The 115,343-nt window shown below is 63.8% G+C and carries 101 protein-coding genes, 7 tRNA genes and 1 pseudogene (2 of these 109 only partly in view); 86 read left to right on the forward strand and 23 right to left on the reverse strand.

The annotated features are described in order from the left end of the window. From tilS to LR961_RS07095, 3 genes are all read right to left on the reverse strand, one after another. Window positions 1-70, reverse strand: the start of a protein-coding gene (gene tilS, locus LR961_RS07085) for a tRNA lysidine(34) synthetase TilS (protein ID WP_232147704.1). Its footprint begins 1,229 nt before the window's first position; 70 of the gene's 1,299 nt are visible here — the first part of the coding sequence; it begins with the start codon at window positions 68-70; its stop codon lies beyond the left edge, outside the window. A gap of 66 nt (window positions 71-136) precedes the next feature. Further along, the gene (locus LR961_RS07090) at window positions 137-640 is read right to left on the reverse strand and encodes a WG repeat-containing protein (RefSeq protein ID WP_232147705.1); all 504 of its coding nucleotides are present in this window, start codon (window positions 638-640) and stop codon (window positions 137-139) included. Window positions 641-669: 29 nt separating this feature from the next. Beyond that, window positions 670-2,373, reverse strand: coding sequence for an alkaline phosphatase (locus LR961_RS07095; protein WP_232147706.1), 1,704 nt, complete (start codon window positions 2,371-2,373; stop codon window positions 670-672). Between the two features lie 151 nt (window positions 2,374-2,524). On the opposite strand from LR961_RS07095, the gene LR961_RS07100 reads away from it, so the two are divergent. From LR961_RS07100 to LR961_RS07130, 7 genes are all read left to right on the forward strand, one after another. Continuing rightward, window positions 2,525-3,844, forward strand: coding sequence for a dicarboxylate/amino acid:cation symporter (locus tag LR961_RS07100; protein ID WP_232147707.1), 1,320 nt, complete (start codon window positions 2,525-2,527; stop codon window positions 3,842-3,844). Window positions 3,845-4,265: 421 nt separating this feature from the next. After that, window positions 4,266-4,799 (forward strand): hypothetical protein, encoded by a 534-nt coding sequence (locus LR961_RS07105; protein WP_232147708.1) that lies wholly within the window; start codon window positions 4,266-4,268, stop codon window positions 4,797-4,799. Next, on the forward strand, window positions 4,796-5,452 hold the full coding sequence (locus LR961_RS07110; RefSeq protein ID WP_232147709.1) for a hypothetical protein: 657 nt from the start codon (window positions 4,796-4,798) through the stop codon (window positions 5,450-5,452). The genes LR961_RS07105 and LR961_RS07110 overlap by 4 nt, the downstream gene beginning before the upstream one ends. A gap of 48 nt (window positions 5,453-5,500) precedes the next feature. Further along, window positions 5,501-7,015: an adhesin gene (locus LR961_RS07115; RefSeq protein ID WP_232147710.1), complete on the forward strand. Its 1,515-nt coding sequence runs from the start codon at window positions 5,501-5,503 to the stop codon at window positions 7,013-7,015. A gap of 147 nt (window positions 7,016-7,162) precedes the next feature. After that, window positions 7,163-7,864: a C39 family peptidase gene (locus LR961_RS07120; RefSeq protein ID WP_232147711.1), complete on the forward strand. Its 702-nt coding sequence runs from the start codon at window positions 7,163-7,165 to the stop codon at window positions 7,862-7,864. 12 nt (window positions 7,865-7,876) lie between these two features. Next, the gene (locus LR961_RS07125; protein WP_232147712.1) at window positions 7,877-8,644 is read left to right on the forward strand and encodes a hypothetical protein; all 768 of its coding nucleotides are present in this window, start codon (window positions 7,877-7,879) and stop codon (window positions 8,642-8,644) included. 46 nt (window positions 8,645-8,690) lie between these two features. Then, a complete protein-coding gene (locus LR961_RS07130) occupies window positions 8,691-10,013 on the forward strand; it encodes a transporter (protein WP_232147713.1) in 1,323 nt (440 codons plus the stop codon). A gap of 82 nt (window positions 10,014-10,095) precedes the next feature. On the opposite strand, the gene LR961_RS07135 is transcribed toward LR961_RS07130, so the two are convergent. Next, a complete protein-coding gene (locus tag LR961_RS07135; protein ID WP_232147714.1) occupies window positions 10,096-11,415 on the reverse strand; it encodes a sigma-54 dependent transcriptional regulator in 1,320 nt (439 codons plus the stop codon). On the opposite strand from LR961_RS07135, the gene LR961_RS07140 reads away from it, so the two are divergent. Then, window positions 11,345-11,536, forward strand: a complete 192-nt coding sequence (locus tag LR961_RS07140; RefSeq protein ID WP_232149336.1) for a hypothetical protein — start codon at window positions 11,345-11,347, stop codon at window positions 11,534-11,536. The genes LR961_RS07135 and LR961_RS07140 overlap by 71 nt on opposite strands. A gap of 118 nt (window positions 11,537-11,654) precedes the next feature. Here the strand turns inward: LR961_RS07140 and LR961_RS07145 are convergent, their stop codons facing one another. Beyond that, entirely contained in the window at window positions 11,655-12,401 is a 747-nt protein-coding gene (locus LR961_RS07145; RefSeq protein WP_232147715.1) for a C40 family peptidase, read from the reverse strand. A gap of 105 nt (window positions 12,402-12,506) precedes the next feature. Beyond that, complete coding sequence (locus LR961_RS07150; RefSeq protein WP_232147716.1) at window positions 12,507-13,031, reverse strand: C40 family peptidase; 525 nt, start codon at window positions 13,029-13,031, stop codon at window positions 12,507-12,509. Between the two features lie 112 nt (window positions 13,032-13,143). Here LR961_RS07150 and LR961_RS07155 point away from each other — a divergent pair, with 112 nt between their 5' ends. The 7 genes from LR961_RS07155 to LR961_RS07185 all read left to right on the forward strand — a co-directional run bounded on the left by LR961_RS07155 (window position 13,144) and on the right by LR961_RS07185 (window position 19,784). Continuing rightward, window positions 13,144-13,623 (forward strand): peptidylprolyl isomerase, encoded by a 480-nt coding sequence (locus LR961_RS07155; RefSeq protein WP_232147717.1) that lies wholly within the window; start codon window positions 13,144-13,146, stop codon window positions 13,621-13,623. A 242-nt stretch (window positions 13,624-13,865) separates the two neighbouring features. Next, window positions 13,866-15,074: a DUF418 domain-containing protein gene (locus LR961_RS07160; protein WP_232147718.1), complete on the forward strand. Its 1,209-nt coding sequence runs from the start codon at window positions 13,866-13,868 to the stop codon at window positions 15,072-15,074. Between the two features lie 16 nt (window positions 15,075-15,090). Beyond that, window positions 15,091-16,341: an FAD-dependent oxidoreductase gene (locus LR961_RS07165; protein WP_232147719.1), complete on the forward strand. Its 1,251-nt coding sequence runs from the start codon at window positions 15,091-15,093 to the stop codon at window positions 16,339-16,341. Continuing rightward, a complete protein-coding gene (gene gorA, locus LR961_RS07170) occupies window positions 16,338-17,690 on the forward strand; it encodes a glutathione-disulfide reductase (RefSeq protein ID WP_232147720.1) in 1,353 nt (450 codons plus the stop codon). Before LR961_RS07165 ends, gorA begins: the two co-directional genes overlap by 4 nt. Window positions 17,691-17,808: 118 nt before the next feature. Continuing rightward, window positions 17,809-18,741: a DMT family transporter gene (locus tag LR961_RS07175; RefSeq protein WP_232147721.1), complete on the forward strand. Its 933-nt coding sequence runs from the start codon at window positions 17,809-17,811 to the stop codon at window positions 18,739-18,741. After that, entirely contained in the window at window positions 18,738-19,094 is a 357-nt protein-coding gene (locus tag LR961_RS07180) for an MGMT family protein (protein WP_232147722.1), read from the forward strand. Before LR961_RS07175 ends, LR961_RS07180 begins: the two co-directional genes overlap by 4 nt. A 42-nt stretch (window positions 19,095-19,136) precedes the next feature. Further along, window positions 19,137-19,784: a rhomboid family intramembrane serine protease gene (locus LR961_RS07185; protein ID WP_232147723.1), complete on the forward strand. Its 648-nt coding sequence runs from the start codon at window positions 19,137-19,139 to the stop codon at window positions 19,782-19,784. Between the two features lie 140 nt (window positions 19,785-19,924). Here LR961_RS07185 and LR961_RS07190 read toward each other — a convergent pair whose 3' ends face one another. Together LR961_RS07190 and LR961_RS07195 are read right to left on the reverse strand one after the other, a co-directional pair. Next, window positions 19,925-21,931 carry a M13 family metallopeptidase gene (locus tag LR961_RS07190; RefSeq protein ID WP_232147724.1) on the reverse strand — a complete coding sequence of 669 codons (2,007 nt, stop codon included), beginning with the start codon at window positions 21,929-21,931 and terminating at the stop codon, window positions 19,925-19,927. A gap of 317 nt (window positions 21,932-22,248) precedes the next feature. Continuing rightward, the gene (locus LR961_RS07195) at window positions 22,249-24,345 is read right to left on the reverse strand and encodes a M13-type metalloendopeptidase (protein ID WP_232149256.1); all 2,097 of its coding nucleotides are present in this window, start codon (window positions 24,343-24,345) and stop codon (window positions 22,249-22,251) included. 276 nt (window positions 24,346-24,621) lie between these two features. On the opposite strand from LR961_RS07195, the gene LR961_RS07200 reads away from it, so the two are divergent. Then, window positions 24,622-26,229, forward strand: a complete 1,608-nt coding sequence (locus LR961_RS07200) for an NAD(P)/FAD-dependent oxidoreductase (RefSeq protein WP_232147725.1) — start codon at window positions 24,622-24,624, stop codon at window positions 26,227-26,229. 35 nt (window positions 26,230-26,264) lie between these two features. Here LR961_RS07200 and LR961_RS07205 read toward each other — a convergent pair whose 3' ends face one another. Continuing rightward, window positions 26,265-28,391: a prolyl oligopeptidase family serine peptidase gene (locus LR961_RS07205; RefSeq protein WP_232147726.1), complete on the reverse strand. Its 2,127-nt coding sequence runs from the start codon at window positions 28,389-28,391 to the stop codon at window positions 26,265-26,267. A gap of 23 nt (window positions 28,392-28,414) precedes the next feature. Further along, the gene (locus LR961_RS07210; RefSeq protein WP_232147727.1) at window positions 28,415-31,468 is read right to left on the reverse strand and encodes a TonB-dependent receptor; all 3,054 of its coding nucleotides are present in this window, start codon (window positions 31,466-31,468) and stop codon (window positions 28,415-28,417) included. 192 nt (window positions 31,469-31,660) lie between these two features. Between LR961_RS07210 and LR961_RS07215 the strand changes: the two genes are divergently transcribed. From LR961_RS07215 to dcd, 3 genes are all read left to right on the forward strand, one after another. Continuing rightward, the gene (locus LR961_RS07215; protein ID WP_232147728.1) at window positions 31,661-33,268 is read left to right on the forward strand and encodes a sulfotransferase; all 1,608 of its coding nucleotides are present in this window, start codon (window positions 31,661-31,663) and stop codon (window positions 33,266-33,268) included. Window positions 33,269-33,530: 262 nt separating this feature from the next. Continuing rightward, on the forward strand, window positions 33,531-34,373 hold the full coding sequence (apbC, locus tag LR961_RS07220) for an iron-sulfur cluster carrier protein ApbC (RefSeq protein WP_232149259.1): 843 nt from the start codon (window positions 33,531-33,533) through the stop codon (window positions 34,371-34,373). A 163-nt stretch (window positions 34,374-34,536) separates the two neighbouring features. Beyond that, complete coding sequence (gene dcd, locus LR961_RS07225; RefSeq protein ID WP_232147729.1) at window positions 34,537-35,109, forward strand: dCTP deaminase; 573 nt, start codon at window positions 34,537-34,539, stop codon at window positions 35,107-35,109. A gap of 127 nt (window positions 35,110-35,236) precedes the next feature. Here the strand turns inward: dcd and LR961_RS07230 are convergent, their stop codons facing one another. The 4 genes from LR961_RS07230 to LR961_RS07245 form a co-directional block, all read right to left on the reverse strand. Beyond that, a complete protein-coding gene (locus LR961_RS07230; protein ID WP_232147730.1) occupies window positions 35,237-38,158 on the reverse strand; it encodes a TonB-dependent receptor in 2,922 nt (973 codons plus the stop codon). Between the two features lie 558 nt (window positions 38,159-38,716). Continuing rightward, a complete protein-coding gene (locus LR961_RS07235; RefSeq protein WP_089153126.1) occupies window positions 38,717-38,884 on the reverse strand; it encodes a DUF5668 domain-containing protein in 168 nt (55 codons plus the stop codon). Between the two features lie 30 nt (window positions 38,885-38,914). Continuing rightward, complete coding sequence (locus LR961_RS07240) at window positions 38,915-39,337, reverse strand: HIT family protein (protein WP_232147731.1); 423 nt, start codon at window positions 39,335-39,337, stop codon at window positions 38,915-38,917. Continuing rightward, on the reverse strand, window positions 39,334-39,993 hold the full coding sequence (locus tag LR961_RS07245) for a dienelactone hydrolase family protein (RefSeq protein ID WP_232147732.1): 660 nt from the start codon (window positions 39,991-39,993) through the stop codon (window positions 39,334-39,336). The genes LR961_RS07240 and LR961_RS07245 overlap by 4 nt, the downstream gene beginning before the upstream one ends. Window positions 39,994-40,384: 391 nt before the next feature. On the opposite strand from LR961_RS07245, the gene rimO reads away from it, so the two are divergent. Together rimO and LR961_RS07255 are read left to right on the forward strand one after the other, a co-directional pair. After that, a complete protein-coding gene (gene rimO, locus LR961_RS07250; RefSeq protein ID WP_232147733.1) occupies window positions 40,385-41,746 on the forward strand; it encodes a 30S ribosomal protein S12 methylthiotransferase RimO in 1,362 nt (453 codons plus the stop codon). Further along, the gene (locus LR961_RS07255; protein WP_232147734.1) at window positions 41,743-42,576 is read left to right on the forward strand and encodes a DUF3025 domain-containing protein; all 834 of its coding nucleotides are present in this window, start codon (window positions 41,743-41,745) and stop codon (window positions 42,574-42,576) included. Before rimO ends, LR961_RS07255 begins: the two co-directional genes overlap by 4 nt. 52 nt (window positions 42,577-42,628) lie before the next feature. On the opposite strand, the gene LR961_RS07260 is transcribed toward LR961_RS07255, so the two are convergent. The 3 genes from LR961_RS07260 to LR961_RS07270 all read right to left on the reverse strand — a co-directional run bounded on the left by LR961_RS07260 (window position 42,629) and on the right by LR961_RS07270 (window position 45,828). Continuing rightward, the gene (locus LR961_RS07260; protein ID WP_232147735.1) at window positions 42,629-43,654 is read right to left on the reverse strand and encodes a DegV family protein; all 1,026 of its coding nucleotides are present in this window, start codon (window positions 43,652-43,654) and stop codon (window positions 42,629-42,631) included. 157 nt (window positions 43,655-43,811) lie between these two features. Then, entirely contained in the window at window positions 43,812-44,318 is a 507-nt protein-coding gene (gene greB, locus LR961_RS07265) for a transcription elongation factor GreB (protein WP_232147736.1), read from the reverse strand. Window positions 44,319-44,322: 4 nt separating this feature from the next. Beyond that, window positions 44,323-45,828 carry a helicase HerA-like domain-containing protein gene (locus tag LR961_RS07270; RefSeq protein WP_232147737.1) on the reverse strand — a complete coding sequence of 502 codons (1,506 nt, stop codon included), beginning with the start codon at window positions 45,826-45,828 and terminating at the stop codon, window positions 44,323-44,325. 124 nt (window positions 45,829-45,952) lie between these two features. Between LR961_RS07270 and LR961_RS07275 the strand changes: the two genes are divergently transcribed. Further along, complete coding sequence (locus LR961_RS07275) at window positions 45,953-47,536, forward strand: transglycosylase SLT domain-containing protein (protein WP_232147738.1); 1,584 nt, start codon at window positions 45,953-45,955, stop codon at window positions 47,534-47,536. Between the two features lie 356 nt (window positions 47,537-47,892). Here LR961_RS07275 and asd read toward each other — a convergent pair whose 3' ends face one another. Both asd and LR961_RS07285 read right to left on the reverse strand, forming a co-directional pair. Continuing rightward, a complete protein-coding gene (gene asd, locus LR961_RS07280; protein ID WP_232147739.1) occupies window positions 47,893-48,735 on the reverse strand; it encodes an archaetidylserine decarboxylase in 843 nt (280 codons plus the stop codon). Then, window positions 48,732-49,379: an SCO family protein gene (locus LR961_RS07285; RefSeq protein WP_232147740.1), complete on the reverse strand. Its 648-nt coding sequence runs from the start codon at window positions 49,377-49,379 to the stop codon at window positions 48,732-48,734. The genes asd and LR961_RS07285 overlap by 4 nt, the downstream gene beginning before the upstream one ends. A 226-nt stretch (window positions 49,380-49,605) precedes the next feature. Here LR961_RS07285 and prmB point away from each other — a divergent pair, with 226 nt between their 5' ends. From prmB to LR961_RS07325, 8 genes are all read left to right on the forward strand, one after another. After that, a complete protein-coding gene (gene prmB, locus LR961_RS07290; protein WP_232147741.1) occupies window positions 49,606-50,535 on the forward strand; it encodes a 50S ribosomal protein L3 N(5)-glutamine methyltransferase in 930 nt (309 codons plus the stop codon). Between the two features lie 76 nt (window positions 50,536-50,611). Then, window positions 50,612-51,718 carry a chorismate synthase gene (gene aroC / locus LR961_RS07295; protein ID WP_232149263.1) on the forward strand — a complete coding sequence of 369 codons (1,107 nt, stop codon included), beginning with the start codon at window positions 50,612-50,614 and terminating at the stop codon, window positions 51,716-51,718. Next, a complete protein-coding gene (locus LR961_RS07300) occupies window positions 51,711-52,763 on the forward strand; it encodes a D-glycerate dehydrogenase (protein ID WP_232147742.1) in 1,053 nt (350 codons plus the stop codon). The genes aroC and LR961_RS07300 overlap by 8 nt, the downstream gene beginning before the upstream one ends. An 81-nt stretch (window positions 52,764-52,844) precedes the next feature. Beyond that, on the forward strand, window positions 52,845-53,870 hold the full coding sequence (locus tag LR961_RS07305) for an aspartate-semialdehyde dehydrogenase (RefSeq protein WP_232147743.1): 1,026 nt from the start codon (window positions 52,845-52,847) through the stop codon (window positions 53,868-53,870). A gap of 107 nt (window positions 53,871-53,977) precedes the next feature. Continuing rightward, window positions 53,978-55,837 carry a FimV/HubP family polar landmark protein gene (locus LR961_RS07310; protein WP_232147744.1) on the forward strand — a complete coding sequence of 620 codons (1,860 nt, stop codon included), beginning with the start codon at window positions 53,978-53,980 and terminating at the stop codon, window positions 55,835-55,837. 13 nt (window positions 55,838-55,850) lie between these two features. After that, window positions 55,851-56,210 (forward strand): VOC family protein, encoded by a 360-nt coding sequence (locus LR961_RS07315; RefSeq protein ID WP_232147745.1) that lies wholly within the window; start codon window positions 55,851-55,853, stop codon window positions 56,208-56,210. A gap of 90 nt (window positions 56,211-56,300) precedes the next feature. Further along, window positions 56,301-57,074, forward strand: a complete 774-nt coding sequence (gene truA / locus LR961_RS07320) for a tRNA pseudouridine(38-40) synthase TruA (RefSeq protein ID WP_232147746.1) — start codon at window positions 56,301-56,303, stop codon at window positions 57,072-57,074. Continuing rightward, a complete protein-coding gene (locus tag LR961_RS07325) occupies window positions 57,071-57,736 on the forward strand; it encodes a phosphoribosylanthranilate isomerase (protein ID WP_232147747.1) in 666 nt (221 codons plus the stop codon). Before truA ends, LR961_RS07325 begins: the two co-directional genes overlap by 4 nt. Window positions 57,737-57,895: 159 nt before the next feature. Here the strand turns inward: LR961_RS07325 and LR961_RS07330 are convergent, their stop codons facing one another. Continuing rightward, window positions 57,896-58,786 carry a LysR family transcriptional regulator gene (locus LR961_RS07330; RefSeq protein ID WP_232147748.1) on the reverse strand — a complete coding sequence of 297 codons (891 nt, stop codon included), beginning with the start codon at window positions 58,784-58,786 and terminating at the stop codon, window positions 57,896-57,898. 95 nt (window positions 58,787-58,881) lie between these two features. Here LR961_RS07330 and trpB point away from each other — a divergent pair, with 95 nt between their 5' ends. From trpB to LR961_RS07600, 54 genes and pseudogenes are all read left to right on the forward strand, one after another. Continuing rightward, on the forward strand, window positions 58,882-60,099 hold the full coding sequence (gene trpB, locus LR961_RS07335; RefSeq protein ID WP_232147749.1) for a tryptophan synthase subunit beta: 1,218 nt from the start codon (window positions 58,882-58,884) through the stop codon (window positions 60,097-60,099). After that, on the forward strand, window positions 60,096-60,746 hold the full coding sequence (locus LR961_RS07340) for a hypothetical protein (protein ID WP_232147750.1): 651 nt from the start codon (window positions 60,096-60,098) through the stop codon (window positions 60,744-60,746). The genes trpB and LR961_RS07340 overlap by 4 nt, the downstream gene beginning before the upstream one ends. Window positions 60,747-60,753: 7 nt before the next feature. Beyond that, window positions 60,754-61,557, forward strand: coding sequence for a tryptophan synthase subunit alpha (gene trpA / locus LR961_RS07345; protein WP_232149264.1), 804 nt, complete (start codon window positions 60,754-60,756; stop codon window positions 61,555-61,557). Window positions 61,558-61,957: 400 nt separating this feature from the next. After that, window positions 61,958-62,839, forward strand: a complete 882-nt coding sequence (gene accD / locus LR961_RS07350) for an acetyl-CoA carboxylase, carboxyltransferase subunit beta (RefSeq protein WP_232147751.1) — start codon at window positions 61,958-61,960, stop codon at window positions 62,837-62,839. Continuing rightward, window positions 62,839-64,194 carry a phosphoglucosamine mutase gene (glmM, locus tag LR961_RS07355; protein ID WP_232147752.1) on the forward strand — a complete coding sequence of 452 codons (1,356 nt, stop codon included), beginning with the start codon at window positions 62,839-62,841 and terminating at the stop codon, window positions 64,192-64,194. The genes accD and glmM overlap by 1 nt, the downstream gene beginning before the upstream one ends. 70 nt (window positions 64,195-64,264) lie before the next feature. Next, window positions 64,265-65,203 (forward strand): 2-oxoglutarate and iron-dependent oxygenase domain-containing protein, encoded by a 939-nt coding sequence (locus tag LR961_RS07360; RefSeq protein WP_232147753.1) that lies wholly within the window; start codon window positions 64,265-64,267, stop codon window positions 65,201-65,203. Between the two features lie 165 nt (window positions 65,204-65,368). Further along, on the forward strand, window positions 65,369-66,124 hold the full coding sequence (gene tpiA, locus LR961_RS07365) for a triose-phosphate isomerase (RefSeq protein WP_232147754.1): 756 nt from the start codon (window positions 65,369-65,371) through the stop codon (window positions 66,122-66,124). 27 nt (window positions 66,125-66,151) lie between these two features. After that, window positions 66,152-66,583 (forward strand): preprotein translocase subunit SecG, encoded by a 432-nt coding sequence (secG, locus tag LR961_RS07370; protein WP_232147755.1) that lies wholly within the window; start codon window positions 66,152-66,154, stop codon window positions 66,581-66,583. Window positions 66,584-66,632: 49 nt separating this feature from the next. Further along, a tRNA-Leu gene (locus LR961_RS07375) sits at window positions 66,633-66,717 on the forward strand. 112 nt (window positions 66,718-66,829) lie between these two features. Further along, a complete protein-coding gene (locus LR961_RS07380) occupies window positions 66,830-67,186 on the forward strand; it encodes an NADH-quinone oxidoreductase subunit A (RefSeq protein ID WP_232147756.1) in 357 nt (118 codons plus the stop codon). Then, entirely contained in the window at window positions 67,177-67,731 is a 555-nt protein-coding gene (locus tag LR961_RS07385; RefSeq protein WP_017354657.1) for an NADH-quinone oxidoreductase subunit B, read from the forward strand. The genes LR961_RS07380 and LR961_RS07385 overlap by 10 nt, the downstream gene beginning before the upstream one ends. Window positions 67,732-67,764: 33 nt before the next feature. Next, entirely contained in the window at window positions 67,765-68,517 is a 753-nt protein-coding gene (locus tag LR961_RS07390; RefSeq protein ID WP_232147757.1) for an NADH-quinone oxidoreductase subunit C, read from the forward strand. A gap of 80 nt (window positions 68,518-68,597) precedes the next feature. After that, window positions 68,598-69,827 (forward strand): NADH-quinone oxidoreductase subunit D, encoded by a 1,230-nt coding sequence (locus LR961_RS07395; RefSeq protein WP_232149265.1) that lies wholly within the window; start codon window positions 68,598-68,600, stop codon window positions 69,825-69,827. Window positions 69,828-69,918: 91 nt separating this feature from the next. After that, window positions 69,919-70,446: an NADH-quinone oxidoreductase subunit NuoE gene (gene nuoE, locus LR961_RS07400; protein ID WP_232147758.1), complete on the forward strand. Its 528-nt coding sequence runs from the start codon at window positions 69,919-69,921 to the stop codon at window positions 70,444-70,446. 3 nt (window positions 70,447-70,449) lie between these two features. Then, on the forward strand, window positions 70,450-71,787 hold the full coding sequence (gene nuoF / locus LR961_RS07405; RefSeq protein WP_232147759.1) for an NADH-quinone oxidoreductase subunit NuoF: 1,338 nt from the start codon (window positions 70,450-70,452) through the stop codon (window positions 71,785-71,787). Beyond that, entirely contained in the window at window positions 71,784-74,018 is a 2,235-nt protein-coding gene (gene nuoG, locus LR961_RS07410) for an NADH-quinone oxidoreductase subunit NuoG (RefSeq protein WP_232147760.1), read from the forward strand. The genes nuoF and nuoG overlap by 4 nt, the downstream gene beginning before the upstream one ends. After that, window positions 74,015-75,109 (forward strand): NADH-quinone oxidoreductase subunit NuoH, encoded by a 1,095-nt coding sequence (gene nuoH, locus LR961_RS07415; RefSeq protein ID WP_232147761.1) that lies wholly within the window; start codon window positions 74,015-74,017, stop codon window positions 75,107-75,109. Before nuoG ends, nuoH begins: the two co-directional genes overlap by 4 nt. Before the next feature lie 3 nt (window positions 75,110-75,112). Next, window positions 75,113-75,601 (forward strand): NADH-quinone oxidoreductase subunit NuoI, encoded by a 489-nt coding sequence (gene nuoI, locus LR961_RS07420; protein ID WP_057633763.1) that lies wholly within the window; start codon window positions 75,113-75,115, stop codon window positions 75,599-75,601. Window positions 75,602-75,610: 9 nt separating this feature from the next. After that, on the forward strand, window positions 75,611-76,264 hold the full coding sequence (locus LR961_RS07425; RefSeq protein ID WP_232147762.1) for an NADH-quinone oxidoreductase subunit J: 654 nt from the start codon (window positions 75,611-75,613) through the stop codon (window positions 76,262-76,264). Continuing rightward, entirely contained in the window at window positions 76,261-76,566 is a 306-nt protein-coding gene (gene nuoK / locus LR961_RS07430; RefSeq protein WP_054656949.1) for an NADH-quinone oxidoreductase subunit NuoK, read from the forward strand. The genes LR961_RS07425 and nuoK overlap by 4 nt, the downstream gene beginning before the upstream one ends. A gap of 6 nt (window positions 76,567-76,572) precedes the next feature. Next, window positions 76,573-78,684 carry an NADH-quinone oxidoreductase subunit L gene (gene nuoL / locus LR961_RS07435; RefSeq protein ID WP_232147763.1) on the forward strand — a complete coding sequence of 704 codons (2,112 nt, stop codon included), beginning with the start codon at window positions 76,573-76,575 and terminating at the stop codon, window positions 78,682-78,684. 20 nt (window positions 78,685-78,704) lie between these two features. Beyond that, window positions 78,705-80,216: an NADH-quinone oxidoreductase subunit M gene (locus LR961_RS07440; RefSeq protein WP_232147764.1), complete on the forward strand. Its 1,512-nt coding sequence runs from the start codon at window positions 78,705-78,707 to the stop codon at window positions 80,214-80,216. Between the two features lie 36 nt (window positions 80,217-80,252). Next, entirely contained in the window at window positions 80,253-81,713 is a 1,461-nt protein-coding gene (gene nuoN, locus LR961_RS07445) for an NADH-quinone oxidoreductase subunit NuoN (RefSeq protein ID WP_232147765.1), read from the forward strand. 199 nt (window positions 81,714-81,912) lie between these two features. Next, window positions 81,913-81,989, forward strand: a tRNA-Met gene (locus LR961_RS07450). 197 nt (window positions 81,990-82,186) lie between these two features. Further along, window positions 82,187-82,777, forward strand: coding sequence for a ribosome maturation factor RimP (gene rimP / locus LR961_RS07455; protein WP_232147766.1), 591 nt, complete (start codon window positions 82,187-82,189; stop codon window positions 82,775-82,777). Between the two features lie 4 nt (window positions 82,778-82,781). After that, window positions 82,782-84,293 carry a transcription termination factor NusA gene (gene nusA, locus LR961_RS07460; RefSeq protein ID WP_232147767.1) on the forward strand — a complete coding sequence of 504 codons (1,512 nt, stop codon included), beginning with the start codon at window positions 82,782-82,784 and terminating at the stop codon, window positions 84,291-84,293. A gap of 95 nt (window positions 84,294-84,388) precedes the next feature. Next, window positions 84,389-87,049, forward strand: a complete 2,661-nt coding sequence (gene infB / locus LR961_RS07465) for a translation initiation factor IF-2 (protein ID WP_232147768.1) — start codon at window positions 84,389-84,391, stop codon at window positions 87,047-87,049. A gap of 75 nt (window positions 87,050-87,124) precedes the next feature. Then, complete coding sequence (gene rbfA, locus LR961_RS07470) at window positions 87,125-87,502, forward strand: 30S ribosome-binding factor RbfA (protein WP_232147769.1); 378 nt, start codon at window positions 87,125-87,127, stop codon at window positions 87,500-87,502. A gap of 117 nt (window positions 87,503-87,619) precedes the next feature. Beyond that, on the forward strand, window positions 87,620-88,531 hold the full coding sequence (gene truB / locus LR961_RS07475) for a tRNA pseudouridine(55) synthase TruB (RefSeq protein ID WP_232147770.1): 912 nt from the start codon (window positions 87,620-87,622) through the stop codon (window positions 88,529-88,531). 174 nt (window positions 88,532-88,705) lie between these two features. Next, window positions 88,706-88,966 carry a 30S ribosomal protein S15 gene (rpsO, locus tag LR961_RS07480; protein ID WP_132864332.1) on the forward strand — a complete coding sequence of 87 codons (261 nt, stop codon included), beginning with the start codon at window positions 88,706-88,708 and terminating at the stop codon, window positions 88,964-88,966. Window positions 88,967-89,113: 147 nt separating this feature from the next. Continuing rightward, complete coding sequence (pnp, locus tag LR961_RS07485) at window positions 89,114-91,222, forward strand: polyribonucleotide nucleotidyltransferase (protein ID WP_232147771.1); 2,109 nt, start codon at window positions 89,114-89,116, stop codon at window positions 91,220-91,222. A 421-nt stretch (window positions 91,223-91,643) separates the two neighbouring features. Next, window positions 91,644-94,129 (forward strand): annotated as a pseudogene (locus LR961_RS07490) (DNA internalization-related competence protein ComEC/Rec2). Next, complete coding sequence (locus LR961_RS07495; protein ID WP_232147772.1) at window positions 94,017-94,655, forward strand: MotA/TolQ/ExbB proton channel family protein; 639 nt, start codon at window positions 94,017-94,019, stop codon at window positions 94,653-94,655. The pseudogene LR961_RS07490 and the gene LR961_RS07495 overlap by 113 nt, the downstream one beginning before the upstream one ends. A 6-nt stretch (window positions 94,656-94,661) precedes the next feature. Then, on the forward strand, window positions 94,662-95,084 hold the full coding sequence (locus LR961_RS07500) for a biopolymer transporter ExbD (protein ID WP_232147773.1): 423 nt from the start codon (window positions 94,662-94,664) through the stop codon (window positions 95,082-95,084). Next, window positions 95,081-96,826 (forward strand): lipid A export permease/ATP-binding protein MsbA, encoded by a 1,746-nt coding sequence (gene msbA / locus LR961_RS07505; protein WP_232147774.1) that lies wholly within the window; start codon window positions 95,081-95,083, stop codon window positions 96,824-96,826. The genes LR961_RS07500 and msbA overlap by 4 nt, the downstream gene beginning before the upstream one ends. Beyond that, a complete protein-coding gene (gene lpxK / locus LR961_RS07510) occupies window positions 96,826-97,848 on the forward strand; it encodes a tetraacyldisaccharide 4'-kinase (protein ID WP_232147775.1) in 1,023 nt (340 codons plus the stop codon). The genes msbA and lpxK overlap by 1 nt, the downstream gene beginning before the upstream one ends. Window positions 97,849-97,924: 76 nt before the next feature. Continuing rightward, complete coding sequence (kdsB, locus tag LR961_RS07515) at window positions 97,925-98,689, forward strand: 3-deoxy-manno-octulosonate cytidylyltransferase (protein ID WP_232149267.1); 765 nt, start codon at window positions 97,925-97,927, stop codon at window positions 98,687-98,689. Beyond that, window positions 98,686-99,171: a low molecular weight protein-tyrosine-phosphatase gene (locus LR961_RS07520; RefSeq protein ID WP_232147776.1), complete on the forward strand. Its 486-nt coding sequence runs from the start codon at window positions 98,686-98,688 to the stop codon at window positions 99,169-99,171. The genes kdsB and LR961_RS07520 overlap by 4 nt, the downstream gene beginning before the upstream one ends. Then, window positions 99,168-100,583, forward strand: coding sequence for a hypothetical protein (locus tag LR961_RS07525; RefSeq protein ID WP_232147777.1), 1,416 nt, complete (start codon window positions 99,168-99,170; stop codon window positions 100,581-100,583). The genes LR961_RS07520 and LR961_RS07525 overlap by 4 nt, the downstream gene beginning before the upstream one ends. After that, window positions 100,580-102,427: an excinuclease ABC subunit UvrC gene (gene uvrC, locus LR961_RS07530; RefSeq protein ID WP_232147778.1), complete on the forward strand. Its 1,848-nt coding sequence runs from the start codon at window positions 100,580-100,582 to the stop codon at window positions 102,425-102,427. Before LR961_RS07525 ends, uvrC begins: the two co-directional genes overlap by 4 nt. A 7-nt stretch (window positions 102,428-102,434) precedes the next feature. Continuing rightward, window positions 102,435-103,049: a CDP-diacylglycerol--glycerol-3-phosphate 3-phosphatidyltransferase gene (gene pgsA / locus LR961_RS07535; RefSeq protein ID WP_232147779.1), complete on the forward strand. Its 615-nt coding sequence runs from the start codon at window positions 102,435-102,437 to the stop codon at window positions 103,047-103,049. 49 nt (window positions 103,050-103,098) lie between these two features. Beyond that, window positions 103,099-103,174, forward strand: a tRNA-Gly gene (locus tag LR961_RS07540). Between the two features lie 183 nt (window positions 103,175-103,357). Beyond that, window positions 103,358-103,433 (forward strand) — tRNA-Gly (locus tag LR961_RS07545). A gap of 75 nt (window positions 103,434-103,508) precedes the next feature. Beyond that, window positions 103,509-103,582: transfer RNA gene (locus LR961_RS07550), tRNA-Cys, on the forward strand. Window positions 103,583-103,620: 38 nt separating this feature from the next. Then, a tRNA-Gly gene (locus LR961_RS07555) sits at window positions 103,621-103,696 on the forward strand. Between the two features lie 380 nt (window positions 103,697-104,076). After that, window positions 104,077-105,978 carry a threonine--tRNA ligase gene (thrS, locus tag LR961_RS07560; protein WP_232147780.1) on the forward strand — a complete coding sequence of 634 codons (1,902 nt, stop codon included), beginning with the start codon at window positions 104,077-104,079 and terminating at the stop codon, window positions 105,976-105,978. 71 nt (window positions 105,979-106,049) lie between these two features. Then, a complete protein-coding gene (gene infC, locus LR961_RS07565; protein ID WP_232149270.1) occupies window positions 106,050-106,574 on the forward strand; it encodes a translation initiation factor IF-3 in 525 nt (174 codons plus the stop codon). A 282-nt stretch (window positions 106,575-106,856) separates the two neighbouring features. Further along, the gene (gene rpmI / locus LR961_RS07570; RefSeq protein ID WP_002811096.1) at window positions 106,857-107,054 is read left to right on the forward strand and encodes a 50S ribosomal protein L35; all 198 of its coding nucleotides are present in this window, start codon (window positions 106,857-106,859) and stop codon (window positions 107,052-107,054) included. A 10-nt stretch (window positions 107,055-107,064) separates the two neighbouring features. Further along, window positions 107,065-107,424: a 50S ribosomal protein L20 gene (gene rplT / locus LR961_RS07575; protein ID WP_005410435.1), complete on the forward strand. Its 360-nt coding sequence runs from the start codon at window positions 107,065-107,067 to the stop codon at window positions 107,422-107,424. Window positions 107,425-107,617: 193 nt separating this feature from the next. Then, a complete protein-coding gene (pheS, locus tag LR961_RS07580; RefSeq protein ID WP_232147781.1) occupies window positions 107,618-108,613 on the forward strand; it encodes a phenylalanine--tRNA ligase subunit alpha in 996 nt (331 codons plus the stop codon). A gap of 79 nt (window positions 108,614-108,692) precedes the next feature. Further along, window positions 108,693-111,074 (forward strand): phenylalanine--tRNA ligase subunit beta, encoded by a 2,382-nt coding sequence (pheT, locus tag LR961_RS07585; RefSeq protein WP_232147783.1) that lies wholly within the window; start codon window positions 108,693-108,695, stop codon window positions 111,072-111,074. Between the two features lie 21 nt (window positions 111,075-111,095). Then, the gene (locus tag LR961_RS07590) at window positions 111,096-111,395 is read left to right on the forward strand and encodes an integration host factor subunit alpha (protein ID WP_232147785.1); all 300 of its coding nucleotides are present in this window, start codon (window positions 111,096-111,098) and stop codon (window positions 111,393-111,395) included. Further along, entirely contained in the window at window positions 111,376-111,732 is a 357-nt protein-coding gene (locus tag LR961_RS07595) for a MerR family transcriptional regulator (protein ID WP_232147786.1), read from the forward strand. Before LR961_RS07590 ends, LR961_RS07595 begins: the two co-directional genes overlap by 20 nt. Before the next feature lie 62 nt (window positions 111,733-111,794). Continuing rightward, window positions 111,795-111,871: transfer RNA gene (locus LR961_RS07600), tRNA-Pro, on the forward strand. A 72-nt stretch (window positions 111,872-111,943) separates the two neighbouring features. On the opposite strand, the gene LR961_RS07605 is transcribed toward LR961_RS07600, so the two are convergent. Then, a complete protein-coding gene (locus LR961_RS07605; RefSeq protein ID WP_332311019.1) occupies window positions 111,944-112,288 on the reverse strand; it encodes a tyrosine-type recombinase/integrase in 345 nt (114 codons plus the stop codon). A gap of 307 nt (window positions 112,289-112,595) precedes the next feature. On the opposite strand from LR961_RS07605, the gene LR961_RS07610 reads away from it, so the two are divergent. Then, entirely contained in the window at window positions 112,596-113,177 is a 582-nt protein-coding gene (locus LR961_RS07610) for an ester cyclase (RefSeq protein ID WP_232147790.1), read from the forward strand. A gap of 278 nt (window positions 113,178-113,455) precedes the next feature. On the opposite strand, the gene LR961_RS07615 is transcribed toward LR961_RS07610, so the two are convergent. After that, window positions 113,456-113,905 carry a GNAT family N-acetyltransferase gene (locus LR961_RS07615; protein WP_232147792.1) on the reverse strand — a complete coding sequence of 150 codons (450 nt, stop codon included), beginning with the start codon at window positions 113,903-113,905 and terminating at the stop codon, window positions 113,456-113,458. A gap of 487 nt (window positions 113,906-114,392) precedes the next feature. Between LR961_RS07615 and LR961_RS07620 the strand changes: the two genes are divergently transcribed. Continuing rightward, complete coding sequence (locus LR961_RS07620) at window positions 114,393-114,659, forward strand: DUF333 domain-containing protein (protein WP_232147794.1); 267 nt, start codon at window positions 114,393-114,395, stop codon at window positions 114,657-114,659. 53 nt (window positions 114,660-114,712) lie between these two features. Here LR961_RS07620 and LR961_RS07625 read toward each other — a convergent pair whose 3' ends face one another. After that, on the reverse strand, window positions 114,713-115,343 hold the 3' portion of the coding sequence (locus tag LR961_RS07625) for a helix-turn-helix domain-containing protein (protein ID WP_232147796.1). The gene runs 428 nt beyond the window's last position; 631 of the gene's 1,059 nt are visible here — the last part of the coding sequence; its start codon lies off the right edge, out of view; its stop codon occupies window positions 114,713-114,715.

Raw genomic sequence — 115,343 nt, forward strand, 5'->3', positions numbered from 1 at the left:
CACCGCTGAAACCCACCATCAGCGGGTGGTCAATTGCGGCGTGGAGCAGGGAGGGGGAAAGCAGTTTCATGGCTGCGCCGAGTATCGGCGCGGGCTGCCGCTACCGCAATTCGCCGCCGGTGGCGCCGCTGTGGAACTAGCGCGGGTCGGGCAGGTGCTTGCCGTATTGGTCGATGCGGAAACGTGTGCCGCCGACGATGGCGGTATGGCCGCCGGCATCGGGTTCGCCCTCATGGCAGCCGTTGCAGACCTCGGCAATGCCGTCCTGGAACGGAAAACCCCAACTGAAGCGTTCGGGGAACGCAGGCTGCAGCAGCACGTTGAAGTAACCGATGCGGCCATCGATACGGGCGCGGGTGAGGCCGTCGGCGAAGTAGTCCGGGCCGTTGTCGTAGCTGATGACCGCCAGATGGGTGCCGTCGCGACGCACGTAGTAATGCTGCCCTCCTGCCATCAGCGCGGCCAGGCCGTTGCCGTCGTAATCGAGTCGGGCCAGTGCTGCGGCGGAGATCTTCAGCATGCCGGGCGTGGTCTGCGCGCAGCCGTTGAGTGCCGCGAAGTCGGCCGTGTCCAGCCGGTGGCAGGCGTCCCCGGCACTGGCCGCGCCGGGGAGCAGGGCCAGCGACAGCAGGGCTGCCACTGGCCAGTGCGGGCGGGACGCCGGAAGCGTCACTGCGCCTTGCGTTCGAAGTTCTTCGGCTGCGGCAGCTCCACCGGCACGCCGTTGGCGTCGCAGGTGCCCACTTCGCACAGGCGCGCTCGCAGGCGCGGGGTGGACTGCACGATCAGGTGATAGATGGTGTTCTGCTCCAGCGTGCCGCGTACCGCCTTGCTGCCCGGACCACGTGCCCAGATGCCGACATCCTCGCCACCGTGCGATTCGCTCTTGGACGGCACCAGTGCTTCCTGCATGTAATCCGGGTGCTCGGTATCGACGTGGGTCAGGTCCGGGCGACCGTTGGCGGCTTCAAAGCTGCTCGGGGCGTGCGGGAACTTCTTCGGGCCAGCCGGCTGCTGGTTGCTGGCACCGGTAAAGCCGGGGCCGTTGGCGTAGCTGAGCGTGGTGTAGGGCATGCCCAGGCCGTCACGGGCCAGATCCAGCTTGCCGGCGCCATCTTCGCCGCCCTTGTCCTTGACCTTGCCCAGGATGGCGTTGCCACGGGCCGGGTAGCCGACAAAGTTGAGCGTGTGCGAATGGTCGGCGGTGACCACGATCAGGGTGTCTTCGGCCGAGGTGGCATCAACGGCGGCCTTGACCGCGTCGGACAGGGCGATGGTGTCGCCCAGCGCACGGGCCGCGTTGCCGCTGTGGTTGGCGTGGTCGATGCGCGCACCTTCCACCATCAGTACGTAGCCTTCGCCATGCTTGGACAGGTTGGCGATCGCCGCGCGGGTCAATTCGGCCAGCGACGGCTCACTGCCACGGTCCTTGGCGCGGTCCTGCTCGTACTGCATGTGGTCCGGCTCGAACAGGCCCAGCAACGCCGGCGCGTTGGCTGCGGCCTTGAGCTGGTCGGCGTTCCAGACGTAGGCGCCCTGCGGATGGGCAGCCTGCCACTCGGCCACCAGGTTGCGGCCATCCAAGCGCAGGCCAACCTTGTCCGAATACTCCGGATCTTCCTCGTTGACGGTGGTGAACTGGCCACGGCCGCCGCCCAGTGCGACCAGCGGGCCGCGGCCGTAGCGCGCGGTGGAGATCAGCTGCTGGGCGATGTCCGCACAACCGGCGGCCTTGGCCGCTTCGGGCAGATCGGTGTCGTTTTCCCAGTTGCGCTCGGGTGAGTGCGCGTAGGTGGCGGCCGGGGTGGCGTGGGTCAGGCGGGCGGTGGAGACGATGCCGGTGGCCATGCCGGCGCTGTCGGCCAGTTGCAGCCAGGTCAGCAGGCCCTTGGGAAGGCTGTCAGCGCAGTCGCTGCGGGTGCCGGCGCTGACGCCGATCGCGCCCATGTGGGTCTTCACGCCGGTGGTGATGGCGGTCATGGTGCCCGCCGAGTCGGGGGTCTGCGAATCGGTGTTGTAAGTCTTGCTGAAGGCGGTGGCCGGGAAACGCTCCCAGGACAGCAGGTTTTCCTCACCCGGGTTGCCGCGACGCTGGCCCTCCAGGATGCGCGCGGCGGCCACGGTGGTCAGGCTCATGCCATCGCCCAGGAACAGGATGACGTTCTTGGCCTTGCCGGCCATGGCGCCGTTGGCGGCGGCACGGGCGGCGCCGTCGCGGTACCACCACTGCGGGGTTTCACCTTCCGGATGCGCCACTTTCGGCACCTCCACGCTGATTGCCGCAGCGGCCGGGGCGGACTGCGGGGCGGTGCTGGCGCAGGCGCCGAGCAGCAGGGTGGACAGGGTGGCGGACAGGAACGTGGCTTTTTGCATCTGTAGCGATACCGGCGTTTGGAATCAGACCGCCATTATGGTCAACGTCGGAAGGCATGCATATGACACTCAGCTTTTCCCTACCGGGATCGTGCTGCGGCGAGCCTTGCGCTATCGTGGCAAGCTTCGATTTGCTTCCCGGATTCCCTATATGAACGTGGTATCTGCCTGGCTGCGGATTCCCTTCTGGCAGCGCGTGGTGGGCGGTTTTGTGCTTGGTGCGCTGGCGGGTTGGGCCATGGGGCCGCTGGCTGAAACCTGGTTCGGCCCGCTTGGCGAGCTGTACGTCACCCTGATCAAGATGATCGCGGTACCGCTGGTGTTCTTCGCGGTGATCAACGCCATCGGCTCGCTGCACGGACAGAAGTCGGTGGCGGCGCTGGGTGGACGCACCTTCCTGTGGTTCATCATCACCGCCGCGCTGGCGGTGGGCATCGGCCTGCTGGTCGGCACGGTGATGCAGCCGGGCTCGGGTGGATTGAACCTGAGCGTGGACCACGCCTACACGCCACGTGACGTGCCGTCGGTGGCCAAGGTGCTGATGGACGTGGTGCCATCCAACGTGTTCTACGCATTGGCCGGCATCGGCACGCGGGTCAACGCGGCTGGCGAGACGGTGCTGGCCGCCGGGCGTGGTTCGATCCTGCCGGTGATCTTCTTCGCCGGCCTGCTCGGTTTTGCGATGGTCAAGCTGGGCGAGAAGGTCAGTGAGGCACGCAAGCTGGTCGGCCAGATGAGCGAGATCATGATCCAGGTCACCCGCTTCGTGCTGGAGATGACCCCGCTCGGTACGTTCGGCCTGATCGCCGGGCTGGTCGGCAGCTACGGCTTCGAGAAGCTGCTGCCGCTGGGCAACTTCGTGCTGGCGCTGTACGTGGCCTGTGCGCTGCACATCCTGATCGTCTACAGCGGCTTGCTGCTCGCGCACGGGCTGAATCCGTGGAAGTTCTTCCGTGGCGCAGCGCCCGGGATGCAGGTGGCGTTCGTGGCCTCCTCGAGTTTCGCTGCGATGCCGGTGGCGATGCGTTCGATCACCGAGAACCTCGGCGTCAACAAGGACTACGCGTCCTTCGCGGTGCCGCTGGGCGCCAGCATCAAGATGGACGGCTGCGGCGCGATCTACCCGGCGTTGTGTGCGGTGTTCATCGCCCAGTACACGGGCGTGCCGCTGACGCCGGAGCAGTACGTGATCGTGATGATCGCCTCGGTGCTGGGCAGCTTCGGTACCGCCGGCGTGCCCGGCACGGCGGTGGTGATGGCTACGGTGGTGCTGAGTGCGGCCAACCTGCCGCTGGAGGCCATCGGCTACCTGTATGCGATCGATCGCATCCTGGACATGATGCGCACGATGACCAACGTCACCGGGCAGATGGTGGTGCCGGTGATCGTGGCCAAGGAAACCGGCTTGCTCGATCAGCAGGTCTACGATGCCGCGCCAGCGGCCACGGCAGGTGGCAGCAAGCCGCTGTAGCGCGGCCAGGAGCGTGCCGCAGGAGCGGCTTCGGCCGCGAAGCTGACAAGGGTTCCAATTGCAGGGAGTCCTGCAATTGCCCGCAGGCTGGTCGTCGCTGCATTGGTGGCTTCACGGTTGAAACCGCTTCCGCATCGTGATGATCAATCCGAAGGCCGGCTTTGCCGGCCTTCGTCGTTTGGGTTGTAGCACCCTGTAACAGGCACCTGTAACAGGGCTGATACACCACCGGAGAACCACGTGGCGCATCGCCCGCGCACCTGCGGCGGGGCGTCGCTGTACCCGTTGGGGCTGCCGCACTGTTTCATCGATACAGCACGCGATGTTGCATGCGATCTGCAAGTTGTTGTTTGTGCGGCGGAAAACAAGTTGGCACGGTTGCTGCTCCATGCCCATGCGTTGTTACGAGTGGGCGGGTGCAATGGACAGCAGGATTTCCAAGCGTTTTACCGTGCTGATCGGGGGGCTGGCATTGCTGGTCGTCTGTGGTGCGGTCCAGGCCTCCGGTGCGCGCCAGGGTGTCAAGGCGCGACCGGGGGAAATCGTATTGCTGCGGGACGTGCCTGCACGTGCGGCCTATCGCATGCAGCCCCCGGGGCAGGCACTGATTGCCGATCCTTCACCACGCCGTGAGCTGGCCGCATCGCTGGGCACCAGCGGCATGGATGAGCTCAGTGATGCCGACTACGCCTCGATGGAATCAGGGCTGGCCGACAACGGCTTGAACGGCCATGGCGTGACCACGGTTGAACGGGTGACCAGCGGCGTGGTCAGCGGCACGCTCGGCCGGGCAGTGGGCGATGGCGGTGCGCTCTCAGGTGGGCAGCTGGCGCGCACCATCGGCGGCCCGATGGGCGCGGTGAACGGCGCCACGCGTGGCATTGGCGATCAGGTGCGCGGTGCGCTGGCGCAGTTTCCGCTGGGCCAGCCGCCCGGCGGAGCGGGTGGCAAATGAAAACGCTCATCTCAGGACGCAGGCGCGTTGTCGCCATTGCGCTGTTCGGGGCGGGCTGCGTGCTGGCCTTGCCGCATGCCGCCGCACAATCGCGCGGCGACGCCTATGCCGGCATGCTTTCCTACCTTTCAGCCGACAGCCGCATCGATGGCAATGCGCTGTCCGGCGCCAACGGCGCCATCGCGGTCAACCAGGCCGCCGGTGACCTGAACCTGCAGGCCAACCTCTTCAGCCTGGCCAATGGCGGCCGGGCCAGTGCCAACGTCAGCGCCAGCCAACGGCGCCAGGCAGACACCTTCAACAGTCCGATGCAGGCCAACGCCCTCATCGGTGGCAACGCGTTGGTCGGCGCCAGCGGTATCGCATCGATCAATCAGGCCAGTGGTGGCGGCAACACGGAGTTGAACGCCGTGACCGCAACGCTGGCCACACAGGGCATACGCGAAGCAAGTGACGAGGCAATGGCTTCGTCGGCTGCGTTCGCGTCGGCAGGGGGGCAGCCTGCCGTCAGCGATCCACGCGCCACCCGCAGGGTGGGCGTGGAGGCATCCGCATTGCGCGGATTTGACGGCGTGCTGCAACTCAATCAGATCGCGGGTTCAAGCAATGCAACGGAGAACCGTCTGAGTATCTCCGTGCAGGGCAACCCGTGAAACATGCTCCATCCCACCCGATGCATCAGCAAACCTGAAGAGGGCACCATGAAAGCGAATAAATGGACTGTACTCGCCATGGCGGTCACCGCATTCACTATGAGTGTGGCGGCCAATGCGGCGGACGATCAGAACGTGAGCGCCAACATCGATCACCAGCACAACGTGAACGAGACGCGCACCAATACCAACACGAACACCAACACGAACACCAATACAACCAACACCAACAACCACAACACCACCACCAACACCAACGCCAATACCAACATCAACACCAATGTTGATACCGACGTTGACCTGAAGTTGGATGCAGCGGCCACGATCCGCTTCAATGGTGACTACAGGGACACCCGGTCCAACACGGACCACCAGTACAACAGCAACACCAACATCACCAGCAACACCGACAGCACGTGGTCCAACGACGTCTATGAGCGCGTGGACAAGGTCTCCAACATCTCCGCCGACGAGCGCAAGGAAAAGAACAACCACGGCGTCGATGTGAACCTGGAGAAGGACCTGCGCCTGAGTTCGGACGTCAGCTTCTCCGGCGACCCGACCATCACCGGCAACATTGACCTGGATTCGGCAGCCATTGCCGTCATTGACAACCGCCAGGCCATCACCGACAACACCGCCGAAAATGACCGGCTCGACAATGATGCGTCGATCCGTGGCGATGTGGCCTCCGGTGCATCGGGCAACTTGGGCTTCAACGTTGCCGCAGGTGACAACAACGCCCAGGACAACGCAGCCGCGCTGTCTGCCGCCGACGCATCCTTCAGCTTCGGCATGGCCGATGCGGAAGTGTTCGTGAACCAGGCGGGCTGGGACAACACCACCACCAACAGCGGCGTTACCAATAGCTCCGGCCTTAGCGGCAACGCCTTCGGCGGAGCATCCGGCAACATCGGTGTGAACGTGGCCTCGGGCAACAACAACGAGCAGAAGAACGCACTGGCCGCATCGGTGGCCACCAGCGCCTATGCCAACGCGAGCATCAGCTCGAACCAGACCTCCTCGGGCAACAGCGTGACCAATGAGGGTTCCTACCAGCGCCTGGAGAGCACCACCAACGTGACCCTGACCGGCACTGTGGCCGGCACCACGGAGAGCTCCGGTTCGGGCACCTACAGCGGCACCGGCAACGCCTACCAGAAGGACAACTACTATCTGGATAGCTGGGACGGCGAGCTTGACCATCCCAACGGCGATTCCACTGGTCACCTCGACATGGACAACGACATCCAGAACGCCACGGAAAACCCGAACCGTCCGGGCGTGGGCGGTATTGCCTTCGACACGGATGAAGAGGGCGAAACCGAGTTCTCCGAAATGGGCACCGCCGATCTGGTCGCAAGCCTGAGCGGAACGGTGACCAACGTGGATTGGGTTGCCGTACAGGCCACCAACACTGCCTCGCTGTCCGGCAGCGCCTTCTCCGGCGCCTCGGGCAACATCGGCGTGAACGTGGCTTCCGGCACCGGCAACCTGCAGGCCAACAGCCTGGCGTTGGCCGTGGCCCAGCCGTCCACCGGTGGTGGCGTCACTGAGCCGTGACTGCAACGTCATCGTTCCGATGACGTATCAGTGCAGAGCAACAAGCCCGGTCATCCGCCAATGACCGGGTGATACCGGGAGCCCCTGTTCCTCCCCCCCGTGGAACCGGGGCTCCCACCTGCCGATGTCCCTGGAGAGCCAAGCCCCATGTTGCGCAAAGTGCTGCTGTTGAGCTGTGTGTTGCTGGGCGTGCCGACGATGGCGCGTGCCGGCGAGATTGCCTTCAGTGGCGTGTTGCCCAACGGCGCGCTGTACACCGGCCAGGTGGAGAGCATGCAGGAGCGGCGGTTCCGCAACCTGGTGCGCCAGCACACCGATTACAGCTGTGGTGCGGCGGCATTGGCGACCATCCTCAAACATGCCTACCACTTGAACACCGACGAGGCGACGGTGATCGAAGGGATGATGGGCGTGGCCGACCCCGAACTGGTCCGGCAGCGTGGTTTTTCGCTGTTGGACATCAAACGTTACGTTGAATCGTTGGGCATGCGTGGTCGTGGTTACCGCGTCAACGAAGAGCGACTGCGGAACCTGCGCGTGCCTGGGCTGGTGCTGATGGACGTACGCGGCTTCCGTCACTTTGTCGTGCTCAAGCAGGTGCGCGATGACGTGGCCGAGATCGGCGATCCGATTCTCGGCAACCGTGTGGTTCCGTTGGATGAATTCCTGGAGTCGTGGCCGTCACGGGCGGTGTTCGTGGTGATCGGCAGTGACTTCGACCGCAACACCGTGTTGCTGCAACCCAGTGAACAACCCAGTGCCCGCATGCTGGCTGCTCGCCAGGGGCAGGGGCCAATCACCGATGCCGAACTGGTCGACTTCGGTTTCACCCATGCCGACCTGTTCTGAAGGAGTGGTGCCATGAACATGCATAAACCCGGCCTGATGGTGCTTGCGCTGATGCTCGCGCTGCCCGTGTATGCCGGCGACAACGAATCACGGCCTGGCAAGGGCCTGAGCGAGATTCCAGATCCGGAACTGAACCTGATGCGCGGCCGCTACACCGTGGGTGGCAATGCAGTGGCGTGGTTCGGTGTGACCATGATTTCCACCTGGCAGGCGGCCAATGGGCAGAACCTGCAGGGCGCGCTCACGCTGGGCATGGATTTCAGCAAGGGCAACACGCCCAAGGTCAGCTTCACCCCCAGCGTCAGCATCACCGCCGCCAACGCGCCACTGCCCGAGGCCAGTGGGCGCAGTATCGATGGCAGTGGTCTGAACAACGTCTCGGGTCTGAGCCAGAGCGTGCAGATTGCCGGCGATGGAAACCGCGCCAGCAACGTGCTGCATCTGAACGTGCGCAACGACGGCGTGGTGCCAGGTCAGGGCAACGGCGGCGGGGCGGGCAACTCTTCGGTGCAGGTGGGGGATGCCAGCGCCGTGGCCAGCTTCGACGGCAATTCAGCGCAGTTGCAGCTGCGCATGGAGGGGCAGGGGGCAGTGCAGCAATGGCTGCGCAGCGGCAGCGTGGGGCAGAGCATCCAGCTGATGGCCGATGGCCAGCAGGTGGGCAATCGCCTGCAGATCGATCTGGTGCGGCAATCGCTTGCGGGCAACCTGCCGCTCAGCCAGAACGTGGCGCAGGCCATCACGCTTAATCGGGGGATAGGCGGAGTAGGCGGCCAATGAGCTGTCCGTGCGCGGCACGGGCAAGGACATCTAGAGGAACACGACAATGAATCGACTGGCGATGGCGGCGCTGGTGAGTCTGGCTGTGGTTTCGCCCAGCGTGGCGGCACAGGAGGCGAATGCCGGCAACACTGACGAAGAAGACGTGAGGGCTTTGATCGCGCAACTGGAGGCGCTCAAGGCCAGCTATGCACAGGAAGTACGACGCCTGCGCGAACTGGACATGCAGGTGCAGGCCATACAGGCGCGGGTGACAGGCAAGACCGCGCAGGGCATGCCGGGCGCACCACCGCAGGCCGTAGCGGCACAGGCGGCGGAAGCCGGTGCTGCGGCAGGGCAACCCGCAGCGCCCCCAGCCGAGGGTTATGCCAGTAGTGCATCCGAGGCCAAGCAGGCCAAGGAAGCCAGCCGGCGCAGCGTGGACGATGTCAAACAGCAGCAGTCGGCGTTGTTCAACCAGCGGCTTACCCTGGAAAACAGCCTCAGTTACGCACGCTACGACCGCAAGCAGCTCACGCTCAATGGCTTCCTTGCGCTGGATGCGATCTTCCTTGGCAACATCGCCATCGAGAACGTCGAATCCGATTCGCTCACCTACAACTTCGCCGCGCGCTGGGGTTTGAATCCGCGTTTGACCTTGAACCTGGACGTGCCTTACATCGCCCGCAAGACCATCTACCAGAAGGGCGGTGCCGGTGGCTCGGCAGCGGCCATCGCCCAGGAAGAGACCAACGGCACCGGCATCGGCGATGTGACCTTCACCGCCAATTACAAGCTGTTTGGTGAGCGTGGCTGGCGACCGGAGACCGTATTGAGTGGCGGCGTCACCGCACCTACCGGGCGCGAGCCCTATGGTCTGGACTGGGAAGTGATCGAGCGTGACGACGATGACTTCATCCGTTTCGCGGTACCGGCCGAACAGCCCACCGGCAATGGTGTGTGGCAAGCCAACATCGGTCTGTCGGCAGTGAAGACGGCAGATCCGGCGATCCTGTTTGCCAATGTCGGTTACATCTACTCCTTTGAACGCAGCTTCGACGACATCGATGGCAACCCGGACACGATCAACCCCGGCGATGTGAAGCTCGGTGATTCGTTCTACTTCGGCGCAGGCGTGGCGTTCGCCTTCAACGAGCGCACCAGCCTGAGCATTTCCTTCAGTGACAAGCTCAGCGCACGCGCCTCCACCCGCTACAAGGACGGCAAGTGGATGAAGGTGATTGGCAGTGACGCCAACGCGGGCACGCTGAACCTGGGTGTGACTTACGCGTTGACGTCAAAGGCCACGTTCGTGAGCATGCTTGGCATCGGCCTGACGCCGGATGCTCCGGATTTCAGCCTGGCGTTCAAGGTGCCCTACATGCTTTGAAACGGTTATGTCGAGCGGTGCTCGGCTGAGGCTCCACCAGCAACACCTCAGCCGGGCATGGCCCGGTGCCACACGTGCATCGCTAGCGCAACGTGCCCAGTTCCAGCTGATGCTTGCGGCACAACCGGTAAATGGTCACGCGCGACACCTTCATCAACCGCGCGCAGGCGCTGATGTTGTAGCGGCTCTGTTGCAGGTAGGACAGCAGCGCTTCGCGTTCGGCATGGGTACGGACGTGCTCAAGCTGGTTGCGGTTTGCGGCGCCATTGCCTGCCAGCTCCAGGTCCGCGCAGCTGATCAGCTCGCCCTCTGCGGTGATGGCAGCACGCTGCACCCGGTTCAACAGCTCGCGCACATTGCCGGGCCATTGGAAACGCGCCATTGCCTGACGCGCTTCGCTGCTGTAACCACGTGCCCGGATCCGGTGGCGGCTGCGGAAGTCGGCCAGAAAATGGCGTGCCAGCAGGTCGATGTCGCCATCGCGCTTGCGCAGCGGCGGCATCGGCAGCCGCAGCACGTTGAGCCGGTAATAAAGGTCACGGCGAAACCGGCCTTCCTCCACCGCCCGTTCCAGATCCACATGGGTGGCGGCCAGGATGCGCACGTCGACGCGGATCGGCTGGTTGCTGCCAACCCTTTCCAGCGTGCCCTCCTGCAGGACGCGCAACAGGCTGGTCTGTGCGTCCAGTGGCAGGTCGCCCACTTCGTCCAGAAACACCGTGCCGGTGTGCGCGGTTTCAAACAGGCCCTGACGGCGGGATGTAGCGCCGGTGAACGCGCCGCGCTCATGGCCGAACAGTTCCGACTGCACCAGCGTTGCAGGAATGGCGCCGCAGTTGACCGCCTGGAACGGCTTGACGTGACGCGGCGACAAGCGATGCAGCGCATGCGCGGCCGCTTCCTTGCCGGTGCCGGTTTCACCGGTGATCAGCACCGGCAGATCCACCGGCGCGAACTTGCGCAGGGTGGCGCGCATGACCAGCATCACTTCGCTCTCGCCCAGCAGGGTGTCGAGTGCTTCGTCGGCGACCGGCGTGGCCGAGGGGCCGGCAAGTGCCTGCAGGTGGTGCAACAGTTCCTTCAGATCAGGTGGATGCGGGAACTGCTGCAGACAGGCGGCCAGCAGTGGATGCGGTGCCTGGTTGTCGCCGGTGATGGCGAACAGCGGCATGTGACGGTGCTCGGCAGTGAGTTTCTCGATGCGCTCCAGTTCCGAATCCGAACTGTTGCGGAAATCGATCAGGCCCACCACCACGTCGCCGCCACGCATACCGATCTCGGCTGGTTGCTGCGGGAGCACCGCGCGCAGCTGCCAGCCGTCTGCGGCCAGCATGACCTTTTCGCGCGTTCCCGGTTTTCCAAACCAGATCACACAACGTTTGTCCGAATCAGGTGTAGCCATCGTGGTCACCTTGCCGCCCGGGGCAACCTTATACCTCTATTTGAAACAGGTGCAATCGCATCTGACGTTATATGCAAAACGCCTGCGCTCTGCTGAATTCAGCCTTGTGCAGGCCGTATGAAGATAAAAGCGTGGCGCTGTGCAGGTACTTTGCCGCGCATGGCTGAGACGGAGAGGTGAAATGGAGGCAAAAAAACCGCGGCTCGAAGGCCGCGGTTTGCAGTTCTGCTTGCCGGCGCTTACAGCGCGACGCGGCGGGCCTGCATGAACTTGTCGCCCCAGTAACCGCTGAGCAGGGTGTCGGTACGGACATCCTTGCCGGTGCTGGGGGCGTGCAGGAAGCGGCCATCGCCGACATAGATGCCGACATGGTCCACGCGGCCACGACGGCCGAAGAACACCAGGTCACCGGCGGCCAGCGCCGAGCGGTCGCGGATCAGTTCGGCATTGGCCTGGCTGGCCATTTCGCGGGAAACGCGCGGCAGTTCGATGCCCAGCGCGGTGCGGAACACATAACCGACCAGCCCGCTGCAATCGAAACCGGCGTCCGGCGAGGTGCCGCCCCAGCGGTACGGGGTGCCCAGCAGGGTCATGGCGCGACGCAGAACCGACTGCATCTTGCCGTCCGAATCGTTGGCCAGTGCCGCATCGGTGGCAGCGGCAACACCCTTGGAGGCGTCGTAGGCGGAGATCAGGCGGCTCAGGTCACCGGCGAACATCGCCGAGCGATCCATCAGCGGAATGGTGTCGCTGGCAGCCAGGTGCGGCAGCAGCGCGGCCAGGGTGGCGGTAGCGGCGGCATCGGCCTTGCTGCGCTGGCTGTCGGCCTTGGCCGGAGCCGGCTTGGCAGCGGCGTCGGTTTGAGTGGCGTTCTGAGCGAAGGCGGGCAGCGTGATCAGGGTCAACGCCGCAGCGCACAGCAGGCGCCGGAATGCGGTGGAAATGATTTTTTGCTGGCCCGGTTGGGACGTGTTGTCGGTCGTCACGCGGCAGTCACGGAAAAATTCGATGGGCGATCATGCCTTGTGAAACGTGGGGATAGGTACATATTTCGTTAAAGAATCGTTATTTTTCGCGACTGAATACTCGTTTCAGCGCAAAACACGCTTGGCACCGGTGTAATGGTCGCGCCAGTACGGCCCATTCAGGTAATCCAATCTGACCGTTCCGCCGGTGCTTGGCGCATGCACGAAGCGGCCTTCGCCGACATAAATACCGACGTGCCAGACGTTGCCTTTGTTGCCAAAAAACACGAGGTCGCCGGTGGTCAGCCGCTCCGGGGCGATCTTCGGGCCCTGGATGTCGGCCAGCTCGCGGGAGGTGCGTGGCAGGTTCAATGCCAGCATGTCGCGGTAGACGTAAGTGACCAGCCCGCTGCAATCAAAACCGGATTCGGGCGTATTGCCGCCGTAGCGGTAGGGCGTGCCGACCAGGCCCAGGGCCCGCATCAGCACCGATGACGCCGCCGCCGGATCGGCCGGGGCTACCGGCGAGTAGTTGCCGGCCGATGGCGTCTGCTTGCTGGGGCTGTGCCCGCAGGCCGCCAGGGCGGCGGTGACCAGGAGCGTGGCGGTCAGCTGCCACGTGCGCGTGCGGAAAACTGGCGTGATGTGCATGGAGCCCGGATAATGCGCCACCTCAGAAGGCCGTCATCATGGCGGCGTACCTGGCGGCCGGCAAGGCCGTCCCACCGTCTGCCAGCGGGCAGCCATACAGACAGAGTTAGGCATGAAGATCGAAAAAGACCGCGTTGTCCGTTTCCACTACACCGTTTCGGAACAGGGCCAGGAGCCGATCGAAAGCTCCAAGGACCGTGATCCGCTGGCCATCCTGATCGGCCACGGCAACATCATTCCGGGCCTGGAAACGGCAATGATGGACAAGGAAGCCGGCGAGAGCTTCGGCGTGGACGTGAAGTCGGCTGATGCCTACGGCGAGCGCCGCGAGGGCCTGACCCAGCGCGTGCCGAAGAAGCACTTCGGCAACACCCGTCTGATCCCGGGTACGCAGGTGATCCTGCAGACCAACTTCGGCCCGCGCGCCGTGACCGTCGAGAAGGTCGGCATGACCGTGGTCGACGTCGACCTGAACCACCCGATGGCCGGCAAGGACCTGCATTTCGACGTGGAAATCGTTGAAGTGCGCGAAGCCAGCGAAGAAGAAGTGCAGCACGGCCACGTGCACGGCGACGGCGGTCACCAGCACTGATCGGCCGCACCGGCAACGATGCAATGGACAGCCCGCCTTGTGCGGGCTGTTTTTTTGTTCGGGATGGGTGATTGGCAGCAGGTTCGCAGGTCGGGGTGAAATCCCCGCGCGATTCCAATGGCAGGGCCCACCAGCGCTGGGAGTCCCGGCCCGGCACATAACGCTACCGCCTGTCGCGTCATCCGCTGGCGGTCATCGTCCAACATGCTCTAATCGCCCACCACATGCCAAAGGAACCGGCCTTGTCGAACGCTGCTTTCCAGCCCATCGCGCCGAGCGAGCGCATCGCAACCTTGGACGTCCTGCGCGGCCTGGCGCTGTTTGGCATCCTGCTGATGAACATGGAGGCTTTCAGCGGCCCGCTGGATCTGTCCTTCACCGGCATCGACGCGCATTGGCACGGGTTGGATCGCTGGGCTGACGCCTTCGTCTACGTGTTCGTGCAGGGCAAGTTCTTCACCTTGTTCTCGCTGTTGTTCGGCGTCGGCTTTGCGGTGATGGCGCAGCGGGCCGAGGCGGCCGGGCGCGATTTCACCCGTTTCTATCTGCGTCGCAGCCTGGCGTTGCTGGGCATCGGCCTGCTGCACGCGTTGTTGCTGTGGTCCGGCGACATCCTGGTGGCCTATGCGCTGTTGTCATTCGCGCTGCTGGCATTCCGCGAAGCGCCGCGTGGTTGGTTGCCGGCGCTGGGCGTGGGCTCCTATCTGGCGGCAGCGGGGTTGATGCTGCTGCTGGGCGCGGTGATGACACTGTTGCCGGACGATGCCGCTGCCGCGCAATCGGCCGCAATGCAGGCCGCCAGTGAAGCGCAGCGGCAAGCCTTCGCCCACGGCAGCTATGGCCAGGCGGTCCTGCAACGGCTGCGTGACCTGGGTACGTCGCTGGGCGCATTGCTGCTGGTGGGGCCGCAGGTGCTGGGCATGTTCCTGCTTGGCGCGTGGTTCGCACGCAGCGGAGCGGTGGCTCGGCCCGCGGAGTACCCGCGCCTGTATGCGGTTCTGCGTTGGCTGGCGTTGCCGCTGGGCCTGGCGGTGATGCTGCTCAGTGTCTGGTTGCTGCCGTACGTGGCGCCGGGACGCTTCGATCTGCAGACCGGCACGGTCTACGCACTGAACGCGATCGCCGGTTTGCTGATGTGCCTGGGTTACCTGGCCTGGGGCGTGCGCTGGAGTGGAGCGCTGAACTGGCTGGCGCCGGCTGGGCGCATGGCGTTGAGCAACTATCTGGGCCAGTCACTGATCTGCACACTGGTGTTCTACGGCTACGGCCTGGGTTGGTTCGAGCAGATGGGGCGCGCCTGGCAGTTGTTGTTCGCGGTGGTGCTGTTCGCAGCGCAGGCGCTGGTCAGTCACTGGTGGCTGAAGCATTTCCGCTTTGGTCCTGCCGAATGGCTGTGGCGCGCGATCACTTACTTGCAGCTGCCACCATTGCGGCGTCGGCACGAAGGCTGAGGCTTAGAATGGGCCGGTGAATTCCCCCCAAGACGACGTCCTGATCATCGGTGCCGGCGCCACCGGGCTGGCCACCGCGTTGGCCCTGTCCGATGCCGGACGCCAGGTGCGTGTGATCGATGCCGGCGCATTGGGTGGCGCTACATCACATGGCAACTGCGGCACCATCACGCCCAGCCACGCGCCACCGTTGGCAGCGCCGGGCGTGCCGATGCGCGCGCTGCGCTGGATGCTGTCACCGCAGGCGCCGTTGTATATCCGGCCACGTTTCGATCCGCAGTTGTGGCGTTGGCTGGCGCGCTTTGCCGCGCGCTGCAACCGCCAGGACTGGTTGCAGAGCACCCAGGGCCGCGCCGCATTGTTGAACGATTCGCGCCAGCGTCTTGCCGACTGGGTAAGCCGCCATGCGCTGGACTGCGAGTTCGCCGAGAAGGGCCTGGATTACGTCTTCCGCCAGCAGGCCAATTTCGAACTGCATGCGGCCGAGTGCGAGGCCTTGCAGCAGTTGGGTATCGCCACGCAGGTGATCGACGGCGCCGACTATCTGCGCCAGGAACCAGCCTTCAACGCCGGCGTGGTCGGTGCGATCCGTTTCCCTGGTGATGCCAGCCTGCGGCCGGATCGCTACACCGCTGAGCTGGGTCGTGTGCTGCGTGCGCGTGGCGTGCAGATCGAAGAGTACTGCGCCTTGCTTTCGTTCGATCCATCACACGATGGCGTCCGTGCGCAGACATCGATGGGCGAGCAGCGTGCACGGGAACTGGTGCTCGCTACCGGCGCGTGGTCGCCGCAGCTGGTCGCGCAGGTGGGGCTGCGCATGCCGATCCAACCGGGCAAGGGCTACTCGATCACTACCAGCCACCCGGCGCAGGTGCCGAGCCGCCCGGTGGCGTTGAAGGACCGCTCGGTGTTCGTCATTGCCTGGGATGGGCGCATGCGGCTGGGCGGTACGATGGAATTCTCCGGGCAGGACTGCCGCCTCAATGAAACCCGGTTGCAGGCGCTCGAACAGGCGGCACATCAGTATCTGCGGCAGCCGCTGGGCGAGACCGTACATGAACGCTGGTACGGCTGGCGGCCGATGACCTGGGACGACATGCCGGTGCTGGGCCGTTCACCAAAGCATGCTCACGTCTGGCTAGCGGCCGGGCATGGCATGCTCGGCATCAGCATGAGCAGTGGGAGTGGACAACTGATGGCTGATCTGATCACCGGGCGGGCACCGGCCATTGATCCCGCACCGTATCGCGCGGAGCGTTTTCAATGAGTGCCAATTCATACGATGTCGTTGTAGTGGGTGGTGGTTCCGGTGGTCTGGCGGCGGCATTCCGCGCCGCGTCGCATGGCGCCAGGGTGGCGATGCTGGAGCCGGGCGAGCTCGGCGGTACCTGCGTCAACGTCGGCTGCGTGCCGAAGAAGGCGATGTGGCTGGCCGCGGACCTTGCCGAACGCATCCAGCTGGCAGCGCAGCTTGGATTCGATGTTCCTGCCGCACCGGCCCTGGACTGGACACAACTGGTGCAGCGCCGTCAGCGCTACATCGGCAACATCCACGCCAGCTACCAGAAGCGTCTGGACGAAACCGGCGTGGCACGGATCAGTCGGCGCGGTCGTCTGCTCGATGCGCACACCGTGGAATGCGAAGACGGCACGCAGCTGCGTGCCGAGCACATCGTCATCGCCACCGGCGCACATCCGCTCAAGCCTGAACTGCCGGGCGCGGAGCTGGCCGGTGTTTCCGACGATTTTTTCGCGCTGCGCTCGCAGCCGGAGCGGGTGGCAATCGTGGGCGGCGGCTATATCGCCGTTGAACTGGCCGGCGTGTTGCGCGCGCTGGGCAGCGAGGTCGTGCTGCTGGTGCGTGGCCAGCGCCTGCTCGGTCACTTCGATGCCGAGCTGTCCGACCAGCTGGCCGAAAACCTGCGCCTGCAGGGCGTGGACCTGCATTTCGGTTGCGAGGTGAAAGCGTTGGAGCGGCAGCACGGACGCGTGCGCGCGCTGCTGCACAACGGCCCGGAGCATGCCGTGTTCGACACGTTCCTGTTCGCCACCGGGCGCGCGCCAAACACGCGCGGACTGGGGCTGGAACAGGCCGGGGTGAAGCTGGGCGAGAAGGGGGCCATCGACGTGGATGCGTTCCAGAATTCCTCGGTGCCGAGCATCTTTGCGGTCGGCGACGTGACCGGGCGTGTCACCTTGACGCCGGTGGCCATCGCTGCCGCGCGCCGGTTGATGGATCGCCTTTACGGTGGCCAGCCGGAGGCGCGGCTTGATTACGACAATGTGCCCAGCGTGGTGTTCGCGCACCCGCCCTTCGGCACGGTGGGCTTGAGTGAAGAAGAGGCGCGCAAGCGTTTTGACCGGGTGAGCACCTATCACAGCAGGTTCCGGCCGATGCTGCAGTCACTGGGCGACGGTCAGGTACGCAGCGTGTTCAAGATGGTCTGCGCCGGTGAAGAGGAAAAAGTTGTCGGCATCCATCTGCTGGGCGAAGGTGCGGACGAGATCCTGCAGGGTTTTGCGGCGGCATTGAAGGCCGGCGTGACTCGCCGGCAGTTGGAAGACACGGTGGCCATCCATCCCACCTCGGCAGAGGAAGTGGTGTTGATGCGTTGAGGTGAGGCGCTGGTTCGGCTTTGGCGGTTGGTGTTGCCGCAGACGCTCAGGTCTTATCCGCGCCGCACTTCAAGCGATGCACTCCCCATAATGAGTGCCCCCCGCACCCGCAGTACCGATGTCCGAGTCTGTCAGCGCCACCTTGCCCACCCGTTCCCGTCGCCTGCTGTTGAGTGGGCTGCTGATGGCCGGGGTGGGCGCCATTGCTGCGTCGGGCAAGGCGGTGATCGTCAAGCTGGCGTATCGGCACGGCGTGGATGCCACCGCGTTGCTGGCGCTGCGGATGATGATCGCGTTCCCGTTCTTCATCGCTATGGGCGTCTGGGCCGCAAAGCGTGCCGCGCCGCTGTCCCGCGGCGACATGGGGCGGGTGTTGCTGCTGGGCTTCAGCGGTTACTACCTGTCCAGTTACCTCGACTTCCTTGGTTTGCAGTACATCACTGCGACGCTGGAGCGGTTGATCCTGTATCTCAGCCCGACGCTGGTGGTGCTGATCGCGCTGGTGGTGCTCAAGCAGCGGCCGACGCGGATACAGGTGGTGGCATTGCTGGTCAGTTACCTCGGCGTGCTGCTCGCGTTCGGGCATGACATCCAGTTGGAGGGGCGGCGCACCTTGATCGGCTCGGCGCTGGTGTTCGCCAGTGCGCTCAGCTACGCGGTGTATCTGTTCGGCAGCGGCCAGGCGGTGGCGCGCATCGGCGCAGTGCGGCTGACCGCATACGCCAGCATGGTGGCCTGCGTGCTGTGCATCGGCCAGTACCTGCTGTTCCAACCGCTGGGTGCGTTGTGGACGCATGCGCCAGCTGTGTACTGGCTGTCGCTTCTCAATGGCACGGTGTGCACGGTGCTGCCGGTGCTGGCGATCATGGTCGGGGTCAAGCGGATCGGCTCGTCGCTGGCGGCGCAGGTGAGTATGCTGGGCCCGGTTTCCACCATTGTGCTGAGCGTATGGCTGCTCGACGAACCGATGGGCCCGTGGCAGAGCGCCGGAACGGTGCTGGTGCTGGCGGGCGTGCTGCTGGTCGGCAGCGGCGTGGCGAAGAAGCGGTGAAGGCGCCGCTCAACGAGTCCGTGGACCCGGCGCTGGGGCATGCACGCATCCTCAAGGTGATACGAAACATTCCGCGCGGCCAGGTGCTGGGCTATGGCGAAGTGGCGGCAAAGGCCGGCTTGCCGGGCCGCGCGCGGCTGGTGGCGCGGCTGCTGGGCAACAACGACGACCCGGATCTGCCGTGGCATCGGGTACTGCGCTCGGACGGGCGCATCGCCATGCCGGAAGGCTCGCGCGGCTGGCGCGAGCAGAGCCAGCGGCTGCGTGCCGAAGGCGTGGTAGTGGAGAACGGCCGCGTGAAGCGCGCCAAACCCGCCAACAGCATGGACGAGGCAATCTGGGGGCCAGGCTAGCGGCTGCGGCTATCATGGACGGTAGTTCCCCTGGATTCCGTCATGTTCCCCCGACTGCCCAAGATCACCCAGACGTTGCTGATCGCCAACGTCGTCCTGTTCCTGCTGCAGCAACTGCCACAGACGGCAGGTGTGTTCACCCAGCTGATGCTGTGGCCCTTGGGCTCGCAGCAATTCTTTGCGGATTCGCCGGGTTTTGAGCCGTGGCAGTTGCTGACCTACGGCTTCCTGCATGGCGGCTTCGGCCACCTGTTCTTCAACATGCTGGCGCTTTTCATGTTCGGCGCACCGCTGGAGATGACCTGGGGCGAGAAGCGCTTTCTCACCTATTACATGGTCTGCGTGGTCGGCGCGGGCCTGTGCCAGCTGCTGGTTGCCGCGCTGTTCGGTGAGTACAACCCGGTATTGGGCGCGTCCGGTGGCGTGTTCGGCCTGCTGCTGGCCTACGGCATGCTGTTCCCGAACCAGCGGGTGATGCTGCTGTTCCCGCCGATCCCGATGAAGGCGCGCACGTTCGTGATCGTGTTTGGTGCGATTGAACTGGTGCTGGGCTTCACCGGCTGGCAGCCGGGCGTGGCCCACTTCGCGCACCTGGGCGGCATGTTGTTTGGCTGGTTGCTGATCCGCTACTGGCGCGGGCAGCCGCCGTTCAACAACAAGCGCGGACCGCACCTGCGACGCGTGAAGTAACGCGTTCCGGTAGTGCCGAGCCATGCTCGGCACGGGCTTGCCGGTAACGTTTCAGCGGAGCACTGCTCCGCTCTACAAGGCGGCAGGCAAAGAAAAAGGCGCGGAATCCGCGCCTTTTTCGTGTCTCACTTCAACCCGCATCAACGCCAGATCTTGATCTGCTCCGCGTCGGTGCGCTGCATCGGCTGGCCCGGCTTGCAGCTGAAGGCCGCGCCGAACGCGGGCAGGTTGGACAGCGGCGCATTGGCACGCCAGCGGCCCGGTGCACGTACATCCGAAGCCAGACGCTGCACGGCTTCGTTCGGCGAGAGCTGCTGTGCCCACAGCGAGGTCCAGCCCTTGAAAAAGGCCTGCTTGTCGGCCGGCTTGGCATCGGCCTGGGCGGCATTGAAGGCTTCCCAGGCGATTTCCACGCCGGAGATGTCGGCCATGTTCTCGTCACGGGTCAGTTCGCCGTTGACCTTGGCGTCCTTCACGCCCGGGAACGCGTAGCCGCTGTACTGCGCGGCTACGCGGTTGCCGAGCAGGGTCCAGGCACTCTTGTCGGCCGGCGTCCACCAGCTGCGCAGTTCGCCCTTGGCGTCGATCATCGCGCCCTTGACGTCGATGGCACGGCTGACTTCATGCGCGACCAGGCCACCGAAGGCACCAAACTTCTCGGCGCCGCTGGCGCTGTCGGCGAAGATCGGGCCCTGCAGTGCGGCGGCAGTGACGATCAGGCGGTTCTGCGCGATGTCATAGGCGATGGCCGGCTGCTGCGGCAGCACGTCCCAGCGGCGGTCGGCGTTGCCCTTGCCGATGCGCTTCATTTCCTGCGCATGGCGCCAGGTGGAGGCGATCAGCATGTTGCCGCCGAAGCTGCCACGGCCCATCGGCTGCACGGTGTAGTCCAGATCGCGCAGCGGGGTGCCGATCTCGATCTTCATCGCGGCCAGCTTCGCTTCGGCCTCTGCCTTGGCTTCGGCGCTGAGCCAGGTGCTGCGCTTGACCGCAGCAATCTGCGCTTCGCGGATCTGGTCGACCATCACGCCGGCCTGGCGGCGCACGTCGCGGCTGAGGTAGGTGTTGGCGTACTCGTGGCCCAGCATCGGGCCGGCGGCAACGTTGATGGCGTCCAGCACCGCATCGGCACGCGCCGGAGCGATGGTCTGGCCGCGCAGCAGGCGGCCGCGGAATTCGAACTCGGCGTCGCGGTAAGCCTTGGACAGGTACGGTGCCATCGAGTCACCCACGCGCCAGCGCAGATAGGCCTTCCACTGTGCGGCCGGCAGGCGCGCGACCATGCCGTTGAGCTGCTGGAACAGCGTCGGGTCGGCCAGCGAGACCAGGTCGTCATTGACGCCCTGGGCCTTCAGGAACGCATCCAGCTGCAGGTTGCGGTAGCGGCCCAGGTCCTTGGTGGCGACCGGCGCGTAGTTGTTGAACGGGTTGTTGATGTCGGCCACCGAGTGCGCGCTGCGCGCCAGTTCGGTTTCCAGCTGGATGACCAGCGCCGACTCGGCGTCCAGCTTGTCGGCCGGGGTGCCGGTCAGTGCCAGGATCTGCTTGACGTAGGCGCGGTAGCGGCCCATCAGTGCGACGGTGTCGGCATCGGTGCGGGTGTAGAACGCCGGGTCCGGCAGGCCCATGCCGCCCTGCATGAAGTAGCCGATGTGGCGGTCCAGCGCCCTCAGGTCCACGTCCGGGGCGAAGTTGAACGCCACCGGGATGCCGACCTGGTGCAGTGCGGCGATCGAGGCCGGGATGTCCTTGGCCTTCTTGATCGCGTCGATGCGGGTCAGCAGCGGGGCGATCGGCTTGGAGCCATCGGCTTCCACGGCGGCCTCATCCAGGCCGCTGGCCCAGAAGTCGCCGAGCAGCTTCTGCACATTGCCCTGCGGGCTGGTCATCGAGCGCTGCAGCAGCTGGCGCTGCTGATCGCGGGTGTTGCTGGCCAGCTGGCCCAGTGCGGTCACGGCGCCGGTCTGCGGAACCGGGTTGGCCTTGAGCCAGTTGGCATTGGTCAGCTCGTAGAAGTCACCGCAGGCCGCGCTCACCGCCGGTGCGCGCGCAGCGGCCCGCTTGCGGGCGGCGTCGGCATCGTTCGTGGACAGGACGGCGACCAGGCCGAAGGCCAGGGCGAGGGTAAGCGGGCGAATGGTGGGCATGTAGTGCATATCCGCAGAAGGACAAAGTGGGCGGAGTTTAACAAGCCGCCAAGCGATTGGCGCCGGGGATGGTCGCGGTTTTGTGGATTGGAGCCAGGATCGTGACGGGGCGCGTGGGTGCGATGTAGGAGCGGCGTAAGCCGCGAAGCTGGCGGGACATGAAGCGCCAGCCAGGTAGCAATTGCACACACGTCCCGCGTCTGCAGCCATTACCAGCTTCGCGGCTTACGCCGTTCCTACAAATGCGGGCAGGACCGGAAAAGAAGAAGGCCCGGCAATGCCGGGCCTTCCCATGTCACATCACTGCGTGGCAGCGATTACCAGATCACGACCTGCTTGTCGCCGGTGCGGACCATCGGCGAGCCGGCCTTGCACTGGAACGCAGCAGCGAAGGTCGGCAGGTTCGACGGCGCGCCCATCGCGCGGAACTGCGCCGGTGCGTGCGGATCGGTGGCCAGGCGGACCTTGGCGTTTTCCGGGGTGTACTTGGTGCGCCACACGGTCGCCCAGTTGAAGAAGAAGCGCTGGTCGCGGGTGAAGCCCTCGACCTTCGGGTCTTCCTTGCCGGTGCTGGCCTTCTGCAGGGCGTCGTAGGCGGTGGCCAGGCCACCCAGGTCGGCGATGTTCTCGCCCAGGGTCAGCGAGCCGTTCACGGCCTGGTCGCCCACCTTGTACTCGTTGAACTGGTTGACCAGCTTGCCGGTCAGGCCGCTGAAGCCCTTGGCGTCAGCCGGGGTCCACCAGTTCTCGAAGTTGCCGGTCGGCCCGAAGCGGCTGCCCTGGTCGTCGTAACCGTGGGTCATCTCGTGGCCGATCACCGCACCGATGCCGCCGTAGTTCAGGGCGTCGTCGGCATTCGGATCGAAGAATGGCGGCTGCAGGATCGCGGCCGGGAACACGATCTCGTTCTGCAGCGGGTTGTAGTAGGCGTTGACCATCTGCGGGGTCATGCCCCACTCGGTCTTGTCCACTGGCTGGCCGATCTTGCCCAGCGCCCACTTGTAGTTGAAGGCGTTGGCGGCACGCACGTTGCCCAGGTAGTCATCGTGGGTGGTGCTAAGGCCCGACCAGTCGCGCCACTTGTCCGGGTAGCCGATCTTCGGGGTGAAGGTTTCCCACTTGGCGATGGCCTTGGCCTTGGTTTCGTCGCTCATCCAGGCCAGACCCTGGATGCGCTCCTTCAGCGCGGCTGCCAGGTTCTTGACCAGCTCTTCCATCTTGGCCTTGGCTTCCGGCGAGAAGGCGACCTTGACGTACATCTGGCCGAAGGCTTCGCCGGCATTGTTCTCGACCGTGCCCAGCACCTGCTTCCAGCGCGGCTTGATTTCCTTCTGACCGTTGAGTTCCTTGCCGTAGAACGCGTAGTTCTCCTGCACGAAGTCATTGCTCAGGTACGGCGAAGCGCCGTCAACGGTGTGGAAGCGCAGGTAGGCGCGCCACACGGCCGGGTCGGTGTCGCCCAGCATCTTGCTCACTTCCTGGTGGAAGGTCGGCATGGCCAGCGAGAACGAGGCCGGGGCAGCGATGCCCTGGGCCTTGAAGAACTCGGTCCAGCTGAAGTTCGGGGTCAGCTTGTCGGCGTCAGCGACGGTGACCGGGTTGTAGTACAGCGACACGTCACGCGACAGTTCGACGCTGGACTTGGAAGCCTTGGCCAGACGGGTTTCGAACTTGACCACGTCCTCGGCCTGCTTGGCGGCGTCGGCAGCGGCCACGCCGGACAGTTCCAGCACCTTGGCCACGTGTGCCTTGTAGGCGTTGAGCTTGTCGGCCTTGCTGGCGTCGGTGTAGTAGGTGGTGTCCGGCAGGCCCAGGCCACCCTGGCTGGCGTAGGCCATGTTCATCGACGAATTCTTGAAGTCCGCTTCCGGACCGAAACCGAACAGCACGTTCTCGCCCTTGGCGGCGGTGCTGCGCAGGTAATCGGCGATGGCGGCGGTGTTCTGCAGGCCGTCGATGGCGGCCAGATCAGCCTTCAGCGGGGTGATGCCCAGCGAATTGATCTTGGCCTCGTCCATGCCGGCGGCCCAGAAGTCACCGACGATCTTCTCGATGCCGGTGGCGTTCTTCATCGCAGCGGCCTGCTCGGCCAGCTGGTGCTGCACGGCGACGGAGCGCTCGTCCAGGATGGTGAAGGCACCCCAGCTGGTGCGGTCGGCCGGGATGGCATTGGCGGTGAGCCACTTGTCATTCACGTAGCCGCCGAAATCGGTGCAGGCGTCCTTGCTGGCGTCCAGGTCGGCCGCGGTGAACGCGTTGTAGGCCGGCAGCTTGGATTCGTCCAGCTTCAGTTCGGTGGCAGCAGCGGCAGCCGGAGTGGCAGCCGGGGCAGCCGGAGTTTCTTCTTTCTTGCAGCCGACCAGCGCGGCCGAAACGGCCAGGGTCAGCAGAAGGATCTGGGGTTTGCGAACGATCACGGGATTGGCCTCCAGGCCGATTTCAGAGCACGGGTGTGGCCCCGCAACCAGGGCCGAGCGCAGAAGATACGCCTGAAACCGATCGCCAAGGGGTGTCGAAGGTAATGGCCGGCAGCTTGATATGCAGGAGATCGCTTCTTCCGTTCTCACCGTGGAGGAGAAGCGGGGCGGGGGCTTCAGATAGCTGCCTGTCTTTCACGGTTTCCTGGCCGGCCATATGAGCCAGGAGTCGTCTGATAGGCGTCCGATTCCACACGATGCTATACAGCGGGAATGACCAAGACATCAGCAAAGCAGTGGGATGCGATCCTGATCGGCGGCGGCCACAACGGGCTGGTCTGCGCAGCCTATCTGGCCAAGGCCGGCAAGCGGGTGCTGGTACTGGAGCGACGCGCGGTGGTGGGCGGCGCAGCGGTGACCGAGGAGTTTCATCCGGGTTTCCGCAACTCGGTGGCCTCTTATACGGTGTCGCTGCTGCAACCCCGGGTGATTGCTGATCTGGAACTGGAGCGGCATGGCCTGCGGGTGGTGCCGCGGCGAATCAATAATTTCCTGCCGCTACCGGGTGATCAGTACCTGCTGGCCGGCAGCGGGCGGACGCAGGCGGAAGTGGCGAAGTTCTCGCTTCGTGATGCCGAGCGCCTGCCGGAGTACGAGTGTCGCCTGGATATCTTCGCCGACGTGCTTCGCGCGCTGGCGTTGCAGGCGCCGCCCAACGTGACCGATGGCGGTTGGTTGCAGGCGCTGCCGGAGCTGTGGAAAGCCGGCAAGCTCGGCCGGCAGCTTCAATCGTTGGACGCGGGGTTGAAGCAGGAGCTGCTTGATCTGTTCACCATTTCCGCCGCCGAGTATCTGGACCGTTGGTTCGAGAGCGCGCCGATCAAGGCGTTGTTCGGCTTCGATGGCATCGTCGGCAATTACGCCAGCCCTTACGCGCCAGGCACCGCGTATGTCCTTCTGCATCACGTGTTGGGCCAAAGCAATGGCGTGAAAGGGGCGTGGGGGCACGCCATCGGCGGAATGGGTGCGATCACCCAGGCGATGGCGCGTGCGGCGATCGAAGCCGGTGTGCAGATCCGCACCGATGCTGGCGTGGCAAGAGTGCTGGTCGAACAGGGTCGGGTGGTCGGTGTCGTAACCACATCCGGCGATGTGCTGCGTGGCAAGGCCATCGTCGCCAACGTCAATCCCAAGCTTCTGTATGAGCGCCTTCTTGACCCGGCGGACGTGCCGCGTGACACACTCGAACGGATGCACAACTGGCGCTGCGGCTCAGGCACGTTCCGCATGAATGTAGCGCTGTCGCGTCTGCCGGATTTCAGCGTACTGCCGGGGCAGGGCGATCACCTCACCGCCGGCATCATCATTGCGCCGAGCCTGGATTACATGGATCGCGCGTTCCTGGATGCGCGCCAGTACGGCTGGTCGCGCGAGCCGGTGGTGGAGATGCTGATTCCCAGCACGCTGGACGATTCACTGGCCCCGCCGGGCCAGCACGTGGCCAGCCTGTTCTGCCAGCACGTCGCGCCGCAGCTGCCGGACGGTCGCAGTTGGGACGATCACCGCGAAGAAGTGGCTGATCTGATGATCGCTACCGTCGACAAGCATGCGCCGGGCTTTGCGGCATCGGTGCTGGGCCGCCAGATCATGAGCCCGCTCGATCTGGAGCGCACCTTCGGCCTGATCGGCGGCGACATTTTCCACGGTGCGCTGAGCCTCAATCAGTTGTTCAGTGCAAGGCCGATGATCGGGCAGGCGAACTATCGTGGTGCGATTCCAGGCCTGTACCTGTGCGGCGCGGGAACGCATCCCGGTGGCGGTGTTACCGGCGCGCCGGGGTTCAATGCGGCGCGGGAGATTCTGAAAGACAACGGCCGCTGAAAGCGGCCGTTGCTGGTTCCAGGTCTTGATATGAATCAGAGCCCTGTGCCACCGCATCCGCTGGCGAGGTAAGTGTCGATGATGCGCAGCTGATTGGCCATGATCTCGCGGGTCCATGCCGGTCCGTGTGCATAGTCGGCGATGGGGTGGTACTCGACCGGTTGGCCGGAGCCCTTGGCTTTCGAGACAAACCACTCGGACTGCTCGATGGGAACCGTTTGGTCGCGATCACCGTGATAGATCATCAGCGGAATTTTTATCTTGTCCGCATGGTCAAGCGGGTTGAGGCCATCGACGGTCGGAGCCTGTGCCTGACGGAAGAACGGGTTGGTGTAGAAACGTGACCAGATCTTCTTGATGTCGGAAACACCGGCGCCAGCAATGGCGCATTTGTACATGCCTTCAGGTCTCACGGCAGCAGCGAATGCCGAATAGCCACCGTATGAGAAGCCGAACATGGCGATATGGCCAGGCTTGGCTATGTTCTGTTCGATCAGCCATTTTGCGCCGTCGTCCTTGTCATCCTGCATTCTCTGGCCCCATTGGGCGTCCCCTGCCATCCACAACCTGCGTCCCCAGCCTTCGGAGCCACGGAACTGCGGGCGTAGTACCGCCATGCAACGCGAAGCCATCAATGGCACCCACATGGATCCGTCAAAACCGATGCCGTCACGTGCCCATGGGCCGCCGTGAGGATGCACTACCGTGTTCCAAGGGCCAGCACCACACATCTCGGTGTTGGGGGTGGTCAGAAATGCGGGAATATCGAGCCCATCGCGGGCCTTGTAGTAGATCAGTCGCGTGTTTCCAAGTGTGCGCGGGTCAATCTCTGGGTAACTTTTGGCCAGCAGCGAAAGGGAGCCGTTGCGGAACAGATAATGCTCGGGTGGCGTCGCAGAACCGTCCACCGTCAGAAGCACAGTGGACATGTCCGGGGTATAGCCGGTCACGGTGTATTGGCGTTGTTCCGGATACTCCACGGTGGAAGTCTGGCCCGTGGCTGGATCAGTCAGTTTGACCTTGTCGTTGGAGATATGAAGTGCCTGCCGCAGGCCAGCATCCAGGGCTCGCATCTTCGGGTCAGTCCATTCGATATCGTCTTCGCGAGGGCCCTCGTAGCCAAGGCCAAGGATCTTTCCGAAATCCTCACCAGCGCTGCGATATGGATTGACGATCACTCGGTTGGCGTTGAAGAAGTTGTGCTGGAACAGAATCTCCTTCTTCGCCCGGGCTGCGATGTCGTACTCGTAGATCGCCGACTTGTCCTGCCCTTCGTTGCTCTGAATGAACGCAATATTGGGATCCGTGCTCAGGGCAATGATCTGTGTCTGATCGCGATTCTTCACATAGGAGCGGAAGTGTTCTTCCCACTTGTTTGTCTGCGGGTTCTTGAACTCCGCGGAAACATACGCTCCGCCACCGTCCAGGTCCTGCTTCAGGCGCGCGCGCAGGTTGCCGTCGAAATCGGTGATGTAGCCAGCGACCCGTTCTTCCGACATCTGGATACGCTCAGCTTTGAAGCTGCGCAGATCGACTCGGTAAACGTCGCCAGCGTTGGCGCCAACGTTATTGACGACGAGGATGTGATTAGGGTCATTCGGCAGCCGGTCCAGCACGCTGGGGCTGCTACGTGACTGAAGAAGTTCCTGATCACGGCTGGTGGCGCGTGGCTGCGGTAGCGGCTCGTTCCAGCTCTTTCCCTCCAGGTCCGTGATCATCAGCTTGTTGATGAATGTCTTGTAGATCCGGTCCGTGCGAAGATCGTAGGGTTGCCAGAAAGAGACCGCCAGCCGGTCATTCTTGACGAACGATACCCCGCTTATCTTCATGCGCTCAGCCCCGATGAGCGTTGGGGCCTGGTTCATGGCATCGGTCTGCCAGACCGCGATCACGCGCTCTTCGCCATTGGCGCGCAGTGCGGCAATGTGTTTGCCATCAGGAGACAGGCTGAAGCTCGAATACTGGGGAAAGGCTGCCAGTTGTTCGATTGAAGGGCGCGTCGGCTGGCTGGCAATGACGGGGCTTGAGGATAGCAATGCCGCCATTGCCAGCAGGTGGATTCGGGTTTTTCCCATTTGCACAATCCGTACTTGGGGCTCGAAGGCCATTGTTTGTGGTGTTGATAAAAAGCCGCCGCTCGGGAGAGCGGCGGCTTTCTTCAACTCATGCCACTTGGATCAGGGCATCAGAACTTCTTGCCGATGTTGAAGAAGAACGAGCGACCAAGATAGTCGTAGCCACTATAGAGCGGAGCATTGCCGATAGTGTTCACGCCCGCGCCGGTGGAAATGACCGGCGGATCCTTGTCAGCGAGGTTGCGGATACCAATGGTCGCAGCCCAGTCATCCCCGCTGTAACGCAACGACAGACTGGAAATGAAGTAGTCGTCGATGAGCATCTGGTACTCGGGGCGATAGTCCTTGTTGTCGTACTTTTCATAGTACTCGTAGCCGTTGATCGAGCCGATCCAGTCCAGCCCGTAGCGGACTTCCCAGTTCTGGATCTCGTAGGTCAGATCCAGCTGGCCGGTGTAATCCGGCACGTTGATGGCGCCGTTGGAGTCCTTGTACGGGTCGTTCGGGAACGTGCGGCCGGACTGTTCCAGATAATGGGTGACTGCGGCATTGGCACGGAGCTCGCCAGGGCCGAGGTTGCGCGTGTAGCGCAGGTTGAAGTCCCAACCACGCACCTTGTCCGAGGCGACGTTGACATAACCACTGGTCACGGTGAGGGCATTGTTGGCATCGCGCTTGACCAAGCCGCAATAGCCGGTGCCGGCAGCAAATTCAGCCTGCGACTGGTCGTAGCAGAGGTCAAGAACCTGCGCGCCGCTCAGCCTGGCAACACCGTTGTCAACCTGGATGTCGAAGTAGTCGGCAGCAAAAGACAGGTTGCCGAACCATTCCGGGAACTCCGGTTGCAGCACAACGCCCACGGTCGTCGCTTTGGATGTTTCTGCGGTCAGGCCTGTTTCGGCACCCCCCTTGGTGATGGAGGTGATGCTGGCGGTCTGGTCAAAGTTGTTCGGCAGTCCCAAGCTCTGACAGTTCAGATACTCGTTGCTGGTCTTGTCCGTTGCCGATGCCCAATCGTTGCAGGGATCGTTGCTTTGGTTGAGGAAACCGCTGGTGGCGCCAAGGAACTGTTCGAACAACGCCGGGGCGCGGAACGACGTGCCACGGGAGGCGCGTACCGACAGCCAGCTAACCGGTGTGTACAGCAGGCCAGCCTTCCAGGTTTGGTCGCTGCCATAGGAGTCGTACTTGGTATAGCGGCCGGACAGGTTCACGGTAAGCTCCTGTGCGCCCGGCAAGCCGCTCAACAGAGGGGCTTCCAGTTCGACAAACGCTTCCTGCACATTGTCCTTGCCGCGGGTGGGCGTCGACGACGTGAAGCCATACAGATTGCTGTTGATCGAGTTGATGTCCGGGGTATCGTCGATCTCGGAACGGCGATATTCCAGGCCGAATGCCGCGGAAACAGTGCCACCCATGGGCATATCGAACAACGGACCATTGACGCTGACGTTGGCCGTGGATTCGGTGTACAGGGTGTTGCCGTGCGTGGTCTGCATGATGTAGTCGCGATATGCAGAAGGCAGATTGCCGGCGATCACGTCAGCGGTGAGCATTGGTGCGGCGACGCAGCCATCAGAAGTGTCACGGCAGACAAACCCACCGCGTCCGTCGGAGACGACATCCAAGCTCTTTGCGATACGGTTGGTCAGGCGGTTCTGAGTGTAGTAATCAGCATCGGAGCGGCCATAGCTCAGGTAACCATCGTACTTCCAGCTCGTCCCGAGGTCGCCACGCAAGCCGGCAGTGGTACGGGTGAAGTCCACGTTCTGCCAGTTGTCATACAGGCCCCAGCCCACGAAGGCACGGGCAGACACATTCTTGCCGTTGGTCGAGCCGTCGGCCGGCGCAAGCAGCCATGCAGGCAGCCACGCAAGATCGCCCAGCAGCGGGCTGCCGACGTTGTAATCAAGCGAGTGCTGGAGGTAGCCCGATTGGCGGGATTCGCGGCGCGTTGCCAGTACTTCGAAGTAGGCTTCGGCGTTGCCAAGCGCATTCAAGTCAAAGCTGCCCTGCAGGAAGCCAGTGACGTTGGTGGTCGGCGAGATCAGTGCCTCCTGCTTCATCCTCGGGTCAAACGTGGTGCGGCCGTTGGCGTCGACACCCTCAAAGCCCGGCAGGTCGCCGTCCGTGATCGCTCCATTGGGACGCCAACGATTGAAGTAGTCAAAGCCGGGCGGCAGCTGATCGAGCACGCTGGGGTCGACGGTGCCGTAGTAGCCCAGGCTCCCCAGTCCCGGACGACCGAGAAGATAAGCAGTACCCAGCGTATTGATGGTGACACCACCGGCGTCCAGGCCCCAGCACTTCGGTTCGCCGGTCGTCGGATCGATATAGTCCTGAGCGCCATAGCGGCCGGTCGCAGGGTCGCGGCCGTACAGCGGTACCGGGCAGTCGCTTGCCCAGCCACGCTCACCGATCTGGAGTTCCTGGCGGCGATAGACTTCGAACGAACCGGACACACGCCAACGATCACCGCTGGTGCCGAACAACCCCGACCAACGGGTTTCTTCGCCACCACCGTGCTGTGTTGCATTGTGCTGGAACTCGATTTCGGCGCCGTCAACCTTGTTCTTGGTGATGATGTTCACCACGCCGGCAACAGCGTCGGAGCCGTAGATCGACGAAGCGCCGTCCTTAAGAATTTCCACATGGTCGATCATGATGTTCGGCAGGACATTCAAGTCCACCGAACCAACGGCACCGCGAGAGCCGGATGGCGACATGCGCCGCCCATTGATCATGATCAGGGTGCGAGTGGGGCCGAGGCCGCGGAGGCCGAGCGTATTGGCACCCGGGCCACCATCAGTCACAAAACCGCCAAAGGCGTTGTTGATCTGCCCTGCACCAGCGGTGACAGAGTTGCTCTGCAGTACGCCGGCAGTCGAGTTGAAGCCGGCGAGGGTGGTTTCTTCGCGGTTGATCACCTGTACCGGGGAGACGGCGTTGTAGGTGTCCTTGGAGATGCGCGAGCCGGTGACGGTTACTTGGCTCAGCGTGGTCGTGTTCGAGGATGCGGTGGCTTCCTCCTGAGTCTTCTCGTCCTGACTCACGGTGGCGCTTTGCGCGTAAACAACGCCGCCCGGGAAGATCAGGGCGGTTGCAAGTGCTAGTGACAGTTTGCTTTTGTTCAGGTTGGTTGCGCGGTTGTTGCTGGAAGCCATCGAAATCCCCTTTCGAATCAATCGGTTGTATTTTGTTTCGGTTGACAACTTTGCTGACTTTGGCGAATCCTAACACTGAATTGTCAGTGAATGCCATGGATTTTTAACAATCTTCTGTTAAGCGTGCAGAAGGGTTTGATCCATCCAAAGGATGCTTGGAAGACGGGCAGTGGCCCGTCTAGACTCCAGCCAATGAACGCTTTCCTGAATGAGTCGAGAGTTGGAACCGCCGTGCCGCCACTGCCGCAGGCAATCGCCTTCGGCAATGAGCTGCTTCGTCAAGGGCGTTTGGGTGAGGCCGTCGATTTGGGAGAGGCTCTTGCTGCCAAGTACCCCGATCAGCCCAGGGCATTTGCATTTGCAGCGGAGGCCTGTCGCGTCAGTGGCAAACTGGATGCCGCGCTCTTGTGGATCGACAAGGCCATTGCGTTCGGGGGAGATCCGCAGCACCAGATAAAGAAGGCGTGGCTACTCTCCCGTTTGCTTCGTCGTAACGAAATCCCCGTGTTGGCAGCTGAGATTGATGCCCAGTCGCCTAACAATGGCTTGGTGCAATGGCAGCTCGGAAAGCTGCTGTATCACCACAATTTACTGGGGGAAGCGATATCGCATTACGAGCGGGCGCTGTCGGTTGGTGGCGAGGACGCGGGATGGCGTTATGACTTGGCTATCGCACGCTTCTACAGCGGCGATTCCGAGCGGGCAGAGCATGATCTTGACAAGGTGTTGGAGGCCACGCCGCAGGCGGGTTCCGTTATCTATCTGCGCTCGACATTGCGCCGCCAGTCACCCGATAGAAACCACGTTGCCGACCTTGAGCAGCGCTTGAAAGGGGAGTTCCGTTCGCTCGAGGAGGAGGCGGGGGCGCACTACGCATTGGCCAAGGAGTTGGAAGATCTGGGAGACCATGAGCGATCGTTCGATGCCTTGATCGAAGGTGCCAGAAAGAAGCGCGCCGCGATTCAATACGACGTTTCTTCTTTCGTGAGGACGTTGCAGGATGTCTGTGGTTCCCAAGATGCCGAAGCTATGGCGGCGCCGGTCCAGAGTGACGAGGGAGAGGGGGCCATCTTCATTGTGGGCATGCCGCGCAGCGGAACCACGTTGACCGAGCGGATATTGCTGCAATCCGGGAAGGTCCGGGATGCCGGGGAGTTGATGGATTTCGGATATCACCTGACGGGTGCCGTGCAACGGGTCCAGGCGCTTGACCCGAGCCTGTCAGTGGCGCAAGCCACAATGAAGGTGGATTTCGCGGCGCTTGGCCGTGAGTACATGAAAGGGGCCCGACAGATGGCCGAAGGCAGCCCGTTGTTCATCGATAAGCTGCCTGCCAACTACATGTACTGCGGGTTGATACATAAAGCCTTGCCAAGGGCTCGGATTATCCATTTGGTGCGTGATCCGCTGGACAGCTGTTATGCGGTTTTCAAGACGCTGTTCTTCAAGGCATATGATTTTTCCTACGATCTGGAAGAGTTGGGTGACTATTTCGTTGCTTATCGGCAAATGATGCGGCATTGGCACAAAGTGGTGCCCGGGGGAATCCTCGATGTTCATTATGAAGATTTGGTTTCCGATACCGAGTCGCAAGCACGGCGAATCTACGAATGGTGCAATTTGGAATGGGTTGCCGAAGCGCTGGCTGTGCCGAGCAAAGGGGCGGTTTTTGCCACCGCCAGTGCGGCTCAGGTGCGTGAACCTGTACATAGTCGATCCGTGAACAGTTCTCGTAGGCATGTGGAAAAACTGGGTCCTCTGATAAAAAAGTTGACGGCTGCAGGTATTCTTCAGCTCTGATCTTCTCGGCTGCCGAGTGGGGCCGAAGTGCGGCTCGGTGCTGCGGATCCGCTTGGCGAGCTTTGGTGGACTGGTTGTTGGGCACGATTGAACAGCGCGACTCGTCCGGCATCCGTCAGGCGCCAGGGGGCCAGCGGCTGTAGGTTGCTTCCCCGGTGTGGATTGGTGGGTTGAACAAGGCCGGTGCCGAACCGGTCTTTCGGGTTGGCGCTATAGTTCGCTCCCTGATTGGAGATGTAAGAGGGTGCAAGTGGGCGGGTCGATTGCGTTGGGTACAACCCACAAGGTGCAGAAGGGGCTGTCTCCCCATTCACGTATCCGCAACGTCATTGCGGTGGGGTCGGGCAAGGGCGGGGTGGGCAAGTCCACAACCGCGGTGAACCTTGCGCTGGCCTTGCAGCGACTGGGTGCGCGGGTCGGGGTGCTGGATGCCGACATATATGGCCCGAGCGTGCCGGCGATGCTGGGTTTGAGCGGACGCCCGGAGAGTCCCGACAACAAGACGATCGAGCCGTTGCGTGCATTTGGCGTTGATGCCATGTCCATTGGCTTCCTGATCGATGCCGATTCGCCGATGATCTGGCGTGGGCCGATGGCAACCTCGGCATTGACGCAGTTGTTCAACGACACGTTGTGGGACGACCTGGACTTCCTGCTGATCGACCTGCCGCCGGGCACCGGCGACATCCAGCTGACGCTATCGCAGAAGATCCCGGTGGCCGGTGCGGTGATCGTCACCACGCCGCAGGAGATCGCCACGCTGGATGCGCGCAAGGCCTTGAAGATGTTCGAGAAGGTCGAGGTTCCGGTGCTCGGCATCGTCGAGAACATGGCCGTGCACACCTGCTCCAACTGTGGCCACGCCGAGCACCTGTTCGGTGAAGGCGGCGGCCAGCGCATGGCCGAGCAATACGGCGTGCCGCTGCTGGGCTCCTTGCCGCTGGACATCAGCATCCGCGAGCAGGGCGACGCGGGTACGCCGATCGTGGCGTCCGCCCCGGATTCCGCAGCGGCGCAGGCTTACCTGGCGGCTGCGCAGCGGATGGTCGAGGAACTGTCCAAGCGCCCGCGCGCGGGCATCCCCATCATCTCGTCGCTGATCTGAAGCCGCCTCCCGGCGGTGAACGTGAAGGCCCCGGCATTGCCGGGGCCTCCTATATGTATGTCTCGGGCGAGTCCCAGGCTACGGCTGGGTGCCGGCTCTGGGCTAGAATCGGCCACCCGACCGCCGCAGCCAGCTGCGCCGCCCACGTAATCAGGAACATTGAATGAGCATCAAGAGCGACCGTTGGATTCGCCGCATGTCCGAACAGCACGGCATGATCGAGCCGTACGAAGCCGGGCAGGTCAAGCAGGTGGATGGCCAGCGCATCGTCAGTTACGGCACGTCCAGCTATGGCTACGACGTGCGTTGCTCGCGTGAGTTCAAGGTGTTCACCAACATCAACTCCACCATCGTCGATCCCAAGCACTTCGACCCGAAGAGCTTCGTCGATATCGTGGCCGATGAGTGCATCATCCCGCCGAACTCCTTCGCGCTGGCCCGCACCGTGGAATACTTCCGCATTCCGCGCGACACGCTGGTGGTGTGCCTGGGCAAGAGCACGTACGCGCGCTGCGGCATCATCGTCAACGTCACGCCGCTGGAGCCGGAATGGGAAGGCCACGTGACGCTGGAGTTCTCCAACACCACGCCGCTGCCGGCGCGTATCTACGCCAACGAAGGCGTGGCACAGATGCTGTTCTTCCAGGCCGACAAGGATGACGTCTGCGAGACCTCCTACAAGGATCGCGGCGGCAAGTACCAGGGCCAGACCGGCGTGACCTTGCCGCGCACCTGATCAATCCGGTTTGGTTGCAGCAGAAAAGGCACGGGTTCCCCGTGCCTTTTTGCTTCATTTCTGCGGATCAGCCTGTGCGAGCTGTCGTCACGATCCTGCGTTGCATGCCACAGGTTGGGCGTGGCAGTCAGCGCTTGTAGGTGATGCCCAGGTACATGTATCGACCGATGTTGTCGTACAGGGCTGACCCCGTATCGCTGCCGAAGTAGTTCAGCGGTGGATCCTTGTCGAAGGCGTTATCAATGCCGATATAGGTGCCAAGCCTTCCACCGGGGAACGTATAGCCCAGTTTGAAGTTGTGGTACGTGTATGAGCCGTTGCGGATGGGGCTGGCCTGGCCGGGATTGCTGTTGTAACTCTGGGGGGCGACGCGCAGGTTGCCGTCTACGTAATTCATGTCCCATGAAACAAGCCAGTCATTGCGTGTGTACTTGCTGCCCAGGTTTGCGCGCCAGCGTGGATTGGTCACGTAGGTGACGTATTCCTTGTACTCGCTGGGAAAGTCCTGGAACTGCCACTCCCGGGATTGGATCAAGCGGCTGCCGATCAGGCGTAGGCCGGCGTCTCCTCCTGCCATCTGGAAGCGATAGTCCATCTCCAGGTCAACACCGATCCGTTGCGATCGGGCGAGGTTTTCATTGAGCGCGCGCCAGTGGCTGATCGAGTGCGCCGGATAGCTGCGACCGCCATCATCGGTGATTCCACCGGCAGGAGCGCGATCGATGAAGCCGCAGAATGCATTTGCGATTCCACCGGGCGAGTCTACGCAACGGGTGGCGTTGGTCTGGCCGCTGACAGTGCCGATGGCATCGGTGAGGTTGATCCGCCAATAGTCGATCGACATGCCGAAGCCTGGAATGAACTCCGGCTGCCAGACCAGCCCATAGGTGAGGCTGCGTGCGCGCTCCTGCTTCAGATCCGGATTGCCGCCGCTTACACCCGGGCGACTGGCGCTGTAGGTATCGATCCATCCCACCGGGATGCCCAGTGCGGTGCAGTTGGCCTGGCGCAGGGCAACATCTTCTGCGGTATCGGGCCGGTTCGAGTTGGTGGGAAGGTAATCGCAGGGGTCGTTGATGAAGGCGAAGTTCTCGCTTTGCAGTTTGTAGAGCTCGCCGATGCTTGGGGCCCGAACCGCTTGCGACAAAGTGCCGCGCGCACGCAGTGCGCGGGTGATCGTCCAGTCCAGGCCGGCTTTCCAGGTGGTCGTCTTGCCGATGCTGCTGTAGTCGGACCATCGTCCCGCTGCGTCCAGTGTCAGTAGCGTTATGCCCGGAAGGTCGGCCAACAGCGGGAGCGTGGTCTCCAGGAACATTTCGCGGACGTCGTATTTGCCTTTGCTGTCCGGAATCGCATTGAGGAAGGTCAGGCCCTGCGCGGCGAGTGGGTCGGTGATCTCGCGGCTCTTCTCACGGCGGTACTCGACACCCGTGGCGATGCCGACATCACCGGCAGGCATGGAGAACAGTGCGCCGTTGCTCAGCGAAGCACTGAATACGGACTGCTGCAGTCGTGAGAAGTTGAACGAGTCGACGTTGAACCAGTTCCGGGCCTGTTGATTGACGGCGCCATGCCCAAACACGCTGAACGGTATGCAGCCCTCACGTGCAAAGGCGGAATACACGTAATTGCGGTTGTTGGGATTGGTGGCGTTGGGGTCAAGCGTGGTGCGGCAGGTGATCTGTCCGGTGGCCGGGTCCACGACCGCGTCCAGCCCTGCCTGCCAGCGTTCATTGATGCGGTTGTTGAGGTTCCAGCGCTTGACCTCGTTCTGGCCCCAGTTTCCGTGAATGTCGTAGCTCCAGTCCTCACCGAAATGGCCTTCGATGCCGACGACCGCACGCTGGGTGGTGCGGTCGACATGCTCACCGCGTTGACCTGCATCGACATTGAAGCGGCTGAGCGATAGCTGTGAGGTGTTGTTGGCAGCCATCAAGGAGACGAGTTCGGGGCTGATGAAAGCGTTGTCCTTGAGGATGCGCAGGCTCTGGTCGAAGGCAGGTTGGGAGCGGAAGTTACTGATGCTCCGGCTGTACTTGCCTTCAAAGTACAGGCGATGGTTCTCGGTGAGGTCGAAATTCAGGAGGGCGTTGACACTCTTTCGGGTGAACTCCGGTTGCAGGTCCGCTACCGAATTGAGGTCAACGAAGTCGCAATCCACGCAACCGGTATTGCTGATGACGGTGCCGTCATAGCGCTGTGATCGGAATGAGCCGTCCGGGTTGAACTGGTAGCGGTTGCCCCAGCTTGCCGGATCGCGGAAGTCAAAGCGCCCGAGGTTGAAGGTTCCGCCGGGTGAAATTGAATGATTGCCCCCCGGTCCGCTGATCACGGTTTGGGGGTTGTTCGGGCTTGGGGGCTTGTTCGGATCGTAATTAGGATTGGGCACCGAAACCAGGAACTCCCGGCCGATTGCACGGTTGCTGCGTATGGTCCGGTCCTGCTTGCTGTACTCCAGCGCGAGGGCCACGTTGCCCCGGTCATCGGCGAAGTTCTTGCCCATGGACGCGCTGGCGAAGTTACGTTTGAAGTTGCCTTCGCTGGCAAGACCGGTCTGGGCGCGGGTCTCCATGCCTTCGTAGTTGCTCTTCAGAATGTAGTTGACGACCCCCGCCACTGCATCAGCGCCGTAAACGGCTGAGGCGCCGCCGCTGATGATCTCGATTCGTTCGATCCATTCCACCGGAATGGTGTTGACGTCCACGGATGTTGATCCGGAAATGGCTCCGACATGACGACGCCCGTTTATCAGAACCAGTGTGCGTGAGGAACCCATGCCGCGAAGGTCGAGCAGGCCCAGACCAGCGGTGCCGATGCTGCGCGTGGAGTTGCCCAGCGTATAGCTGGGAGTGAGGCCCGGCAGGCGGACCATCAGGTCGCCGATGTTGGTGGCTCCGGTGGCCCGGATCTCCTCTGCGGTAAAGGCGCTGACGGGCGAGGGCGTGACGAAGCCAGTGCGCGCGATACGGGAACCGGTGACAGTTACCTTGTCCAGATCAGTGACGGCCGCTTCGCCACCGCTGGCGTGCGCCGGGGCGGCGGCGGTCATGGCGAGGGCGGCGGCCAGGGCGAAGCTCAGTGGATGGTGGGCAGGGCATGGACGAGTGCTCATCTGTTTCTCTTCTCAAGTAGCCAGGCCCGCCGGGCTGAATCGGCGTGTGCGGGCGGGCGCTGGCTGAAATCTGGAACTCCAGGGCGAACCTTGGAGTGGCCTGAGGCGCCGATTTCCGAGAATTAGTGCACTCTGAATGCGCTGTCCCTATAGGGGTTTGCGCTGGCAAGTCACTGATAAATAGTGAAATCCATATTCCATTAAAAGCTACAGGGATGTGCCCTCGCGGTTGGCGTTTATCTCCTGATCGCTGGCAGTTGGCCGCACTCTGGGGCCGGATCAGTCATGCCGACTTGGTTCGGGTGGGTTGGAGTGGGGTGATACCCGACATTCATTCCGATCGCACGCCCTACGGTTTGGCAGGAAAGCTCCTACGTGGGATCGGGTGCTCGATGTTGCAGAGTTGTTGCAGAAAATGGCAGCCAGGCGGTTGCCAAATGCGGGGCAAAAAAAAGCGCGGAATTCCGCGCTTTTTTCGTTTCCGGCTGCCGGGGCTTACTTGCCGCGCCCAAACAGCATGCCGATGCCCACGGCGACCAGGATGGCCGGCCACCAGGTGGCCAGCATCGAGCCGATGTTGCCGTTGATCCAGCCCAGGTTCTTGGCCAGGAAAAACAGGCCGACGATGATCAGGATCAGGGCGGCGATCAGATTGGAACGCATCGGCAGGAATGTCCGTTGGAGGTAAGGCGCTTATCGTAGCCGCTGGCGCCAGATTTCGACACGCTGCGCCAGCACGTCGGCATCGAAGCGCTGCGCCTTACCGCTGCCCCACACCGGGCCGGGCCAGGCCGGGTCGGCTTCATGGCGTCCGATCAGGTGGACGTGCAGCTGGCGCACGATGTTGCCCAGTGCACCGATGTTGATCTTGGTGACGTTGGGCTTCTGCTTCAGGTGCTGGGAGATCTGGTTGATCTCGGCCAGCAGCAGGCGCTGTTGGCCACCATCCAGGTCGATCCATTCGCTTGCACCCGGCACGCGCGGCACCAGCACGACCCAGGGGAAGCGGTCATCGTTCATCAGGCGGATCTGGGACAACGGTCCGTCAGCGATCAGCACGCTGTCGGCGGCAAGGCGGGTATCAAGTTCGAAATCGGACGTCACGGCTTCGGTCATCGCAGGTTCTCACTGAAGAAGGCCAAGGTGCGTTCGCGTGCCAGTTCGGCGCTGGGAGCGTGGTAGTGCGAACCGACCTCGCGGTTGAAGGCGTGGTCGGCCGGGTACACATATACCGGCATTGTGGGTTGCTTTTCACGATGCGCTGCAACGGCGGTGGCCGGGATGGACGGATCCTGGTCGCCAAAGTGGAAGATCGCCGGGGCTTTGAAGGGGTTGTCCAGGAACGGCACATTGCGGGCGCCGTAGTAGCTGGCCGAGGGCAGGCCCAACCTTTGCGCAGCCAGCAGGGCGATCGTGCCGCCCCAGCAATAGCCGACGGTGCCGACCTTGCCGTACTGCGAGAGCTGCTCCGCAGCCGCTTCGACCACGGCTACGGCGCGGTCCACGCCCAGTTCGGTCACCAGCGCCTTGCCCTGGGCAACGCCGTCAGCGTCGTAGTCCAGTTCCAGGCCGGGTTGCAGCAGGTCGAAGAAGTCGGGGGCCAGTACCGCGTAGCCTTCGGCTGCGTACTGCTCGGCGACATGGCGGATGTGGGCGTTGGCGCCGAAGATCTCCTGGATGACGACCAGACCGGCGCGCGGCGTGCCTTCAGGCAGGGCCTGCCAGGCGCGGACCGGGCCGAATGCAGTGGGAAGGGTGATCCATTGGGGCATGGGAGGTTCCAGTTGCGGTGGAGGGAGAGGGCTTGGCCCGCTTCTCCCGCTGGTGGGAGAAGGTGCCCGGAAGGGGGGGAGGGGCTTGGGGCATCTGCTTCTGCGTTGGTTCTGCCCGATGGGTCTGCTTGCTGGAAGCTTTCCCTCACCCCAACCCCCGCTCCGCGCCCCGGCCCTTGCGCTGGCGCAAGGGCGCTCAACGGGCTGCGAACCAATGGTTCGCAAGCAAGCCCGCATTGCCCCGTGAACGGGAGAGGGGCTTCCGGGTCGATCATTGTCTTGTGGTGGGCGCATTAAGCCAGTTGCAGGGCATGGCGGCGGGTGCCCGGTATAATCGCCGGCTTTCCGGCCCTGTGGTCATTCCGGCCCCGGCCCTCAGAATTCCGTGAACATGTCCCAGCTGAACCCCAAAGTCGGCTTCGTCAGCCTTGGCTGCCCGAAGGCTCTTGTCGATTCCGAGCGCATCCTCACCCAGTTGCGGGTGGAGGGCTACGACATCGTGCCGTCCTATGACTCGGCCGACGTGGTGGTGGTCAACACCTGTGGCTTCATCGATTCGGCCGTGGCCGAGTCGCTGGATGCCATCGGCGAGGCGATGAACGAGAACGGCAAGGTCATCGTCACCGGCTGCCTGGGCAAGAAGGGGGACATGATCCGCGAGCATTACCCGGACGTGCTGTCGGTGTCCGGCCCGCAGGACTACACCAGCGTGATGGATGCGGTGCACGCTGCGCTGCCGCCCAAGCACAATCCGTTCGTGGACTTGGTGCCGGACTACGGCATCAAGCTGACCCCGCGCCATTACGCCTACCTGAAGATTTCCGAAGGCTGCAACCACCGTTGCAGCTTCTGCATCATTCCCTCGATGCGTGGCGATCTGGTGTCGCGCCCGGTCGAGGAAGTGCTGCGCGAAGCCGAGCGGCTGGTGAAGGGCGGCGTGCGCGAGCTGCTGGTGGTTTCGCAGGACACCTCGGCCTACGGCGTGGACCGCAAGTACGCGCCGGGCACCTGGCGCGGCAAGGAATACGCCACCCGCATGAAGGCGCTGTGCGAAGGCCTGTCGGAGCTGGATGCCTGGACCCGCCTGCACTACGTCTACCCGTACCCGCACGTGGACGACGTGGTGCCGCTGATGGCCGAAGGCAAGATCCTTCCGTACCTGGACATCCCGTTCCAGCACGCCAGCCCGCGCATCCTCAAGCTGATGAAGCGTCCGGGCGCGGTCGACAAGACCCTGGAGCGCGTGCTGCGCTGGCGCGAGATCAGCCCGGATATCACCGTGCGTTCCACCTTTATCGTCGGCTTCCCGGGCGAGACCGATGCCGAGTTCGAGCAGTTGCTGGACTTCCTCGATACCGCCCAGCTCGACCGCGTGGGTGCGTTCGCCTACTCGCCGGTGGACGGCGCCACTGCCAACGACCTGCCGGACCCGGTGCCGGAAGAAGTGAAGCAGGAGCGTCTGGCGCGCTTCATGGAAAAGCAGGCCGCCATTTCCGCCGCCAAGCTGGAAGCCAAGATCGGCAGCGTGCAGCAATGCCTGGTCGACGTGATCGAAGACGGCATCGCGGTGGCCCGTTCCAAGGCCGATGCGCCGGAAATCGACGGTCTGGTGCATATCCAGAACGCCGAGGAAGCCAAGCTGCGCGTCGGTGATTTCGTCAACGTCGAGATCACCGAAAGCGACGATCACGATCTGTTCGGCGATGCCATCATCGAAACCGCCGACAAGCCGTTCGACCTCAAGGTGCTGTGACCGGGCCGGCATCTGCATCTGGCGCCGGCACGCTCCGGCGCCGCTTCATCGCCCCGCAGCGCGGGGACGTGGCGCCAGCGTGTTTTCAACATCCGCTGTTCGCCGGCTTCAATGCGTACAAGGAATGGATGACGGCGCCGGACTGGCCCGGCATCGATGTGCTCAATGCGGGCATGTCCGTTCCTGATCGTTGCTTCGTTGCACAGGATGCGCTGTTGCTGGATGACGGCCTGCATTACGAGCAACGCATCCGGCAGGGCCGCATCGCCACGCGCCTGCACAACTGGCACGACCTGTTCAACGCGATGATCTGGGCACGCCATCCCGGCATCAAGTTGGCGCTCAACGCACAGCAATGCCGGCATATCGAGCAGATGGGGCCGGTTGAGCGCAACCGCGCCCAGCAGGCGCTTACCCAGTTCGATGAAACCGGCATCATTGTGCGGGTGCGTGACACGTCATTGCTCAGTGCCTGGGATCAGCACGACTGGGCGACGCTGTTCCATACCCATGCCGCGCACTGGCGCGACGGTGATATCGCCGTTGCCGCGGTGATCGGTCATGCGTTGATGGAGCAGATGCTGGTGCCCGGGCGGCTGCTGGTCGGGAAATGCTTGGTGGTGCAGGGCGAGGACGATGCGGTCTGCATCGCGCGCGTGGCCGAGGCGATCCGCGCCGGCGACGTCCTGGCTGCGCCGACTGAGCTGCGGCCACTGCCGCTGGCCGGCATTCCCGGTTGGCATCAGCGGCAGGATCTGGGCTTCTATGCGCAGGCCGACTACTTCCGGCCGCTGCGCGAAGGGCGCAGCTATCGTCCGGCAATGGCTTGAGGTGGGTTTCTCGCGGCGCTGATGCCGCGAGCCTGCAAGCTACGCGCGGTGCTCAGAACGCGGTGTCGTTGGTTTCGGCGGCGAAGGCCAGGGTCAGTCCGCCCGGGCCGATGTTCATCATCCCGGTGATGCTCATCGGCAGGATGTGCAGGCTGACGTTTTCCTGTTCGCAGGCCGTGCGCAGCTGGTCCAGGGCAGGTGAGCCATGCAGATCCTGCAGCGGCCCTGCATAGGACACGATCACATGCGGGGCATGCAGGCCGGCGCGCACCCGGGTGGCGGCAAAGGCGAACAGGCGTGTCCAGGCGTCATCGCGCCCGCGGCATTTTGCGACCGGGTGGGTGTCACCCTGGCGGCCCAATACGATGGGTTTGATGTCCAGCGCGCCGCCCAACAGCACGCTGACCAAGCTGATGCTGCGATCGCCGCGCACCCGTGACCGGGCACGCGCGTAACCCAGGTTGTCGGGCACGTAATAAGTGTGGGTGGCGTCGATGATGCGCTGCAGTTCGCCGCGGATGTCCTTGGCCGGCACCTGCGCGCGCAGCAGGTCCTGCAGCACCATGGCCGGGATGCCGGAACCGGCGAACATGTTGCGGGTATCGATGACCCGGAACTGGAACGGACGGGCGATGCCGTTTTCCTGGCGCGCCCCGCGGATGGCGCTGGTCGCCAATAGGCTGCCCTGGCTGGCGGCCTCGAAGATCGGGCTGCGGCTGGCGGTAATGGTCAGGCAGTAGACCGAGTCATAGTCCAGCGCGAAGTGTTCCAGGAAGAAGCTGCTCATCTGCGCCGCATCCAGCGGCAGTGATTGCCCGGTGGCACCTTCGCCGTTGGCGTTCTCGCGCAGGTAGCGGGCGGTGGCGGTGGCGTCATGCTGGTCGATGTAGGTGGTGGTGCCGATCCGGATCGGAATCGGAATCACCGCTACATCCGCGCTGGCGAGAAAGGTGGGCGCCACATCACAGGAGGCATCGATCACGATGCCGGTACGTGCCGGGCGACGCGGGTTGCTGCTGAGCTCACCGCTTGCTGCGGTTCTTTCCGGGTCAAGCACCTGCATCTGGAGTCCTTTCACGATGGGCATCCGGAAAGAAAAAACATGCAGCACTGTCACCGGTCAAATACGCGGTGGTATGGCGTTGTCGTGCGCTTACATCCCTTTGATTCCACGGCGACGACATGATGGATGCATGCGCCTGCGTATGTGCAGTTTGCGCGGATTTACGTCGATTTCAGTGCGGTGCATAGCGGATGGACAGCACCGCGAAGGTGTGTGGTCCGGCGGGCAGTTCCACGGTGAATTCGTCGTCGACACGCTTCTTCAGCAACGCGCGCGCCAGTGGTGAATCGATACTGATCCAGCCAGCAGGTGCGTCCGTTTCGTCCGGACCGACGATGCGATAGTTCAGCGTTTCACCCGAGTGCACATTCTCCAGTTCGACCGTCGCGCCAAAGAACACCGCGTCCGGATCGCTGGGCGTGGTGTCCACCACGCGCAGCGATTCCAGCCGCTTGCTCAGGTAACGCACGCGACGGTCGATCTCGCCCAGCTGCTTCTTGCGGTACGTGTACTCGGCGTTCTCGGAGCGGTCGCCTTCCGCCGCTGCCGCCGCCAGCGCCTTGACCACTTCAGGCCGGCGCTGGCGCCACAGTTCATCCAGCTCGGCCTTCAGCCGTGCATGCCCCTGTGGGGTGATCAGGGCGGTGCTCTTTTCCGCCGGGGGCCGCCAACGACTCATCGGCTCAACGCTTGCCGCCGAAGATGCCGCCGAGGATGCCGCGCACGATCTGGTTGCCCAGCTTGGTGCCGACGGTGCGGGTGGTCTGCTTGGCCATCGTCTCGATCATGCCCTGACGGCGCTTGGTGCCGAAGATGGCGTCCTTGATGCTCTGGCCGAAGCCGCCATCCTGCTCGTCATCCTGCTGGCGGGTGCGGGCCTTTGGGGCGTCGGTCTTTTCAACCGCTTTTTCCGCGCGTTGTGCCAGCAGTTCCGCTGCCGATTCGCGGTTGATGGCCGTGTCGTAGCGGGTGCCGACCGGGCTGCCCGCACGCACCTGCGCGCGTTCGGCATCGGTGATCGAACCCATGCGGCAACGCGGCGGTGCGATCAGGGTCTTCTGCACCGGCGCGGGAATGCCCTTGTCCTGCAGCGTGGAGACCAGTGCTTCGCCGGTGCCAAGCTGGGACAGCGTGGCGACCACGTCGAGTTTGGGGTTCTGCACGAAGGTCTGCGCCGCCGTCTTCACCGCCTTCTGGTCACGCGGGGTGAACGCGCGCAAGGCATGCTGCACGCGGTTGCCGAGCTGGCCGAGGATGTCGCCCGGCACGTCGTCCGGGAACTGCGAGCAGAAGTACACGCCCACGCCCTTGGAGCGGATCAGCCGTACCACCTGCTCGATGCGCTGCACCAGCGCCGGCGGTGCGTCGTCGAACAACAGATGCGCCTCGTCGAAGATGAAGACCAGCTTGGGCTTTTCCAGGTCGCCCACTTCCGGCAACGTCTCGAACAGCTCCGACAGCAGCCACAGCAGGAAGGTGGAATACAGGCGCGGCTTGAGGATCAGCTGCGCGGCGGCGAGGATGCCGATCACGCCACGGCCGTCGTGGTTGACCCGCATGATGTCGGCCAACTCCAGTGCCGGCTCGCCGAAGAAGGCTTCGCCGCCATCCTGCGACAGGCGCAGCAGCGAGCGTTGGATCGCCGCCACCGATTGCGCGCTGACCAGGCCATATTCGGTGGAGATGTCCTTGCGCTCTTCGGCCACCAGGTTGAGCAGGGCGCGCAGATCGTCCAGATCAAGCAGCAGCAGGCCGCGGTCGTCGGCCAGCTTGAACACGATATCGAGCACGCCGGACTGGGTGTCGTTGAGTTCAAGAATGCGCGAAAGCAGGGTGGGGCCCATTTCGCTGACGGTGGTGCGGACCGGGTGGCCCAGCTTGCCGTACAGGTCCCAGAACACCACCGGGCTGGCGGCCGGAGCGTAGTTCTCCACGCCGATCTCGCTCGCGCGCTGGGTGAGTTTCTCGCCGCCTTCACCGGCAACCGCCAGGCCGGCCACGTCGCCCTTCACGTCGGCCAGGAACACCGGCACGCCCAGCCGCGAGAACCCTTCGGCCAGCGTCATCAAGGTCACCGTCTTGCCGGTGCCGGTCGCGCCGGCGACCAGTCCGTGGCGGTTGCCGAAACGCGGGAGCAGGGTGACGGCGATGTCGTCGGTGACGCCTTTGCCGAGCAGGATCGGATCCATGGAGGCACTCGATAAATGAATGAGGAGAGGATTCTAACGGCCGACTGTATCGGCAAGGTGGCATTGTTGCCCCCGGACAAGTCTGGCGGCTACCCTGCTTCACCTTTCGCCCGCAGTGTCGCTGATGCCCGTTTCCCTGTTTCCGGTACGTCCCTTGCCGCTGTTGGTGGCTGTTTCACTGTTGACCGTGATGCCGGCGGCGCATGCGCTGTCTGCACGCGACAAGACCAAGGTGGATGCCATCGAGGCGCGCATGACCGCCGCGGAGAAGCGCTACAACGACGCGCTGGTGCTGGTCACCAACGCTGATCCGAAGGGCGTCAGCGAGGGTGATGCCGCGTTGGAGGACATGGAAGATGTGATCAGTGCCTGCATCAGCCAGAAGGGCTGTCAGGTCAGCAATCTGTTGCCGACCTACAAGCGCCTGCTCAAGCAGCAGTCTGACAGCGCAGGCGAGGGCGGCGACGGCCAGACCGGCCCGTTGGAAGCCGATCCGGACCACGTGGCACCGCTGGTGGCCGATGTGCCCGAAGCCGCACGCGCCGCCGCGCTGCTCAACGACCATCGCCATGCTTTCGACGAGATGGTCGAGTACAACCCGGCCATCCAGGCCGGCATCCGCCGCTGGCTCACCGATATGCGTCCGTCGCTGCTGACCAGCTACGAGAACTACATGAACCTGCGCGCGGTGATGTGGCCGGAGTGGGAAAAGAGTGCGCTGCCCGAAGCGTTGCTGTTCGGCATCATGGCCAAGGAATCCAATGGCCGCGTGCATGCCTCCTCGCGTGTCGGTGCGGCGGGCCTGATGCAGTTCATGCCGGCCACCGGCCGTCGTTTCGGCCTGGGTCCGGATGGCACCGGCTTTGATACGCGGTTTGATGCGCGCAGTGCCGCCGAGGCCAGCGCCGCGTATATGAACGAGCGCATGCGCGGGCTCAACCGCAACATCGAGTACGCCTTGGCGGCGTACAACGGCGGCGAAGGCCGCGCCGCGCGCATCTACCGTGAGGCCGGTGGGCAGAGCTTCTGGACCGATTCGGCCTACAACCAGTTCCCGGGCGAAACCAAGGACTACGTGCCGATGGTGATCGCCGCGGCGTGGATCTTCCTGCACCCGCAGCAGTACGGCGTGGAGTTTCCCAAGGTCAACGCGCAGCCTGCGACGATCCGGCTGGCCAAATCGACCACCATCTACGAGCTGACCATCTGCCTGGGCAGCACCGGCACCCGCGATGGCTATATGCGGGTACTGCGCAATCTCAATCCGCGTTATGAAGCTGACGGCTGGATTCCGTCCGGCACCACGATCAATGCGACCACGCGTATCGCGGGCCTGTACAACCGTTATTGCGTGAGCGGGCCGCGTGCCGACCTGGCGCGCGCGCTGATCACCGCCGATATCAACGCGGCGATCAAGCGCCCTTCAGCGGCTACCTTTACCGGCAGCGTGGCGGTGGGCGATGTGGAGTCGATGCAGTCTGCTCAGGCGGTTGCGCCGATGGCGGCGCCGGCGCCGGCGCGTCCGGCTCCTGCACCGGCCCGAAGGGCCGCACGCAGCTACACGGTCGCCAAGGGCGACACCCTCGGGCGGATCGCCAGCCGCTTCCAATGCGAAGTGCCGGTACTGGCACGGGCCAACGGACTGCGCGCACCGGCGTATTCGATCCGGCCTGGCCAGAGTTTGAAGCTGGAAGGGTGTGATCGCTGAGATTTGGCATCAGTTGCATGAGAAAGGGCGCCGCGAGGCGCCCTTTTTTGTTTGGAGCGGAAGGCTTACCCCTCCCCAATCCTCCCCTTGGCTACGCCAAAGGGAGGGGCGGATCACTTGACCGGTCAGATTGCAGGTAACCGCTCTTGCTCCCTCCCTTTGGCGTAGCCAAGGGGAGGGTTGGGGAGGGGTGCTTCGGGCATTCTGCAGGAGCGGCGTAAGCCGCGAAGCCACTGTCGTTTCATGTGCAGGCGCGCTCAGCCATCCAGCACATTGCAGTTGCCGGCGTGTCCTTTGTGGGGAAGCCTCACCAGCTTCGCGGCTTGCGCCGCTCCTGCAACTGCCTGTGACCGGCCTTACTTGAGCTTGGCCAGTGCCTGGCCCAGCTGCACCGGGCTTTCGGCTTTCAGTGACGGATCGAACTCGGCCACGCCCGGCGGCAGCAGCACGATCACCGTGGAGCCATAGTTGAAGCGCGCCATTTCGGCGAAGCGCTCCAGCGTTATGCCCTTGCCGCGCCAGTCCTCGCGGGTGATGCGGTCGCCGTAAGCAGGAATTTCCTCGCCGCTCCAGGTCGTTTCCACGCCGCTGACCAGCAGCGCGCCAACCATCACCTGCACCATCGGCCCGAAATCGGTGTCGAAATGGCAGACCAGCCGTTCGTTGCGGGCAAACAGACGCGGCACGTTGGCCACCGCATCGGTGCCTACGCTGAACAGCCGGCCCGGGACATGCACGGTCTCGCGCAGGGTGCCAGTCCAGGGCATGTGCACGCGGTGGTAATCGCGCGGGGACAGGTACACCGTGGCGAACAGGCCGTTGTTGAACGGCTCGGCGTCGGCGGCATCACCGAGCAGTTCGGCAGCGGTGAACGATTGGCCCTTGGCCTGGAAGATGCGGCCGTCCTGGATCGGGCCCAGCTGACTGATGCGGCCATCGGCCGGCATGGTCAGCGTACGCGGATCGGCAGCGGCCACGCGTGCGCCCGGCTTCAGTGCGCGGGTGAAGAATGCATTGAAGCTGGGGTAGCTGCGCGGGTCCGGATTGGCGGCTTCGGCCAGGTTGACCTTGAACTTCTCGGTCACCGTGTCGATCAGCCAGCGCGAAATCGTGGGGTTCTGCGAATAGGCCAGCGAGCGCGCCATCGACGACAGCAGGCGATGGGGCAGGACGTAGGTCAGTGTTGTTGCCAGACTCATGGTGCGGTGTTCTCGGTGAGCTTTGTCAGGTCGCTGGCGATGGCCTGCGGGTTGAACGGGGGGCGCATCAGCCCGGCCAGGCGGCCTTCGGGGTCGAGCACGGCGATGCTGGCCGAGTGATCCATGCTGTAGTCGCCGGGGTTTTCTTCGAAATGCTCGCCCGGCACCTTCTGGAACACCATGCCCAGCGAGGTGGCAAAGCGCTCCAGTGACGGCACGTCGGCGGTCGCGGCCAGGGTGTCCTTGTGGAAGGCATGGGCGTACTCGCCCAGGCGCGCCGGGGTGTCGCGCTCCGGGTCCACCGAGACGAACACCACGCGTGGGCGCAAGCTGTCAGGGATGGATTGCCACTGCTTCTGGGCCTGCGCCAGTTCGGTCAGGGTGGTCGGGCACACGTCCGGGCAGGAGGTGAAGCCCAGGAACACCAGCGTCCAATGGCCACGCAGCTCGCCGGGGATCAGGCGGGTGCCGTCGGACTGGGCCAGGTCGAACTCCGGCAGAGTGCGCGGGGTGCCGTAGAAGATGATCGAGCTGGTGCCGTTGGTGCCCTTGTTGGAGGGGCCGAACACCTTCTGGGCCAGTACCAGGCCCAGACCGGCGGCCAGGGCGATGGCAAGGATGATGCCTACATTACGGTTGAACATGGGCCGTTGTTTCCGTTCGGGTAGAGGGCGTGGCAGGCGTGTGGCCCCGGGCGGGACTCGGGAGTTTAGGGGATTGCAGGGCGTGGCTGGCATGCGCCAGAGGCCGTTCTGGCCCTGATTCGGCGCCTTTTGGCGGCCGTTGCCGAAGCTTTCCACTGCAACTGGCCACTCAATATAGCCGGGCGGGCGCCTATAATCGCCGACCATTCAAGTATTTCCGCATGCCATGACTGCCCAAGCGGCCGCTGAACTCCACACGATCATCGATCTGATCCGCTACGGCGCCAGCCGTTTCAATGCCGCTGGCCTGACCTTCGGCCACAGCTACGACAACGCCCTGGATGAATCCACCCAGCTGGTGCTGCACAGCCTGCACCTGCCGCCGGACCTCGGCCCGGCCTACGGCACGGCGCGGCTGCTGCTGGACGAACGCGAGCGCGTGCTGGCGTTGTTCGAACGCCGCATCACCGAGCGCCAGCCGGCGGCCTACCTGACCGGTGAAGCCTGGTTCGCGGGCCTGAGCTTCAAGAGCGACTCGCGTGCGCTGGTGCCGCGTTCGCCGATTGCCGAGCTCATCCTCAACGGTTTCGAACCGTGGCTGGCCGGGCGTGATGTCACCCGCGCGCTGGACCTGTGCACCGGTTCGGGCTGCATCGCCATCGCCATGGGCCACTACTACCCGAACTGGCAGGTGGATGGCAGCGACGTCAACGACGCCGCTCTGTCGCTGGCGGTCGAGAACAAGGAACGCCTGCTCGCCCACAACGTGGAGCTGGTCAAGAGCGACCTGTTCAACGGCCTGCAGGGCCGTGTGTACGAGCTGATCGTGACCAACCCGCCGTACGTGACCAACGACGAGACCGACGCACTGCCGCAGGAGTACTCGCACGAGCCGGACCTGGCCCTGCGCGCCGGTGACGATGGCCTGGACCTGGTGCTGAAGATCCTGCGCGATGCGCCGGACCATCTCACCGAAGAAGGCCTGCTGATCTGCGAAGTGGGCGAGTCCGAGCAGCACCTGATCAAGCTGTTGCCGGAAGTGGACTTTGCCTGGATCGAATTCAAGGTCGGCCAGATGGGCATCTTCGCGGTGGAAGCGGCCGAGCTGCGCGCCCACCATGCGCGGATCGCCGAACTGGCGGCACAGCGCCCGTAAGGACGCAGGCGGCGAAGGCCCTGGCCTTCGCCGTGTTCTCCCCGGTGCGGGATTGACGGCTCAAGCGCAGGACAGAATCGGCAACGTGAATACCTTCGGACAACTCTTTCGTGTCACCACCTTCGGCGAATCGCATGGGCCGGCCATCGGCTGCGTGATCGACGGTTGTCCTCCGGGGCTGGAAATCGCCCCGGAAGAATTCACCCATGACCTGCAGCGCCGTGCCACCGGCAAGAGCCGCCACACTTCCGCGCGCCGCGAGGCCGACGAGGTGGAAATCCTGTCCGGCGTCTACGAAGGCCGCACCACCGGTACGCCGATCGCGTTGCTGATCCGCAACACCGACCAGCGCAGCAAGGACTACAGCAACATCGCCCAGCAGTTCCGTCCGGGCCATGCCGATTACAGCTACTGGCAGAAGTACGGCATCCGTGACCCGCGCGGTGGTGGCCGTTCCTCGGCGCGTGAAACCACCATGCGTGTTGCTGCCGGCGTCATCGCCAAGAAGTGGTTGCTGCAGCGTTATGGGGTGACCGTGCGCGGCTACCTGTCGCAGCTGGGCGAGATCACCCCGGCCGGTTTCGACTGGAGCGTGGTTGAGGAAAACCCTTTCTTCTGGCCCGACGCCGCCCAGGTGCCGGCGCTGGAGGCGTACATGGATGCGCTGCGCAAGTCCGGTGACTCGGTCGGTGCGCGCGTGAACGTGGTCGCCGATGGCGTGCCGCCGGGCTGGGGTGAGCCGATCTACGGCAAGCTCGATGGCGACATCGCCGCTGCGCTGATGAGCATCAATGCGGTCAAGGGCGTGGAGATCGGCGATGGCTTTGCCGCCGCCGCGCAGAAGGGCACTGAACACCGTGACCTGATCAGCCCGGAAGGCTTCCAGTCCAATCATGCCGGCGGCATCCTAGGTGGCATCTCCACCGGGCAGCAGATCGTCGCCTCGATGGTGCTCAAGCCCACCTCCAGCCTGCGTCTGCCCGGCGCCACGGTGGACACGGCCGGCAATGCGGTCGATGTGATCACCACCGGCCGCCACGACCCCTGCGTCGGCATCCGGGCCACGCCCATTGCCGAGGCGATGCTGGCGCTGGTGCTGGTCGATCAGGCGCTGCGCCACCGTGCGCAGTGCGGTGACGTCGGTCAGATGACCCCGCGCATCCCGGGCAGCATTGATGGCTGAACCACGGCCCCGCGTCTGGGTATCGCAGCCGCTGTTCGACGACACCGTCGCGCAGCTGGCCGCGTACTGCGACGTGGTCGCCACGCCGGAAGTCACCGCGCATGAGAGCGCGTCGACCGGTGCTCGTCTGGCCGGCATGGACGGCGCGCTGATCACGCTCAACGAGCGCGTCGGTGCGGCCGAGATCGCCAACGCGCCGGACCTGAAGATCGTTGCCAACGTCGGTGTCGGCTACAACAACCTGGACATCGCGACCTTGAGCGCGGCGGGCATCATCGCCACCAACACGCCGGACGTGCTCACCGAAACCACCGCCGACCTGGGCTTCTCGCTGCTGATGGCGGCGGCGCGGCGCATCGTCGAATCGGACCGCTGGCTGCGCGAAGGCAACTGGGGGCAGTGGTCGTTCACCACCATGCTCGGTGCCGACCTGCACCGCAGCACCTTGGGCATCCTTGGCATGGGGCGGATCGGCCAGGCCATCGCCCGTCGCGGCCATCACGGCTTCGGCATGAAGGTGCTGTACCACAACCGCTCGCGGCTGCCGCAGGAGATCGAGCAGGATGTGGGGGCGCGTTACGTCGGCTTCGACGAGCTGCTGGCCAGCGTCGATCACCTGGTGCTGGTGCTGCCGTACACCGTGCAGAATCATCACATCATCAATGCCGACGCACTGGCGAAGATGAAGCCCACCGCCACGTTGGTGAACATCGCCCGCGGCGGCATCGTCGACGAACTGGCCTTGGCCGATGCGCTGGCCAATGGCCGGCTGGCCTCGGCCGGGCTGGATGTCTACGAAGGCGAGCCGAACGTTCGACCGGAACTGCTGGCGCTGCGCAACATCGTGCTGACCCCGCATATCGGCAGCGCCTCGCTGGCCACGCGCCGGGCGATGGTGCAGGTGGCAGTGGACAACCTGCTGGCCGGGTTGGGCGTGGGGCCGGATGCCGGCCGTCCCGCCAATGCAGTCAATGCCGAACTGCTGACCAGCGGCACCGCCCGCATGGCCATTGCCGGCAGCAAAATCGACACCAAAAAACGATAGGGAGCCTCCGAGGCTGTCTGCCGGAGGTTCCCCGAACCTGGCTCGACGTGTGTCCCCCCATCCTTTTTTCGAGTGCACCCCATGAGCAATGAAGCCCGTCGTTTCCATGTAGCCGTTGTTGGCGCCACCGGCGCGGTCGGCCAGACCATGTTGTCGATCCTGGCCGAGCGCAACTTCCCGATCAGCAAGCTGACCCTGCTTGCCTCCGAGCGTTCGGCCGGCCAGCAGGTTGATTTCGAAGGCGAGAAGATCACCATCCAGGACCTGGCCACATTCGACCCGGCCGGTGTCGAAATCGCCCTGTTCTCGGCAGGTGGTGGTATTTCGAAGGAATTCGCGCCCAAGTTCGCCGCCGCCGGCGCAGTGGTGATCGACAACTCCTCGACCTTCCGTTACGACGACGATGTGCCGCTGGTGGTGTCCGAGGTCAATCCGGAAGCGGCGAAGAACCGCCCGCGCGGCATCATCGCCAATCCGAACTGCTCGACCATGCAGCTGATGCCGGTACTGGCGCCGATCCATCGCGAATACGGCATCGAGCGCATCAACGTGGCCACCTACCAGTCCGTCTCCGGTGCCGGCCAGACCGGCATGGAGGAACTGGGCAAGCAGACCGCGCAGCTGCTGGGCTTCCAGGAAATCGAGCCCAAGAAGTTCCCTGTGCAGATCGCCTTCAACCTGATCCCGCACATCGACGAGTTCCTGGACAACGGCTTCACCAAGGAAGAAATGAAGCTGGTCTGGGAAACCCGCAAGATACTGGGCGATGACAGCATCCTGGTGAACCCGACCGCCGTGCGCGTGCCGGTGTTCTATGGCCACTCCGAGGCCGTCAACATCGAGACCAAGAAGAAGATCACCACCGAGCAGGCCCGTGAGCTGCTGGCCAGCGCCCCGGGCGTGAAGGTCGTCGACGAGCGCAAGGCCGGCGGTTATCCCACCCCGGTCACCCACGCCTCGGGCACCGACCCGGTCTATGTCGGTCGCATCCGTGAAGACATCTCGCACCCGCGTGGTCTGAACATGTGGGTGGTGGCCGACAACATCCGCAAGGGCGCCGCGCTCAATGCCGTGCAGGTAGCCGAACTGGTCGCCAACGGCGGCTGATCAGGCGGCGGATTGATGCCTCAGGATGCCGACCTCATGCCGGCATCCTGGGTGGAGCGTGAAATACGCGGTACTCCAAAGCCAGGTCAGCCGTTATATTTGCCGCCATGAAACTTCCAGGCAGGGGCGCGACGCGCTCGATACAAGGCGCACTCGTACTCATCCTGGCGCTGTTCAGCAGCGCGGCGATGGCCTTGGGGCTGGGCAACATCCGCGTGCTGTCCAAGCCCGGCCAACCGTTGTTGGCTGAGATTCCCGTCATTTCCAGCGATCCGGGCGAGCTTGAGCAGGCGCGTGCGGGCCTTGCCGCGCCGGCCACCTTCGAGCGCGTGGGCCTGCCGCCGCCGCAAGGGCTGGTCAGCGAACTGCAGTTCCAGTTCGCGCAGGATCGGGAAGGTCGCGCTGTCATCCGTGTTACCAGTGCGGCGCCGGTGCACGTGCCTTCGGTGGGCTTCCTGATTGAAGTGGACTGGGGGCAGGGCCGCCTGGTACGCGAGTACTCGGCGCTGGTGGCCGCCCCGGAAACCGCCACGGCCGTGGCCGAGCCGGTGATCGAAGCGCCGGCAGCAGCGCCCTCCAACCTGATTGCGCGCGAACCCGAGCCGCTGTCTGCAGCGCCGGCGCCTGCGTCGGCAGCGCCTGTTGCGGCAGGTCCCGCTCCTGTCACCAGATCCGTGCCGGCCCCGCGTGCGGTCGCGCCGGTGGCCCGGGCCGAAGGCGAGCTGGGCAGGGTGGAACGTGGCCAGACGCTGTCGCAGATCGCCCGCGAGCTGGCGAGGGAAAGCGGTACGTCGCTGGATCAGGCCATGGTCGCGTTGCTGCGTGCCAACCCGGAGGCCTTCATCCGCGGCAACGTCAACCTGCTCAAGCAGGGTGCGGTGCTGCGGACCCCGGCGCAGGAAGAACTGGCCCGCGTGGATGCCGCCCAGGCACGTGCCATCGTCGGCGAACAGACCGCGCAATGGCGTCAGGCGCGCGCGCCGGTTCCGCAGCCGGCCATCGCCGATGCCGTTGATGCCCCGGTCAACCGGGCAGCAGCCGGCGCTGCCGCAAGCGGAGCACGGCTGGAGATCGCACCGGCCGTGGCCGGCGGGCAAAACACCGCAGGAATGACAACCGGTCTTGGTGCCGGTGGTGAGGGCGACATGCTGGCAAACGAACAACTGCAACAGGCCAAGGAAGAGCTGGCCACGCGCGATGCCGAATTGCAGGAGCTGCGCGAGCGCGTGGGCGAGCTGGAAAAACTGCAGAAGCAGCAGCAGTCGCTGATCGCGATGAAGGATTCGGATCTGGCAGCGGCACAGCAGCGGCTGGCCGATGCGGCCAAGCGCGAGAGCGGGCCGGGTACGGGTTGGATCTGGCTGGGCCTGGGTCTGCTGGTGCTGGGTGCCGTGGGCTGGTGGTTGTCGCGCCGACGCAAGCCCTCGCCGCTGCCGGTGGCGCGCAGCGGGTTTGGTCCGGAGAGCTTGGCTGCCGCTGTTCCCCTGGCACAGGTCGATGAAAGCGCCGCGCCTGATTCGCAGCAATGGCACCAGGAAAAGGATGAGGAACTGGAAGTCGGTGCGGACGGGGTATTTGAAGCGCCGGCTTCCGAGCGCGAGGAGATGTTCATGCCGGCCTGGTTGAAGCCTGTGGCCGAAGCCGAAGCCGAGCCGGTCGAGGCCGCAGTGGCACAGACACCGCCGGTTCTGTTGTTCAAGGCATCGCAGGGCGGTGAGCAGCTACGTGACATGGCGGTCACTCCCGAGCCGGCCGCAGCGGACGAAGCACGCTGGCTGGCGGGCGACATGGCCGCGGTTGCACCGCTGAATCCGGCGCCCGCCGGGCGCGAGCGTCTGGAGTTGGCCATTGCCTACCTCGATCTGGGCGATGCGGAAACCGCACGCACCCTGCTCAATGAAGTGGCAACCGGTACCGATCCGCGTGCGCGCAATGAGGCGCTGGAACTGCTTGCCCGGCTGACCTGAAGGAAACACCGTGATGAAACGCGAACGTCGGATCGACTATGTGGAATTCGCTTCGCGTGACCCGGCGGCAAGCCGGCGTTTCTTCGAGCAGGTGTTCGGCTGGCAGTTCGAGGACTACGGCCCTGATTACACCGCCTTCGATGACGGCGAACTGCAGGGTGGTTTCTTTCGTGGTGTGCCGGTCACCGCCCAGGTTGGCGCGCCGTTGGTGGTGCTTTACGCAGACTTCCTGGCACCCGTGCAGGAAGCCGTGCAAGCCCATGGTGGTGAAGTGATCAAACCGGTGTTCACCTTCCCGGGTGGTCGCCGCTTCCAGTTCATCGAGCCCGGCGGCAATGAACTGGCCGTGTGGTCCGAACGCGACAGCGATTGATCGTCGGCGGCACGTTGCATCGGCCTTGCGTCTTCAGCAATGGCCGCACGCTGCCGATGTAACGTTCCCAGCAGACAAAGAGGTTTGAAAATGCGTTACGCGCTGGGCGTGGAATACGACGGTAGTGAATTCAAGGGCTGGCAGCAGCTCGGTGAGCATGGCTGCATCAGCGTGCAGGCGACGCTGCAGGATGCGCTCTCGTCGGTGGCCGATGCGCCGGTCAGCGTGATCTGTGCAGGGCGCACCGATGCCGGGGTTCATGGCGAATGCCAGGTGGTGCATTTTGATACTGATGTGCCGCGTACGCCGCGCGGCTGGGTGCTGGGCACCACCACGCGGCTGCCGCCTTCGGTATGCGTGCGCTGGTGCGTGCCGGTGGCCGATGATTTCCACGCCCGCTTCTCGGCCAAGGCGCGGCGTTACCGCTACCGCATCCTCAACCGTCAGGTGCGTCCGGCCCTGTACCGGCAGACGTTGAGCTGGGAGCGGCGGGCATTGGATGCAGAGGCCATGCATCGCGCCGCGCAGGCGCTGCTGGGCGAGAACGACTTCAGTTCGTTCCGCAGCATCCAGTGCCAGGCGCTGCATGCCCGCCGCGAGCTTCAATCGATCTCGGTCGTTCGACAGGGCGATGTGGTGGAGGTGCAGGTGCAGGCCAACGCGTTCCTGCATCACATGGTGCGCAACATCGTGGGTTCACTATTGATGGTGGGCGCCGGTGAGAAGCCGGAGCATTGGATCGCGGAAGTGCTGGCCGTGCGTGATCGCAACCAGGCTGGCCCGACGGCTCCGCCACAAGGTTTGGTGTTCGTGGGGCCGCTGTATCCTGATCTTTGGCAATTGCCGGCGGAGGTGACGCTATGAGTCGTACCCTGTTGCGTACCCGTATCAAGTTCTGCGGTATGACCCGCGCCGGTGACATGCGCCTGGCCAGCGAACTGGGCGTGGATGCGGTCGGTTTCATCTTCGCCAAGGGCAGCGTGCGCCGCCTGGCACCGTCCGAGGCGCGCGCGATGCGCCAGGCGATCGCGCCGATGGTCGATGTCGTTGCGCTGTTCCAGCACAACAATCGCGAGGAAGTACGCGAGGTGCTGCGCGCCGTGCGGCCGACCTTGCTGCAGTTCCACGGCGACGAAGACGATGCGTTCTGTCGCAGCTTCAACATGCCGTATCTGAAGGCAATCGCGATGGGCGGCAATGCCGAGGTCACTGCGCGCGGATTGCAGCAGATGTATCCGCATGCGGCCGGCTTCCTGTTTGACAGCCATGCCCAGGGCGGAGGCGGTGGTACCGGGGTGGCGTTTGACTGGTCGCGGATTCCGGCAGGCGTGAACCGCCCGTACCTGCTGGCCGGTGGCATCCGCCCCGACAACGTGCATGACGCCATCTTGGCTACGCAGCCGTGGGGCGTGGATGTATCCAGCGGCATCGAATCGGCACCGGGCATCAAGGATGGCTACAAGATGCGCCAGTTCGTCGAGGAAGTGCGCCGCGCCGATGCCGAGGCACTCGCCGCGCAGGAGTGATCCGGTCAGCGTTCGTCCGGTAGGAGTGGCGCCCGTCGCGACGCTGGTGAACGAGTCGTTGTCGAGTGCCTGTGATCCAGAAGGCTCGGTTGCACGCCTTTGCGGCGCCGGAGGCATTTCAGCTCCGCAGCCGACACCGGTCCTGCCGGCGAGGTTGGCTCATGCCAGTTGCTTGCGCAGCCAGTCCGCCAACTGCGATACGCGCGGGTCTTCGCGATTGCCGGCGGTGCACAGCGCCCAGCAGCCTTCGGTGTCCACAAAACCCCACGGGGCGATCAGGCGGCCGTTGACCAGGTCGTCGGCCACCAGCGGTTCCGGTGCGATCGCCACGCCAAGGCCGGCCACGGCCGCTTCCAGCAGGTAGTACAGATGCTCGAAGCCGGTGCCGTATTCCAGATCCGTCGTCTGCATATCGTTGAGCGCAGCCCATGTTGGCCATGCCTGCGGACGTGAGCGGGTGTGCAGCAGCGGATGTGTGTTGATCGCGGTGGCGGGTTGATGCGCCAGGACGTGCGCGCCATGCATGGCCGGGCTGAACACCGGGCCGATCCGTTCGGTGGCCAGTACATGCACCTGCCAGGAAGCCGGCCACGGTGCCTGGCCGAGCATCAATGCCGCGTCCAGCCCTTCCAGGTGCGGGGTGAAATCGCCGTCCTGCGCGGCCAGGTGCAGGGTCAGGCCGGGCAGGTCGCGTTGCAGGTCCTGCAGGCGCGGGATCATCCAGCGCGCGAGCAGGCTGCCCGGGCAACCCAGCACGAACGCGTCGCCGCGTTGCGGGCGGCGCAGCGAGGCGATGCAATCACGCAGTTGCGAGAATGCGCCGGAAGTCGCTTCCAGCAGGCGGTTGCCGGCGGCGGTCGGGCGGATGCCGCGGCCATCGCGCTCGAACAGCGCGAGCCCGAGTTCTTCTTCCAGTGCGCGCAGCTGGCGGCTGACCGCGCCATGGGTGACATGCAGTTCGGTGGCAGCCTGGCTGACGCTGCGCAGGCGTGCGGCGGCCTCGAAGGCACGCAGGGCGTTGAGCGAGGGCAGGGCAGGGGGTGTCTTCATGTGAGTTTTTCTAACACATGAATGCCTATTTATCGATTTTTATGTCATCAGGGCTGCGTTAGAGTGCATGCCTGTTCCTCGCAAGCCGTTATCCCATGACTGACCCGTCGATCTCCGATTTCCACGCCTTCCCCGATGCCAGGGGGCATTTCGGCCGTTACGGCGGCAGCTTCGTGGCCGAGACGCTGGTCGGGCCGTTGCAGGAACTGGCAGCTGCCTACGACCAGGCGCGTGTAGATCCGGCCTTCATCGCCGCCTATGACAAGGATCTGAAGCATTACGTCGGCCGCCCCAGCCCGATCTACCACGCCGAACGGCTGAGCAAGGACGTGGGTGGTGCGCAGATCCTGCTCAAACGCGAGGACCTGAACCACACCGGCGCGCACAAGGTGAACAACACCATCGGCCAGGCATTGCTGGCCGCGCGCATGGGCAAGACCCGCATCATTGCCGAGACCGGCGCCGGCCAGCACGGCGTGGCCTCGGCCACGGTTGCCGCGCGGCTGGGCCTGGAATGCGTGGTGTACATGGGCGCCACCGATATCGAGCGGCAGAAGATCAACGTCTATCGCATGAAGCTGCTTGGCGCGACGGTGGTGCCGGTCAGCAGCGGCTCGGCCACGCTCAAGGACGCGCTCAATGAAGCGATGCGCGACTGGGTGACCAATGTGCGCGACACCTTCTACATCATCGGCACCGTTGCCGGCCCGGACCCGTACCCGCGCATGGTGCGTGATTTCAACGCCATCGTCGGCCGCGAGGCGCGCGCGCAGATGCTGGAGGACTACGGCCGGCTGCCGGATGCGATCACTGCCTGCGTGGGCGGTGGCTCCAATGCGATCGGCCTGTTCCATGCCTTCCTCAACGATCGCGAAGTGAAGATCTACGGCGCCGAAGCGGCCGGTGACGGTATCCACACCGGTCGTCACGCCGCGTCCATCTCGGCCGGTCGGCCGGGCGTGCTGCATGGCAACCGCACCTACGTGCTGTGCGACGACGATGGTCAGATCACTGAAACACACTCCATCTCCGCCGGCCTGGATTACCCGGGCGTCGGTCCGGAGCATTCGTTCCTGGCCGATACCGGCCGTGCGCAGTACGTCGGCATCACCGATGAAGAGGCACTGGCCGCGTTCCACCGGCTGACCCGCATCGAAGGCATCCTGCCGGCACTGGAATCCAGCCACGCGGTGGCACAGGCGATCAAGCTGGCGCGCGAACTGCCGAAGGATGCTCTGGTGCTGTGCAACCTGTCCGGTCGCGGTGACAAGGACGTGCACACCATCGCTGCTCGTGAAGGACTGGTGCTGTGAGCGGCCCGGTCATGCGCGGTGCGCTGTTGTGCGTGGTGGCCGGCTTGGCGGCCTGCACGCCTGCCGAACCGGAAGTGGTGCCTGCGGCAGCGGTTGCACCGGAGGTGGCGCCGCAGGTTGCCACCCCAGTCACCCCCGTTGCCCCGGTCGCCGTATCGGCTGCGGCACCCGTTGCCGATCTCGCACGGTTTGGTGAGCTCCGTATCGGCGCCCCGTTCGGCAAGGCGCCGGGCGACGAGGCCTTCGTCTCGGCAGGCATGCGTGAGTTGATGGAGGGCGATTGCGAGTATTACGACAAGGGCACGTTGCCCGAGGGCATGTCGATGATGGTGCTGGGCGACCACATCGCACGTTTCGAGGTCGATGTGACGGACGACCCCAGCATCAGGGTTGATGCCCCCGCTGCGGATGCGCCTGCGCTGCCCTTCGGGTTGTGGGTGGGCATGAGCGTGACCGAAGCGAAAACGCGCCTGCCTGCCGGCGTGGTGACCGGCCCGCATGCCTATGCCTCGCCGGATGGCGAGTACCTGACCTGGACTGACAAGGCCAACAAGCTGGCCCTTCGCCTGGAAACACTCAATGGGCTGGTGACCTCGATTTACTGGGGCCAGCCCGAAGCGGTTGAACTGATTGAAGGATGTGCCTGAGATGCCCGTGACCCGTATCGACGAATGCTTCGCCCGGCTGCGGGCTACCGGCCGCAAGGCGTTGATCCCGTTCGTGACCGCAGGTGATCCGTCGCTGGAAGCCACCGTGCCGGTGATGCATGCGCTGGTCGCTGCCGGTGCCGACGTGATCGAACTGGGCGTCCCGTTCTCCGACCCGATGGCCGACGGCCCCACCATCCAGCGCAGTTCCGAGCGGGCACTGGCCCGGGGCGCCAGCCTGCGTTTCGTGTTCGACAGCGTGGCCATCTTCCGCCAGCAGGACGCGACCACACCGGTGGTGCTGATGGGCTATCTCAACCCGGTCGAAATCCGGGGTGCGGCCCGGTTCGCCGAGGAGGCGATAGCGGCCGGCGTGGACGGCGTGCTGCTGGTGGATCTGCCGCCGGAGGAGGCCGAGGAAACCCGCGCGGCGTTCACTGCGGCTGGTCTGGCGCTGATCCTGCTCGCCTCGCCGACCAGTAGCGATGCTCGTCTCGACAGCCTTTGCGACGCTGCGCAGGGCTATCTGTACTACGTGAGCTTCGCCGGTGTCACCGGTGCTTCCGAACGGCTGGACAGCACCGCTGCTGGCGAGCGTCTGCGGTTGCTGCGCAGTCGTTCAAAGGCGCCGGTGGTAGCGGGTTTCGGCATCAAGGATGCAGCCAGTGCGACGGCCATGGCGGTTGATGCCGATGGCGTGGTGGTCGGCAGTGCCCTGGTCTCTGTAATGGCCGAGACAGCCAGTCCCGCTGCTGCGGCCGAGGCGGCCACTCGTTTCCTGCAGCCATTGCGCGACGCACTGGGGCACTGAACTGGGCTGAACTCCTCATCTGCCCTCCAGGCATCTTCTCCCGCCAACGGGAGAAGAGAAGGCAGTGCGCCCCGAGTAGTTGGTAGCCGATAGCCGGCCAGACCACGTAGCGCCAACCGCAAGTCTAGGCCATCCCTTCTCCCGCCTGCGGGAGAAGGTGGCGCGGAGCGCCGGATGAGGGATGGCTTTCCGCTTCAAGCTTCCCGCCATCTCCAGCGGGACATCTTCGCGGCTCAATTTCTCGGCCCCGGGGCCGGCTTTCCAGGCCGGCAAAGATGTCGGAACGTACGCAGCAGTAGGGATTCAGGCGTTGTCGCAGTACGCCGTGGTCGCAGGGGTGAGCTAGACTGTCGCCCCTGTCGCGGCCTCGGGGCCGCCCTGAATGGAACCATCATTCCGCATGAGTTGGCTCAGCAAGTTGATGCCGTCTGGCATCCGCACCGACAACACGCCCTCCAAGAAGCGCAGCGTCCCGGAAGGTCTCTGGGAAAAATGCAGCAGCTGTGGTGCGGCCCTGTACCGCCCCGAACTGGAAGAAAACCTCGAGGTCTGCCCCAAGTGCGGGCACCACATGGCCATCCGCGCCCGTGCGCGCCTGGCTTCGCTGTTCGACGCTGACAGCACCACCGAGATCGCCGCCCGTCTCGGGCCGACCGACGTGCTCAAGTTCAAGGATCAGAAGAAATACGTCGAGCGCATCAAGGCCAGCCAGAAGAACACCGGCGAGTACGACGCGCTGGTGGCCATGCGCGGCCTGCTGAAGGGGCGTCCGCTGGTGGCCTCTTCGTTCGACTTCGCCTTCATGGGCGGCTCGATGGGCTCGGTGGTCGGTGAGCGCTTCGCGCTGGCCGCTGAAACCGCACTGGAAATCGGTTCTCCCTACGTATGCTTCTCCGCCAGTGGCGGCGCGCGCATGCAGGAGGGCCTGTTCTCGCTGATGCAGATGGCCAAGACCTCGGCCGCGCTGGCAAAGCTGCGCGAAGCCGGCCTGCCGTACATCTCGGTGCTGACCCATCCGACCACCGGTGGTGTGTCGGCGTCGTTCGCGATGCTCGGCGACATCAACATCGCTGAGCCGCAGGCGTTGATCGGCTTTGCCGGCCCGCGCGTGATCGAGCAGACCGTGCGCGAGAAGCTGCCGGAAGGCTTCCAGCGCTCGGAATTCCTGCTCGAGCACGGCGCCATCGACCAGATCTGCGACCGCCGCGAAATGCGCGACCGCCTGGCCGACCTGCTGGGCATGATGACGCGCCAGCCGCAGCACCAGGACGCCGCCGCCTGATGAGCAGTCGCAAGTACTTCGGCACCGACGGCATCCGTGGCCGCGTCGGCCAGGGTGTGATTTCCGCTGATTTCGTCATGCGCCTGGGCAATGCGCTGGGCCGTGTGCTGGCCGAGCGCGGCGGCCACCAGCCGACCGTGGTGATCGGCAAGGACACGCGGATCTCCGGCTACATGTTCGAGTCGGCGCTGGAAGCCGGGTTGGTGGCGGCCGGTGCCAACGTGCAGCTGCTGGGGCCGATGCCGACCCCGGCGGTGGCATTCCTGGCGCATACGCTGGGCGCCGATGCCGGCATCGTCATCAGTGCCTCGCACAACCCGCATCACGACAACGGCATCAAGTTCTTCTCCGGTGAAGGCGAAAAGCTCGACGACGCTACTGAGCTGGCGCTGGAAGCGGCGTTGGATCAGCCCTTCGTTACGGTCGAGTCCGAGCATCTGGGCAAGGCGGTGCGCGCGCGCGATGCGGTCGGCCGTTACATCGAGTTCTGCAAGGCCAGCGTGCCGCGTCACTTCTACCTGCGTGGCCTGAAGGTGGTGCTCGATTGCGCCCATGGCGCCACGTACCACATCGCCCCGTTGCTGTTCCGCGAACTGGGTGCCGAGGTGATCGCCATTGGCGCAGAGCCCAACGGCGTGAACATCAATGACGGCGTAGGTTCGATGCACATCGACAACCTGTCGCGCAAAGTCATCGAGACCGGCGCGCACCTCGGTATCGCTTTCGATGGTGACGGCGACCGTGTGCTGATGGTCGACAACACCGGCGCCGCAGTCGATGGTGACGGCCTGTTGTACATCCTGGCCAAGGACTGGCAGGCCGAGGGTCGCCTGCGCGGCCCGGTGGTCGGCACCTTGATGACCAACTACGGCCTGGAGCAGGCGCTGGAGCGCCTGGGTATTGCGTTCGTCCGTGCCAATGTCGGTGACCGTTACGTGCACCAGGCGTTGGTTGAAGGCAATGGTGTGCTCGGCGGCGAAGCCTCTGGCCACATCCTGTGCCTGGACCGCGCCAGCACCGGCGACGCCATCGTCAGCGCCTTGCAGGTGCTCGAAGTGCTTGGCCGCAACGGCATCAGCCTGCGTCAGGCGCTGGAAGGCCTGGCTAATGTGCCGCAGAAGACCATCAATGTGCGGCTGGAAAGCGGCGCACGCGAAGTGGTCAGGAGCGAGTCGGTGCAGGCGGCACTCGCCGTCGCGCAGGCCGCAGTGGCTGGGCGGGGCAGGGCGTTCCTGCGTCCGTCGGGTACCGAGCCGGTGGTGCGGGTCACGGTCGAGGCCGACGAGGCCGGGCTGATGGCTGCCACGCTCGAAGCCCTGGCTGATGCGGTGCGTTCGGCTGCCGCACAGGTTTGAGCTGGATCATGGTGTTTCCCCGGGGCGTCGGTTCCAATGCCGGCGCCCCGTTTTCTTCTGGAGTCCTTCAATGAGTTCCCGTATTCCCACCCTCGACATCACCCGTTTCGATACCGACCGTGACGCCTTCGTGGCCGAACTGGGCGCGGCGTATCGTCAATGGGGTTTCGCGGGTATCCGCAACCATGGCATTCCGCAGGCCGACATCGACGCGGCTTATGACGTGTTCAAGGCGTTCTTCGCCCTGCCTGACGACGTGAAGAAGCAGTATCACGTGGCCGGTGGCGGTGGTGCGCGCGGCTATACCCCGTTCGGTGTGGAAACCGCCAAGGGCTCCAAGCACTTCGATCTGAAGGAGTTCTGGCATATCGGCCGGGAGATTCCGGATGACTCCAAGTACCGCGATGTGATGCCCCCGAACCTGTGGCCGAGCGAAGTGCCGGGCTTCCGCGAGTACGGCTACGGCCTGTACCAGAAGCTTGATGCGCTGGGTTCGCGGGTGCTGTCGGCGCTGGCGCTGCACATCGGCCTGCCGGAGAGCTACTTCGCCGACAAGACCAACAACGGCAACTCGATCCTGCGCCCGATCCACTACCCGCCGATCACCACCGACGACATCCCCAATGTCCGTGCCGGCGCCCATGGCGACATCAATTTCATCACCCTGCTGGTGGGTGCCAGTGCCGCCGGCCTGGAAGTGCAGTCGCACGAGGGCGAGTGGGTGCCGTTCACCTCGGACGCGGACACCATCGTGGTCAATATCGGCGACATGCTGCAGCGCCTGACCAACCACGTGTACCCCTCGACCATCCACCGCGTGGTCAACCCGCCGGGTGAGCTGGCCCGCCAGCCGCGCTATTCGGTGCCGTTCTTCCTGCATCCGAACCCGGATTTCCTGATCGACGTGCTGCCTTCGTGCATCACCCCGGAAAACCCGAGCCGCTACCCGGAGGCGATCACCGCCCATGGCTTCCTTGAAGAGCGCCTGCGCGAAATCAAGCTGAAGTAACGGTCGGGGCCGGCCTGTCCGGTTCCGGTGCGTCCACAAACGCCGTCGCGGCCCCTGGCCCGGCGGCGTTTGTGCATGTTGTCCCGCTTTGTCCGCAGTTGTCCTGCCGATGTCTGCATTTCGGCTATCCTTCGCCCACCTTTTAGAACTGGGAGTCACTCCTGAATGCGCCAGAAGATCGTTGCCGGTAACTGGAAGCTGCATGGCAGCCGTCAATTCGCCACCGAACTGGTGGGGCAGGTGGCCGCCGGTCTGCCGCTGGATGGGGTGAGCCTGGTGATCCTGCCGCCGCTGCCGTACCTGGGCGATCTGGTCGAGGACTTCGAGGACACGGCGCTGGCATTCGGCGCGCAGGATGTCAGCAGCAACGAGAAAGGCGCCTACACCGGCGAGGTGTCGGCAAGCATGCTGGTCGATGTCGGTGCTACCCATGGCTTGGTGGGTCATTCGGAGCGTCGCCAGTACCACCAGGAAAGCAGTGAGCTGGTCGCACGCAAGTTCGTCGCGGCGATTCATGCCGGTCTGATTCCGGTCTTGTGTGTGGGTGAGACGCTGGAGCAGCGTGAAGCCGGCCAGACCGAACAGGTGATCGCCTCGCAGCTGGCTCCGGTGCTCGAGCTGGCCGGGGTCGAAGCCTTCGCCAAGGCCGTGGTGGCCTATGAGCCGGTCTGGGCAATCGGCACCGGCCGGACCGCTTCGCCGGAGCAGGCGCAGGCCGTACATGCGTTCATTCGTGGCGTAGTCGCCGAGCGCGATGCTAGAATCGCCGATTCGTTGCCGCTCCTCTATGGTGGCAGCGTCAAGCCCGACAATGCTGCAGAGCTGTTCTCACAGCCTGACGTCGATGGCGGGCTGGTAGGTGGCGCTTCGCTGGTGGCGGCTGATTTTCTGGCCATCGCGAGGGCAGCAGCCGGTCGCTAACGGGTAATTGTCCGGGACGGATTTCAAATGCTGATGTTGATCCTCAATGTGGTCTATGTGCTGGTGGCGATCGCGATGATCGCGCTGATCCTGATGCAGCGTGGCTCTGGCGCCGCTGCCGGCTCCGGCTTTGGTGCCGGCGCTTCGGGTACGGTGTTCGGTGCACGCGGTGCATCCAACTTCCTGTCCAAGTCCACCAAGTGGCTGGCCGTGGTGTTCTTCGGCATCAGCTTGTTCATGGCCTGGTACGCCAGTCACAGCTCGCGTCCGGCCGATGCCGGCCTGGGCGTGATGACGCAGGTCGAAGCCCCGGCAGCGGCTCCGGCCGTGCCGGCAGGTGAGCTGAAGGCAGTGCCGCAGGCTCCGGTCGTGGGTGCGGTGCCGCAGGCAGCCTCCCCGGCGGAAAATATTCCTTCGGGAAGTGAAGAAAAGCCCGCTGAAGCCGCACAGAAAGACTGAAGACGGTTACAATACGCGGCGCACTGCTGAGTCAGCAGTGCTGACGTAGGCCCAGGTGGCGGAATTGGTAGACGCACTACCTTGAGGTGGTAGCGACGAGAGTCGTAGGGGTTCGAGTCCCCTCTTGGGCACCATAGTTTGTAAGCGGGTTCGCGGGTTGCAGCAGCTCCCGTCGTGGCAAGTCCCGTCAATCCCCCATGCCCCGTCACCCGCAGGTGTTCAGGGCAGAGGCAAGAGAGAATCGCTGTGCTGGCCGAATATTTGCCGTCTCTGCTGTTTCTGATCGTCGCCACCGGCATCGGCGTTGCGCTGATGTTGATCGGCCGGTTCCTCGCTCCCCGTTCTCCGGACAACGAGAAACTCTCCGCTTACGAGTGTGGCTTCGAGGCGTTCGAAAACGCGCGCATGAAGTTCGACGTGCGTTACTACCTGATCGCCATCCAGTTCATCGTCTTTGACCTGGAAATCATCTTCATCGTGCCTTGGACCCAGGTCTTCATGGAGCTGGGCGCCCGTTCGCTGGTCACCATGGGCCTGTTCGTGGGCATGTTGTTCCTTGGCTTTATCTACGTGTGGAAGAAGGGAGCGCTGGAATGGGAGTGATTCAGACTCTCGACGGCCTGATGAACAATCCGGTCCCGGAAGGGCGGGTTGATGACATTCTCCGTCCCGAAGGCGACAACCCCCTGCTCGAGAAGGGGTATGTGACCACCAGCGTTGACGCGCTGTTGAACTGGGCACGTACCGGCTCGATGTGGCCGATGACCTTTGGTCTGGCCTGTTGCGCGGTGGAAATGATGCACGCCGGCGCGGCGCGTCTGGATCTTGACCGTTACGGTGTGGTGTTCCGCCCGTCGCCGCGTCAGTCCGACGTGATGATCGTGGCCGGCACGCTGGTCAACAAGATGGCCCCGGCGCTGCGCAAGGTCTACGACCAGATGCCTGACCCGAAATGGGTCATCTCGATGGGTAGCTGCGCCAATGGCGGCGGCTATTACCACTATTCCTATGCAGTGGTGCGCGGTTGTGATCGCGTGGTGCCGGTGGACGTCTACGTCCCGGGCTGCCCGCCGACCGCCGAGGCACTGGTCTACGGCATCCTCCAGCTGCAGAAGAAGATCTGGCGTACCCAGACCATCGCCCGCTGATCCCCCTTTCAAATCAAGAGCACGCCAGCCCCCATGGCCCAGCAAGCACCTTCACTCATCGATCGACTTGCCGCACGTTTTCCCGGTGCGCAGGTCATCGTGGTCGAACCGCGCGGCGAAGTGACGCTGGAGGTTCCTGTGGCCGATTGGCACGCAACCGCGCTCGCGCTGCGTGACGAACTCGGCTTCGAGCACGCCACCGACCTGTGTGGTGTTGATTACCTCGGTTACGGCAGCGACGAATGGGACACCTCGGACGTGTCCGCGCACGGTTTCAGCCGCGGCGTGGAAGGCACTGGTGCCGGTCGTTTCGCCTGGGGTGAATTTCCCAGTCATGAGAGCGCCGATGGCGCGCGTCCGGATGCGCTGCCCAAGCAGCGTTTTGCCGTGGTCGCGCAGCTGCGTTCCTACCAGCACAACCAGGCACTGCGCATCCGTTGCTTCGCGCCGAGCGAGTCACTGCCGGTGGTGGCGTCGCTGATCGATGTCTGGCCGGGCCTGAACTGGTTCGAGCGAGAGGCGTTCGACCTGTACGGCGTGATCTTCGAAGGTCACCCGGACCTGCGCCGCATCCTGACCGACTACGGTTTCGTGGGTCATCCGTTCCGCAAGGATTTCCCGCTGATCGGCAACGTCGAAGTGCGTTACGACGAAGAAAAGAAGCGTGTGGTGTACGAGCCGGTGACTTCGGTCGAACCGCGCGTCGGCGTGCCACGCGTGATCCGCGATGACGCCCGCTTCCAGACTGCCGAAGGCGAGCGCACGCAGACGGAGGCCAGCAAGTGAGCAAGTCCGTAATTCAGCCGGCCTCCGAGGCCTTTGCCAGCAATCCCGCCGAAGCCCGGCAGGAGATCCGCAACTACACGATGAACTTCGGCCCGCAGCACCCGGCCGCGCATGGTGTGCTGCGTCTGATCCTGGAAATGGACGGTGAAACCATCGTTCGCGCTGATCCGCACGTGGGTCTGCTGCACCGTGCGACCGAGAAGCTGGCCGAGTCCAAGCCGTTCAACCAGTCGGTCGGCTACATGGACCGTCTGGATTACTGCTCGATGATGTGCAACGAGCATGCTTATGTGCGTGCCATCGAAACCCTGATCGGGGTCGAGGCGCCGGAGCGTGCGCAGTACATCCGCACCATGTTCGACGAAGTCACCCGCATCCTGAACCACCTGATGTGGCTGGGTTCGAACGCACTCGATCTGGGCGCGATGGCGGTGATGCTGTACGCGTTCCGCGAGCGCGAAGAGCTGATGGATTGCTACGAAGCGGTGTCCGGCGCGCGCATGCACGCGGCGTACTACCGTCCGGGTGGCGTGTACCGCGATCTGCCGGACACGATGCCCAAGTACAAGGAATCGCGTTGGCACAAGGGCAACGCGCTGAAGCGTCTGAACGCCTCGCGTGAAGGTTCGCTGCTCGACTTCCTGGAGAACTTCACCAATGAGTTCCCGGGTCGTGTGGACGAATACGAAACCCTGCTGACCGACAACCGCATCTGGAAGCAGCGTACCGTCGGCATCGGCGTGATCAGCCCGGAGCATGCATTGGCATGGGGCATGACCGGCGTGATGCTGCGTGGTTCAGGCATTGAATGGGATCTGCGCAAGAAGCAGCCGTACGCCAAGTACGATGCTGTCGATTTCGATATTCCGTTGGGCACCGCCGGCGACTGCTACGACCGCTACCTGGTCCGCATTGCCGAGATGCGTCAGTCCAACAACATCATCAAGCAGTGCGTGAAGTGGCTCAAGGCCAACCCTGGCCCGGTCATGGTCAAGAACTTCAAGGTCGCTCCCCCGGCTCGCGCCGAGATGAAGGACGACATGGAAGCGCTGATCCACCACTTCAAGCTGTTCAGCGAAGGCTACTGCGTGCCGGCCGGTGAAACCTATGCCGCCGTCGAAGCGCCCAAGGGTGAGTTCGGCTGCTACCTGGTTTCCGACGGCGCCAACAAGCCGTTCCGCGTGCACCTGCGTGCACCGGGCTTCGCCCATCTGTCCTCGATCGACTCGATCGTACGCGGCCACATGCTGGCCGACGTGGTGGCCATGATCGGCACCTACGACCTGGTGTTCGGTGAGGTCGACCGGTAATGCCGGGCAGCTGCACAACGTCCGATGCCTGCGCGGCTCTGCTGCTGCGGGCATCGGTTCTTCAGAATCTGGTATTCGTTGAGGTCGGCCGATGAAGGCGACAGGTAATTTCGAGGCGGCGCGTGACGTCGACCCGATGGTGGTGCTGAGCGACAAGACCCGTGCTCACATCGATCACTGGCTGACCAAGTTCCCGCCCGAGCGCAAGCGTTCGGCGGTGCTGCAGGGTCTGCACGCAGCGCAGGAACAGAACCAGGGCTGGCTGACCGACGAGTTGATCGCCGGCGTGGCCAAGTACCTGGACCTGCCGTTCGTGTGGGCCTACGAGGTTGCAACCTTCTACTCGATGTTCGAGACCGAGAAGGTGGGCCGCAACAACGTCGCCATCTGCACCAACATCAGCTGCTGGCTCAACGGCGCCGACGACATCGTCCGCCATTGCGAGAAGAAGCTGGGCATCAAGCACGGTGAATCGACCGCCGACGGCCGCGTCTACCTCAAGAAAGAGGAAGAGTGCCTGGCCGGTTGCGCGGGCGCGCCGATGATGGTCATCAACGGTCACTACCACGAGCGCCTGACGCTGGACCAGGTCGACGCGCTGCTGGACGGGCTGGAGTAAGGCATGGCACACCACGAAACCAAGGGCCCGGTCGGACCGGCGCCGCTTCCGCACCAGGTGGTTTACACCACGCTGCATTACGACACCCCGTGGTCGTACGAAAGCTATCTGAAGACCGGCGGCTACGCAGCGCTGCGCAAGATCCTCGAAGAGAAGATCTCGCCGGCCGACGTGATCGAGATGGTCAAGCAGTCCGGCCTGCGTGGCCGTGGCGGCGCAGGCTTCCCGACCGGTTTGAAGTGGTCCTTCATGCCGAAGGGTGACGTGCAGAAGTACATCCTCTGCAACTCGGATGAATCGGAGCCGGGCACCTGCAAGGACCGCGACATCCTGCGTTACAACCCGCATTCGGTGGTGGAAGGCATGGCGATCGCCTGCTACGCCACCGGTTCGACCGTGGGCTACAACTATCTGCGCGGTGAGTTCCACCACGAGCCGTTCGAGCACTTCGAGCAGGCCCTGGCCGATGCCTACAAGCACGGCTGGCTGGGCAAGAACGTGCTGGGCAGCGGCGTGGATATCGATATCTACGGCGCGCTGGGCGCTGGCGCGTACATCTGCGGCGAAGAAACCGCATTGATGGAGTCGCTGGAAGGCAAGAAGGGCCAGCCGCGCTACAAGCCGCCGTTCCCGGCCAACTTCGGCCTGTACGGCAAGCCGTCGACGATCAACAACACCGAAACCTACGGTTCGGTGCCGGCGATCATCCGCAACGGTCCGGAGTGGTTCAAGGGCCTGAGCCTGACCAACAACGGTGGCCCGAAGTGCTTCTCGGTCTCCGGTTGCGTGACCAAGGGTGGCAACTTCGAAGTGCCGCTGGGCACGCCCTTTGACGACCTGTTGGAGATGGCCGGTGGCCTGCGTCCGGGTCGCAAGCTGAAGGCGGCCATCCCCGGTGGCGTGTCGATGCCGGTGCTGACCGCCGAGCAGCTCAAGGGCCTGCCGATGGATTACGACACCATCCGTGCGCTGGGCTCCGGCCTGGGTTCGGGTGCCATCGTGGTGTTGGATGACAGCGTGTGCTGCGTCAAGTTCGCTTGCCGCATCAGCCAGTTCTTCCACAAGGAATCCTGCGGTCAGTGCACCCCGTGCCGTGAAGGTACGGGCTGGATGCACCGCGTGCTGGAGCGCATCGTCGCCGGCCAGGCAACGATGGAAGACCTGCACCAGCTCAAGACGGTGGCCGGCCAGATTGAAGGCCACACCATCTGCGCGTTCGGTGAAGCGGCCGCATGGCCGATCCAGGGTTTCCTGCGCCAGTTCTGGGACGAATTCGAGTACTACATCGTCAACGGTCATTCGATGGTTGACGGCAAGAAGGTGGAGGCTGCTGCCGCATGAGCGCGCAACCGGTAAATCCCAACGTGCCACCAGATCATGTGTCCATCGAGATCGATGGCCAGTCGCTGGTCGTGCCCAAGGGTTCGATGATCATCCAGGCCGCCGACAAGGCCGGCATTCCGATTCCGCGCTTCTGCTACCACGAGAAGCTGCCGATCGCGGCCAACTGCCGCATGTGCCTGGTCGACGTTGAAAAGTCACCCAAGCCGTCGCCGGCCTGTGCCACGCCGGTCATGGATGGCATGAAGATCCAGACCCGCAACGAGAAAGCGCTCAAGTACCAGCGTTCGGTGATGGAGTTCCTGCTCATCAACCACCCGCTGGACTGCCCGATCTGCGATCAGGGCGGCGAGTGCGAGCTGCAGGACGTTTCGCTGGGCTACGGCCGTTCGGTCAGCCGCTTCAACGAGCGCAAGCGCGTCGTGGTCGACGAGGACATGGGGCCGCTGGTCGCCACCGAGATGACCCGCTGCATCCAGTGCACGCGCTGCGTGCGTTTCACCGCCGAAGTGGCTGGCACCTACGAACTGGGTGGCATGTACCGCGGTGAGAACCTGCAGATCGGCACCTACGACGGCAAGCCGTTGACCACCGAGCTGTCCGGCAACGTCATCGACGTCTGCCCGGTCGGCGCGCTGACCAACAAGGTGTTCCAGTTCAAGGCACGCCCGTGGGAACTGACCGCACGCGAATCGCTGGGTTACCACGACGCGATGGGTTCGAACCTGTTCCTGCACGTGCGCCGCGGCGAAGTGTTGCGCGCCGTGCCGCGTGACAACGAGCTGGTCAACGAGTGCTGGCTGTCCGACCGCGACCGTTATTCGCACCAGGGCCTGTACGCCGCCGACCGCGCGAACAAGCCGCTGCAGAAGGTCAACGGCGAGTGGAAGGAAGTGAGCTGGGCTGAAGGTCTGGCCGCTGCCCGCGAAATTTTTGAAGCCAATCGTGGCGACGACCTCGGCGTGCTGGTGCACCCGTCCACCTCGAACGAGGAGGGTGCATTGCTGGCGCGTCTGGCCGCTGCCCTGGGCTCGAACAACATCGATCACCGCATCAACAACCGCGACTTCTCCGATGCGCCGGTTGCCGAAGTGTTCGGTGCGTCTCTGGCCGAGATCGAAAGCGCCGACCGCATCGTGGTGCTGGGTAGCAATATCCGCCACGAGCTGCCGTTGCTGCACGCCCGCCTGCGCAAGGCGCAGACCACGAACGGCGCGCAGATCTTCGCGGTCAACCCGGTCGATTTCGACTTCGCCTTCAAGCTGGCCGGCAAGCAGATCGTCGCTCCGTCGCGCTTCGTTGAAGCGCTGGGCAACGCGCAGCTGGTTGACGCGGTGAAGGGCGGCAACAACACCGTCATCATCGTCGGTGCCATTGCCGAGAATCATCCGCAGGCTGCTGCAATCCGTTCGGCTGCCAGTGCTTTCGCAGCGGCCACCGGTGCCAAGCTGTGCCGCATTCCGCAGGGCGCCAACGCACTGGGCCTGGCCCGCGCTGGCGTGCTGCCGGCCGGCAAGGACGTCAATGCAATGCTGGCGCAGCCGCGCAAGGCTTATGTGCTGTACGGCATCGAGCCGGGCCTGGACTTCGCCGATACCGCCGCCGCCCGCAAGGCGCTGGCGGGTTCCAAGGTGGTTGCGTTCAGCCAGTTCGCCTGTGCCTCGACCCGCGATGTGGCCGATGTGATCCTGCCGATCGGCGCGCTGCCGGAAATCGACGGCACGCTGACCAACCTGGACGGCCGCGATCAGGTCGCCCGCGCTGGCGGCAAGCTGCCGGGTGAAGCCCGCGAGGGCTGGCGCGTACTGCGCGCCCTGGGCGGCGACATGCAGCTGACCGGTTTCGGTTTCACCGATCTGGCCGGCCTGCGTGCCAGCCTGCAGCCGGTCACCGTCAAGGTGGCAGCTTCGGCACAGCCGCAGCTGGCGGGCGAGGGGCTGGAAGTGGCTTCGACCCCGGCGATCTACCGCACCGACGCCGTCGTGCGTCGTGCCCAGGCGCTGCAATCGCACCCGCTGAACAATGACCCGCGCATCGTGCTCAATGCCGATGACGCCGCACGTCTGCAGCTGAGCGAAGGCCAGATGGCCAAGGTCGGCACCGATGCAGGCAAGGCAACCCTGTCCGTTGTGGTCGACGCACGCGTCGCCGCAGGCACGGTTTGGATTGAATCGGGCCACGGTGCGACCGCACCGCTGGGTGCCGCTCGTGTAACGGTGGTGGCTGCATGAACGAGTTGCTGTTGAACGCAATCGATCCGCTGTTCCAGTGGTTCATGTCACTGGGCGATCTGGGCATCGTGCTGTGGACGGTGCTGAAGATCCTGCTGATCGCCATGCCCGTCATCATCTCGGTGGCCTTCTACGTGTTGTGGGAGCGCAAGCTGATCGGCTGGATGCACGTCCGCCACGGGCCGATGTATGTCGGCCTGGGTGGTCTGCTGCAGGCTTTCGCCGACGTCACCAAGCTGCTGTTCAAGGAAATCATTGCTCCGGCCAGCGCGCACAAGGCGATGTACATCATCGCGCCGCTGATCGTGCTGGCGCCGTCGTTCGCGGCGTGGGCGGTGGTGCCGTTCGATTACAAGCTGGTGCTGTCCAACGCCAACGTCGGCCTGTTGTACCTGCTGGCGATGACCTCGCTGGGCGTGTACGGCGTGATCCTGGCCGGTTGGGCGTCGAACTCCAAGTACGCCTTCCTGGGTGCGATGCGTTCTGCCGCGCAGGTGGTCAGCTACGAAATCGCGATGGGGTTCGCACTGGTGGGCGTGATGATCGCCGCCGGCAGCCTGAACCTGACCGAGATCGTGCTGGCGCAGAAGGGCGATTCAGGCTTCTTCGACTGGTTCCTGCTGCCGCTGCTGCCGCTGTTCGTCGTGTACTGGGTGTCCGGCGTCGCCGAAACCAACCGCGCGCCGTTCGACGTGGTGGAAGGCGAGTCGGAAATCGTCGCCGGCCACATGGTCGAATACTCCGGCGGTGCCTTCGCACTGTTCTTCCTGGCCGAATACGCCAACATGATCCTGGTCAGCTTCCTGATCGCGATCTTCTTCCTCGGTGGTTGGCTGAGCCCGATCCAGGGCTGGGTCACGGCGGACATCTCGCCGTGGATCAACTGGATCTGGACCGGCGGCTGGCCGTGGTTGCTGCTGAAGGTACTGTTCTTCGCCAGCGCGTACATCTGGTTCCGTGCCAGCTTCCCCCGTTTCCGCTACGACCAGATCATGCGTCTGGGCTGGAAGGTGTTCATTCCGCTGACCATTTTCTGGATTGCGGTGACGGCACTGATGGTGTTCTACGGCGTGATCCAGAAGGGCGTTTGATTCATGAATAAGATCACCCACTATTTCAAAAGCCTGCTGCTCCTGGAGCTGCTCGGCGGCCTTTGGCTGACGTTGAAGTACGCGTTCAAGCCCAAGTACACCGTGCTGTACCCGATGGAGAAGTTCCCGCAGTCGCCGCGCTTCCGTGGCCTGCACGCCCTGCGCCGTTACCCCAACGGTGAAGAGCGCTGCATCGCCTGCAAGCTGTGCGAAGCGGTGTGCCCGGCATTGGCCATCACCATCGACTCGGCCAAGCGCGAGGACGGCACCCGCCGCACCACGCGTTACGAAATCGATCTGTTCAAGTGCATCTTCTGCGGCTTCTGCGAGGAAAGCTGCCCGGTGGACTCGATCGTCGAGACCCACATCCTCGAGTACCACTTCGAGAAGCGTGGCGAGAACATCATCACCAAGCCGCAGCTGCTGGCCATTGGCGACCGGCTTGAAGCCGAAATCGCCGAGCGCCGCGCCGCCGACGCTGCATTCCGCTGAGGTGCCGAGATGGATTGGGTAAATATCGCTTTCTGGTTCTTCTCGATCATCGCCGGCATTTCCGCCGCATCGGTGATCAGTGTGCGCAACCCGGTGTACGCCGTGTTGTGCCTGATCCTGACCTTCTTCTCGGTCGCCTGCGTGTGGCTGTTGGTGGGGGCGGAATTCCTGGGTGTCACCCTGGTGCTGGTGTACGTCGGCGCGGTGATGGTGCTGTTCCTGTTCGTGGTGATGATGCTGGACATCGACACCACCAACCTGCGTGAAGGTTGGGTGCGTTACCTGCCGGTTGGCCTGGTGGTCGCGGTGGTGATGCTGGTGCAGATGCTGACCCTGATCGGCATCAAGGCCCGCACCGCACCGTTCCCGGTGGACAACGCCGCTGCGGTCGCCGCCGACACGTCCAACATCACCTGGCTGGCACGCAGCCTGTTCACCGAGTACCTGCTGCCGTTCGAGTTTGCCGCAGTGATCCTGACCGTCGCCGTCGTGGCAGCCGTGATGCTGACCCTGCGCCGTCGCCAGGGCCTGAAGACGCAGAATCCGACCGAGCAGACCATGGTCAAGGCCAAGGACCGCCTGCGCATCGTCAAGATGGCCGTCGAGAAGCCGGTGGTGCAGGTGAAGACGAATAACGATGGTGGCGAGGAGGCCAAGCCATGATTTCCCTGGGCCATATGCTCGCGCTGGGCGCGGTGATGTTCTGCATCTCCGTCGCCGGCATCTTCCTCAACCGGAAGAACATCATCGTGCTGCTGATGTCGATCGAACTGATGCTGCTGTCGGTCAACATCAACTTCATTGCCTTTTCGCGGGAGCTCGGCGACACCGCCGGACAGCTGTTCGTGTTCTTCATCCTGACCGTGGCCGCAGCGGAAGCTGCAATCGGCCTCGCGATCCTGGTGACCTTGTTCCGTACTCGCCACACCATCAACGTGGGCGAAGTTGATTCGCTGAAGGGCTGATCCGAGATGGAAATCACTCTCTCCAAGAGTCTGTTGATCGTAGCGGTGCTCGCACCGCTGCTCGGCAGCATCATCGCCGGCCTCTTCGGACGCCAGGTTGGGCGCAAGGGCGCCCAGTACATCACCATCCTCGGTGTGGCGGTCAGCTGTGCGCTCTCGGCGTACACGCTGTACCAGCTGCTGTGGGGTGGGGCGCAGCCGTTCAACCAGAACCTCTACACCGTCTTCGAGGTCGGTCAGTACTCGGCCCACGTCGGTTTCATGATCGACCGCATGACCGCGATGATGATGGTGGTGGTGACCTTCGTGTCGCTGCTGGTCCACATCTATTCGATCGGCTACATGGCTGACGACGACGGTTACCAGCGTTTCTTCAGCTACATCTCGTTGTTCACCTTCTCCATGCTCACGCTGGTGATGAGCAACAACTTCCTGCAGCTGTTCTTCGGCTGGGAAGCGGTGGGCCTGGTGTCCTACCTGCTGATCGGTTTCTACTTCAAGAAGCCCAGCGCCATCTTCGCCAACATGAAGGCGTTCCTGGTCAACCGCGTCGGCGACTTCGGCTTCCTGCTGGGTATCGGCGGCATCCTGTGGGCGTTCGGTTCGCTGGACTACGCCACCGTATTCGCCAATGCCAGCACCGTGCTGGGTACCGACGCAACCGGCCACGCCATGGTGCAGCTGATTGGTGACCACCAGTGGTCGATCGCCACGGTGATCTGCATCTGTCTGTTCATCGGTGCGATGGGCAAGTCGGCCCAGGTGCCGTTGCACGTGTGGCTGCCGGACTCGATGGAAGGCCCGACCCCGATCTCGGCACTGATCCACGCCGCGACGATGGTGACCGCGGGCATCTTCATGGTCACCCGCATGTCGCCGCTGTTCGAGCTGTCGCAGACGGCGCTGGACTTCATTCTGTTCATCGGCGCCACCACTGCGTTCTTCACCGGCCTGATCGGCATCGTGCAGAACGACATCAAGCGCGTGGTTGCCTACTCGACGCTGTCGCAGCTGGGCTACATGACCGTTGCACTGGGCGTGTCGGCCTATTCGGGCGCCGTGTTCCACCTGATGACCCACGCCTTCTTCAAGGCGCTGCTGTTCCTGGGTGCCGGCTCGGTGATCATCGGCATGCACCACGAACAGAACATGATGAAGATGGGCGGCCTGCGCAAGTACATGCCGATCACCCACATCACCATGTGGATCGGTACGCTGGCCCTGGTCGGCACCCCGTTCTTCACCGGCTTCTATTCGAAGGACACCATCATCGAAGCGGCCGCGCTCAACGCGCATGCTGCCGATGCAGGCTGGGTTGCGACCTACGGTTACTGGGCAGTGCTGGGTGGCGTCATCGTCACCAGTTTCTACAGCTTCCGCCTGCTGTTCCTGACCTTCTTCGGCAAGGAACGTTTCCGCGATGCGCACGATGACCACGGTCATCACGGGCACGATCACGATGACCACCACGGTCATGGCGCGCATGAACCGCACGAGTCGCCGTGGGTTGTGACTGTGCCGCTGATCCTGCTGGCCATCCCGTCCATCCTGATTGGCTTCTTCACCATCGGTCCGATGCTGTTCGGTACCGGTTGGGACGGCCACGCCGCTGCCGCGGGCGTGCCGGGCCAGACCATGTCGTTCTTCACCGGCATCGTGGACTTCTACGATCCGGCACGCGACACCATCGCCGCCGTGGGCAAGGAGTTCTGGCACGGTTCGGTGGCTTACGCATTGCACGGCATGATGATGCCGGCGTTCTGGCTGACGGTTGCCGGCTTCATCCTGGCGTGGGTGTTCTATGTCTGGAAGCCGGAATTGGCAGGCAAATCCCGCAAGACCCTGGCGCCGGTGGTTTCGGTGCTGGAAAACAAGTACGGCTTCGACAAGCTCTGGATCGACGGCTTTGCCGGCGGTGGTGTGCAGCTCGGCAAGGCCGCCCGTGCCGTGGACAGCACGGTCGTCGACGGTGTGGTGGTGAACGGCTCGGCCCGCGTGGTCGAACTGGCTGCCAACCTGCTGCGCCGCACCCAATCCGGTTTCCTCTACCACTACGCCTTCGTGATGATCATCGGTCTGATTGCCCTTCTGGGCCTGCTGATGCATTTCTGGCGTTGACCTGTACGGAATAAGAAGACGTGTCGAACTGGCCCCTACTTAGCATTCTCATCTGGCTGCCGATCATTGGCGGTGCGTTGATCCTCGCCGTGCGCAACGCCCAGGCCGCCCGTTGGGCGTCCCTGGCGGTGGCATTGCTCACCTTCCTGTTCAGCCTTGGTCTGCTCAGCGGTTATGACCGCGGCGCCGCCAACGTCATGCAGTTCGTTGAGCAGCATCCGTGGATTCCGGCCTTCGGCATCGGTTACAACCTGGCCGTCGATGGCATCGCCATCGCGTTGGTGCTGCTGACCACCCTGGTCGGTGTACTCGCACTGATCGGTGCCTGGGGCGTGGTCGACAAGCGCGTCAACCAGTACGTGGCGTCCTTCCTGATCCTGGAAGGCGTGACGGTCGGCATCTTCGCCGCGACCGACGCGATGCTGTTCTACGTGTTCTTCGAAGCCATGCTGATCCCGATGTTCCTGATCATCGGTGTCTGGGGCGGCCCGCGTCGCATCTACGCGGCCATGAAGTTCTTCCTGTACACCTTCCTCGGCTCGGTGCTGATGCTGGTGGCGCTGGTCTACCTGTACCTGAAGGGCGGCAGCTTCCAGCTGGCTGACCTGTATCAGCTGCAGCTGTCGGCCAAGGAGCAGACCTGGATATTCTTCGCCTTCCTGATCGCCTTCGCGGTCAAGGTGCCGATGTTCCCGGTGCACACCTGGCTGCCGGACGCGCACGTTGAAGCGCCGACTGCCGGCTCGGTGATTCTGGCCGCCATCGCACTGAAGATCGGTGGTTACGGCTTCCTGCGCTTCAATCTGCCGATCGTTCCCGATGCGAGTCACGAGTGGGCCTGGTTGGTGATCGCACTGTCGCTGGTGGCGGTGATCTACGTCGGCCTGGTTGCGATGGTGCAGGACGACATGAAGAAGCTGATCGCCTATTCGTCGGTCGCGCACATGGGTTTTGTCACCCTCGGTACCTTCACCGCCCTGTGGCTGGTGCGTGACGCCGGCAATCCGGACGCAGCGCGTCTGGGCTTGCAGGGTGCAATGGTGCAGATGGTTTCGCACGGTTTCGTGTCCGGCGCGATGTTCTCCTGCGTGGGCGTGTTGTACGACCGCGTGCACAGCCGCCGCATCGCCGATTACGGCGGCGTGGTCAACGTGATGCCGTGGTTCGCCGCATTCGCGCTGCTGTTCTTCATGGCCAACTCGGGCCTGCCGGGCACCAGCGGTTTCGTGGGTGAGTTCATGATCGTGCTGGCCGCGTTCCAGTACCACCCGCTGGTGGCACTGGGCGCTGCTACGACGCTGATCATCAGCGCCGCGTATTCGCTGTGGCTGTACAAGCGCGTGTTCTTTGGTGAGGTGGGCAATGCCCATGTTGCCGAGCTGAAGGACATCAACGGCCGTGAGTGGCTGGTGTTGGGCGTGTTCGCCGTCGGCACCTTGGTGCTGGGCTTCTATCCCAAGCCGCTGACCGACCTGATGGAGCCGTCCATCGCCCAACTGGCGATGCAGATCGCTTCGAGCAAGCTGCTGTAAGCGGCCCGTCGAGAGTATTGATTCCAGGATTTGATGATGACAACGCCGACGCTCCTGCCGTTGACCACCGCCGACCTTCCGCCGTTGCTGCCAGAACTGGTGGTGATAGCGGGTGCATTCACCTTGCTGATCCTTGATCTGTTCATCAGCGATCGGCACAAGGTCTGGACCCACTTCATCTCGGTGGCCGTCCTGGCCGTCGCCTTCGTGCTGCTGCTCGGCGGTGTGGGCGGGCAGGGCGAGGTATTCCACGGCATGTTCATCCGCGATAACGCCGCGGACATCATGAAGACGGTGGTGGTGCTGGTCAGTGGCCTGAGCCTGATCTACGGCTGGAGCTACCTGCGCGAACGCAACCTGTATCAGGGCGAGATTCCGGTGCTGGTGCTGTTCGCCACCGCCGGCATGATGATCCTGGTGTCGGCTGGCAGCCTGCTGATGGTCTATTTGGGCCTGGAACTGCTGGCGCTGTGCTCCTACGCGCTGGTAGCCAGCAACCGCGAGAACAAACTCGCGGCCGAAGCCGGCATGAAGTACATCGTGCTGGGTTCGCTGGCCTCGGGTCTGCTGTTGTACGGCATGTCGCTGATCTACGGCGCAACCGGCTCGCTGCACCTGGACGTGATCCACGCTTCCATCGCCCATTCCGATGAGCGCCTGCTGCTGCTGACCGGCGCGGTGTTCATGGTCGCTGGCGTGGCCTTCAAGCTGGGTGCTGCTCCGTTCCACATGTGGCTGCCGGACGTGTACCAGGGTGCCCCGGCACCGGTGGCACTGTTCATCAGCTCGGCACCCAAGCTGGCTGCCTTCGGCATGGCCTACCGCCTGCTGGAAGCAGGTGTCGGCCCGCTGTCCACGGAACTGCAGTACATCCTGGCTGGCCTGGCTGCCCTGTCGCTGATCGTCGGCAACCTGATGGCGATCGCGCAGACCAACCTCAAGCGCATGCTGGCCTACTCGACCGTCTCGCACATCGGCTTCCTGCTGATGGGCATCGCCGGTGGTGGTGAGCAGGGTTATTCGGCCGCGATGTTCTATGCGGTGGCCTACGCGATTATGTCCACCGCCGCGTTCGGCGCGATCATCGCCTTGTCGCGTGCCGGCTTTGAAGCGGAGAACATCGAGGACTTCAAGGGACTGAATGCCCGCAGTCCGTGGATGGCCGGGCTGGTGCTGTGCATCATGGCCTCGCTGGCCGGTATTCCGCCGTTCCTGGGCTTCTGGACCAAGTTGTCGGTGCTGGGCGCTGCGATCAATGGCGGCCTGTTGTGGCTGGCGCTGCTGGGCGTGATCTGTGCGGTGATCGGCTGCTTCTACTATCTGCGCGTCATCAAGGTCATGTACTTCGACGAGCCGGTGGGTGAGGCGCTGCCGCGCAACAACGACCGTATCCTGGGCATCGTGCTGGGCGTGAACTCCATCCTGCTGCTGTTCCTGCCGTTGGGCCTTGGCCCGATCCTGGAGTGGATGCGCAACGCTTTTGCACATTTGTCATAAAAAGCGATACAAAATGGCGCAAAGCATGTAATATGCGTCTCCTGAGTTGATGGCGACGCCGGTTCACCGGCTAGCAAGAGTCACCGAGAGGTGATTCGGCGAGAAGAGTTTCTTCTCGTTGTTTCTCCGGAAACGGAGAAACGGTGAAGTAAATAAAGCTTGCAACTTCAGCTTCATTACTTCATAATTCCGCTTCTGCTGCGGGGTGGAGCAGTCTGGCAGCTCGTCGGGCTCATAACCCGAAGGTCGCAGGTTCAAATCCTGCCCCCGCTACCAGCTTCGGTCTTCGTTGGTTTCATGAAGATCTAAGTCTGGGCTCGCAAGAACGCATTGCTTCCGTTCTTGCAACCGGAATCCAGTCACCGGATTCAAACCGGACAAAGGGCCCAGTTGGGCCCTTTGTTGTTTTCGCAAAACGAAAAAGTCCGGCTGGGTTTTTCCCCGTTTCCTCAATTACCGAACCAAGGCAGGCTGTGAGCGACAAGGCTACTGAAATCGCGAATCTGCTGAGCCCCACCGTGCAGGCGCTGGGGCTCGATTTGTTGGGCGCCGAATATCTGCCGGCTCCTGGTGGCGCCACGCTGCGTCTTTATATCGACGTGCCGATGGCCGAGCAGCCCGAGCGCATGGTCAATATCGATGACTGCGAGCGGGTGAGCCGCGAAGTGTCCGCGCAGCTGGACGTGGAAGATCCGATCAGCGGCAATTACACGCTGGAAGTATCTTCGCCGGGCGTTGATCGTCCGCTGTTCACGCTGGAGCACTTCGAGCAGCATCTGGGCCAATCGGCCAAGGTGGGCTTGAAGCTGCCGCAGGAGAACCGCCGCCGTCTGCAGGGCGAGATCGCCGAAGTGGATCGCGTCAAAGGCACTGTGACGTTTGTTGTCGATGGCAAGCCGTTCGTGGCTTCGTTCGACAACATCGACAAGGCACGCATCATTCCGGACTGGGCCGCTCTGGGCCTGGCGCCGACCAAACCGACTGGCCCGGCGCCCAAGCAGGGTGACAAGGCCAAGAACAAATCCAACAACGAAACGGCGGCCAAAAAGCCGCGCGCGGAGTGAGCCGATGAGCAAGGAACTTTTGCTGGTAGTTGACGCAGTCGCCAACGAGAAGGGCGTGCCGCGTGAAGTGATCTTCGATGCGATCGAGGCCGCGCTCGCCTCCGCAGCGAAGAAGCGTTACATGGATCAGGATGTGCTCGCGCGCGTGTCGATCAACCCGAAGGACGGCAGCTACGAAACCTTCCGCCGCTGGGAAGTGGTGGCTGATGACGTGGTGATGGAATCGCCGGACCGCCAGATCCGCATGATGGATGCGATCGACGAGGCCGACGGCGTCGAGATCGGCGACTACATTGAAGAACAGATCGAGAACCCGGACTTCGGTCGCATCGCAGCGCAGGCCGCCAAGCAGGTGATCGTGCAGCGCGTGCGCGAAGCCGAGCGTCAGCAGGTTGTCGATGCGTGGAAGGATCGCGTCGGCGAGCTGGTTACCGGTGTGGTCAAGCGCGCCGAGCGCGGCAATATCTATGTCGACCTGGGCGGCAATGCCGAGGCGTTCATTCCGAAGGACAAGGGCATTCCGCGCGACGTGCTGCGCGCCGGTGACCGCGTGCGCGGCTACCTGGCCGAAGTGCGTTCCGAGCCCCGCGGCCCGCAGCTGTTCATCAGCCGCGCCGCACCGGAATTCATGATCGAACTGTTCAAGCTGGAAGTGCCGGAAGTCGGCCAGGGCCTGGTCGAGATCAAGGCTTGTGCCCGTGATCCGGGTGACCGCGCCAAGATCGCCGTGCTGGCTCACGACAATCGCACCGATCCGATCGGCGCCTGCATTGGTATGCGCGGTTCGCGCGTCCAAGCCGTGTCCAACGAGCTCAATGGCGAGCGCGTGGACATCGTGCTGTGGAACGACAACCCGGCCAACTTCGTCATCAACGCGATGGCACCGGCCGAAGTGCAGTCGATCATCGTCGATGAAGAAAAGCATTCGATGGATCTGGCCGTGGCTGAAGACCGCCTGGCCCAGGCCATCGGCAAGGGCGGCCAGAACGTGCGCCTGGCCAGCCGCCTGACCGGTTGGCAGCTGAATGTGATGACCCAGGACCAGGTCACCGCCAAGTCCGAGGCCGAGCAGTCCGTTGCCCGTCAGCTGTTCATGGACAAGCTGGAAGTGGACGAAGAAATTGCCGGCATCCTGGTGTCCGAAGGCTTCGGCACCGTGGAAGAAATCGCCTACGTGCCGGTGGGTGAGTTGTTGGCCGTTGAAGGCTTTGACGAGGACATCGTCGAAGAACTGCGTGCCCGTGCCCGCGATGCGCTGCTGAATGAAGCACTGGCAGTGGAAGAGGGTGTGGAAAGTGGTGTTCCGGCCGAGGACCTGCTGGCCCTGGAAGGCATGGATGAAGCCACTGCGTATGCGCTTGCCGCAAACGGCGTGCGCACGAGTGAGGATCTGTCGGACCTGGCTGCTGACGAGATTCTGGAGTTCGGTATCGAGGGCATGGATCTTGAACGCGCTGCGGCGCTGGTCCTGGCCGCCCGCGCCGAGGAGATCGCCCGCCTGGAGCGCGGCGAATGAGCCAGCGATGAACAGTGCCCTGAGCCGCTCAGGGCGTAGACTCCGCGCTGCCTTCGTCTATAACGAGGGGGCGCCAACAAGATCATAGGATCCGAATGTCGCAGCAAACCACCATCCGCAAGCTCGCCGAACTGGTCAATACGCCGGTCGAGAAACTGCTGGAGCAGCTGGCCCAGGCCGGCATGAAGTTCAGCGGTCCCGACCAGGTCGTGACCAGCACCGAGAAAGTGAAGCTGCTCGGCTTCCTGCGCCGTTCCCACGGCAAGGAAGAGCAGACTGTCGAAGAGGTCGAGGCCGCTCCGAAGAAGATCACCCTGGCACGCCGCAAGCACCAGGAAGTGACCGTCAACGCCGGGCGCAGCAAGACCACGGTCAATGTCGAAGTGCGCCAGAAGCGTACCTACGTCAAGCCGGAAGGTGGCAAGGCGGCATTGACGCCGGACGAAGAGCGCGCCGAGATCCTGCGCAAGCTCGAGGAGTCGCGTCAGCGCAACCTTGACGAGCAGCGCATGCTGGCCGAGAAGGACCGCGCACGCGACGAGGAAATCGTCGCGCGCCAGAAGGCCGCCGAGGACGCCGAGCGTCAGCGTGTGGAGGCTGAGCGTCAGGCTGCCGAAGATGCCGTGAAGGCTGCGGAAGCCGCTGTGGCGGCGCCTGCCGTCCGTCAGCCGATCATCGAAACGCTGACCCCCCGGCCGCCGCGTAACCAGGCTGCTGCGGCGCGTCCGCCTGCTCCGGCTGCGCCGGCGCCCGCGCGAGATGATCGCGGCGGTGCGCATGCCAAGCCGGGCAACAAGGCACGTGGTGCCGATGGTGATGGCGGCAACCGCTTTGGCGGCCAGCTGCACCTGTCGGCTTCGGATCGTGCCCGTCGCGGCAACAGCAACAACAATTCCCGTGGCCGTCCGGGTGCCCGTGCACCGCAGGGCCGTCGTGGCAACGATCAATCGCGCGGCAGCAGTGGCGCACATGGTTTCGAGCGTCCGACCGCGCCGGTGGTACGTGAGATCGCCATCGGCGATACCGTCACCGTGGCCGATCTGGCACAGAAGCTGGCCCTGAAGGGCGGCGAGGTGGTGAAGGCGCTGTTCAAGATGGGCGTGATGGCCACCATCACCCAGTCCATCGATCACGACACCGCCGTGCTGGTGACCGAAGAACTCGGCCACAAGGCCGTGCGTGCCGGCAACAACGATGCCGAAGACGCGCTGCTGGCGATGAACGATGTCGACCAGGGCAACGCGGTTGCGCGTCCGCCGGTGGTCACCATCATGGGTCACGTCGACCACGGCAAGACCTCGCTGCTGGATTACATCCGCCGCACCAAGGTCGCCAATGGCGAGGCCGGTGGCATTACCCAGCACATCGGTGCGTACCACGTGGAAACGCCGAAGGGCGTGATCAGCTTCCTGGACACCCCGGGCCATGCTGCATTCACCTCGATGCGTGCCCGTGGCGCACAGCTGACCGACATCGTGGTGGTCGTTGTGGCCGCCGACGATGGCGTGATGCCGCAGACCAAGGAAGCCATCAAGCACGCACGTGCCGCCAAGGCGCCGATCGTGGTGGCGATCAACAAGATCGACAAGTCCTCGGCTGACCCGATGCGGGTCAAGAACGAACTGCTCGCCGAGCAGGTCGTGGCTGAAGATTTCGGTGGTGACACGCAGATGGTGGAAATTTCCGCCAAGACCGGCCAGGGCATCGACGACCTGCTGGATGCGATTTCGATCCAGGCCGAACTGCTCGAGCTGAAGGCCGTGGCCGAAGGTCGCGCTGCCGGTGTGGTCATCGAATCCTCGCTGGACAAGGGCCGTGGCCCGGTCGCGACGGTGCTGGTGCAGCAGGGTTCGCTGAAGAAGGGCGACTACCTGGTGTGCGGTATCCAGTACGGCCGCGTGCGCGCCCTGTTCGACGAAACCGGTCGCCAGGTTGCCGAAGCCGGTCCGTCGATTCCGGTGCAGGTGCTGGGCTTGTCCGGCGTGCCGGAAGCGGGCGATGACTTTGTCGTCGTCGAAGACGAGCGTCTGGCCAAGGACGTTGCACAGCAGCGTGAAACCAAGCGTCGCGAATCGCGTCTGGTGGCCACTGCGGGCAGCCGCATGGAAGACATCATGGCGCAGCTGGGCAAGGGCGAAGGCCAGCAGGTGCTGAACCTGTTGATCAAGGCCGACGTCCAGGGCTCGGTGCAGGCACTGAGCCAGTCGCTGGTGGGCCTGTCCAACGACGACATCCGCATCAACGTGATCCACTCCGGCGTGGGCGGCATCACCGAGTCGGACGCCAACTCGGCGGTTGCTTCCAAGGCCACCGTGATCGGCTTCAACGTGCGTGCGGATGCTTCGGCACGTCGCATCATCGAATCCAACGGCGTGGACCTGCGTTACTTCTCGATCATCTATGACGTGATCGACCAGGTGAAGCAGGTGGCCTCCGGTCTGCTCGGCGTGGAAATCCGCGAAGAGATCATCGGTATCGCCGAGGTCCGCGATGTCTTCCGCAGCTCGAAGTTCGGTGCTGTGGCGGGCTGCATGATCATCGAAGGCGTGGTGAAGCGTAACAAGCCGATCCGCGTGCTGCGCGACAGCGTGGTGGTGTTCGAGGGCGAGCTGGAATCGCTGCGTCGCTTCAAGGAAAACGTGGAAGAGGTTCGCAACGGTACCGAGTGTGGTATCGGCGTGAAGGCCTACAACGACGTGAAGCCGGGCGACCAGATCGAGTGCTTCGAGCGTATCGAAGTGCCGCGCACCCTGTAATTGCAAGATCGGCCGGCCCGCGTACTGCGGGCCGGTCCTGCTTCATCAACGTAACAATCAAGCGAGCCAGACGACGTGCCCAAGACTTTCCACCGTACCGACCGAGTTTCAGCGCAGATCCGCCGTGATCTGGGCACGCTGGTGCATGCCGCCGTGCGTGAGCATGGGCTGCCTTCGGTCAGCGTTTCGGACGTGGAAGTCACCCGCGACATGGCGCACGCCAAGGTGTTCGTGACCGCGCTGATGCCGGAGCGTTCGGCCGAGGCGGTCAAGGGCCTGCGTGAATTGTCGGTCGAGCTGCGCATGGCGCTGGCCCGGGCGATGAAGCTGCGGCACGTGCCGGAGCTGCATTTCCACTACGACGATTCGGTGGACCGCGGTGAGCGCATCGACAACCTGCTGCGCGACCTGGCCCCGCCGCCGGAACCGAAGCCCGGCTCCGACGAAGAGTGATGCAGCAGCCCGCAAGGGCTGTTGTCATATCCGGCCTGCGCACGATCGCGCAGACGGTATTTTCCAGTTCCCGCCAGGTGTGAGGTCTGTCTCATGCTGGCCCGAGAATGGTGTTTCATGCGTCCCCGTATTCAATTCCGCCGCCTGGATGGCATCGTCCTGCTCGACAAGCCTGCGGGCATGAGCTCCAACACCGCGTTGCAGGTGGCCCGCCGTCTGTTCCGTGCCGAGAAGGGCGGCCATACCGGCAGCCTGGACCCGCTGGCCACCGGCCTGCTGCCGCTGTGCTTTGGCGAGGCGACCAAGATCGCCGGGCTGTTGCTGGGTTCGGCCAAGGCGTATGACGCGGAAATCGTGCTGGGCCAGACCACCGATACCGACGACGCCGATGGCGTCGTGCTACGGGAGCGACCGGTGCCGGCGATCAGTCGTCAGGCGCTGGAGGCCGCATTAGCGACCCTGACCGGCTATATCCGCCAGCGCGCGCCGATCTATTCGGCGCTGAAGCAGGGCGGTGAGCCGCTCTACGTGAAAGCACGTCGGGGCGAGGCGATCGAGGCGCCGGAGCGCGATGTGCACGTTCAGGCCATCGAGGTGCTGGCCCACGAAGGTGAGCGCCTGTCGCTGCGGGTGACCTGCGGCTCGGGCACTTATATCCGCAGCATTGCCAGGGATCTTGGCGAGTTGCTGGGCTGCGGGGCGCACATCACCGCCTTGCGCCGGCTCTGGGTGCAGCCGTTCCTGTCGCCGAAGATGATCGGGTTGGACGCGCTGCGGGCGCTGGCTGAAGGCGGCGATGAAGCCGCGCTGATGCAATGGCTGCTGCCGATCGAACAGGGCCTGGTGGACTTCGGCCGGGTGGACCTGGATGGCGGTCAAGCGACCCGCTTCTGCCTGGGGCAGCGGCTGCGTAACCCGGTCTGGCCGGTGGGTCTGGTGGCGGTCCACGGCGCTGACGGGGTGGTGCTGGGGCTGGGCCAGGTCGAGGAAGGCGGGCGTTTGTCGCCGCAACGGCGGTTCAATCTCTGAATGGGACAGGCGCAGATACCTGACGCGCCTTGTGGCAGATGGTTGAGGTCGTTACAATTTTGCGGCCCTTGTTAGGGGCACCCTCCTGCCATCGGCAGGCGGTTCTATCCAAACGGCGAGCTGCGCGGTGCGTTCTGTACGTTCCTGCCGGCCACGCATCACTGAGAAAAAGCAATGTCGATCGACACCCAGAAAGTTATTGAAGCCAATGCACGTGGCACCAACGACACCGGTTCCCCGGAAGTCCAGGTGGCCCTGCTGACCGCCCGCATCGAACTGCTGACCGGCCACTTCAAGGAACACAAGAAGGACCACCACAGCCGTCGTGGTCTGCTGCAGATGGTGAACCGCCGCCGCAGCCTGCTTGACTACCTGAAGAAGAAGGACGTCGAGCGTTACAAGGCCCTGATCGAAAAGCTCGGTCTGCGCCGCTAAGAGACTTCCCGCCGCGGCGCAGCGATGCGCCGCGGTTTTGTTTTTGCAGCTTCAAATCCCAGTAGATCGGCCGGACCCGCCCGGCCACCCGATGACGGCAAGGGTCGTCGACGGTCCATCTGAAGAAAGCATTTCAAGGATTCCCCCGTGGCAAAAATCACCAAAACCTTCCAGTACGGCAAACACACCGTCACGCTTGAAACCGGCGAAGTCGCCCGCCAGGCCGGCGGCGCTGTCATCGTCAAGATGGACGACACCGTGTTGCTGGTCACTGCCGTCGCCGCCAAGAGCGCGCGCGAAGGCCAGGACTTCTTCCCGCTGACCGTCGACTACCAGGAAAAGTTCTACGCCGGTGGCCGTATCCCGGGTGGCTTCTTCAAGCGTGAAGGCCGCGCGACCGAGAAGGAGACGCTGATCTCGCGTCTGATCGATCGCCCGATCCGTCCGCTGTTCCCGGAAGACTACAAGAACGAAGTCCAGATCATCGCCACGGTGATGTCGCTGAACCCGGAAGTGGACGGCGACATCGCTGCCCTGATCGGTGCTTCGGCCGCCCTGTCGCTGGCCGGCACCCCGTTCAAGGGTCCGATCGGTGCCGCCAAGGTCGGTTACAAGGACGGCCAGTACATCCTCAATCCGACCGTGTCGGAGCTGAAGGAGTCGCAGCTGGAGCTGGTGGTCGCGGGTACCGCCAATGCCGTGCTGATGGTGGAATCCGAAGCCGCGCTGCTTTCCGAAGAAGTGATGCTGGGCGCCGTGACCTTCGGTCACCGCGAAATGCAGAAGGTCATCAACGCGATCAACGAACTGACCGTTGAAGCCGGCACCAAGCCGAGCGACTGGGTTGCTCCGGCCAAGAACACCGCGCTGATCAGCGCCCTGCAGGAAGCCGTCGGCGGCAAGCTGGGCGAAGCCTTCCAGGTGCGTGACAAGCTGCAGCGCCGCGATGCCATTTCGGCGATCAAGAAGGACGTGGTCGAAGCCCTGGCTGGCCGCGTTGCCGCTGAAGGCTGGAACTCGGCTGAGCTGTCCAAGGAGTTCGGCGAGCTGGAATACAGCACCATGCGCAACTCGGTGCTGGACACCAAGGTTCGCATCGACGGCCGCGCACTGGACACCGTCCGCCCGATCGCCGTGAAGACCAGCGTGCTGCCGCGTACCCACGGCTCGGCGCTGTTCACCCGCGGTGAGACCCAGGCCATCGTGACCATCACGCTCGGTACCGCCCGCGACGGCCAGATCATCGATGCCGTTGCCGGTGAGTACAAGGAAAACTTCCTGTTCCATTACAACTTCCCGCCCTACTCGGTCGGTGAGTGCGGTCGTTTCGGTGCGCCGAAGCGTCGCGAAATCGGCCACGGCCGTCTGGCCAAGCGCGGCGTGCTGGCTGTGATGCCGTCGCTGGAAGCCTTCCCGTACACCATCCGCGTGGTCTCGGAGATCACTGAATCCAACGGCTCCTCGTCGATGGCTTCGGTCTGCGGTTCCTCGCTGGCCCTTATGGACGCCGGCGTGCCGGTCAAGTCGCCGGTGGCCGGTATCGCCATGGGCCTGGTCAAGGAAGGCGAGCGCTTCGTGGTCCTGTCCGACATCCTGGGTGACGAAGATCACCTGGGCGACATGGACTTCAAGGTCGCTGGTACCTCCGAGGGCATTTCCGCCCTGCAGATGGATATCAAGATCGAAGGCATCACCGAAGAGATCATGAAGCAGGCACTGCAGCAGGCCAAGGCTGGCCGTCTGCACATCCTGGGCGAAATGGCTCACGGCCTGACCGCACCGCGTGCCGAGCTGTCGGACTACGCACCGCGTCTGCTGACCATCAAGATCCACCCGGACAAGATCCGCGAAGTGATCGGCAAGGGTGGCTCGACCATCCAGGCCATCACCAAGGAAACCGGTACCCAGATCGACATCCAGGACGACGGCACCATCACCATCGCCTCGGTGAACAACGCCGCTGCCCAGGCCGCCAAGGCCCGCATCGAGCAGATCACCTCGGACGTCGAGCCGGGCCGCATCTACGAAGGCAAGGTCGCCAAGATCATGGACTTCGGCGCGTTCGTCACGATCCTGCCGGGCAAGGATGGTCTGGTGCACGTGTCGCAGATCTCCAGCGACCGCGTCGAGAAGGTCGGCGACGTGCTGAAGGAAGGCGATGTGGTCAAGGTCAAGGTGCTGGAAGTCGACAAGCAGGGCCGTATCCGCCTGTCGATGAAGGCCGTTGAAGAAGGCGAGGGCGCCTCGGCCGAATAAGGCTGTGGTGTTTCGCTGAGAAAAACGGGCCTTCGGGCCCGTTTTTTTTTGTTCTAAACCGCCCTCACCCCAACCCCTCTCCCGCGCGCGGGAGAGGTGCTTTCGCCCTGCCAACCAACAGTGCACAGAGCCCCTCTCCCGCAGGCGGGAGAGGGGTTGGGGTGAGGGCAGGTCACAGGCGACGGTCATCAAAGCCAGCCGTAGGCTTCAAGCCAGCGGGATATGTTCTGTACGCAAGGCCAATCACGCCGCCAAGGCAGTAGCCTGACGCGCGTTCCCGTCGTTTCGCCGATGTGCCACAAGCGCAAGCTGGCCAAGCTTTCCCTGAAAAGGGGAAGGCATGAACGACAAGGTGCAGACAGCAGCAGCGCGTGCGTCCGATGACGATGAGGCGGTCGCCACGCCGCCGTTCGGGAAATGGGTGGCGGTGTGTTTTCTGGCGGGGATCTGCGCTGCCGTCTGGGCGCCATGGTTGCTGCCGGTGGCGTTGTGCTGGGTGCTGCTGTTTGCGGGCGCGACGACCTGGCTGCGGTGGCCACGCTGGCGCTGGGCCGGCGCGTTGCTGGTCGGAATGTCATGGGCGGGGCTGCATGTCGGCTGGTCGTTGGCCGCACAGTTGCCCCTGGTGTGGGAGAAGCGTGAGCTTGTCGTGTCCGGTAGCGTAACCAGCCTGCCGGATCATCAGCCGCGCCGTACGCGTTTCCAGTTCCGGGTGGATGACGATGCCAGTCAGCCGGCGCCGCTGCGCGGAAAGCGGCTGCAGCTGGCGTGGTATGACGACTTCGATGCCGTCACCCCCGGTCCGCGCATGCAACTGCATGCCGGTGCCCGTTGGCAGCTGCCACTGCGCGTGCGTGTGCCGCGCGGCCTGGCCAATCCCGGTGGTTTCGATGCCGAGCGGCATGCGCTGGCGCAGCGGATCAGCGCCACCGGCATGGTGCTGGCAGGTGGTGGCCCGCAGAGGCTGGCCACGCCGGCGGGTCTGGCGGCGTGGCGCGGGCAGATGGCTTCGCGCATTGCCGGGCAGGTCGAAGCGACTTCGGCGCGTTATGTGCAGGCGTTGGCACTGGGTGATACCCGTGGGCTGGACGATGGCGATTGGCAGTTGCTGAGGGCAACCGGGCTTACGCACCTGATCGCCATTTCCGGATTCCACGTCGGCATGGTCGCGGTATGTGGCGCGTGGTTGGTGGCGGGGCTGTGGCGTTTGCTGCCATGGCTGGGCCGTTGTTGTCCGCGTCCGCAGGCGATGGCCCTGGCGGCATTTGCTGCCGCGCTTGGCTATGCGGCCGTGGCCGGGTTCGCCTTGCCAACCGTGCGCACGGTGCTGATGGTCGCGGTGATCGTGCTGGCCAGGCTGTGGCGTCGCCCCTTCGATGTGCTTGGTTCGTTGGCCTTGGCAGCAATGGCGGTGCTGTTGGTTGATCCGTTGTCGGTTCTGGCTGCGGGGTTCTGGCTGAGCTTTGCCGGGGTGGCCTGGTTGGCGTGGTGCCTGCCGGAACGGACGCATTGGCTGCGCGGTTTCCTGTCGGCTCAGGCAGTGGCCACCGTGGGGTTGCTGCCGCTGACGGTGATGCTGTTCGGGCAGGCCTCGGTCATCGGCCCACTGGCGAATCTGGTGGCAATCCCATGGTGGAGCCTGGTGGTGGTGCCGCTGGCCCTGCTGGGCACGGCGGCTGAAGCGCTTTTCACAGGCGCGGGCAGTACATTCTGGCGTGCATCGGCGTGGTGCTTCGATCTCGTTTGGCCGTTGTTCGAGGCGCTGGCCGATACGCGCTTTTCGCTGTGGTGGTTGCCCGAGTCGGAGTGGTTTGCGCTACCGCTGGCGCTTTGTGGTGCGCTGTGGCAGTTGCTGCCTGCGATGCCTGGCCGCGCGTTGGCGCTGTTGTTATGGCTGCCGCTGCTGCTGCCGTGGCGCGAGCTGCCGGCGGACGCGGAGTTCGAACTGGTGTTGCTGGATGTCGGACAGGGATTGGCGGTGGTGGTGCGTACGCATCAGCGCGTCCTCTTGTATGACACAGGGCCTGCGGTGCGCGATGGTTTTGATGCCGGCGAGCGGGTGGTCGTGCCGGCGTTGCGTGCGCTGGGCGTGCGGCAGCTGGACCGGCTGGTCATCAGCCACGGTGACCACGATCACATCGGCGGCCTGCAGGCGGTGCGCGCGGCGTTCCCGGTGACTGGGCTGGTGGCACCTCCTGGACTGGTTCTGGACAGCGCTTCCCGCTGTGTCGCGGGCGAGGCGTGGCAGTGGGACGGTGTGCACTTCGAGTTCCTGCATCCGGGAGCGGGCTTCCCGTATCTGCGTAATGAATCCAGTTGCGTGCTGGCGGTGCGTGGTGCGAACGGCACCGCGCTGCTGACCGGGGATATCGGCGAGGTGATCGAGCAGGGGTTGGTCAAGCGTGCCGGGCCGGCGTTGAAAGCCGATGTGGTGCTGGTGGCTCACCACGGCAGCGGCGGATCCTCCAGCCCTGCATTCATCCGTGCCACGCAGGCACGGCTGGCCGTGGTGTCGGCGGGGCATGGCAATCGTTTCGGCCATCCGCGCACCGAGGTGCTTGCTCGCTGGCAGCGTGCCGGAGCCGAGGTGCTGACCACCGCTGACAGCGGTGCGGTACGAATCTGGCTGGGCCGGGACGGCATACAGCTGCGTGAAAGGCGGATATCACGATCACGTGTATGGGATGCCGCGGAGCGGGCGCGGGCGGCTGCTATCCTATCGCCGATTGAACAGACGGCCAGGGTGCCGGAGGGTTGAAACGTGTGGGAACTGGTCAAGGCTGGCGGCTGGCCGATGCTGCCGCTGTTGTTGCTGGGGGTGCTGGCTTTGGCGATCGTCCTGGAGCGTTTCTGGAGCCTGCGGCGCAACGAAGTGTTGCCGCCGGGGCTGGGGCAGGAAGTCCGTAACTGGGCCGCACGCGGCAAGCTGGATGCCTCGCATATTGAATCCCTGCGCGCCAACTCGCCGCTGGGTGCGCTGCTGGCTGCCGCGCTGGAAGCGCGCAACCGTCCGCGCGACCAGATCCGCGAGCGCATCGAAGACACCGGTCGTCATCTGGTGCACCGGATGGGCCGCTTCCTCAATGCGCTGGGCACCATTGCCTCGGCCGGACCGCTGCTGGGCCTGCTGGGTACGGTGGTCGGCATGATCCAGATGTTCCTGGGCATCCTCGACCATGGCGTCGGTGATGTGAATCAGCTGGCCGGCGGCATCGGTAAGGCGCTGGTGTGCACCGCGACCGGCATGATCGTGGCGATCCCGGCGCTGATGTTCCACCGCTACTTCCGTGGGCGTATCGATGGCTACGTTATCGAGATGGAGCAGGAGGCCGCAGCGTTGCTTGACTCACTCGATGGCCGTGCCGCAGTGCTGGCCGGCAGCAAGGCCGCTGCTGCTCCGGCGGCGCGCCCGGTAGCCACTGCGAAGGCTTGATGACCGATGCGCATCCGCGATAACCGCGCCCAGGACGAACCGCAGATCGATCTGGTACCGCTGATCGATGTGATCCTGGTGCTGATCATTTTCTTTGTGGTCACCACCACGTTCGACGCACGTTCCACGTTGCAGGTGCAGCTGCCTACCGCCAGCGACCAGAACAATCCGCAGCCGCCGCGTTCGTTGAGCGTGCTGGTCAATGCCGACGGCCGTTACTTCATCAACGACCAGGAAGTGCTGCGCAACGACATCGAATCGCTCAAGCAGACCATCGCGCAGTTGGCCGGCGAAGACCGTGAACAGACCGTGCTGCTGCGTGCCGATGCGCGTACGCCGTACCAGGCTGTGGTCACCGCGCAGGACGCGCTGGGCCAGTTGGGCTTCCGTCGCATTGCCATTGCCACTGCACCGGAAACGAAGCAATGAGTACCACCGAGTCGGCCTGGCAGACGTACAAGCGGTTGCTGGCCTTTGCCAGACCGTACCGCGGGCTGTTGCTGCTGGCCGGCCTGGGCATGCTGGTGGAGGCTGGTGCCGGCAGTTATTTCGTCCTGCTGATGAAGCCGGTCACCAACAGCCTGGTGAATCCGACCGAGATCAACATCTGGATGCCGCTTGGCATCGTTGGCCTGTTCATGGTGCGCGGCATTGCCGGCTACCTGACCGATATCGGGATGGGCAAGGCCGCGCGCAGCATCGCCCGCGATCTGCGGGTGCGTGTTCTGGGGAAGTATCTGCGCCTGCCGGGACAACGTTTCGATTCCGAGCCGGTGCCGTCGATGCTGGTTCGGTTGGGTTCGGACAGCGACCAGGTGGCGCAGGCGGCCGTTGATGCGATGAAGGTGGTGTTGCAGCAATCGCTGCAGGCACTGGGGTCGCTGCTGGTGATGCTGTGGTTGAGCTGGCAGGTCACCTTGGCCATCTTCGTGCTGGCGCCACCGTTGGCGTGGGTGATGAACAAGGTGGCCAAGCGCTACCGGCGCATCAGCCATCGCATCCAGGAGAGCGGCGGTGATTTGTTGCAGGCCGCCGACCAGACGCTTTCCGCCAATCAGGAAGTGAAGGTGTACGGCGCCCAGCGCAACGAGCTGGAGCGCTACGCAGGACTGGCCAACATCAATCTGCGGCTGGCGATGAAGGTGGAGGCCACCCGCAGCATTTCGTCGGCGATGGTGCAGTTGATGGGGTCCGTCGGTCTGGCGGCACTGCTGTTGATCGCCAGCCATGAAGCGGCGGCCGGACGACTGACGGTTGGTGATTTTGTCGGCCTGATGATGGCGATGATGGCCATCATTCCCGCGCTCAAGCAGCTGACCAACGTGCAGAACATGACCCAGCGCGGCATTGCGTCGGCGCAGCGTCTTTTCACCGTGCTTGATGCGCCGGATGAACCGGACCACGGCACGCGGTCGCTGGAGCGGGCACAGGGTCTGCTGGAGTTCCGTAACGTCACCGCACGTTATCCGGGGCAGCCCAAGCCGGCGTTGGAAGACATCAGCTTCATCGCCCAGCCCGGCACGGTGACAGCCATCGTTGGCCGCTCGGGCAGTGGCAAGTCGACACTGATCAAGCTGATTCCGCGCTTCTATGAGATCGAAGCGGGGCAGATCCTGCTCGATGGTCATCCGCTGCAGGATTACCGGTTGGCCGACCTGCGTCGGCAGATCGCCTTGGTGGGCCAGCAGGTGACGCTGTTCAACGGCAGCGTTGCCGAGAATGTTGCCTACGGCGAGTTGCGTGACAGCAGTGCAGAACAACTGAGCCGGGCCATTGCCGGCGCCAACGCGCAGGAGTTCGTCGAGCAACTGCCCGAGGGCGTGGATGCGCAGGTCGGCGCCAAGGGCGGCCGGCTGTCCGGTGGCCAGCGCCAGCGCCTGGCCATTGCCCGCGCCATGCTCAAGGATGCGCCCATCCTGATCCTGGACGAAGCCACCGCCGCATTGGACAACGAATCCGAGCGTCTGGTGCAGGAAGCGCTGCAGAAGCTGATGCCGGACCGCACCACGCTGGTGATCGCACATCGGCTTTCCACTATCGAGCATGCCGATCAGGTGCTGGTGATGGACCAGGGGCGCATCGTCGAACGGGGCACCCACGCCGAGCTGTTGGCGCAGGGCGGGCTGTACGAGCACCTGCACAACATGCAGTTCCGGGAAAGGCAGGATTGATGGCCAAGCAGGGTCCGCATACGCCGCTGTGGTGGTATGGCGATGTCGCAGTGCCTCTGGCTGCCCGCCTGGTCGCGCCCTTGTACGGCGCGTTGTCGGGCCTGCGTCGCGGCTTGTACCGGCGTGGCTGGTTGCGCCGCAAACAGGTGCCGGTGCCGGTCATCGTGGTCGGCAACATCACCGCTGGCGGTACCGGCAAGACGCCGCTGACGATCGAACTGGTCGAGCGGCTGCGTGAAGCCGGCTGGAAGCCGGGTGTCGCCAGCAGAGGCTATGGTCGTGACGAGCCCTCCACCGCACGCTGGATCACGCCGGACCTTGCGGCCGGCCTGGGTGGCGATGAGCCGGTGCTGATCGCATGGAAAACCGGCGTGCCGGTACGCGTGGACAAGGATCGCGTGGCCGCAGCCCAAGCGCTGTTGGCAGCCGGTTGTGACGTGGTGGTCTGCGATGACGGCCTGCAGCACTACCGGCTTGCACGCGATATCGAAATTGAAGTGGTCGACGCCGCGCGCCGTTACGGCAATGGCCGGATGATGCCGGCCGGGCCGCTGCGTGAGCCGGTGGCACGGGCGCGCGAGTGCGACTTCCGGGTGGTCAACCTGGGCCAGGCCAGCGACGAAGTGGGTGATGTCGTCAGCTGTGGTTTCGGCGAATGGGCGATGCGCCTGCGTATCGATTCGGCGCGCCCGCTCAATGGCGGCAGGCAGGTTCCGCTGCAATCGTTCGCCGGTCAACGTGTGCATGCCGTGGCAGGCATCGCCAATCCGCAGCGGTTCTTCCAGATGTTGCGTACGCGCGGCATCGGCGTGGTGCCGCATGCCTTTGCCGATCACCACCGCTATCAGCCGGAAGACCTTGCTTTTGGCAGTGAACTGCCGGTGCTGATGACCGAAAAGGATGCAGTGAAGTGCCAGAGTTTTGCCAACCGCTGGCATTACGCGGTGCCTTTGCAGGCGGAACTGCCCGCTGCGTTCTGGGTGGCGCTGCTTGACCGACTTGGCAAGCTCGCGCGCGGATAAGTCACCCCGCTGGTGCACTGGTTTGATGTTCGAGCGATGGCGTGGCCGTCGCCGGTAAGGAGTAGAAATGAGTGCGATTGCTGATTTTGTCGTGGCCATTCCCGCCCGTTATGCCTCCACCCGCCTGCCGGGCAAGCCACTGGCGCTGCTGGCCGGTGAGCCGATGGTGCTGCACGTGGCGAGGCGCGCACTGGATGCCGGAGCCCGCGAAGTCTGGGTTGCCACCGACGACGCACGCATTGCCGAAGCCGTCAGCGGTCTGCCGGGGGTTCATGTGGCCATGACCGATCCCGCGCACGCGTCCGGTACCGATCGTCTGGCCGAATGTGCGCGCAAGGCCGGCTGGAGCGATGAGGTGATCGTGGTGAACCTGCAGGGTGACGAGCCGTTCGCGCCAGCCGCCGGCATCCGTGCCGTGGCTGCCGCGCTGGCCGCGAGCGAAGCGCCAATGTCGACACTGGCCACGCCGGTGGAGGATGCGCATACCCTGTTCGATCCGAATGTGGTGAAGCTGGTTCGCAACGTGCGCGGTGAAGCGCTGTACTTCAGTCGTGCACCGATTCCGTGGCACCGCGACGCGTTCGCGCGCAGCAAGGATGCGCTGCCGGGCGGGCAGTGGCTGCGTCATATCGGCATCTACGGCTACCGTGCCGGTTTCCTGCAGCAGATTGCTGCGCTGCCGCCCGGTGGCCTGGAACAGATCGAATCACTGGAGCAACTGCGTGTGCTTGAGGCCGGGTTCAACATCGCCGTTGCCCTGTCGCCCGAGCCGTTCCCGCCGGGTATCGATACGCCCGAAGACCTGGAGCGCGCCGATGCAAGGATGAGGGCAGGGCGTTGAAGCTGCTGGTGGTGTGCCTGGGCAACATCTGCCGCTCGCCGATGGGCGAAGGCGCCTTGCGGGCGCGTCTGGCGGAGGCCGGGCTGAGCGATCGCATTGAAGTGGATTCTGCGGGTACTTCCGGCTGGCATGCCGGACATGCGCCGGACCCGCGTGCCATCGCCTGCGCCAGGCGTCACGGTGTTGATATCGCCGGCCTGCGCGCACGCCAGCTGCAGCGCTCCGACTTCCTGGCGTTCGACTACATCCTCTGCGCTGACCGTAACAATGTGAACGACGCCAGGTCGTTGGCGCCGGCGCAGGCAAGTGACCGTGCCGTGCTTTGGCTGCCGTGGGCCGGCGTGACCGAGGCGGTGGTACCCGATCCCTATTACGGTGACGCGGCAGCTTTTGAGCACAGCTGGTCACTGATTGATGCCGCTGCTTCAGGTACCGTCAAACGTCTGGCGCAGGCAATTGACTCCGGCATAATCCAGCCATGAATGAAAAGCGCGTAGTGGAACTGCCCAAGTCCGGCATCTGGCTCAACGCGGCCCCTGCCACCCTCCAGGACATGCGCGGTCGGCCAGTGGTGCTGGCTTTCGTCAACGGCACCTCGGTGTGGAGCATGCAGCGTGTGGCTGAGGTCACGCATTGGCTGGCGCGCAATCCGGGGCGTGTGCACCTGGTCGTGGTGCAGGTGCCACGCTTCGAGTTCGAGCGTGAACCGCAGCAGTCGCTGAAACTGCTTCGCCGCCATGGCGTCAGCGCGCCGATCCTGCTGGATGCGCAGTGGGATGCCTGGCGTCAGTTCGAGGTGCAGTCCTGGCCGACGCTGGTGCTGCTGGATGCTGCAGGCCAGGAGCGCGAACGCCTGGTGGGCGGTGCTGGTGACCTGGAGCGCGCCTTGAACAGCCTGTGCGAAGGCCTGTTGCGTCCCTTGGATGAGGAAAGCGCCAGCGTTCGCGAACTCAACGCCGAGCCGCGTCTTCCGCTGCAGTTTCCCGGCGGCCTGGCGGTCACCGCCGATCGCCTGTACATCGCCGATACCGGACACCACCGGGTTCTGGAATGCACGCATTCCGGTCGGGTGTTGCGGCAATTCGGGTTGGCCACCGCTGACCTGGTCAATGGCGGCCTTGGCGAGGCAGCGTTCAATCGGCCGCAGGGCCTGGCGCTGGTCCGCGATGTGCTTTACGTGGCCGACACCGGCAACCATGCGGTGCGCCGGATCAACCTGATGAGTGGCCAGGTGGACACCTTGTGCGGTAGCGGCCGCGCAGGTGACCCGAAGGCCGGGGTGCTCGCCCAGCCTTGGGATAGTGCCTTGAATCATCCGGTGGACGTCGCGGTGGCCGACAACCAGATCCTTATCGCCATGGCCGGTGACAACCATATCTGGAGCTACGACCTGGGTAGCCGAGAGCTGCGCTGGCGCGCCGGTGCGGGTGTGGTCGAAGTCCGCGATGGCAGTGGCCACCTGGCCGCATTCGCCCAGCCGGCCAGTCTGATGGCAGTGCAGCAGACGTTGTACGTCTGTGATGCGCTGGGTTCGGCCATCCGTTCGGTGCAACTGCGCGGCGACCTGGTGCAGACGCTGGTCGGGCAGGGGCCGTGGGAGTCGGGCAATGTTGACGGGCCGCGCCTGCGCGCCCGCTTGCAGTATCCAACCGCCATCGCCATGGGCCCCGATTCGCCGCTGCTGTGGATTGCCGATGCCGGCAATGGGCTGCTGCGTACGTTGCGCCTGGGCGGCGGCGACCTTTCCACCGTCAACCTGCCGCGGCGTCTGCATGGCCCCTGCGCCTTGGCGGTGGCCGCCGGCGCGATCTGGATCGCCGAGTCCGACGCCCATGCGGTGCTGCGTTTTGATCCGCTCAGCGGCGAGTTGGGCGACGTTCCGATTGAAGGATGAGTACCGCTTCGGCCAATGAGTTCGACGGCAAGGCCTTCGCCGCCGCGCTGAGTACCGCGCCCGGGGTGTACCGCATGTATGCCGCCGACGACACGCTGCTGTACGTCGGCAAGGCCGGTGCGCTGCGCAAGCGCGTGGGCAGCTACTTCAATGGTTCGCCCAAGAGCCGCCGCATCATGATGATGCTGGCCCAGGTGGCGCGGATGGACGTGACCGTCACCCGCACCGAGGCCGAAGCGCTGTTGCTGGAAAACCAGCTGATCAAGTCGCTTTCGCCGCGTTACAACGTCTCCCTGCGCGATGACAAGACGTACCCGCAGGTGCTGCTCACCCGTGAGCAGTGGCCGCGCATCGCCCTGCACCGTGGGCCGCGTTCGGTGCCGGGGCGCTATTACGGGCCGTATCCGGGTGTCGGCGCGGTACGTGAAACGCTCAATCTGATGCACAAGCTGTTCAAGCTGCGCAGCTGCGAGGACAGCGTATTCCGCAACCGCTCGCGGCCTTGCCTGCAGTATCAGATTGGTCGTTGCAGCGCGCCTTGTGTGGAGTTGGTGGCGCAGGCCGAGTACGACGAATCGGTGCGCCGCGCGGCGCTGTTCCTGGAAGGCAAGAGCGACCAGCTTGCCGATGAACTGATGCAGGCGATGCAGGCCGCCAGCGATGCGCTCGAATTCGAACGCGCTGCGCGCCTGCGCGACCTGGTCGCTTCGCTGCGCAGCATGCAGAACCGGCAGTATGTTGACGGCCGTGCGGCCGATCTGGACGTGTTGGCCTGCGCCACGCAGGGCGCCAGTGCCTGCGTGCTGCTGCTGTCGTTCCGCGATGGCCGCAACCTGGGTACGCGCGCGTTCTTTCCGCGTACCAACGGCGAGGACAGTGCCGAGGAGGTGCTGGCCGCGTTTGTCTCGCAGTACTACGTCGAACACGGGCCACCACCGGAAGTGCTGCTGGATCGCGAAATCCCCGATGCGCAGATGATCGAGGCTGCACTCAGTGCTTCGGCCGAGCGCAAGGTGGTGCTGAAGTGGAACGTAAGGGGCGAGCGCGCCGGTTACGTGGAACTGGCCAGCCGCAACGCGCAGATCACCCTGGTTGCCGAGATGGACAGCCGCGGTGCGCAGCAGGCGCGCAGCGAAGCGCTGCGTGAGCTGTTGGGCCTGGCCGAGCCGGTCAAGCGCGTGGAGTGTTTCGATATCAGTCACACGATGGGCGAAGCCACCGTGGCCTCGTGCGTGGTGTTCGACGCTGCCGGGCCGGTGCGGGCGCAGTACCGCCGCTACAACATCAGCGGCATCGAGCCGGGTGATGACTACGCGGCCATGCATCAGGCCATCGATCGTCGTTTCCGGCGTGCGGTGGAAGAGGGTGGCGTGCTGCCTGACCTGCTGCTGATCGACGGTGGTGCCGGTCAGCTGGCGCAGGCACAGGCGGCGCTGGCCGATCTTGGCGTTGAAGGCGTGATGCTGGTGGGCGTGGCCAAGGGGGCGGAACGTCGTGCCGGGCATGAGGCGCTGGTCTTGCCGGATGGGCGCGAAGTGCGCCCCGGTGCGGCATCACCGGCCTTGCAGTTCATCCAGCAGGTGCGCGACGAAGCGCACCGCTTTGCCATCACGGGCCATCGCGGGCGTCGCCAGAAGGCGCGCATGACCAGCAAACTGGAAGATATCGCCGGTATCGGCCCGCGCCGACGCGCCAGCCTGCTCAAGCATTTTGGCGGCATGGCCGGGCTCAAGGCCGCTGGTGAAGCGGAAATCGCGCGCGTGGAAGGCATCAATGACGCCCTCGCTGCGCGTATCTACGCTAACCTTCATGGTCTGTCGGTGCCCGATCCGGCAGCGGAGTGAAGCTGCAATGAAATTGACTGTTCCCACCTGGCTGACGCTGCTGCGGATCGTGATGATTCCGGTGCTGGTACTGGTGTTCTACCTGCCCTATGCGTGGACCAACTTCGCCTCGGCGGCGATTTTTGGCCTGGCGGCGATCACCGATTGGCTGGATGGTTGGGTGGCACGGCGCTACGAGCAGCATTCGGCGTTCGGTGCGTTTCTTGATCCGGTGGCGGACAAGTTGATGGTCGCGGTGGCACTGTTCCTGATCGTGCAGGGGCATCCCACTCCGTGGATGGCGTTCTGGGCGGCGGTGATCGTCGGTCGCGAGATCGCCGTTTCCGCGCTGCGTGAATGGATGGCCGAGATCGGTCAACGCGCGAAGGTGCGCGTGGCCATGATCGGCAAGGTCAAAACCACCGCGCAGATGGTTGCGCTGTTGTGCCTGCTGTATTCGGTGTCGCCGAATACGCCGTTCACCGATATCTGGATGGGCGCACCGATTTTCCATATCGGCGACTGGATGTTGGCCATCGCTTCGATGCTTACTTTGGTCTCCGGCGTGCAGTACATGCTTGCCGCATGGCCGAGCCTGCGCGAGGAAGAAAAAGCCGCGCGCAAACAGGGCAGGAAAAACTGAAAAAGGTTGTTGACAGGTAGGCGAATGCCTGTAGAATTTCGCCTCCCAAGCGGGAATAGCTCAGTTGGTAGAGCGCAACCTTGCCAAGGTTGAGGTCGCGAGTTCGAGTCTCGTTTCCCGCTCCAGCGTCGATCGTCCGTCGGTTTCCGGCAGGTGACCAGCAGGGGCATCAGAGTTGTCCGGCAGCCTTGGCAGGTTGTAACGGGTGCCTCGAAGGAGCATGGAAACACGCTCCGGATGATGTGAAGAAAGTTGTTAAAGTTGCTGGCGCATTGCTTGTGAAGTCTGTAGAATGCGCGGCACGCCAAGCGGGAATAGCTCAGTTGGTAGAGCGCAACCTTGCCAAGGTTGAGGTCGCGAGTTCGAGTCTCGTTTCCCGCTCCAAATTCTGAAAAACCCCGTAACACGGGGTTTTTTCATATCGGGGTAGCCGCCCGGTATGTGCGGAAGAAGTAGTTTGGCCTGGTAGCAGAGTGGTTATGCAGCGGATTGCAAATCCGCGTACGCCGGTTCGATTCCGACCCAGGCCTCCATTTGAAACCCTGCTTGCGGGGTTTGTTGTAGAAAGCATGCGGGAATAGCTCAGTTGGTAGAGCGCAACCTTGCCAAGGTTGAGGTCGCGAGTTCGAGTCTCGTTTCCCGCTCCAGATAGCAAAAAACCCCGCGCTGCGGGGTTTTTGTTTTTCGGCCGAGGGCCCGTTGAGAGGGGGGGCGATGAAGGCATCTCTGTGGGGTCTCGGCGGATTGCGCCGGTTTCGGCGCTCCTGTTGCCTTTGCTGGCTCTCCCAGTCTTTTTCCGCCATTTGCGCTAGAATCGCGCCAGATCCCCTGCTGACAGGTGGCCCGCGTAAAACGCCGGTCGAGAGTGCGACATGAGTACTACCATCTCCCACTGCTGATCTTCCGCCACAGCCCTGTCGCAGGCGCCTTTGTGGCGCTTTTTTATTGCCCCGAATTTCCCATCGAAGCCGGCCCGCAGCGGTGGCTTCCAGGCCCGCAAGCCGGGTCGTGACTCCAGGTGAACCTCATGATCAACATCACTCTCCCCGACGGTAGTGTCCGTCAGTTCGAAAACCCGGTCAGCGTCATGGACGTGGCCCAGTCCATCGGTGCCGGTCTGGCCAAGGCCACCATCGCCGGCGTCGTTGATGGCGTCCAGGTCGATGCCAGCGACGTGATCGACCACGATGCCGCGCTGCGGATCATCACCGCCAAGGACGAGGAGGGCGTGGAGATCATCCGCCACTCCTGTGCGCACCTGGTTGGCCATGCGGTCAAGCAGCTGTACCCGGACGCGAAGATGGTGATCGGCCCGGTCATCGCCGAAGGTTTCTACTACGACATCTACAACGAGCGCCCGTTCACGCCGGATGACATGGCGGCGATCGAAAAGCGCATGGGCGAGCTGATCGCGCAGGATTACGACGTCATCAAGAAGGTGGCGCCACGCGCGGAAGTGGTCGAGATCTTCAAGGCGCGTGGCGAGGACTACAAGCTGCGCCTGATCGAAGACATGTCCGACGACATCACCGCGATGGGCATGTACTACCACCAGGAATACGTGGACATGTGCCGCGGCCCGCACGTGCCGAACACGCGCTTCTTGAAGTCGTTCAAGCTGATGCGCATCTCCGGTGCGTACTGGCGCGGCGATGCCAAGAACGAGCAGTTGCAGCGCATTTACGGCACCGCCTGGGCCGACAAGAAGCAGCTTGAGGCCTACATCAAGCGCATCGAAGAAGCCGAGATGCGCGACCATCGCCGCATCGGCAAGCAGCAGGATCTGTTCCACCTGCAGGAAGAGGCGCCGGGCCTGGTGTTCTGGCACCCGAAGGGCTGGTCGATCTGGCAGGTGGTCGAGCAGTACATGCGCAAGATCTACCGTGACAGCGGCTATGGCGAAGTGCGTTGCCCGCAGATTCTGGACGTGAGCCTGTGGAAGAAGTCCGGTCACTGGGACAACTACCAGGACAACATGTTCTTCACCGAATCGGAGAAGCGCACCTACGCGGTCAAGCCGATGAATTGCCCGGGCCACGTGCAGGTGTTCAACCAGGGCCTGCACAGCTATCGCGACCTGCCGATCCGCTACGGCGAGTTCGGTTCGTGCCATCGCAACGAGCCGTCCGGCGCGCTGCACGGCATCCTGCGTGTGCGCGGCTTTACCCAGGACGATGGCCACATCTTCTGCACCGAAGAGCAGATCGAATCGGAAGTGACCGCGTTCCACCAGCAGGCGCTGGCGGTGTACGAGGCGTTCGGCTTCGATGACATCCAGATCAAGATCGCGCTGCGTCCGGACTCGCGTCTGGGCGACGACGCCACCTGGGACAAGGCCGAAGGCGCGCTGCGCACGGCGCTGTCGCATTGCGGCGTGGAGTGGCAGGAGCTGCCGGGCGAAGGCGCCTTCTACGGCCCGAAGATCGAGTACCACCTGAAGGATGCCATCGGCCGTACCTGGCAGTTGGGCACCATGCAGGTCGACTTCATGATGCCGGGCCGTCTGGGCGCTGAATATGTGGATGAAAGCAGCCAGAAGCGCCATCCGGTTATGCTGCACCGCGCAATCGTCGGTTCGATGGAGCGTTTCCTGGGCATCCTGATCGAGCACCACGCCGGCTCTTTCCCGGCCTGGCTGGCCCCGGTACAGGTGGTGGTAGCCAATATCACCGACGCTCAGGCCGACTACGTCAGCCAGGTCCGGAAAACCCTTGCAGATCAAGGCTTCCGGGTGGAGGCCGATTTGCGCAACGAAAAGATCGGCTATAAGATTCGCGAGCATACGCTGCAGCGGGTGCCATATCTGCTGGTCGTGGGTGACCGCGAGAAGGAAAATGGCGCCGTGGCGGTACGCACCCGTTCGGGTGAGGACCTTGGTTCGATGTCGGTCCAGGCCTTCATCGAGCGGCTGCAAGCTGAACTGAAGTAAGCACTAGCAAGAGCCCCGGCCCCGCGGCGACGTCCGCAGGGGCCGGTTCGATTCCATTCGGAGATTGCAATATCAGTACCCCTGACAACAAACAGAACCGCAAGAATCAGGAAATCCGGGTGCCGCGCGTCCGCGTGATCGGCAGTGACGGAGAAATGATTGGCGTGTTGTCGCGCGACGAAGCGCTGTCGATGGCCGAAGATGAAGGTCTCGACCTGGTCGAAATCCAGCCGCAGGCCGATCCGCCGGTCTGCAAGATCATGGATTTCGGCAAGTTCAAGTTCGAGATGCAGAAGAAGGCCAACGAGGCCAAGAAGAAGACCAAGCAGGTCGAGATCAAGGAAGTGAAGTTCCGTCCGGTCACGGACGAGGGCGACTACCAGATCAAGCTGCGCAACATGCGCCGCTTCCTCGAAGAGGGCGACAAGGTCAAGGTCAACATCCGCTTCCGTGGCCGCGAAATGAGCCATCAGGAACTGGGTCGCGAAATGGCGAACCGCATCGAGACCGATCTGGGCGAAGACATCGTGATCGAGTCCCGTCCGCGCCTGGAAGGGCGGCAGATGGTCATGATGATCGCGCCGAAGAAGAAGTAAGCCGGCGGCCTTCGGGTCGACGATTGCTGAACGGGGAGGGGCTTTGGCTGCCTCCCTGTTTGCATGCCCATTCAGCCTTCTCCGGATCTGGCCGCCTGCAATTGCAAGTGGCTGGCCGGCAATGCATAATGGGCGGCCCGGTTCGCCGGGTTTGTTGTTTGCAACACCCAGGACCTGCCTGCCTCCAACGGGAGTGTGGGCTTTAAACAGACAAGGGCACGGACGGAAAGTGTGGCGCAGCCACCGCCCAGTCAGTGAAAAGAGACCATCAAGGACATAGCAATGCCCAAGATCAAGACCAACCGGGCGGCGGCCAAGCGTTTCCGCAAGACCGCCTCCGGCAAGTACAAGTGCGGCCACGCAAACCGTAGCCACATCCTCACGAAGAAAGCGACCAAGCGGAAGCGTAACCTGCGTCAGACGAATCACGTCCGCGCAGAAGACGCAGGCCGTCTGGATCGCATGCTTCCCTACCTCTGAGGACTGACACATGGCACGAGTAAAGCGTGGCGTACAGGCGCGTCGCCGCCACAAGAAAATCCTGGATCTGGCAAAGGGCTATTACAACGCCCGTCGCAAGGTCTTCCGCGTCGCCAAGCAGGCGGTCATCAAGGCACAGCAGTACGCCTACATTGGCCGTAAGCAGAAGAAGCGCAATTTCCGTTCGCTGTGGATCACCCGCATCAATGCGGCTGCTCGCATCAACGGCCTGAGCTACAGCCGTTTCATGAACGGCCTGCTGAAGGCTGGCATCACCCTGGACCGTAAGGTTCTGGCTGATATCGCAGTGCACGACGCAGCCGGTTTTGCCGCTCTGGCAGAAAAGGCCAAGGGCGCACTGGCGGCATAAGTTCTTTCCCTGGCGGTTGTAGCGTTCACGCGCAGCGGCCTGAGTGAGACAATGCATGGGGAAGGGCGCGAGTCCTTCCCCATTCTTTTTTTGTGGCCTTCCAGCGCTTTTGCAGCGATGGAAGGTCTGCGGTGCGACGGGGTCGGCCCGGCGCAGGCCGCTGAAGGCAAACCGATCCGAGGTCCGTCGATCCATGAGTGACATCCAATCCCTGACTGCCCAGGCGCTGGCCGATGTGGCTGCTGCGCAAACCCCGGAAGCGCTGGAGAACCTGCGCGTTTCGTTGTTGGGCAAGAGTGGCAGCATCACCGCGCAGCTCAAGCAGCTGGGCGCATTGCCCGCCGAAGAACGCAAGGCAGCGGGTGAGGCGATCAACATCGCGCGTGACGCGGTGTCCACGGCATTGGGTGAGCGCAAGGTGCTGCTGGAAGATGCGGCGCTGGATGCACGTCTGGCTTCGGAAAGCATCGATGTGACATTGCCGGGCCTCCACGGCGAACGCGGTGGCCTGCATCCGGTGACGCGCACGCTGGAGCGCATTACCGAAATCTTCGGCCGCTTGGGTTACGAGCTGTCCGAAGGCCCGGAAATCGAGGATGACTGGCACAACTTCGAGGCGCTGAACTTCCCGCCGCACCACCCGGCGCGCGCCATGCACGACACTTTCTATTTTGGCGACGGCCGCCTGCTGCGCACGCATACCTCCGGTGTGCAGGTGCGCTACATGGGCGACCACAAGCCACCGCTGCGCATGATTGCCGCCGGCAAGGTGTACCGCAGCGACAGCGACCAGACCCACTCGCCAATGTTCCATCAGGTCGAAGGCCTGCTGGTGGACGAACACTCCACCTTTGCCGACCTCAAGGGCACCTTGTCCGAATTCGTGCGTGCATTCTTCGAGCGCGATTTTGAGATGCGTTTCCGTCCGAGCTATTTCCCGTTCGTGGAGCCGGGTGCGGAAGTGGATATCGCCTGGCAGCAGCCCGATGGCAGCACCCGTTGGCTGGAAGTGCTGGGTTGCGGCATGGTCCATCCGAACGTGCTCAAGAGCGTGGGCATCGACCCGGAGCGTTACACCGGCTTCGCCTTCGGGTTGGGCGTAGAGCGTTTCGCGATGCTGCGCTATGGCGTGAACGACCTGCGTGCGTTCTTCGAGAACGACGTGCGCTTCCTGCGCCAGTTCGCTTGACGCGCCGTTTCAACGGCACCGGGTTCCACAGGCATACACATGGCGGGCGACGCTTGCCCGCACAACGGATCGAGCAACGATGAAATTCTCCGAAAGCTGGCTGCGCAGCCACGTTCCCACCAATGTCTCGCGCGATGAACTGAGCGCGGTGCTGACCGCTATCGGCCTGGAGGTCGAGGAGGTCACGGCACTGGGCGATGGTTTGGACAACGTGGTGGTGGCGCGCATCGTCGAAGCCGAGCGCCATCCGGAGGCCGACCGCCTGCAGGTGTGCAAGGTCGACGCCGGGCAGGGCGAGCTGCTGCAGATCGTCTGTGGCGCGCCGAATGCGCGACCGGGTCTGGTTGCACCGCTGGCGATGGTGGGCGCGCAGATCGGCGAGCTGAAGATCAAGCCGGCCAAGCTGCGTGGCGTGGAGTCCAACGGCATGCTGTGCTCGGCCAAGGAACTGGGCCTGGACAATGATGCGTCCGGCCTGCTGGAGCTGCCGGACGACGCGCCGGTGGGTACGTCGCTGGTCGAGTACCTCGGCCTCCCGGACGCCAGCATCGAGATCAAGCTGACCCCGAACCGTGCCGATTGCTTCAGCGTGCGCGGTATTGCCTTCGACGTGGCCGCGGCCACCCGTAGTGAAGTGAAGCCGTTCGTGGCCGAGGCAGTCGCTGCGCAGGGTTCGCGTGAACTGCCGATCCAGCTTGACGCAGGCGCTGAAGCGCCGCGCTACCTGGGCCGTGTCATCGAAGGCGTCAATGCCGCCGCAATAACGCCGCTGTGGATGGCCGAACGCCTGCGCCGCAGTGGTGTGCGCCCGGTGTCGCTGCTGGTGGACATCACCCAGTACGTGATGCTGGAACTCGGCCAGCCGATGCACGCCTACGACCTGGGCACTTTGAAGGGCAGCATCGGCGTGCGCCGTTCGCGCGCGGGTGAAAACCTGAAGCTGCTCGACGGTCGCGATGCCGCGCTGGACGACAGCTTCCTGGTGGTGACCGATGCCGACCGTCCGGTCGGTCTGGCCGGCCTGATGGGCGGCTTCGACACCCGCGTCACCGACGACACCACCGAGGTGTTCCTGGAGGCTGCGCATTTCGCGCCGGCCGCGATCATGGGCCGTGGTCGCAAGCTGGGTCTGCACACCGACGCTGGGCACCGTTTCGAGCGTGGCGTGGATCCGCAGTTGCCGCGTATCGCGATCGAGTATGCGACGCATCTGGTGCTGGACCTGGCCGGCGGCACGCCGGCGCCGGTAACGGAAGCTGTGCGCGAGGCCGACCTGCCGGTTGCCGCCGCCATTCCCCTGCGTCGCGCCCGCATCCTGCGCGTGTTGGGCATCCAGATTGCCGATGTTGAAGTGGAGCGCATCCTGCGTGCGCTCGGCATGAGGGTCGAGGCCGTCGCCGATGGCTGGAGCGTGACCGGCCCGAGCAGCCGCTTCGATATCGCCATCGAAGAAGACCTGATCGAGGAGCTGGCCCGCATCCACGGTTACGACCAGGTTCCGACCACGCTGCCGGGTGGTGCTTCGCGCATCGCCATGCCCAGTGAGACGCGTCTGGATGACCTGACCGTGCGTCGCCAGCTGGTGGCGCGCGAAATGCTGGAAACCATCAACTTCGCCTTCGTCGATGCGCAGCTGCTGTCGCAGTGGCGCCAGGACGAGGGGCTGGTGGCGCTGGCCAATCCGCTGTCGGCTGAGCTTGCCGTGATGCGACCGATGCTGTTGCCGGGGCTGGTCGCAACGCTGGGCCGCAACGTGGCCCGTCAGGCCGGGCGTGTGCGTCTGTTCGAGATTGGCCGCGTGTTCGCCCAGCAGCCGGGCGAAGGCAAGCCGGCGCCGCAGGAGACCGTGCGCATCGCCGCTGCCGTGTGTGGTGATGCCGCCGCGCTGCAGTGGGGCGAGAAGACCCGCAAGGTCGATTTCCATGACCTGAAGGGCGACCTGGAATCGCTGGCCGCCGCTTCCGGCGCCGTGCTCGAGTTCCGTGCGTCGCAGCGTCCTTACGCGCATCCGGCGCGTTCGGCCGACATCTGGCGTGATGGCCAGTGCATCGGTTGGATCGGTCAGCTGCATCCGCGCCTGGCCAAGGCCATGGAGATTGATGTCGAAGTGCTGGGCTTCGAGCTGGATCTGGAGCCGCTGGCGGTGCGCGCATTGCCGCGTTCGACCGAACTGTCGCGCTTCCCGGCGGTACGTCGGGATCTGGCCGTGGTGCTGGCTGAACAAGTCAGCTGGGCGGCCTTGTCGGCCACCATCGAGCAGGCCGCCGGTCCGTTGCTGCGCGAGGTGGTGCTGTTTGACCGCTATGTCGGCCAGGGTGTCGAACCGGGCTTCAAGAGCTTGGCTATGGGCTTGATTTTGCAGGACAAGTCGCGCACTCTCACGGATCGTGACGTGGAAGCAGTGGTCGCCGATGTGGTGGCCGCCGCCGAGCGTGAACACGGCGCAAAGATCCGTGGTTGAGGCGGGAGACAGGGAGCAGGCATGGCATTGACCAAGGCGGAGATGGCGGATCGTCTGTTTGACGAGGTCGGTCTGAACAAGCGCGAGGCCAAGGAGTTTGTCGACGCGTTCTTCGATGTGCTGCGCGATGCATTGCAACAGGGACGTCAGGTGAAGCTGTCCGGTTTCGGAAATTTCGACCTGCGGCGCAAGAATCAGCGCCCGGGCCGCAATCCCAAGACCGGTGAGGAAATTCCGATTTCCGCCCGCACGGTGGTGACCTTCCGTCCGGGCCAGAAGCTCAAGGAAAGGGTAGAGGCATATGCTGGATCCGGGCAGTAACCGCGAACTTCCGCCGATTCCGGCCAAGCGCTACTTCACCATTGGTGAAGTCAGCGAGCTGTGTGACGTCAAGCCGCACGTGCTGCGCTACTGGGAAACCGAGTTTCCCAGCCTTGAGCCGGCCAAGCGCCGTGGCAACCGTCGCTACTACCAGCGCCACGATGTGCTGATGGTGCGGCAGATCCGCAGCTTGCTGTACGAACAGGGCTACACCATCGGTGGTGCGCGTCTGCGATTGGAAGGTGATGGTGCCAAGCAGGAATCTGCCTTGAGCAACCAGATCATCAAGCAGGTGCGCATGGAGCTGGAAGAAGTGCTGCAGTTGCTTCGTCGCTGAACCATTTTTGATTCAAAGCCGGTATAATCGCCGGCTCGCCGCAAGGCGAAGCAGTAAACGTTCGGGGCGTAGCGCAGCCTGGTAGCGCATCTGCCTGGGGGGCAGAGGGTCGTCGGTTCAAATCCGGCCGTCCCGACCAATTACTGCATCAAGAACAAGGGCTTGCACTTCATCGTGCGAGCCCTTTTTCGTTGTGGTCACTAAGTGTCCACTATTGCGGCAACGAAATGCCGGTGCTTACGGCTTGCCACGGTGCTTCGTGGCCACCCAAATAGTGCTCAGTCATCGCCACATTGCTGTGGCCCATCAGCGCCTGGATTTGCTCATTCGTCCAGCCGGCTTCCTTCAGCAGGGCACCGCCCAGACTGCGGATTTCGTGGAACGTCGGCGGATTGCCCATGTCGACGCTAGCAGCATCGCGTGCCGTGGCGAACGCGCGCGACAGCTGTTCCGGCAGCACCTGGGTGTGATGCTTCCGGTCATTGGACGAAGCCCGTCCAAGGTGGTGATCACCAACCGCTGCGGTATCTCGTTGCGACAAGCCGCGCCGAATCAAAGGTGGTTCGGCCGGATGATCGACGCATGGTCCGTCAGATGATGGGGCCGAATCTGGTGAGGCATCGTGGCGTGCCCGGCATGAAGTTGCCCGAGCGGGTTGTGCGCGGAATCAGGTGCGTTTGACCCGGCATCCGGACTTCAGCGCCGATTCCGTCGGTTCCACCGTCGCCCGCGGAGAAAAGACCTGGTCTTAACTTCTCCACTGTTATTTGTGCCCGAACCGGACCCGGTTCGATGCAGATATGTGGTCGCGGCGAGTCCAATCCGTCGGTTATCAACGCAATACTGCCCGCAGGAGCAATGCCGTGAAGACCGCCAAGAGAATCGTGTTGCCCGTGTTGTTTGCCGTGATGGCAGTGACAGCCGCACACGCGGCAGAGGTGGCGGGGGAGAAGTGGCCCGCAAGCAAGGTGGGTGATGCAACCCCGAACGCCGAAGGCATGCCGGCGGCCCTGGCCAAGAACCTTGCCACGTTTGATGATCTGGATTTCCGCGTGTACACGAAACAGGCGTGGGATGACCTGCATCTGAGTCATGCCGAGAACATCGTCGTGCACTATCCCGACGGCCACACCACGACGGGCCTTCCGGATCACATCAAGGAACTGGATTTCATGTGGACCTTCGCGCCGGACAATCGAATCATCGAACACCCGGTTCGTTTTGGCACGGCGGACGCGGAGTGGACGGCGGTCGGCGGTTTCATCGAAGGGACCTTCACCAGGCCGATGGTGCTTGCCGATGGCACCGTGATTCAGCCCACCGGGAAGAAGTACCGATTGCCGATGGCGACCCTGGGACGCTGGAACAAGCAGGGGCAGATGGTGGAGGAGTTCCTCTATTGGGACAACGCCGCCTTCATGAAGCAACTCGGTGTCGGCAACTGAGTTGTTCAGCGGCACCGTTCGGGCCGATGGCCAGCAGGGAGTGAGGCATCAGGCCTTGAGCATCGGTGCTTGAGGTGGAATGGTCCCGCGTTTGGCGGATGCCAAACGTGGCGCCAGGCGGCTGTTGATCCGGCCACTGGTCGAATCCAGCGCGAAAGAAGTCGCCTCCAGGTATCGAAGGTTGCCGTCGCGGCTTCTGCTTTCTGGGCAGCTGCGTGCGCCCTGCGGGATCACCGCGCGGTAGGTGGCCCGTCAGGGTTGGGGGTATCGGCGCAGGCTCAAGGGGCGATGGCGTATACGTAGAAATCGTTGTCCCGGACCCATCCAAGGCCCTCATAGAGCCTTTGCGCAGGGAGGTTGTCCTTGGCGGTCTGCAGCTCCACGCGGCCGGCGCCAAGTTCTCTTGCGGTAGCAACAGCGTGCTCCATCAACGTGCGGGCTACGCCTTGGCGGCGTGCTGTCGGGGACACGAACAGGTCATAGAGAACGAAACTCCTGGTCGCTCCGACGGAGTCGAACATCGGGTAGAGCTGTGTGAAACCCAGAGTCTTGTCGGCCTGGTCGGTGGCAATCAGCACCAGGGACGAACCCTCTGCCAGCCGGTCGCTCATGAAGGTTCGTGCCAGTGCCAGGTCTGCGGGCTGACCATAGAACTGGCGGTACTGATCAAACAGCACAGCAACCGGCTCAAGGTCTTGCGGGGTGGCCTGGCGAACGGTGATGGACATAGGCGATCTCTTCGATATGGATCAACAAGCGGCCTGGCGAATGAGGCCTTCAGGTTCACGCATTGCGCGATTCCTGGAACGGCGCTCTTTGTTTGGTGGTGGGGCGAGCAGGTGCGTTCACCGAAGGCACTTGGTTGCTTCATCCCGGCAGCATTTCGAAGTGCTGGAATTGCCGCGAGCAACCATGAGGCAGGCTGATACGGCGGCATCGCAGTCCCGAGATATGACGTTCTTCTTGCGATCGATGCTAGGGCGTGTCTTGTGACGGATCCGTCCACTCGGCTGGACAGTTCAGCTGCGTTTGCCAATTGAAGGTCTGCTTCAGAACCGTGTGTCCAGGCCCGACCACTCCTGTCCAATGACCGCGATCGAGATCAAGGGCAGGCACTTGATTGGTACTCGCCGATTTTGTTCATCCGGGCATGGCGTGGCCTTTGCTAGCCTGCCGACTACATCCGCAATGCACTTGCAGTCCGGGAGCCGGCACATGAAATCGATCGCTCGTTGTTTCGCCATGGTGGCGGTGGTGGGAATGATGGCTGCCTGTGCGCCGCGCGAAAACAAGGTGGATCCAGGTCCGCAACGGATCGGCATGGCAAATCCGGCTTCGACGCATTGTGTCGAGAAAGGCGGGAAGCTGGAGATCAGGAAGGACAGCGATGGCAATGCGTCTGGCATGTGCCATCTGCCGGACGGAACCCAGGTCGAGGAGTGGGAGCTGTTCCGGCGGGACAACCCGGCAGGGAAGGATTGATGCGGATTGGATGACGCCTGGCGCCGGTCTTCGTGATCCGTCCCTAGGTGCAATCAGTAGCGTGCGAACCGCTGGCGATACTGCGCTGGCGTGAGCTGCGTGAGTTCCTTGAACATGCGCCGCAGGTTGGAGTCGCTGCTGAAACCCAGATCAGTGCTGATGGTTGATAGCGGCACAGTGGTCAGTGTCAGCCGTTCGGCGGCCTGCGCCAGCTTGATGCGTCGTACATAGCTTGCCGCTGCGGTGCCGGTTTCCTTCTTCACCCTGCGTGCCAGGGTGCGTTCGGATGTGCACAGCGCCTCCGCGAGCCGGGACAGGATGATCTGCTCGGCGGGCAGTGCTTCCACTGCCATATGCAATTGCCGCAGCAATGGACTGGGTTGTTGGATGAGGCTGATGGCGCGGAATGCATCGTGCGTCTGGGTGGGACGTGGCAGCACCATCAACGTGACCAGTTCGTGCAGGATCGCCGGGCTCACGCTCTGCTCGATCAGCGCCTGGGCAATGGGCAGATAGCCGTTGACGCCGCTTGCGGTGGCGTTGCCCGCACCGAAGATGCAGGTGCTGTCGCTCTGCCAGCGAACCTTGGGATGCTGCTTGATCAGCGCATCCAGCAACCACCAGGTGGCGGTTGCTGGCTGCCTGTCCAGGCGGCCGGTTGCTGCGACGAGGCTGACCCCGACG

This window comes from Stenotrophomonas sp. SY1, assembly GCF_021202945.1.
Taxonomy (GTDB): Bacteria; Pseudomonadota; Gammaproteobacteria; order Xanthomonadales; family Xanthomonadaceae; genus Stenotrophomonas.

What these genes read in the sequence shown, in the direction of transcription:
- pgsA (WP_232147779.1), top strand. Translation starts at nt 102,435, where the DNA reads ATGAAATTGACTGTTCCCACCTGGCTGACGCTGCTGCGGATCGTGATG.
- LR961_RS07135 (WP_232147714.1), bottom strand. Translation starts at nt 11,415, where the DNA reads ATGGCTACACCTGATTCGGACAAACGTTGTGTGATCTGGTTTGGAAAA.
- nuoN (WP_232147765.1), top strand. Translation starts at nt 80,253, where the DNA reads ATGACAACGCCGACGCTCCTGCCGTTGACCACCGCCGACCTTCCGCCG.
- asd (WP_232147739.1), bottom strand. Translation starts at nt 48,735, where the DNA reads ATGAGTCTGGCAACAACACTGACCTACGTCCTGCCCCATCGCCTGCTG.
- LR961_RS07385 (WP_017354657.1), top strand. Translation starts at nt 67,177, where the DNA reads ATGGGAGTGATTCAGACTCTCGACGGCCTGATGAACAATCCGGTCCCG.
- secG (WP_232147755.1), top strand. Translation starts at nt 66,152, where the DNA reads ATGCTGATGTTGATCCTCAATGTGGTCTATGTGCTGGTGGCGATCGCG.
- LR961_RS07620 (WP_232147794.1), top strand. Translation starts at nt 114,393, where the DNA reads ATGAAATCGATCGCTCGTTGTTTCGCCATGGTGGCGGTGGTGGGAATG.
- LR961_RS07200 (WP_232147725.1), top strand. Translation starts at nt 24,622, where the DNA reads ATGACCAAGACATCAGCAAAGCAGTGGGATGCGATCCTGATCGGCGGC.
- rpsO (WP_132864332.1), top strand. Translation starts at nt 88,706, where the DNA reads ATGTCGATCGACACCCAGAAAGTTATTGAAGCCAATGCACGTGGCACC.
- rpmI (WP_002811096.1), top strand. Translation starts at nt 106,857, where the DNA reads ATGCCCAAGATCAAGACCAACCGGGCGGCGGCCAAGCGTTTCCGCAAG.
- nuoI (WP_057633763.1), top strand. Translation starts at nt 75,113, where the DNA reads ATGAATAAGATCACCCACTATTTCAAAAGCCTGCTGCTCCTGGAGCTG.
- lpxK (WP_232147775.1), top strand. Translation starts at nt 96,826, where the DNA reads ATGGCCAAGCAGGGTCCGCATACGCCGCTGTGGTGGTATGGCGATGTC.
- uvrC (WP_232147778.1), top strand. Translation starts at nt 100,580, where the DNA reads ATGAGTACCGCTTCGGCCAATGAGTTCGACGGCAAGGCCTTCGCCGCC.
- infB (WP_232147768.1), top strand. Translation starts at nt 84,389, where the DNA reads ATGTCGCAGCAAACCACCATCCGCAAGCTCGCCGAACTGGTCAATACG.
- LR961_RS07275 (WP_232147738.1), top strand. Translation starts at nt 45,953, where the DNA reads ATGCCCGTTTCCCTGTTTCCGGTACGTCCCTTGCCGCTGTTGGTGGCT.
- nuoG (WP_232147760.1), top strand. Translation starts at nt 71,784, where the DNA reads ATGAGCGCGCAACCGGTAAATCCCAACGTGCCACCAGATCATGTGTCC.
- LR961_RS07245 (WP_232147732.1), bottom strand. Translation starts at nt 39,993, where the DNA reads ATGCCCCAATGGATCACCCTTCCCACTGCATTCGGCCCGGTCCGCGCC.
- nuoK (WP_054656949.1), top strand. Translation starts at nt 76,261, where the DNA reads ATGATTTCCCTGGGCCATATGCTCGCGCTGGGCGCGGTGATGTTCTGC.
- accD (WP_232147751.1), top strand. Translation starts at nt 61,958, where the DNA reads ATGAGTTGGCTCAGCAAGTTGATGCCGTCTGGCATCCGCACCGACAAC.
- LR961_RS07425 (WP_232147762.1), top strand. Translation starts at nt 75,611, where the DNA reads ATGGATTGGGTAAATATCGCTTTCTGGTTCTTCTCGATCATCGCCGGC.
- LR961_RS07210 (WP_232147727.1), bottom strand. Translation starts at nt 31,468, where the DNA reads ATGGCTTCCAGCAACAACCGCGCAACCAACCTGAACAAAAGCAAACTG.
- prmB (WP_232147741.1), top strand. Translation starts at nt 49,606, where the DNA reads ATGACTGCCCAAGCGGCCGCTGAACTCCACACGATCATCGATCTGATC.
- LR961_RS07390 (WP_232147757.1), top strand. Translation starts at nt 67,765, where the DNA reads ATGGCCCAGCAAGCACCTTCACTCATCGATCGACTTGCCGCACGTTTT.
- LR961_RS07395 (WP_232149265.1), top strand. Translation starts at nt 68,598, where the DNA reads ATGAACTTCGGCCCGCAGCACCCGGCCGCGCATGGTGTGCTGCGTCTG.
- gorA (WP_232147720.1), top strand. Translation starts at nt 16,338, where the DNA reads ATGAGTGCCAATTCATACGATGTCGTTGTAGTGGGTGGTGGTTCCGGT.
- nuoH (WP_232147761.1), top strand. Translation starts at nt 74,015, where the DNA reads ATGAACGAGTTGCTGTTGAACGCAATCGATCCGCTGTTCCAGTGGTTC.
- LR961_RS07215 (WP_232147728.1), top strand. Translation starts at nt 31,661, where the DNA reads ATGAACGCTTTCCTGAATGAGTCGAGAGTTGGAACCGCCGTGCCGCCA.
- LR961_RS07315 (WP_232147745.1), top strand. Translation starts at nt 55,851, where the DNA reads ATGAAACGCGAACGTCGGATCGACTATGTGGAATTCGCTTCGCGTGAC.
- LR961_RS07325 (WP_232147747.1), top strand. Translation starts at nt 57,071, where the DNA reads ATGAGTCGTACCCTGTTGCGTACCCGTATCAAGTTCTGCGGTATGACC.
- LR961_RS07185 (WP_232147723.1), top strand. Translation starts at nt 19,137, where the DNA reads ATGTTCCCCCGACTGCCCAAGATCACCCAGACGTTGCTGATCGCCAAC.
- truB (WP_232147770.1), top strand. Translation starts at nt 87,620, where the DNA reads ATGCGTCCCCGTATTCAATTCCGCCGCCTGGATGGCATCGTCCTGCTC.
- LR961_RS07095 (WP_232147706.1), bottom strand. Translation starts at nt 2,373, where the DNA reads ATGCAAAAAGCCACGTTCCTGTCCGCCACCCTGTCCACCCTGCTGCTC.
- LR961_RS07230 (WP_232147730.1), bottom strand. Translation starts at nt 38,158, where the DNA reads ATGACCGCCGCCGCCCCGGCGCACGCCAGCGGTGGCGAAGCGGCCGTC.
- nuoF (WP_232147759.1), top strand. Translation starts at nt 70,450, where the DNA reads ATGGCACACCACGAAACCAAGGGCCCGGTCGGACCGGCGCCGCTTCCG.
- LR961_RS07105 (WP_232147708.1), top strand. Translation starts at nt 4,266, where the DNA reads ATGGACAGCAGGATTTCCAAGCGTTTTACCGTGCTGATCGGGGGGCTG.
- LR961_RS07590 (WP_232147785.1), top strand. Translation starts at nt 111,096, where the DNA reads ATGGCATTGACCAAGGCGGAGATGGCGGATCGTCTGTTTGACGAGGTC.
- LR961_RS07595 (WP_232147786.1), top strand. Translation starts at nt 111,376, where the DNA reads ATGCTGGATCCGGGCAGTAACCGCGAACTTCCGCCGATTCCGGCCAAG.
- LR961_RS07305 (WP_232147743.1), top strand. Translation starts at nt 52,845, where the DNA reads ATGAGCAATGAAGCCCGTCGTTTCCATGTAGCCGTTGTTGGCGCCACC.
- tpiA (WP_232147754.1), top strand. Translation starts at nt 65,369, where the DNA reads ATGCGCCAGAAGATCGTTGCCGGTAACTGGAAGCTGCATGGCAGCCGT.
- LR961_RS07100 (WP_232147707.1), top strand. Translation starts at nt 2,525, where the DNA reads ATGAACGTGGTATCTGCCTGGCTGCGGATTCCCTTCTGGCAGCGCGTG.
- nusA (WP_232147767.1), top strand. Translation starts at nt 82,782, where the DNA reads ATGAGCAAGGAACTTTTGCTGGTAGTTGACGCAGTCGCCAACGAGAAG.
- LR961_RS07140 (WP_232149336.1), top strand. Translation starts at nt 11,345, where the DNA reads ATGACCTTTTCGCGCGTTCCCGGTTTTCCAAACCAGATCACACAACGT.
- LR961_RS07270 (WP_232147737.1), bottom strand. Translation starts at nt 45,828, where the DNA reads ATGGATCCGATCCTGCTCGGCAAAGGCGTCACCGACGACATCGCCGTC.
- rplT (WP_005410435.1), top strand. Translation starts at nt 107,065, where the DNA reads ATGGCACGAGTAAAGCGTGGCGTACAGGCGCGTCGCCGCCACAAGAAA.
- LR961_RS07125 (WP_232147712.1), top strand. Translation starts at nt 7,877, where the DNA reads ATGAACATGCATAAACCCGGCCTGATGGTGCTTGCGCTGATGCTCGCG.
- LR961_RS07525 (WP_232147777.1), top strand. Translation starts at nt 99,168, where the DNA reads ATGAATGAAAAGCGCGTAGTGGAACTGCCCAAGTCCGGCATCTGGCTC.
- LR961_RS07240 (WP_232147731.1), bottom strand. Translation starts at nt 39,337, where the DNA reads ATGACCGAAGCCGTGACGTCCGATTTCGAACTTGATACCCGCCTTGCC.
- thrS (WP_232147780.1), top strand. Translation starts at nt 104,077, where the DNA reads ATGATCAACATCACTCTCCCCGACGGTAGTGTCCGTCAGTTCGAAAAC.
- greB (WP_232147736.1), bottom strand. Translation starts at nt 44,318, where the DNA reads ATGAGTCGTTGGCGGCCCCCGGCGGAAAAGAGCACCGCCCTGATCACC.
- nuoE (WP_232147758.1), top strand. Translation starts at nt 69,919, where the DNA reads ATGAAGGCGACAGGTAATTTCGAGGCGGCGCGTGACGTCGACCCGATG.
- LR961_RS07300 (WP_232147742.1), top strand. Translation starts at nt 51,711, where the DNA reads ATGGCTGAACCACGGCCCCGCGTCTGGGTATCGCAGCCGCTGTTCGAC.
- LR961_RS07360 (WP_232147753.1), top strand. Translation starts at nt 64,265, where the DNA reads ATGAGTTCCCGTATTCCCACCCTCGACATCACCCGTTTCGATACCGAC.
- LR961_RS07115 (WP_232147710.1), top strand. Translation starts at nt 5,501, where the DNA reads ATGAAAGCGAATAAATGGACTGTACTCGCCATGGCGGTCACCGCATTC.
- rimO (WP_232147733.1), top strand. Translation starts at nt 40,385, where the DNA reads ATGTCCCAGCTGAACCCCAAAGTCGGCTTCGTCAGCCTTGGCTGCCCG.
- LR961_RS07190 (WP_232147724.1), bottom strand. Translation starts at nt 21,931, where the DNA reads ATGCCCACCATTCGCCCGCTTACCCTCGCCCTGGCCTTCGGCCTGGTC.
- LR961_RS07330 (WP_232147748.1), bottom strand. Translation starts at nt 58,786, where the DNA reads ATGAAGACACCCCCTGCCCTGCCCTCGCTCAACGCCCTGCGTGCCTTC.
- LR961_RS07615 (WP_232147792.1), bottom strand. Translation starts at nt 113,905, where the DNA reads ATGTCCATCACCGTTCGCCAGGCCACCCCGCAAGACCTTGAGCCGGTT.
- LR961_RS07110 (WP_232147709.1), top strand. Translation starts at nt 4,796, where the DNA reads ATGAAAACGCTCATCTCAGGACGCAGGCGCGTTGTCGCCATTGCGCTG.
- LR961_RS07285 (WP_232147740.1), bottom strand. Translation starts at nt 49,379, where the DNA reads ATGTTCAACCGTAATGTAGGCATCATCCTTGCCATCGCCCTGGCCGCC.
- msbA (WP_232147774.1), top strand. Translation starts at nt 95,081, where the DNA reads ATGAGTACCACCGAGTCGGCCTGGCAGACGTACAAGCGGTTGCTGGCC.
- dcd (WP_232147729.1), top strand. Translation starts at nt 34,537, where the DNA reads ATGAGCATCAAGAGCGACCGTTGGATTCGCCGCATGTCCGAACAGCAC.
- pheT (WP_232147783.1), top strand. Translation starts at nt 108,693, where the DNA reads ATGAAATTCTCCGAAAGCTGGCTGCGCAGCCACGTTCCCACCAATGTC.
- glmM (WP_232147752.1), top strand. Translation starts at nt 62,839, where the DNA reads ATGAGCAGTCGCAAGTACTTCGGCACCGACGGCATCCGTGGCCGCGTC.
- LR961_RS07175 (WP_232147721.1), top strand. Translation starts at nt 17,809, where the DNA reads ATGTCCGAGTCTGTCAGCGCCACCTTGCCCACCCGTTCCCGTCGCCTG.
- LR961_RS07235 (WP_089153126.1), bottom strand. Translation starts at nt 38,884, where the DNA reads ATGCGTTCCAATCTGATCGCCGCCCTGATCCTGATCATCGTCGGCCTG.
- pheS (WP_232147781.1), top strand. Translation starts at nt 107,618, where the DNA reads ATGAGTGACATCCAATCCCTGACTGCCCAGGCGCTGGCCGATGTGGCT.
- LR961_RS07495 (WP_232147772.1), top strand. Translation starts at nt 94,017, where the DNA reads ATGCTGCCGCTGTTGTTGCTGGGGGTGCTGGCTTTGGCGATCGTCCTG.
- LR961_RS07130 (WP_232147713.1), top strand. Translation starts at nt 8,691, where the DNA reads ATGAATCGACTGGCGATGGCGGCGCTGGTGAGTCTGGCTGTGGTTTCG.
- truA (WP_232147746.1), top strand. Translation starts at nt 56,301, where the DNA reads ATGCGTTACGCGCTGGGCGTGGAATACGACGGTAGTGAATTCAAGGGC.
- LR961_RS07310 (WP_232147744.1), top strand. Translation starts at nt 53,978, where the DNA reads ATGAAACTTCCAGGCAGGGGCGCGACGCGCTCGATACAAGGCGCACTC.
- nuoL (WP_232147763.1), top strand. Translation starts at nt 76,573, where the DNA reads ATGGAAATCACTCTCTCCAAGAGTCTGTTGATCGTAGCGGTGCTCGCA.
- trpB (WP_232147749.1), top strand. Translation starts at nt 58,882, where the DNA reads ATGACTGACCCGTCGATCTCCGATTTCCACGCCTTCCCCGATGCCAGG.
- LR961_RS07120 (WP_232147711.1), top strand. Translation starts at nt 7,163, where the DNA reads ATGTTGCGCAAAGTGCTGCTGTTGAGCTGTGTGTTGCTGGGCGTGCCG.
- LR961_RS07150 (WP_232147716.1), bottom strand. Translation starts at nt 13,031, where the DNA reads ATGCACATCACGCCAGTTTTCCGCACGCGCACGTGGCAGCTGACCGCC.
- LR961_RS07155 (WP_232147717.1), top strand. Translation starts at nt 13,144, where the DNA reads ATGAAGATCGAAAAAGACCGCGTTGTCCGTTTCCACTACACCGTTTCG.
- LR961_RS07500 (WP_232147773.1), top strand. Translation starts at nt 94,662, where the DNA reads ATGCGCATCCGCGATAACCGCGCCCAGGACGAACCGCAGATCGATCTG.